Source organism: Streptomyces sennicomposti, assembly GCF_019890635.1.
In the GTDB taxonomy this organism is placed as follows: Bacteria; Actinomycetota; Actinomycetes; order Streptomycetales; family Streptomycetaceae; genus Streptomyces; species Streptomyces sennicomposti.
The window spans coordinates 1-115343 of sequence record NZ_JAIOAB010000013.1 but is presented as its reverse complement, the minus strand read 5'-3'; the positions used below and the strand labels follow the sequence as shown (position 1 = coordinate 115343).

Below are 115343 nucleotides of genomic sequence, written 5' to 3'. Positions count from 1 at the left end.
AGCGGGCGAGGTTGCGCTGGTTGTCGGCGTCGGCGAAGAGGTCGGCGTAGAAGGCGCGGGCGAGCGGGTTGACGGCCACGACGTCCATCCGGCCGTTGGACACCACCGCGGGTCCCGCCGTGATCGCGTCCAGGGTCCACTGCAGGCTGCGGTGCGGCGTCCACTGCCGGGCGGTGGGCCGGCGGCGGGGGCGGGTGAGGGCGTCGGAGCCGTCGGCGGCCCGCGCCAGGTGCAGGAGGTGGGCGCGTTCGGCGTCGTCCAGCTGCAGCGCGCGGGCGACCGCCTCCAGAACGGCCGGGGAGGCGCCGGCGAGGCTGCCGCGCTCCAGTTTCGCGTAGTACTCCACGCTCATGTCGGCCAGCGCGGCGACCTCGCTCCTGCGCAGCCCCGGCACCCGCCTCCGGGGGCCTGCGGGCAGCCCGGCCCGCTCCGGGGTGATCTTCGCGCGCCGCGAGGTCAGGAACTCGCGGACCTCCTCACGGTTGTCCATGCCCCGACCGTACGACGTGCGCGGCGCGGGAGGGATGTACCGGCAGTACACCTCTCAGCGGTGACTCGTTCGGCGTCGCCGTGCGGGGTTACCTGGTAGGTGGCCCTACGGCCACGGCCACGGCCACGGACACGGCCACGGACACGGCCACGGACACGGACACGGACACGGACACGGACACGGATACGGATACGGACAGGGTGACGGAGGCGGACCGCGGGCCGTCCCGCCCGGGCGGTGCGAGATCCGCCCACGCCCGACACCCCCCTCCCCCCAGACAAGGACATCTCTCATGCGCGGAGCAGTGATCCACGCCCCCGGCGACGTACGTTTCGAGACACTTCCCGACCCGAAGATCCTGGAGCCGACGGATGCGATCATCCGCACGGCCGTCACCTGCGTGTGCGGCTCCGACCTGTGGCCCTGGCGCGGCCTCGACGCCACCGACGAGGCCCACCCCATGGGGCACGAGTACGTCGGCTTCGTGGAGGAGGCCGGCTCCGAGGTCACCGCGGTGCGGCCCGGCCAGTTCGTCGTCGGCTCCTTCGCGACCTCGGACAACACCTGCCCGAACTGCCGCAACGGCTTCCAGTCCAACTGCCTGAACCGCGAGTTCATGAGCACCTGCCAGGCCGAGTACGTGCGCATCCCCAACGCCCAGGGCACCCTGGTCGCCACCGACGAGGCGCCCGGCGAGGAGTTCTGGCCGGGCCTGCTGGCCGTCTCCGACGTGATGGGCACCGGCTGGTACGCCGCCGACGCCGCCGAGGTGCGGCCCGGCTCCACCGCCGTGGTCGTCGGCGACGGCGCGGTCGGGCTGTGCGCGGTGATCGCCGCCAAGGAGATGGGCGCGGAGCGGATCATCGCCATGTCCCGGCACGACAGCCGGCAGAAGCTCGCCCGCGAATTCGGCGCCACCGACATCGTCACCGAGCGCGGCGACGAGGGCGTGGCCCGGATCAAGGAGATGACCGACGGCATCGGCGCCGACTCCGTGCTGGAGTGCGTCGGCACCGCCCAGGCCATGAGCCAGGCGCTGCACTCGGCCCGGCCCGGCGGCAACGTCGGTTTCGTCGGTATGCCCCACGAGGTGGCCATCGACGGCCAGGAGCTGTTCTTCTCCCACGTCGGCCTGCGCGGCGGCCCCGCCCCGGTGCGCCGCTATCTGCCCGACCTCATCGAACGCGTCCTGACCGGCCGCATCGACCCGGGCAAGGTCTTCGACCTCACCCTGCCCCTCGACCAGGTCGCCGAGGGCTACAAGGCCATGGACGAACGCCGCGCAGTCAAGGCCCTCCTCCGGCCCTGACGCACGACTCACCTCGAGCCCTGATTCACCTCAAGGTCTGACTCACCTCGAGCCCTGACTCAGTCAAGCGACCTGACTCACTCACGCGAGCAGACAAGGAACCCCTGTGCAGATCACCCGCAGCTCGATCAACACCGTCAAGGGACCCGCGGACTGGTTCACCGGCGACGTCTACATCGACGCCGTCGCCGCCGCGCCCGCCCCCTCCCGGGTCAGCGCCAACCTGGTCCACTTCATGCCCGGCGCCCGCACCCACTGGCACCGGCACCCGCTGAGCCAGACCGTGTTCGTCACCGAGGGCATCGGCCTGTGCCAGCGCCGCGGCGGACCCGTCGAGGTCATCCGCCCCGGCGACCGCGTCCTGTTCGAGGCCGACGAGGAGCACTGGCACGGCGCCGCGCCGAACCGGCTGATGGTCCACCTGGCCATCAACGAGGGCGACGCGGAGCACGACGTCGTCCACTGGCTGACCCCGGTCACCGACGAGGAGTACGCCGCCGCCCCGGCCACCGACTGACCCCCGGGGCCGCCCGGGGCCGCCTGGGGCAGCCCGGGGCAGCCGGGCGGCCCGGCGGCGTCCACCCGGCTCCACCCCAGGCTCGGCCCGGTCAGTGGTCGGTCAGTGGTCCACCAGGGGCCCAGCCCGGTCGGGGGTGGTCAGGCGTCTCCACCAGGCACAGTCCGGTCGGCGGGTACGGGAGCCGGACGAGGCCCTACGGCCCCCGGCCCCCGGCCCCCGGCCGGGGCGTCGACGTGGATGTGCGCGACCGGACGCCCGGCGGCCTCCTCCCGGCAGGCGTCGTAAGAGAGCCGTCAAAGCCGTGACCTGGGACGTAAGAGGGCCGTCAACGGGTGGTCCGGACCGGGTGGTGCGGGGGTTTCCTTCAAACGTCCCCGTTTTTCCCTCGCACCTACCAGGAGTCCACGATGGCCGATCTGGCCTTCGTCGTCACCGTGCTCGCGGTCTTCGCGCTGGTGGCCCTCGTCGCCAAGGGGGTGACGAAGCTGTGACCGCCGAGAACACCGTCGGCCTGATCGCGGCCGTCGCCCTCCTGGGCTATCTCGTCCTCGCCCTGATCTTCCCGGAGAGGTTCTGAGAGCCGGCATGGGTCCCGTCACCGCAGGCGTGCTCCAGTTGCTCGCCCTCATCGGCGCACTCGCGCTCGTCCACAAACCCGTCGGCGCCTACATGGCCCGGGTCTACTCCTCCTCCCGGCATCTGCGGGTGGAGAGGTGGATCTACCGCGGCATCGGCGCCGACCCCGACGCCGAGATGACCTGGCCCGCGTATCTGCGCGGCGTCCTCGCGTTCTCGGCCGTGGGCGTCCTCTTCCTGTATCTGCTCCAGCGGCTCCAGGGCGTGCTGCCCGGCTCGCTCGGCTTCTCGTCGGTGAACCCGGCGCAGTCATTCAACACGGCCGTGTCGTTCGTGACGAACACCAACTGGCAGTCGTACTACGGCGAACAGACCATGGGACACGTCGTGCAGACCGCCGGTCTGGCCGTGCAGAACTTCGTCTCCGCGGCCGTCGGCATGGCCGTCGCGGTCGCGCTGGTGCGCGGCTTCGCCCGCTCCCGCACCGGCGAACTCGGCAACTTCTGGACCGACCTGGTACGCGGCACGCTGCGCGTCCTGGTGCCGATCGCCGCGCTCGCCGCGGTCGCCCTGGTCGCCTGCGGGGCGATCCAGAACTTCTCCGGCATCCACGAGGTCGGCCAGTTCATGGGCGGCTCCCAGCAGTGGAACGGCGGCGCGGTGGCGTCCCAGGAGGCCATCAAGGAGCTGGGCACCAACGGCGGCGGCTACTTCAACGCCAACAGCGCCCACCCCTTCGAGAACCCGACCCCGGTCAGCAACCTGCTGGAGATCTTCCTCATCCTGGTGATCCCGTTCTCGCTGACCCGCACCTTCGGCCTGATGGTCGGCAGCACGCGGCAGGGCTACGCGATCCTCGCCACCATGGTCACCATCTGGGTCGGCTTCGTCGCCCTGATGATGTGGACGGAGTTCGGCCACCACGGCCCGGCGCTCCAGGCCGCGGGCGCGGCGATGGAGGGCAAGGAGGTCCGGTTCGGCGTCGGCGGCTCCTCCCTCTTCGCGGTGTCCACGACGCTGACCTCGACGGGCGCGGTGGACTCCTTCCACTCCTCCTTCACCGGCCTCGGCGGCGGTATCGCCCTGCTCGGGATGATGCTCGGCGAGATCGCGCCCGGCGGCACCGGCTCCGGCCTCTACGGCATCCTGATCATGGCGGTCATCGCGGTGTTCATCGCCGGTCTGATGGTGGGCCGCACGCCCGAGTACCTGGGCAAGAAGATCGGCGGCCGGGAGATGAAGCTCGCCGCCTGCTACCTCCTCGTCACCCCGGCGCTGGTCCTGGTGTGCACGGCCGCCTCCCTCGCCCTGCCGACCCCGCCGCACTCCATGCTCAACTCCGGTGCGCACGGCTTCTCCGAGGTCCTGTACGCCTTCACCTCCGCGGCCAACAACAACGGTTCGGCCTTCGCCGGGCTGAACGCGAACACCGACTGGTTCAACACCATGACGGGGCTGGCCATGCTGCTCGGCCGGTTCCTGCCGATGGTGTTCGTGCTGGCGCTGGCCGGCTCCCTGGCCCACCAGCAGCCCGTACCGGTCACCGCAGGCACCCTGCGCACCGAGAAGCCGCTGTTCGCCGGCCTGCTGGTGGGCGCGATCCTGATCATCACCGGTCTCACCTACTTCCCGGCGCTCGCACTGGGACCGCTCGCCGAAGGGCTGGCGTGATGAAGACCCGTACCGGACACACGGCGAAGTCCGGCACCGGACACGCGCCCGAGCCGCGTACCGCATACGCGCCCGAGCCCCGCACGGAGAGCGCGTCCGAGCCCCGTACCCAGAACGTGTCGACGAACCGTACTCAGAACCCAGAGGACTCCATGTCCACAGCCACCCCCGCCCGGGCGCCGCACGGCGACCTCCCCACCGGGCGCAGGCCCGCCGAAGGCCGCGTCGGCGCCGGTCTGTTCGACCCCGGCCAGCTGGTCAGATCGCTGCCGGAGGCGGTCCGCAAGCTCGATCCCCGGGTCATGGTCAAGTCGCCCGTGATGTTCGTCGTATGGGTCGGCTCCGTGCTCACCACCGTCTTCTCCTGCACCGACCCGGGCGACTGGTTCGGCTGGACGATCAGCGCCTGGCTGTGGCTCACCGTCCTCTTCGCCAACCTCGCCGAGGCCGTCGCCGAGGGCCGCGGCAAGGCGCAGGCCGACACCCTGCGCAAGGCCAAGACCGACACGGTCGCCCGGCGGCTGACGGACGGCCGCGAGGAGCGGGTGCCCGGCACCGGCCTCGCGATCGGCGACCTGGTGGTGTGCGAGGCGGGCGACGTCATACCCGGCGACGGCGATGTCGTCGAGGGCGTCGCCTCGGTGGACGAGTCGGCCATCACCGGCGAGTCCGCCCCCGTCATCCGCGAGTCCGGCGGCGACCGCAGCGCCGTCACCGGCGGCACCAAGGTCCTCTCCGACCGGATCGTCGTCAAGATCACCACCAGGCCCGGCGAGACCTTCATCGACCGGATGATCAGCCTGGTCGAGGGCGCGGCCCGGCAGAAGACGCCCAACGAGATCGCGCTGAACATCCTGCTGGCCTCGCTGACCATCGTCTTCCTGCTGGCCTGCGCCACCCTGCCGCCGTTCGCCGACTACGCGGGCACCCACCTGACGATGGTCGTCCTGGTGGCCCTGCTGGTCTGCCTGATCCCCACCACCATCGGCGCGCTGCTCTCCGCGATCGGCATCGCCGGCATGGACCGGCTGGTGCAGCGCAACGTCCTGGCCATGTCCGGCCGCGCGGTCGAGGCCGCCGGCGACGTGTCCACGCTGCTGCTGGACAAGACCGGCACCATCACCCTCGGCAACCGCCGGGCGGCCGAGTTCCTGCCGGTGCGCGGCGCCACCGAGGCCGAGGTCGCCGACGCCGCCCAGCTGTCGTCGCTCGCGGACGAGACCCCCGAGGGACGGTCCGTCGTCGTCCTGGCCAAGGAACGCTACGGGCTGCGCGAGCGGCACGAGGGCGAGCTGGCCGGGGCGCGGTGGATCGCCTTCACCGCGCAGACCCGGATGTCCGGCGTGGACGTCGACGGCCGCGAGATCCGCAAGGGCGCCACCGCCTCGGTCCTCGACTGGGTACGGGAGCGGGGCGGCACGGTCGCCGAGGACGCGGAAGCCGTCGCCGGCCGGATCTCCGCGGCGGGCGGCACCCCGCTGCTGGTCGCCGTCCACGACGAGCGCGGCGCCCGCGTCCTCGGCGTGATCCACCTCAAGGACGTCGTCAAGGAGGGCATGCGGGAGCGGTTCGAGGAACTGCGCCGCATGGGCATCAAGACGGTCATGATCACGGGTGACAATCCGCTGACCGCGAAGGCCATCGCAAAGGAGGCGGGCGTCGACGACTTCCTCGCCGAGGCCACCCCCGAGGACAAGATGGCCCTCATCCAGCGCGAGCAGGCCGGCGGCAAACTGGTCGCGATGACCGGCGACGGCACCAACGACGCCCCCGCGCTGGCCCAGGCGGACGTGGGCGTGGCGATGAACACGGGCACGTCGGCCGCCAAGGAGGCCGGCAACATGGTGGACCTCGACTCCGACCCCACCAAGCTCATCGAGATCGTGGAGATCGGGAAGCAACTCCTCATCACCCGCGGGGCGCTGACCACCTTCTCCATCGCCAACGACGTGGCGAAGTACTTCGCGATCATCCCGGCGCTGTTCGCGGCCGTCTATCCGGGCCTGGACCGGCTGAACATCATGCACCTGGCCTCGCCCGCCTCGGCGATCCTGTCCGCCGTCGTCTTCAACGCGCTGATCATCGTCGCCCTGGTGCCGCTCTCCCTGAAGGGCGTGCGCTACCGGCCGATGAGCGCGGACCGGATGCTGCGCCGCAACCTCGCGGTCTACGGCGTCGGCGGGCTGATCGCCCCCTTCGTCGGCATCAAGATCATCGACCTCCTCGTCTCCCTCATCCCCGGAATCGGCTGATCGCCATGAACGCTTCCGTCACGAACACCGCCCGGCTGCTCGGCGCGGGCCTGCGGGCCCTGCTCGTCCTGACCCTGGTGACCGGCGTCGTCTATCCGCTGGTCGTCACCGGCATCGCGCAGGCCCTCTTCCCCGGCCGGGCGAACGGCTCCGAGATCAGGGCGGACGGGAAGGTCGTCGGCTCGTCCCTGATCGGGCAGCCGTACGATCTGCCGCTGAAGAAGGGGCAGCAGACCCCGGAGCCGGATCTGAGGTGGTTCCAGGGCCGTCCCGCGAACGGCCTCGGGACCAACACCGTCAACACGCAGTACCACCTGATCCTGTCCGGCGCGACCAACCTGGCCGCGGACAGCAAGGTGCTGCTCCGGCAGGTCGAGGACGCCAAGGCGGCGGTCGTCCGGGACAACTCGGTGCCCGGCCACACCGTCGAGCCGTCCGAGGTCCCCGCCGACGCGGTGACCTCCTCCGGCTCCGGCCTCGACCCCGACATCTCCCCGGCCTACGCCGCCCTCCAGGCCCCCCGGGTCGCCGCGAGGAACCATCTGCCGCTCGCCCGGGTGGAGCAACTGGTCCGGGACCACACCACCGGCCGCACCCTCGGCTTCCTGGGCGAGCCGCGGGTGAACGTCCTCGAACTCAACGTCGCGCTGAAGGACTTGGCGGCGAAGAGCTGAGGGCGGGCCGGGCGGACGGGCACCAGGCGGACCGGTGCCTGGTGGACCGGCGCCGGGCGGACCGGTGCCTGGTGGGCCGGTGCCGGTTGGACCGGCGCCCGGCGGACCGGCGCCCGGCGGTCCCGTGCCCGGCGGCGGCCCCGTGACTCAGCCGACGCGCCGGAGCGTGTCCGGGGTGAGGTCGGCGAGCGTCGGATAGCCGTCCACGGCCATCAGGAGATCCGCCTCCGCGAGCAGCGACCGCAGCACGTGCACGATGCCGTCGGCGCCGGCCAGCGCCGCCCCGTAGGCGTAGGGGCGGCCGACGCCCACGGCGGTGGCGCCCAGCGCGAGGGCCTTGACGACATCGGCGCCGGTGCGCACACCGGAGTCGAACAGCACGGGCAGCCCGTCGGCCGCCTCCACCACACCGGGCAGGGCGTCCAGCGCCGGCAGGCCGCCGTTGGCCTGCCGGCCGCCGTGGTTGGAGCAGTACACGCCGTCCACGCCGCCGTCCCGGGCGCGGCGCACGTCGTCGGGGTGGCAGATGCCCTTCAGGATCAGCGGCAGCTCGGTGAGCGACCGCAGCCAGGCCAGGTCGTCCCAGGTGAGCGGGTTGCCGAAGGTCATCGCCCAGTGCAGTACGGCGGCCCCCGGATCGTCCTCGGGAGCCTTGGCCAGACGGGAGCGGAAGACCGGGTCGGAGAAGTAGTTGGCCAGGCAGTGGCCGCGCAGCTGGGGGAAGTTGCTGGTCGTCAGGTCGCGCGGCCGCCAGCCGGTGATCCAGGTGTCCAGGGTGACCACGATGCCCTTGAACCCGGCGGCCTCCGCCCGGTGCACCAGGCTCTCCGCCACCTCCCGGTCGGTGGGGGTGTAGAGCTGGAAGAAGCCGGGCGTCTCGCCGAACTCGGCCGCCACTTCCTCCATCGGATCGACGGTGAGGGTGGAGGCGACCATCGGCACCCCGGTGCGGGCGGCGGCGCGGGCCGTGGCCAGATCGCCGTGCCCGTCGGGCGCGCACAGCCCGATCACCCCGACCGGCGCCAGGAACAGCGGCGTGGCCAGCCGCATCCCGAACAGGTCCACGCCCAGGTCGCGTTCGGTGGGGCTGACCATCATGCGCGGCACCAGCCCCCACCGCTCGAACGCGGTGACATTGGCCCGCTGGGTGTGCTCGTCGCCGGCGCCGCCCGCCACATAGGAGCGGATGGAGGGCGTCATCGCCGCCTGCGCCACCGGTTCCAGGTCGCGGTACGTCATCGGCAGGCCCGGCACCACACCGCGCAGCCCGTCGAGGTAGATCTCGTTCTGGTAGTCGGCGAAAGCCATGCCCCGGCCTCCCGGCGTCGCTTCGGTCCCGGCCCGCCCGGCGCGGACCCTGAGCCCTAGAGTGTGGAAGACGATCCCTCGTCCGCCCCCCCAGACGCAGGATTCTCGCCCCGGAGAGGCCCCGGATGCAGGAAACGCCGAAACCGCCCAGCGAAGCACCCAGACCGCCCGGCGGCGCGGTGAAATCGCCCGGCGATGCGGCGAGCGCGCCCGGCGACGCGGCGAAATCGCCCGGCGAATCGGCGAGTGCGCTCAGCGGCGTGGCGAAACCGGCCCGCGAATCGGCGAGCGTGCCCGGCGGTGCGGCGAAATCGCCCCGCGATGCGGCGAGCGCGCTCGGCGGCGTGGCGAAACCGGCCCGCGATGCGGCGAGCGTGCCTGGCGGCGTGGCGAAACCGGCCCGCGATGCGGCGAGCGCGCCCGGCGGCGCGGCGGAATCGCCCGGCGATGCGGCGAGCGCACCCGGCGGCGCGGCGAAACTGTCCGGCACAGCGGCGACGTCCCTCGGCACAGCGGCGCAGCCGCTCGGCGAGGACGACCTGGCGCTGATCCACGCCCTCCAACTGCGCCCCCGGGCCTCCTGGACCGACCTCGGCCGCGCCCTCGGCGTCGATCCGGTGACCGTCGCCCGGCGCTTCGCCCGGCTGACCCGCCAGGGCGCCGCCTGGGTCGGACTGTCGCCCGGCCCGCGGCTGTTCGAGCAGATCTGCGCCGCCTTCGTAGAGATCGACTGCGCCCCCGGGGCCGCCGCCCGGACCGCCGCCGTCCTCGGGACGCACCCGCACCTGCTCACCCTCGAACGGTGCGCGGCGGGTCACGACATCCTCGCCACCGTCGCCGCCGCCGACCTCACCGCGCTCTCCCGCTACACCCTCGACCTGCTCCCGCGCGTCGAGGGCGTCACGGCGGTCCGGGCCCGGATCGTCACCCACATGTTCGCCGAGGGCGGCCGGTGGCGCATCGCCGCCCTCGACCCGGACCAGCGCACCCGCCTGACCACGGTGCCCGACACCCGGCCGCCCCGCGCCGGCCACCGCGAGATCACCGGCTTCGACCGGGCGCTGCTGGTCCGTCTGGCCCACGACGGCCGCGCTTCCTACCAGAGCCTGGCCACCGCGCTCGGCGTCAGCCTGTCCAGCGCACGGCGCCGGCTGGACCAGCTCGTCCGTCTGGACCTGCTGCGCTTCCGCTGCGACTTCGCCCGGCCGCTCGGCGGGTGGCCGGTGGCCGTCACCTTCCGGGCCACGGCGCCACCCGCCGAACTCCCCGAGATCGGTCACGCCCTGGTCCGGCGGCCCGAGATCCGCAACTGCGCCGCGGTCACCGGGCCGTACAACCTGCTCCTCCAGGCCAGCCTGCACTCCGTGGCGGACGTGCCGCGTCTGGAGGCGCGGCTGGCGGCCGCCCATCCCGGCCTCGGCATCGCCGACCGGACGGTCACCCTGCGCCACGACAAACTGCTCGGCCGCCTGCTCGATCCGTACGGCCGGTCCGTGGGCGTGGTCCCGCCCGACATCTGGGCGGAACCGGTAAGTGTGGACCTGACGTAAGCAACCGCTTAGTATCTCATACAGGTACCGCCCGCCCCTCACCGAGAAGCCGAGAAGAGAACCATGGCCTCCCTGCTGCTGTCCCGTCGTGATCTCGACTTCCTGCTGTACGAGTGGCTCGACGTGGAGTCCCTCACCGCGCGCCCGCGCTTCGCCGACCACTCGCGGGAGACCTTCGACGCGGCGCTGGACCTCAGCGAGACGATCGCCACCCGGCACTTCGCCCCGCACAACAAGAAGAACGACGCCGAGGAGCCGCGCTTCGACGGCACCCGGGTGCACATCATCCCGGAGGTCGGAAAGGCCCTGCGGGTCTTCGCCGACGCCGGGCTGATCGGCGGCGCCATGGACGCCGAGGTGGGCGGCATGCAGCTGCCCGGCGTGGTGGCCGACGCGTGCTTCGCCTGGTTCCAGGCCGCCAACGTGGGGACCGCCGCGTACCCCTTCCTCACCATCGGCAACGCCAACCTGCTGCTGGCCCACGGCAGTTCGGAGCAGATCGACACGTATGTGCGCCCCATGGTCGAGGGCCGCTTCACCGGCACCATGTGCCTGTCCGAGCCGCAGGCCGGGTCCTCGCTGGCCGATGTGCGCACCCGCGCCGAACCGGCCGGCGACGGCGCCTACCGGCTGTTCGGCAACAAGATGTGGATCTCGGGCGGCGACCACGAACTGACCGAGAACATCGTCCACCTGGTCCTGGCCCGCATCCCCGGCGGGCCGCCCGGGGTGAAGGGCCTGTCGCTGTTCATCGTCCCCAAGTACCTGGTCGGGCCCGACGGCACGCCCGGCGAGCGCAACGACGTCGTCCTGGCCGGCCTCAACCACAAGATGGGCTACCGCGGCACGACCAACACCCTGCTCAACTTCGGCGAGGGCGGCTTCCGTCCGGGCGGCGCGCCCGGAGCCGTCGGCCACCTGGTCGGCGAACCGCACCGCGGGCTGGCGTACATGTTCCACATGATGAACGAGGCCCGGATCGGCGTAGGCCTCGGCGCCACCGCCCTCGGTTACACCGGCTACCTGCACGCCCTGGACTACGCCCGCACCCGCCCCCAGGGCCGCCCGGTCACCGCGAAGGACGCCGCCGCGCCCCAGGTGCCGATCATCGAGCACGCCGACGTACGACGGATGCTGCTGGCCCAGAAGTCCTACGTGGAGGGCGCGTTGGCCCTCATCCTCTACTGCGGCCGGCTGCTGGACGAGCAGCGCACGGCGGCGACGGAGCAGGAGCGCGACCGGGCCCGGCTCCTGCTGGACGTCCTCACCCCGATCGCCAAGAGCTGGCCCTCCCAGTGGTGCCTGGAGGCCAACAACCTGGCCATCCAGGTGCACGGGGGCTACGGCTACACCCGTGAGTACGACGTCGAGCAGTTCTACCGCGACAACCGCCTCAACCCCATCCACGAGGGCACCCACGGCATCCACGGCCTCGACCTGCTCGGCCGCAAGGTCGTCGCGGACGGCGGCGCGGGCCTCGGGCTGCTCGCGGAGACGATCTCCGCCACGACCGCCCGGGCCGCCGCCGCACAGGGCGAACTCGCCGAGCTGGGCCGGAGACTGGACGCCGCGCTCGCCCGGATCGTCACCGTGACCGGACGGCTGTGGGCCGACGGCGACCCGCAGACGGCCCTCGCCAACGCCTCCGTCTACCTGGAGGCCGTCGGACACACCGTCCTCGCCTGGATCTGGCTGGAGCAACTGCTCGCGGCCGACGGACGCGACGGCGACTTCTACGCGGGCAAGCGCCAGGCGGCACGCTACTTCTTCCGCTACGAACTCCCGCGGACCACAGCACAGTTCGACCTGCTGGAGAGCCTGGACCGCACGACCCTTGACATGGACCCGGACCACTTCTGACCCCGCTCAGTCCGCCGGCGCGTACCTGTTGCGCGGGCGCGGCAGGCCCAGGCGGTCGCGAAGGGCGCCGGGGGCGTGCTCCGCAAGGACCGGGCGGCGACCGCCGCGGCTGGCATCGTCAGGTTGTCCGGACGGCCCGCCACGTCCAACTCGTAGATGACGCCCTTGTGTTCGCGTTAGCCGCAGGCCCTCGGCGAGGAAGAGGAAGTCGAACCGGCCGCGCTCCGCCGTCCGCGCCAGACGCGCGAAGCTGTCGACGGAGATCTGGCTCGTGGAGCGCGGGTCCGATCAGACGGTGACGTTGTGGACGCCCGGCAGTCGCGCGGCGAGATGGATCTGCCGGGGGTTGCGTTCTGTGGGCGACATACGTTCCTCACACCTCCGTTCCGCTGTGCGCGCCGGGCCGGCGGCGCGCCGGGAAGCCGTGATCGCGGGCCGCGACCACGACGACGAGCACCGGCAGCAGGAGCAGCAGCACGGTCGGCGGGAAGGAACCGCTGCCGCGCGCGTCGAGCAGGACGCCGCCCAGCACACCGCCGGCGGCCATCGCCACGTTCCACAGCGTCACCAGCATCGCCTGCGCCGCGTCGGCGTGTTCGCCGCCCGCGTCGCCGACCGCGGTCTGCAACAGGGTCGGCACCCCGCCCCAGCCCAGCCCCCACAGCGCCGCCGCCGCGTAGACCGGCGCGCCGCCCTCGCTCAGCAGGGCGAGCAGCGCGGCGGCGGCCGCCACCAGCACGGTCCCGGCGACGGTCAGCGCCCGCAGCCGCCGCTGGATGCGGGCGCCGACGACCCAGATGCTCACCAGCGAGGCGGCGCCGAAGACGAGCAGGACCAGATCGGTACGGTCCTCCATCCCGAGCCCGTCCAGGAACGCGGCGATGTAGGCGTACAGCACCGTATGGGCCAGGACGAAGACGAGCGTCACGAACAGCACCGGGCGCACGCCCGGCACCCTCAACGCGTCCCGCATGCGCGGACGTCGACCGCTTCGCGCCCCCGGGTGGTCGGGCACGGCGGCGGTGATCCACGCCAGCAGCGCCACCGTCAGCGCCGACATCGCTAGGAACGCCACCCGCCAGCCGAGGGCATGACCGAGGAAGGTGCCGGCCGGCACGCCGAGGGAGAGCGCCACCGGGATGCCCGCCATGGCGACGGCGATGGCCCGGCCCTGCAACGGGACCGGCGCGAGCCGCCGCGCGTAGCCGGCGAGCAGCGCCCACGCCAGGCCGGCGGCGACACCGGCTACGAAGCGGGCCGCCATCGTCAGCCCGTAGACGGAGGACAGCGCCGTCACCGTGTTGGCCGCGGCGAAGCCCGCAACGGCGGTCAGCAGCAGCCGCTTACGCCGCCAGGTCGCGGTGGCCGCCGTCAGCGGGATCGCGGTGAGCGCGGTGCCGATCGCGTAGACGGTGACCGTCTGCCCGGTCGCCGACTCGCTCACCTCCAGATCGCGGCTCATCGCGGTGAGCAGGCCCGCGGGGAGGGTCTCGGTGAGGCTGGTGACGAAGACGGCGGTGGCCAGGGCGAGGAGGGCGGGGAGGGGGAGCTTCTGGCGGGGGTGGTCGAGGCGGCGCGGGCCGGCCGTGGCGGTTGTGCCGCTGGGGCCGCCGCCCGTGCCGCCGCTTGTGTCGCTGCCTGTGCCGCTGCTCGGGCCGCCGCTTGCGCCGCTGCTTGTGTCGGGTGACGTGCTCATGGACGTGTGCTCCCAGTCCGTGGTTCGGGGGGTGGTCGGGACGACTGTGCGGGCGAGCACTTCGGGAATGCTTCGGATTTCCTTCGGGAACGCTTCCGGAACGCTTCGGGGCGGGCGGAGCACGGGCGAACTCCCCGGCGCGCGGGTACCGTTGCGGCCATGCGGTTTGGCGTGCTCGGACCACTCGCGGTGTGGGACGACGAGGGGGAGCCGGTCCGGGTGCCCGAGACCAAGGTGCGGGCGCTGCTGGCCGATCTGCTCGCGCACGACGGCGGTCCCGTCTCCGCCGACCGCCTCGTCCACGACCTCTGGGGCGACGACCCGCCTGCCCGTCCCTCGGGCGCGCTGCAGGCCAAGGTCTCCCAACTGCGCCGGGTGCTCGGCCGGGAGCGGCTGGTCCGGCAGCCGCCGGGCTATCGGCTGCGGCTCGACGCGGCCGACGAGGTGGACGTGGAGCGGTTCGGCGGTCTCGTCGCCCGCGCCCGCTCCGTCACGGACCCGCGGGTGCGGTCGGCGCTGCTCACCGAGGCCCTGGGGCTGTGGCGGGGGCCGGCGTACGCGGACTTCGCCGACGAGGAGTTCGTCCGGGCGGCGCGCCAGTGCCTGGCGGAACAGCGGCTGGCCGTGGTGGAGGAACGGGCCGAGGCCCGGCTGGCGGCGGGAGACCATCTGCTCCTCGCCGGCGAACTGACCGCCCTCGTGGCCGAACACCCGCTACGGGAGCGGCTGCGCGCCGCGCAGATGCTGGCGCTGTACCGGGCGGGCCACCAGAGCCGGGCACTCGCCTCGTACGAGGAGCTGCGGCTTCGGCTCGCCGGGGAACTGGGCGCGTGTCCCGGCCCCGCACTGAGCGCACTGCACGGGGCGATGCTACGACAGGCCCCGGAACTCGACGCCCCGGTCGCGGCTTCGGCCCCGGTCGCGGTCGCGGTCGCGGTCGCGGGCGCGTCGTCGGCTTCGGCCTCGGGCTCTGCGCCGGTCGCTGTCGCGTCCTCGGCTTCGGCCTCGGGCTCGGCCCCGGTCGCGGTTGCGCCCTCGGCTTCGGCCCCGGGCTCGGGCTCGCTCCCGGCCTCGGGCTCGGGATCGGTCCCGGTCTCGGCTTCGGTCCCCGCGCCTGCCCCGGTCTCGGATGCGCTCCTGGGCTCAGGCCCGGCACCCGCCCCGGCGGCGGCTGCGGTGGGTGACCTCGGTGTGCCGGTGAGCGAGGCCCTCCCGCCCGCGGGACCGGAAGCCGTCACGGCGTCCACCGAAGCCGCCGGCTTCGCAAGGGCCACCGCCTCATCGGGGCTCGGCGGGTCTGCCGCGTCCCCAGGCCCCGCTGGGTCTGCTGCTTCAGGCGGGGCCACGGGGTCCGCCGGGCTCACCGGGTCCGGCGGGGGCGCCGGGCTCGGCGGGGCCGTCGGTCCCACGGCCCCCGTCGGTCCCACGGCCCCCGCCGTTCCCGTCCACCTCCCGGTGCCGCTGACCGCTCTCATCGGTCGCGAACAGGCCCTCGGTCGTCTCGCTCGGCTCCTCCGCCGGGAGCGGCTGGTCACCCTCACCGGTCCCGGCGGCGTCGGCAAGACCCGCCTGGCGGTGGCCGCCGCGCGGGACGCCGCCTCCGGCGGGGACGTCGCCGGACTGCCCGACGGAGTGTGGTTCGTGGAGTTCGCGGGGCTCCGTACCGCCACCCCCGACGACCTCGCGGACGTCGTCGCCGCGAGCCTCGGCATCCGGGACGACGCTCCCGCCGCCCCCTCGCCCACCGGCACCGCACCCCTCACACCCGTACGACGCCTGGCCGCCGCCCTGCGCGATCGCCGCGCCCTCCTCGTCCTCGACAACTGCGAACACGTCGTCGCGGCCGCCGCCGAACTGGTCGTATCCCTCCTGCACAGCTCCCCCCATCTACGCATCCTCACCACCGGCCAGGAACCCCTCGCCCTGGTCGGCGAGACCGTGTTCCTGGTCGAACCGCTCCGGCCGGACGACGCCGTACGGCTGTTCACCGAGCGCGCCGCCGCCCGCGCCCCCGGCTTCCACCCCGCCTCCGACTACGCCGCCGTCGCCGAGATCTGCCGCCGCCTGGACGGCATCCCCCTCGCCCTGGAGCTGGCCGCCACCCGCGTACGCGCCCTCGGCGTACGGGAGTTGGCCGCCCGCCTCGGCGACCGCTTCGGCGTGCTCACCGCCGGGCAGCGCACCGCGCCCGCCCGTCAACGCACCCTGCGCGCGATGATCGACTGGAGCTGGGAACTCCTCAGCGAGCCCGAACGCGTCGTCCTCGGCCGCCTCGCCGTGCACAGCGACGGCTGCGGCCTCGACGCGGCGGAGGCGGTGTGCGCGGGCGACGGCGTACCCGGCGCCGACGTGCTCGACCTGGTCACCCGGCTGGTCGAGAAGTCCCTCGTCGTCGTCACGGACGGACCCGCCGGCCCGCGCTACCGGCTCCTGGAGTCGGTCGCCGCGTACTGCGCCGAGCGGCTGCGCGAGACGGGCGACGAGACGGCCGTACGCGAGCGCCATCTGCGTCACTACCTCGCCCTCGCCGAAGACGCCGAGCCACACCTGCGCGGCGCGCGGCAGCGGGAGTGGCTCGCCCGGCTCGACACCGAGGCGGGCAACCTGCGCACCGCGCTGGACGAGGCGGTACGGCGGGCCGCCGCCGGGCGGAGCGAGGAAGCCGTACGGCTCGTCACCGCACTGTCCTGGTGGTGGCTGCTGCGCGGCCGTCTCACCGAGGCCCACCGCAACCTGACCACCGTCCTCACGGCGACCACGGCGACCACGGCGACCACGGCGACCGAGGCGGCTACGGCCACCACGGCCCCCACAGCCACCATGGACGACACCACCCGCGACCCCGCCCCCGAACTCCTCCTGCTGCACCACGCGTTCGCCCTCCTGACCGGCGACCGCACACCACCCCCGTCCTCCGAGGCGCGCACAGACCTCACACCCACCGACACACCCGACGCCGCAGCCCCCGGCCCCCACACCCGCGCCCACACCCGCGCCCTGTGGCTGACCGCCTACGGAATGTTCAGCGTCGGCGACCTCGACGCCGCCGACGCGCTGAACACCCGCGCCCTCGCCCGTTTCGAGGCCGCCGACGAGCGGTGGGGCGTCGCGGCGGCGCTCGGCCTGCGCGCGGCGCTCGCCCTGGTCCGCGGCGACCTGCGCGCCCTGGCCCGCGACGGGGAACGCAGCCGGACCCTCTTCCGCGCCCTCGGCGACCGCTGGGGCGAGGTGCAGACCGTGTCCCCGCTCGCCGCGCTCGCCGAGATCAAGGGCGAGTACGCGCAGGCGGAGCGCTGTCAGCGCGAGGGCCTGGAGATGGCCCGGGAGCTGGGACTGCGCGCCGAGGTCTCGGCCCGGCTCTCCGGACTCGGCCGCCTCGCACTGCTCGCCCGCGACTTCGAGCGGGCGCGCGACCTGCACCAGCGGGCCCGGCGTATCGCCGTCGAGCAGGGCTACCGGTACGGGGAGATCCACGCCGACATGGGGCTGGCCCTCGGTGCGCGGCGCTGCGGCGACCTCGACGCGGCCGAGGCGTTCCTGCTGCGCATCCGCGACCGGCACGCCGAGGTGTCCTCCCCGGCCGGCGACCACCTGCTCCACGCCGAGCTGGGATTCCTCGCCGAACTCCGCGGCGACGCCGAGCAGGCGGCCGCCCACCATCTGCGCGGCCTGGCGATCGCCCGCACCCTGGACGAGCCGCGTGCCCTCGCCCTCTGCCTGGAGGGGCTGGCGGGCGTGGCCGCCCTGGCCGGGGACCGTGCCGGCGCCGCCCGCGCGGCCCGGCTCCTCGGGGCCGCCCACGCCGCGCGCCGTGGCGTGGGCGCGCCGCTGCCGTCGGCCGAACGCGGCGACGTGGACCGCGTCACCGCGGCGGCGCGTGCCGTGCTGGGCGGGCCCGCCTTCGATGAGGCGTTCGCAAGCGGTACGTCCCTGGGCCTCGCCGAGGCCGAGCGCCAGGCGCGCGCCGCACTGTCCCGCCCGGCGGACCGAGCGGCCTGACCAGCCGCTTGGTCGGCCGCTTGGCCGGCCACCTGACCAGCCACGACCCGGGCGGTGCCGACCCGACCAGCCACGACCCGGGCGGCGCCGACCCGACCAGCCACAACCCGGGCGGCGCCGACCCGCGGCGGAGTGGATCTCCCTTGACCCGGTCTTTGCCACCCCTTCGTTGTAGTTGCGAGTCATGTGCAGAAGCGTGGGGTACGCGACGACATGTGCGGCCGAGATCAGCCGCTCGCCGTCGCTGTGATCAGCCGCTCGCAGACCAGCGGGACCGACACCAGTGGCACCAGTGACATCAGTGAGGCCAGTTCCATGACCACCGCCCCCGATTCCGCCCCCGCGCGCCCGGCCGCCCCGGACGGCGGGCCCCGCCTGTCGTGGCGCCGCGTCCGCGCGTCCATGACCCGCAAGGAGTGGGCCGGCGTCGGCGGCATGGCGGGGTTCGTCCTCGCCCTGCACGTCATCGGATGGGTCACCCTGGTCGGCATCGTCGCCCCGGAGCACTACAGCCTGGGCGCCAAGACCTTCGGCGTGGGCATCGGCGTCACCGCCTACACCCTCGGCATGCGGCACGCGTTCGACGCCGACCACATCGCCGCGATCGACAACACCACCCGCAAGCTGATGAACGAGGGCAGACGGCCCCTGTCGGTCGGCTTCTGGTTCTCCCTCGGCCACTCCACGATCGTCTTCCTCCTCGCCTTCCTGCTCTCGCTGGGCGTGAAGGCCCTGGCCGGACCCGTCGAGAACGACGACTCCGAGCTGCACAGCGTCACCGGCTGGATCGGCACGACCGTCTCCGGGACCTTCCTCTACGTCATCGCGGTCATCAACCTGCTGATCATGGCGGGCATCTGGAAGGTGTTCCGGCAGATGCGCGCCGGGCACTTCGACGAAGCCGCGCTGGAGCAGCAGCTCGACAACCGCGGCTTCATGAACCGCCTGCTGGGCCGGCTGACGAAGGCGATCACCAAGCCGTGGCAGATGTATCCGCTCGGTCTGCTCTTCGGCCTCGGCTTCGACACAGCGACCGAGATCGCCCTGCTCGTCCTGGCCGGATCGGGCGCGGCCTCCGGACTGCCCTGGTACGCCATCCTGTGCCTGCCCGTCCTGTTCGCCGCGGGCATGTCGCTGCTGGACACGATCGACGGCTCGTTCATGAACTTCGCCTACGGCTGGGCGTTCTCCAAGCCGGTCCGCAAGGTCTACTACAACCTCACGATGACCGGACTGTCCGTCGCCGTCGCGCTCGTCATCGGCACCGTCGAACTGCTCGGCCTGGTCGCCGACCAGGCGGATCTGCACGGCGCGTTCTGGGACTGGATCGCCGGACTCGACCTGAACATCGTCGGCTACGTCGTCGTCGGCCTGTTCTTCGCCACCTGGGCCGTCGCCCTCGTGGTGTGGAAGGTCGGCCGGATCGAGGAGAAGTGGGAGGCGGGCATGGCCCGCGCGGCGGCGTCGGCGGAACCGGAGTGACCCGGACGGCCGGGGCCCGCGCCGCCGGTGCGATGATGATCGCCGGCAAGAGTGACGGCGGTCCGGGAAGCGGTGGGGTGTGACCGGAGGGGCGGGGAACGCGGCGGCGGATGACGGGGGCGCGGCGGGCGGCGGGCCGGTGCCGTGCCGGGTCGTCGTCTGCCGGGACTGCTGTTGCGGCACCTCCAAGGTGGCCGGCGACCACGCGGCGCGGACCGCGCGCCTGCGGGCGGCGGCGCCGGTGCGGATCTCCGACTGCCTGGACGTGTGCGACCAGGCCAACGTGGTCGTCGTACAGCCGTCCGCCGCGGGCCGGGCCGCCGGTGCCCGGCCGGTGTGGCTGGGGCTCGTCAACGACGCGGACGCGACCGAGGACATCGTCGCCTGGGTGCGGGCCGGCGGCCCCGGCGTCGCTCCCCGGCCGGACATCCTCGACCTGTACGCCTTCACCCCGCCGCGCCGCCGCACGGAGCCCTGAGGCCGGAACACCCCGCCGGCCGGGCCGCCGTACGGGTCGGGCCGGCGACGGGGGCTGGATTTACTTGGACGTCCAACTATATAGTCGCGACCAAGGCCCGCGGTGCAGGGAAGCCGGTGTGATTCCGGCACGGTCCCGCCACTGTGACCGGGGAGTGCGCCGTCGAGCGGTACGCCACTGACGAGCAGGATGTCGGGAAGGCGGACGGCGCGCGCTGATCCGGGAGTCAGGATACCGGCCGCGGGATGTTCCGTGTGGTCCACGAGGATGGAGCTGACACGCATGGCACCGGTGTGCGTCCACGACCCCGGCCGACCCGCCCGGCGGTCCGTACCCCACCCGGGAACCGCGGCCGATCCAGGCCCCGCCCGGCCTCGGACCGCCCTGGCCTGACGGTCCGTTCCCGCGCCGTCCGCGCTCTCGCGCGGCCCCGCTCCCCGCGCCCGCGTACGCCCCCGGCGTGCCGTGTGCCGCGTGCCCCGGGGCAGCGCGCCGTCCTCGGACCCCACCTGACGAGAGCAGGCACCCATGGTCCGCACCACCGACACCACCGACATCCCCGATCGTGCCCCCGTCCGCGAACTGACCCACTTCATCGGCGGCAAGCACACCCCCGGCGCCTCCGGTGCGTACGGCGACGTGTACGACCCGAACGCCGGCGAGGTCCAGGCCCGCGTGCCCCTGGCGAGCCGCGCCGAGACCGAGGCGGCGATCGCCGACGCGGCCCTGGCGCAGCCCGAGTGGGCCGAGTGGAACCCGCAGCGCCGCGCCCGTGTCCTGCTGCGCTTCCTCGCCCTGGCCGAGCGGGACAAGGACACCCTGGCCCGGCTGCTGTCCGCCGAGCACGGCAAGACGATCGCGGACGCGCACGGCGACCTCCAACGCGGCCTGGAGGTCGTCGAGTTCGCGGCCGGAATCCCGCATCTGCTCAAGGGCGAGTTCACCGACAACGCCGGCACCGGCATCGACGTGCACTCCCTGCGCGCGCCCCTCGGCGTCATCGCCGGCATCACGCCGTTCAACTTCCCCGCGATGATCCCCCTGTGGCAAGCCGCCCCCGCGCTGGCCTGCGGAAACGCCTTCGTCCTCAAACCCGGCGAGCGCGTCCCGTCCGTCCCGCTGCGGCTCGCCGAACTCTTCCTGGAGGCCGGTCTGCCGCCCGGCGTCCTCAACGTCGTGCACGGCGGCCGGGAAGCGGTCGACACCCTGCTGGCGGACCCGCGCGTGGCCGCCCTCGGCTTCGTCGGCTCCACCCCGATCGCCGCGCACGTCTACGCCACCGCCGCCGCCCACGGCAAGCGCGCCCAGTGCTTCGGCGGCGCCAAGAACCACATGATCGTGATGCCGGACGCCGACCTCGACCAGGCGGTGGACGCCCTGATCGGCGCCGGATACGGGTCGGCCGGCGAGCGCTGCATGGCGATCTCGGTCGCCGTACCGGTCGGCGAGGCCACCGCCGACCGCCTGGTCGCCCGGCTCAAGGAACGCGTCGGCGCGCTGCGCATCGGCCGCGGCGACGACCCCGAGGCCGACTTCGGACCCCTGGTGAGCCGCGACGCCCTCGACCGGGTCCGCTCCTACGTCGACCTGGGGGTCGAGGAGGGCGCCGAACTCGTCGTGGACGGAAGGGACTTCACGCTGCCCGGGCACGAGAACGGCTTCTTCGCCGGGGCCTCACTCTTCGACCGGGTCACCCCGGCGATGCGCATCTACCAGGAGGAGATCTTCGGGCCCGTCCTCTCAGTCGTCCGCGCCGCCGACTACGAGGAGGCCCTGCGCCTGCACAGCGAGCACCCGTACGGCAACGGCGTGGCGATCTTCACCCGCGACGGCGACACCGCCCGCGACTTCACCCGGCGGGTGAACACCGGCATGATCGGCGTCAACGTGCCCATCCCGGTGCCCGTCGCCTACCACACCTTCGGCGGCTGGAAGCGGTCCGGCTTCGGCGACCTGAACCAGCACGGCCCGGACGCGATCCGCTTCTGCACCCGGACGAAGACCGTGACCTCCCGCTGGCCGGCCGGCCGGCGCGAGGGCGCCAGCTTCACGATCCCGACGATGGGATGAGCGCCGTATGACCACCACCTCGCTCACCGAGGACCAGCAGGCCCTCGTCGAGACCACGCTCGACTTCGCCCAGGACCACCTCGCCCCGCACGCCCTGGACTGGGACCGCGACAAGCACTTCCCGGTGGACGTGCTGCGCAAGGCGGCCGGGCTCGGGCTCGGCGGCGTCTACGTCCGCGAGGAGTCCGGCGGCTCCGGGCTCGCCCGCGCCGACGGCGTCCTCGTCTTCGAGACCCTGGCCACCGGCTGCCCGGCCGTCGCCGGCTATCTCTCCATCCACAACATGGTCGCCTGGATGATCGACCACTACGGCGACGCCGCCCAGCGCGAGCGCCGGCTGCCGCGCCTGTGCGCCATGGACGACCTCGCCAGCTACTGCCTGACCGAGCCCGGCGCCGGCTCGGACGCGGCCGCCCTGACCACCCGCGCCGTCCGCGACGGCGACGCATACGTGCTCACCGGCGTCAAGCAGTTCATCTCCGGCGCGGGCGCCTCCCAGCTGTACGTGGTGATGGCCCGCACCGGCGGCGAGGGCCCCGGCGGGGTGTCCGCGTTCGTCGTGGACAAGGACGACCCCGGCCTCTCCTTCGGGCCGAACGAACGCAAGATGGGCTGGAACGCGCAGCCCACCCGCCAGGTGATCCTGGACCATGTGCGCGTACCCGCCGACCGGCTCCTCGGCCGCGAGGGCCAGGGCTTCCGGATCGCCATGAGCGGCCTGAACGGCGGCCGGCTCGGCATCGCCGCCTGCTCGCTCGGCGGCGCCCGCAGCGCCCTGGACCGCAGCCTCGCCCACCTCGCCGACCGCGAGGCCTTCGGCCGACGGCTGCTGGACGCGCAGGCGCTGCGCTTCCGCCTCGCCGACATGGCCACCGAGCTGGCCGCCGCACGCGCCCTGGTCCAGCAGGCCGCCCGCGCGCTGGACGCCGGGGACCCGCAGGCTCGGTATCTGTGCGCGATGGCCAAGCGGTTCGCCACCGACACCGGGTACTCGGTCGCCGACCGCGCGCTCCAGCTGCACGGCGGCTACGGCTACCTCAGCGAGTACGGCATCGAGAAGATCGTCCGCGACCTGCGGGTGCACCAGATCCTGGAAGGAACCAACGAGATCATGCGCGTCATCGTGGCCCGCGGCCTGACGGAGGCGTTCGGATGACCGCCGCCGAGGCCCCCGTCCTGTTCGGCACCGCCGGACGGGCCGCCCACATCACCCTCAACCGCCCCCGGGCCATCAACGCCCTCGACCACGAGATGGTGCGCCGCATCGACGCCGCGCTCACCGCGTGGGAACACGACCCGGCCGTGGAGACCGTCGTCGTCAGCGGCGCCGGAGAGCGCGGACTGTGCGCGGGCGGCGACATCCGCGCCGTGCACGACGACGCCCGCGACGGCGACGGCTCGGCAGCGGCGGCGTTCTGGCGCGACGAGTACCGCCTCAACGCCCGGATCGCCCGCTATCCCAAGCCGTACGTCGCGCTGATGGACGGCATCGTGATGGGCGGCGGCGTCGGCGTCTCCGCGCACGGCAGCGTCCGTATCGTCACCGAGCGGTCCCGGGTCGCCATGCCCGAGACCGGCATCGGCTTCGTCCCCGACGTCGGCGGCACCTATCTCCTCGGTCTCGCCCCCGGCGAACTCGGCACCCATCTCGCCCTGACCGGCGCGCAGATCGGCGCCGGCGACGCCCTGCTGTGCGGACTCGCCGACCACTACGTCCCCTCCGCCGCCCTCCCCGGCCTCGTCGCCGACCTCGCCGACCTGCCCGTGCACGACGCCCTCGAACGGCACGTACAGCCGCCGCCGCAGGGCGAGTTGGCCGCGCGGCGGGAGTGGATCGACGCCTGTTACGCGGCCGGCACTGTTGAGGAGATCGTGCGGCGGCTGCTCGGCCACGGCGACCCGGCCGCCAAGGAGGCCGCCGAGACCCTGCTGACCAAGTCGCCCACCTCGCTGAAGGTGACCCTGGCCGCGCTGCGCCGGGCCCGCCGGCTCGGTCCGCTGGAGCGGGTCCTCGACCAGGAGTACCGCGTCTCCTGCGCCTGTCTGCGCAGCCCCGACCTGGTGGAGGGCATCCGCGCCCAGGTCATCGACAAGGACCGCGACCCGCGCTGGTCGCCGCGGACCCTCGCCGAGGTCTCGGACGCCGACGTCGAGGCGTTCTTCGCGCCCCTCGGCGACCGGGAACTCGGGCTCGCCGACGGGGCCGGCAGCGATGCGGAGGTGGCCTGGTGACCCTCACCGTCGCGTTCGTCGGACTCGGGCACATGGGCGCCCCCATGGCCGCCCACCTCGCCGGGGCCGGACACCGGGTGCTCGGGCACGACCTCGTACCCGCCGCGCGGGAGGCCGCCGCGGCCCACGGGGTGGAGCCCGCGGCCACGGCGGCCGGGGCGGTCGCCGAGGCGGACGTGGTCCTCACCATGCTCCCCGCCGGCCGGCACGTCCTGGGCCTCTACGACGACCTCCTGTCCGCCGCCCGCCCCGGCGCCCTCTTCGTGGACTGCTCCACCATCGACGTCGCCGACGCCCGCACCGCCCACGAACGGGCCGCCGCAGCGGGCATGCGCTCCCTGGACGCGCCCGTGTCCGGAGGGGTCGTCGGCGCGGAGGCCGGCACGCTCACCTTCATGGCCGGCGGCGGCGAGGCGGAGTTCGCCGAGGCCCGGCCGCTGCTGGCGGCCATGGGCGAGAAGGCCGTGCACTGCGGCGGCCCGGGCGCCGGACAGGCCGCCAAGATCTGCAACAACATGATCCTCGGCGTCTCGATGATCGCCGTCAGCGAGGCGTTCGTCCTCGGCGAGAGCCTCGGCCTCACCCACCAGGCCCTGTACGACGTGGCCGCCACGGCCTCCGGGCAGTGCTGGGCGCTGAGAGTCAACTGCCCCGTCCCCGGCCCCGTTCCGGCCAGCCCCGCCAACCGCGACTACCGGCCCGGCTTCGCCGCCGCGCTGATGGCCAAGGACCTGGGCCTGGCCGCCGACGCCGCCCGCGAGGGCGGCGTGCACGCGGAACTCGGACTGCGCGCGGCCGAGTTGTACGCCGCCTACGCCGAACGCGTCGGCGACGCGGAGGACTTCTCCGGCATCGTGAAGACCATCAGGGAGAAGACCATCAGGGAGAAGACCGACAGGGAGAAGACCGACGGGGACAGGAGCGGACAGCGGGCATGACGACCACCGGACCGGATACCGACTACGAGACGATCCGCGTCGAACGCGAGGGCCGCACCGCCCTGCTCACCCTCGACCGCCCCCAGGCCCTCAACGCGCTCAACCTCCAGGTGATGCACGAGGTCGTGGCCGCCACCGAGGCCCTCGACCGCGACCCGGAGTGCGGCTGCGTCGTGATCACCGGCTCCGCCAGGGCGTTCGCGGCCGGCGCCGACATCAAGGAGATGCGCCCGCACGACTACCTGGACATGTACCTCGCCGACTGGTTCGCCGCCTGGGACCGGCTCGGGCGACTGCGCACGCCGACCGTGGCCGCCGTCGCCGGGTACGCCCTCGGCGGCGGCTGCGAACTCGCCATGCTCTGCGACATCCTGCTCGCCGCCGACACCGCCGTCTTCGGCCAGCCCGAGATCAAACTCGGCGTGATCCCCGGCATCGGCGGCTCCCAGCGGCTGACCCGCGCCGTCGGCAAGGCCAAGGCCATGGAGATGGTCCTCACCGGGCGCACCATGGACGCCGCCGAGGCCGAACGCGCGGGCCTCGTCTCGCGGGTGGTGCCCGCCGACGAGCTGATCGGCGGGGCGCTGGCGGTCGCGGACACCGTCGCGGGGATGTCGCTGCCGGTGGCGATGATGGCCAAGGAGGCCGTCGCCCGCGCCTTCGAGACCACGCTCGCCGAGGGCGTCCGCTTCGAACGCCGCCTGTTCCACGCGGTGTTCGCCACCGCCGACCAGAAGGAGGGGATGGGCGCCTTCGTCGACAAGCGCGCTCCGGACTTCCGCCACCGCTGATCCGCGCCGCCCCCGCCGTCCGGCCACCCGGTGCGAGAGGAAGATCACGCCGGGTGGCCGCGGTCTTGGCCCCGCCCGTCGCGCGCGGTACCGTCGATGCGATATCGACGAGGGCGAGACGGAAGCCGGTGAGAGTCCGGCACGGTCGCGCCACTGTGAACGGACGCCCCAGGCGTGCGTGAGTCAGACCCGTAGTCCTCGTCCTGTGCACCACCGAGATGGGACGCGAACTCCCAGAGGAGGCCCTGCCATGGCGCAGCATGTCGCTCAGCCGACCGCCACCACCCCCGTCGTTCCCGCCAAGCTGCCGCTGAAGGCGATAGCTCCCTGGGCGGTCTTCTTCGGCATCCTGATGCTGATCCTTCTCTACTTCGTCGGCGCCGAGCAGGGCGCCACCTCCGTGTTCAGCGGCACGGACGTCCACGAGTGGGTGCACGACGCCCGCCACCTGCTCGGCTTCCCCTGCCACTGACGCGAGGGACGCCGCACGCCCATGAACTCCGCAACGGTAAGAAACCTGCTCGTCCGCGGCATGCTCGCCGGCCTCGCGGCCGGTGTGCTCGCCCTGGTCGTCGCCTATCTCCTCGGTGAGCCGAACGTCGACAAGGCGATCGGCTTCGAGGAGTCCCACTCCCACGAGCACGAGATGGAAGTCGTCTCGCGCTCCCTGCAGTCCACCGCCGGTCTCGCCACCGGCGTCCTGGTCTACGGCGTCGCCTTCGGCGGCATCGCCGCGCTCGCCTACTGTTTCGCGCTCGGCCGCGTCGGCCGCTTCTCGCCGCGGGCGACCGCGCTGCTGCTGTCCGGCTGCGCGCTGCTCGCCGTGTATGTCGTGCCGTTCCTGAAATACCCGGCCAACCCGCCGTCGGTCGGCGACCCTGACACCATCGGCAAGCGGACCACCCTGTACTTCCTGATGATGGTGCTCAGCGTGCTCCTCGCGATCGCCGCCACCCTCCTCGGCAAGCGCCTGGCGCCCGGCCTCGGGACCTGGTGGGCGACGGTCGTCGCGGTGGCCGCGTTCGCCGTCGTGATCGGGCTGGCCTACGCGTTCCTGCCCGTCGTCAACGAGGTGCCGGAGCACTTCCCGGCCACCCTGCTGTGGCGGTTCCGGCTCTCCGCGCTGGCCATCCAGGCCGTGCTGTGGGGCGGATTCGGCCTGCTCTTCGGCGAGTTGGCCGAGCGGCAGCTCAACCCCAAGCCCGCCGGGGCGGCCTCAGGCCGGGCGGTTCCGGCCGCGCACTGAGTGCTTCCGGACACAAGAGGGCCCGTCGGAACCGTCCGAGGGCCCTCTCGCGTTCTCCGAGACAACCACCCGGGCGAGAACGGAGGACCCCGTGGCGAGACATCCCCAGCCGCGCCGCATCACCCTCGGCGGCCGCGAGGCGGTCGCCCTCACCGTGGAGGAGTACGAGCAACTGATCGCCAGCCGACGGCAGATCGGCGGTCAGAGCGCCCGGGTGCGGGTGCTCGCCCACGAGGCCAAGCGCACCGAACAGCTCCTGCACGACCTGGAGTCCCTGATCGGCCCGACCGACCACGGCCCCCACGAACCGGACACCACCTGCCTGCGCTGCGAGGTTGCCGCACTGGTCCGCCGCCACCGCGCCCCGGCGTCGTCCTGACCCGGCCGGCCCCTAAGGCTCACACCTGAGCGTCCTTTAGGCCCGCCCCTGCGCGAGGACGGTGTCCCCCGCCCGCGTCTGGACCGGATACGGCACATACGTCCGCCGGTCGGGATCGATGGCCAGGCGCCCGCCGGCCGGGGGCCGGGCCCGCTGCGCGCAGTCGCGGCGCTCGCAGATCCGGCAGCCCAGACCGATCGGCGTCGCGGCGCGCGGATCGTCCAGGGCGACGCCCTCCGCGTAGACGAGCCGGTGCACGTGGCGCAGTTCGCAGCCGAGGGCGACGGCGAACTCCGCGCGCGGGGCGTGGTGGCCGAAACCGCCGCGGGTGATGGTCCGCGCGATCCAGAAGTACCGTTTGCCGTCCGGCATCTCGGCGACCTGGGTGAGTATCCGCCCGGGCGCGGAGAACGCCTCGTACACCGTCCACAGCGGGCAGGTGCCGCCCAGCCGGGAGAAGTGGAAGTCGGTCGCGGACTGCCGTTTGGAGATGTTCCCGGCCCGGTCCACCCGCAGGAACGAGAACGGCACACCCCGCCGTCCGGTGCGCTGGAGCGTGCTCAGCCGGTGGCAGACCGTCTCGAAGCCCACGCCGAAGCGCGCCGACAGCAGCTCGATGTCGTAGCGCACCTCCTCCGCGGCGGTGTGGAAGGCGGTGTACGGCATCAGCAGGGCGCCCGCGAAGTAGTTCGCCAGGCCGATCCGCGCCAGCGCCGCCGACTCCGGCGAGGTGAGTTCCGTGGCGCTGCGCGCGAGCCGGTTGAGCAGCGCGGTGTGCTCCAGCAGGGCCAGCTGGGTGGCGAGCTGGAAGGCGCGCTGGCCGTCGCTGAGCCACGGCGACAGGAACAGCAGCCCGGTCGCCGGATCGAAGCGGCGGGCGTCGGCGGAGCGGCCCGGGGCCGCCTGTATCACCCGCACCCCGTGCCGCTCGGCGAGCCGGGCGGCCAGCGGGTCGGGGATACGGCCGGGGCGCAGGGCCATCTCCTCGGCACCGCGCTCGGCCGCGCCGTCCAGCGGCTCGAAGTGGTTGTGGTGGGTGTAGAAGAAGTCCCGTACCTCGTCGTGCGGTTCACCGGGCGGCAGCAGCGCGGGAGCCCCGCCCCCGCCCGGTGAGGCGAGGGCGGCGGCCTGCTCGGCGGTGTCGCGGTAGCGACGGTGCAGCGCGACCAGGGCGCGGGCCAGCTCGGGATGGTCCCGGACCGCCTCGGCGAGCTCCCGCGGGTCCGGGGACGGCGCCCCGCACGCCTCGTCGGCGAGCGCGGTGCGCAGTTCGGCGGCCAGCCGGTCCTGGTCCGCCTCCGAGAAGAACTCCGGATCGACGCCGAACACCTCCGCGATCCGCAGCAGCACCGTCGCCGTCAGCGGCCGCCGGCTCTGCTCGATCTGGTTGGCGTAACTGGTGGAGATGCCGAGCGCGCGGGCCATCTCGACCTGGTTCATCCCGTGCTCGCGGCGCAGCCGTCGCAGCTTGGCGTGGGCGTAGACCTTGCGGTGGGCCGCTCCCCGGGCCATGGCGCACCTCCTCGTCGCAACCACGGGCCGCCTACCTGCGAGGACGGCGGCCCGTGGTTGCGAAGATAGCATCCGCACCTTTCGCAGACTTCGCAGATTCGCAGGCCCGCGCTGTACGGATTTCGCAGCGTGGAGCCGTGGTGGCCCCGCCCTCCACCGGGCAGGCTCGACACGTCAGCACCCGCCAGGACCACCACCTGACCGCATCCGAGGAGTCCCGTGATCGAGCACCACGTCCGTGTCCACCCGAGCGCCGACCGGCTGCCGCGCGAGGACCAGCTCGCCTGGAAACTCGCGGCGGTCGCCACGGACACCGGGAACCTGGACCCCGACAGCGTCACCATGGCCGTCAACCGGGTCATCGACAACGCCTCCGTGGCCGTCGCCTCCCTGCTGCGCCGCCCGGTCGCCGTCGCCCGTGCCCAGGCCGTCGCCCACCGCGGCGCCACCCCCGGCGCCTCCGTCTTCGGCGCCACCGCCCGGGTCGCCCCCGAGTGGGCCGCGTGGGCGAACGGCACCGCCGTGCGCGAGCTGGACTTCCACGACACGTATCTCGCCGCCGACTACTCCCACCCCGGCGACAACATCCCGCCGCTGCTCGCCGTCGCCCAGCACACCGGCCGCACCGGCGCCGACCTGCTGCGCGGGATCATCGCCGCCTACGAGGTCCACGTCGCGCTGGTCAAGGGCATCTGCCTGCACGAGCACCGCATCGACCACGTCGCCCACCTCGGCGCGGCCACCGCCTGCGGCCTCGGCGCCCTGCTGCGGCTGCCGACCGCGACGGTGTACCAGGCCATCCAGCAGGCCGTGCACACCACCACCGCCACCCGGCAGTCCCGCAAGGGCGAGATCTCCAGCTGGAAGGCGTACGCGCCCGCCTTCGCCGGGAAGGCCGCCATCGAGGCCGTCGACCGGGCGATGCGCGGCGAGACCTCCCCGTCCCCGATCTACGAGGGCGAGGACGGCTTCCTCGCCTGGCTGCTGAACGGCCCGGAGTCCGACTACACGGTCGTGCTCCCGGAGGCAGGCGAAGCACGCCGCGCCATCCTCGACACCTACACCAAGGAGCACTCCGCCGAGTACCAGGCGCAGGCGATCATCGACCTGGCGCGGCGGCTGCGGGAGAAGGCCGGCCCACTGGACAAGGTGCGCTCCATCGTCCTGCACACCAGCCACCACACCCACCACGTGATCGGCTCCGGTGCGAACGATCCGCAGAAGTACGACCCGAAGGCCGGCAGGGAGACCCTGGACCACTCGGTGCCGTACATCTTCGCCGTCGCCCTGCAGGACGGCACGTGGCACCACGAGCGCTCCTACGCCCCCGAGCGCGCCCAGCGCCCGGACACCGTCAAGCTGTGGCGGAAGATCACCACGGTCGAGGACCCGGAGTGGACCCGCCGCTACCACGACCCCGACCCGGACCACCGCGCCTTCGGCGGCCGCGCGGTGATCACCCTGGCGGACGGCTCGGTGATCGAGGACGAACTCGCCGTCGCCGACGCCCACCCGGCCGGCGCCCGTCCCTTCGACCGCCCGGCCTACGCCGGCAAGTTCCGCACCCTGACCGAGGGCGCCGTCACCCCGCAGGCCCAGGACCGCTTCCTCGCCGCCGCCGAACACCTGCCCCACCTGACCGCCCCCGACCTGGACGGCCTGTTCCCGGAGGTCGACACGGACGCCGTCGCCGCCCGCGACGCACGGCTCCCGAAGGGCCTGTTCTGATGCTGCACACCCGCACCACCCCCGCACAGCGCCGCCGCGCCCTCAGGGAACGGCTCGCCGAGGACCGGCTGCTGCCGATGCCGGGCGCCCTCAACCCGCTGTCCGCCCGGCTCATCCAGGACACCGGCTTCGAGGCCGCCTACCTGTCCGGGGCCGTCCTCGCCGCCGACCTCGGCCTGCCCGACATCGGCCTCACCACGGCCACGGAGATCGCCGCCCGCGCCCAGCAGACGACCCGGGCGACGGACCTGCCCGTCCTCGTCGACGCCGACACCGGCTTCGGCGAGCCGATGAACGCCGCCCGCACCGTGCAGCTGATGGAGGACGCCGGCCTGGCCGGGCTCCATCTGGAGGACCAGGTCAACCCCAAGCGCTGCGGCCACCTCGACGGCAAGTCCGTGGTGCCGGCCGAGGAGATGGTCCGCCGTCTGCGGGCCGCCGTGGACGCCCGCCGCGACCCGGACTTCCTGCTCATGGCCCGCACCGACGCCCGCTCGGTGGAGGGGCTGCCGGCGGCGATCGAACGGGCCAAGGCGTACGTGGACGCCGGCGCCGACGCGATCTTCCCCGAAGCCCTCGCCGACGAGGCCGAGTTCGAGGCGTTCCGCAAGGCCGTCGACGTGCCCCTGCTCGCCAACATGACCGAGTTCGGCAAGAGTCGCCTGCTGGACGCCCGCACGCTCCAGAACCTCGGCTACGACATCGCCCTCTACCCGGTGACCCTGCTGCGCCTGGCCATGGGCGCCGTCGAGGACGGCCTGCGCACCCTCGCCGCCGAGGGCACCCAGGAGTCCCTGCTGCCGCGCATGCAGACCCGCTCCCGCCTCTACGAACTCCTCGGCTACCAGGACTACTCGGCCTTCGACTCGGCCGTCTTCGACTTCACCCTCCCGCCCGGGAACTGACCGGACACCTGACCCACGAAGGCAGGCACCCCATGACCACCACCGCGTCCGGGATCCACCGCGGACTCGCCGGTGTCGTCGTCGACACCACCGAGATCTCCACCGTCATCCAGGAGACCAACTCCCTCACCTACCGCGGCTATCCGGTCCAGGACCTGGCCGCCCGCCGCTCCTTCGAGGAGGTCGCGTACCTCCTGTGGCACGGCGAACTCCCCGACCCGGCCCAACTGCGCGCGTTCCGGGCCCAGGAGCGCGCCCTGCGCCCGCTGGACCGCACCACCGCCGAACTGCTCGCCCGGCTCCCCGAGACCTGCCACCCGATGGACGTGCTGCGCACGGCCGTCAGCTTCTTCGGCGCCGAGGACCCGGCCGAGGACGACGGCTCGCCCGCCGCCAACCGGGCCAAGTCCCTCACCCTGCTGGCCAAGCTGCCCACCGTGGTCGCCACCGACCAGCGCCGCCGCCGGGGCCTCGAACCGATCCCCCCGGATCCGACGCTCGGGTACGCGGAGAACTTCTTCCACATGTGCTTCGGCAGCGTCCCCGACCCGGACGTGGTCCGCTGCTTCGAGATCTCCCTCGTGCTGTACGCCGAACACAGCTTCAACGCCTCGACGTTCACCGCTCGGGTGGTCACCTCCACCCTGTCCGACCTCTACAGCGCGGTCACCGCCGCGATCGGCGCCCTCAAGGGACCGCTGCACGGCGGCGCCAACGAAGCCGTGATGCGCATGCTGCTGGAGATCGGCGACCCGCGGCGCGCCGAGGCGTGGCTGGACGAGTCACTGGCCTCCAAGCGCAAGATCATGGGCTTCGGCCACCGCGTCTACAAGCACGGCGACTCCCGCGTCCCGATCATGCAGGGCGCCCTGGACCGGCTGGTCGCCCGCGCCGCCGACCCCGAGGCGACCCGGCTGGCCACCCTGCACGCGGCCCTGCGGCACGCCATGGTCGGCCGCAAGGGCATCCACCCGAACCTGGACTACCCGGCCGGCCTCGCCTACCACCTGATGGGCTTCGACATCCCGGTGTTCACGCCGATCTTCGTGATGAGCCGCATCACCGGCTGGACGGCCCACATCACCGAACAGCTCGCCCACAACGCCCTGATCCGCCCCCTGGCCTCCTACGACGGGCCGGGCCAGCGGGCGGTGCCGGGCGCCGCGTAGCCGCGGTCACACGGGCGCCGGGCAGCCGCCCCCGGCGGCCGGCGCCTCTTCGGTCGCCTGTTTCTCCCGGCCGATCCGCGGGCGCAGCACCGGCAGCGCCGCCGCCTCGTCCACCGCGACCAGGTCAGCCGGCGTCTGACTGGCCACCTGCCCCAGGCTGTCGCCGCACCGGGTTCCCTCTTGCGACACCGGACGCCAAGGCGCCCGGCGAACCACCAGCACGAGCACCACTACATCTGGTTCGGGCGTGCTCCCACCCGCACCAGATGTTGTGCCGTATGGAAAAGTTAGGTATACCTAAGTCCGTGAGGGGCGGGGGGCCGGAACACCCGCAGGCGCCCGGCCCCCGCACCCCTGCCGGGGTCCGGGCCGGTCAACCGGTCAGACCGTCCCGGACTCCGGCAGCTCGTCGCGCACCGTGCGCGCCGCGGCGACCAGGTTCTCCAGGGAGGCCCGGGTCTCCGGCCAGGCGCGGGTCTTCAGGCCGCAGTCCGGGTTGACCCACAGCCGCTCGGCGGGGATCGCCCTCAGCCCGGTGCGCAGCAGGTCCGCCGCCTCCTCGGCGCTGGGCACGCGCGGCGAGTGGATGTCGTAGACACCCGGCCCGGCCTCGCGCGGATAGCCGTGCGCGGCCAGCTCGCGGGCCACCTGCATATGGGAGCGGGCGGCCTCCAGGCTGATCACGTCCGCGTCGAGGTCGTCGATGGCCCGCACGATGTCGCCGAACTCCGCGTAGCACATGTGCGTGTGGATCTGGGTGTCCGGACGGACCCCGGCCGTGGTGAGCCGGAACGCCTCCGTCGCCCACGCCAGATAGGCCGGACGGTCGGCGGCGCGCAGCGGCAGCGTCTCGCGCAGCGCCGGCTCGTCCACCTGGATGACCGAAGTCCCCGCCGCCTCCAGGTCGTTCACCTCGTCGCGCAGGGCGAGGGCGACCTGCCGGGCGGTGTCGCCGAGGGGCTGGTCGTCGCGGACGAAGGACCAGGCGAGCATGGTGACCGGCCCGGTGAGCATGCCCTTGACCGGACGCTCGGTCAGCGACTGGGCGTACCTCGTCCAGCGCACCGTCATCGGCTCGGGCCGCGAGATGTCCCCGGCCAGGATCGGCGGCCGGACGTAGCGGGTGCCGTACGACTGCACCCAGCCGTGCTGGGTGGCGAGATAGCCGGTGAGCTGCTCGGCGAAGTACTGCACCATGTCGTTGCGTTCGGGCTCGCCGTGCACGAGGACGTCCAGACCGGTCTTCTCCTGGAAGGAGATCACCTCCTGGATCTCCGCCCTGATGCGTTCCTCGTACCCGGCCGTGTCGATCCGGCCCGCCCGCAGATCGGCCCGCGCGGTGCGCAGCTCGCCGGTCTGCGGGAACGACCCGATGGTGGTGGTCGGCAGCAGCGGCAGCCGCAAGTGCGCGCGCTGCGCGGCGGTCCGCTCGGCGTACGGCTGGGAGCGGCGGGCGTCGGACTCGGTGACCGCGGCGGCGCGGGCGCGGACGGCCGGGTCATGGGTGATGGGGGAGGTCTCGCGGGAGGCGAGGTCGGCCCGGTTCGCCGACAGCTCCCCGGCGATCGAGTCGGTGCCCTGGGCGAGGCCCTTGGCGAGGGTGACGATCTCCCGTGTCTTCTGCCGTGCGAAGGCGAGCCAGCGCAGGATCTGCGGCTCGATGTCCCGCTCCGGCGCGGTGTCCAGCGGCACGTGCAGCAGCGAGCAGGAGGCGGCGACGTCCACCCGGTCGGCCAGCCCCAGCAGCGTCCCCAGCGTGGACAGGGACTTGGCGAGGTCGTTGACCCAGATGTTGCGGCCGTCGACGACACCGGCCACCAGGCGCTTGCCGGGCAGCCCGCCGACCGCGGCCAGCGCGTCGAGGTGGGCGGCGGCGGCCCCGGTGAAGTCCAGGGCGAGACCGTCGACGGGCGCCTTGGCCAGGACGGGCAGGGCGTCGCCGAGGCGGTCGAAGTAGGAGGCCACCAGGAGTTTCGGCCGGTCGGCGAGGGCGCCGAGGTCGCGGTAGGCGCGCTCGGCGGCGTTCAGCTCGGCCGGGGTACGGTCCTGCACCAGGGCGGGCTCGTCCAGCTGCACCCACTCGGCGCCGGCCGCGCGCAGATCGGCGAGGATTTCGGCGTAGACGGGCAGCAGCCGGTCCAGCAGGGTGAGCGGGTCGAAGCCGGCGGCGACGCCGGGGGCCGGCTTGGCGAGCAGGAGGTACGTGACGGGGCCGACCAGGACCGGGCGGGCGGTCAGGCCGAGCGCCAGGGCCTCCTTCAACTCGGCGACCTGCTGGGCGGAGTCGGCCGTGAAGACGGTGTCCGGACCCAACTCCGGGACCAGGTAGTGGTAGTTGGTGTCGAACCACTTGGTCATCTCCAGCGGCGCCACGTCCTGCGTGCCGCGGGCCATGGCGAAGTAGCCGTCCAGGGCGTCCGCTTCGACGGCGGCCCGGTGCCGGGCGGGGATCGCGCCGACCATCACGGTGGTGTCGAGGACGTGGTCGTAGTTCGAGAAGTCGCCGGTGGGCACTTCGTGGACGCCGGCCTCGGCGAGCTGCCGCCAGTTCGTCCGGCGCAGGTCGGCGGCGGTGGTGCGCAGGGCGTCGGCGGTGACGCGGCCCTTCCAGTAGCCCTCGACGGCCTTCTTCAGTTCCCGGTTCGCGCCCTGGCGGGGGTAGCCGTACACGGTGGCCCGTGCTGCCGCGGCTGCGGACTTCGCTGTCACGGAGATCTCCTTCGCGAGATGAATCCCTGAGATCCCGGGGACGGGACGAGAGCGCGAAGGGGTGACGAACCGGACGGTCACGACCCCGCGCGGCACAGGCACGGTCGTTCCGTCTGGTGTGTACGCCGACCCGCCCTCGAGGTCACCGGGATGTCCGCGCACGGAACGGTCCGCACGCGGGCAGTTGGCAGGTCTTCGGACTCGCGGGCGCGTCTCGTCGGACGAGACACCTACTGGCCGTCGCTTCCCAGGTCCGGTACGTCGGACCCAGTGCGTATGACGGCGGTCGTTCCCGCTCACCGCTGCGGGGCAGTCCCGGATTCCCACCGGGTTCCCTCTTGCGACGCATCCCGCCTGGCGGACGGGGCGAACCAGCTGCTACCGGCAGCCTACGACCAGTCGCACCGGAACAGGCGCACGTGTCCGTCATCCGGATGGTGACCCAGGTCACTTTCGAGGGACCGGGGGGCGAGTGGGGCCCCGGGAACGAGGTGGGCGGGAAGCGCCGCACACGCGCTTCCCGCCCGTCCCCTCAGGTGCCGCCGGGACCCTCACCCCGGCGGCGCGGCGGGCCCCTCAGCCCGCCCCGTACCAGGCCCTCACGCCTGGTCGTAGGTGTGGAACCCCCGGCCCGTCTTCCGGCCGAGGAGTCCCGCCTCCACCATCCGCAGCAGCAGGGGCGGCGGCGCGTACAGCGCCTCGCGGAACTCGTCGTACAGCGACTCCGCGATCGAGGCGACCGTGTCCAGGCCGATCAGGTCGGCGAGCCTGAGCGGCCCCATGGGGTGGGCGCAGCCCAGCTCCATGCCGGTGTCGATGTCCGCCGCCGTGGCGAAGCCGGACTCCGCCATCCGGACGGCGGCCAGCAGATACGGGACGAGCAGGGCGTTGACGACGAAGCCGGCCCGGTCCTGGGAGCGGATCACGGTCTTGCCCAGGGTGCGGGTCGCGAACTCCTCGACGGCGGCGGTCGTCGCGGCGGAGGTGTGCAGGGAGGTCACCACCTCCACGAGCGGCAGCACCGGCACGGGGTTGAAGAAGTGCAGGCCCACCACCCGGTCCGCCCGGCCGGTCGCCATCCCCAGCCGCATGACGGGCAGCGAGGAGGTGTTGGTGGCCAGTACCGCGTCCGGGTCCTCGACGATCTTGTCCAGGGCGGCGAACACGTCCGTCTTGGCGGCCGGGTTCTCCACCACGGCCTCCACGACGAGCTGCCGGTCGGCGAGGTCGTCGAGGCGGCCGGTGAAGACCAAGCGGGCCAGCGCGTCCGCGGCGGCGTCCGGCGCCAGCCTGCCGCGCCGCACGGCACGGTCCAGGGAGGCGGCCACCCGCTCCCGGGCGGCGCGGGCCGCCACCGCGTCCACCTCGCACACCACCGTGTCCAGCCCGGCCCGCGCGCACACCTCGGCGATCCCGGCGCCCATCTGCCCGCCGCCGACGACACCGACACGGCGGATGCCAGCCGCCGGGGCCCGGCCGCCGGCCGGCGCGGCAGCCGCGCGCACGTTCCGGCCTCCGTCCGGCGCGGCGTCCGTGCGTATGCCCTGGCCTCCGTCGGGCGCGGCGTCCGTGCGTATGCCCTGGCCTCCGTCCGGCGTGCCGGCCGCGCGCACGCTCCCGCCGGGGTTCGCCGTGCCGTCCGCGCGCAGGCTCCCGCCGGCGACGCTCGTCGTACCGTTCGCGCTCATGCCTCGTCCTCCGTCCGGCGCACCAGGTGGCGGGTGTAGGCGTCCGGGGTGAAGAAGAGCGGCAACTCACCGGTCATCGCGGTCCGTTCGAAGAGGCCGCGGATGTCCTCGACCGGCGCCCACGGGTACGCGGCGCCCAGCGCGGCGATCTCGTCGTCCAGCAGCCGCAGCACCGTCTCCCGTTCGATCACCCGGTGCCGCAGCCACTGCCAGATCTGCACCCGGGCGATCTCGGCGGTGGCCGCGTCCTCCATCAGACCGTCGACGGCGACCGCGCCCTGCCCGCGCAGCCAGGCGGCGTAGTAGCGCAGCGCGACGGAGACGTTGGTGCGCACGCCCTCCGGTGTCGGCGGGCCGCTGATCCGGCGCACCGACAGCAGGTCGGCGGCGGTCACCTCCACGTCGTCACGGGAACGGTCGAGCTGGTGCGGGCGGTCGCCGAGGACGCCGTCGAACACCTCGCGGCACACCGGGACCAGCTCCGGACGGGCCACCCGGGAGCCGTCGAACCCGTCCTCGGCCTCCCGTTCCTTGTCCAGCCGCACCGTGGCGAGCGCGGCCTCGCGTGCGGCCGGGTCCCCGCCCGGCACCTGCGCGGCCGTGCCGCCGATGGCGTGCGCCCCGCGCCGGTGGCAGGTGCGCACGAGGAGTTCGGTGTACGCCCGCAGGAACGGCGCGGTCGTCGTGACCTTCGCGCGGTCCGGGAGGAGGAAGTCGGTGCGGTGACCGAAGGTCTTGATCAGGCTGAACAGATAGTCCCAGCGGCCCGCGTTCAACCCCGCGCTGTGCTCGCGCAGTTCGTAGAGGATCTCCTCCATCTCGAAGGCGGCGGTGATCGTCTCGATCAGGACGGTCGCGCGGACCGTGCCCCTGGGGATGCCCAACTGCTCCTGCGCGTACAGGAACACGTCGTTCCACAGCCGTGCCTCGTAGCGGTTCTCCAGCTTGGGCAGGTAGAAGTACGGTCCCTGGCCGGCGTCGATCCGGCGCTGCGCGCAGTGGAAGAAGTAGAGGCCGAAGTCGACGAGCGCGGCCGGCACCGGGCGGCCGTCGTACTCCAGGTGCTCCTCGTCCAGGTGCCAGCCGCGCGGGCGGACCATGACGGTCGCGAGCCGCTCGCCGAGCCGGTAATCCCCGCCCTCGGGGGTGGTGAAGTCGATCCGGCGCTCGATCGCGTCGAGCAGGTTGAGCTGGCCGCCCACGACGTTGTCCCACAGCGGGGCGGTGGCGTCCTCGAAGTCCGCCATCCACACGCGGGCACCGGAGTTGAGCGCGTCGACGGTCGTCCGCCGGTCGGGCGGGCCGGTGATCTCCACGCGGCGGTCGGTCAGTCCGGGCGCGGGCGGGGCGACGCGCCAGCTCCGGTCGGCGCGCACGCCGGAGGTGACCATCGGGAAGTCGAGCGGCGATCCCGACGCCAGCCGCAGGGCCTGCCGGCGGCGCTCCTTGAGGAGATCCTGCCGACGTTGTCCGAACTCGGCGGTCAGGCGGCCGACGAAGTCCAGGGCGGCGGGGGTGAGGATCTCGTCGTGCCGGTGTCCCGGGGCGGCGAGGACACGGATCTGGTGCGGCGGTGCGAGGGTGGTCATCGGTTCTCCTGATGGGTGGAGCAGAGGACGGCGGAGACGGTCGCCGCCCTCCGCCCCTGCCGAGGACGGGCCGGGTCCGGAAGAGGGCGCCCGGCCGGGCGGCCTAGTGGAACTGCTCCTCCTCCGTGGAGCCGGCCAGAGCGGTGGTGGAGGAAGCCGGGTTGACGGCGGTGGACACCAGGTCGAAGTAGCCGGTGCCGACCTCGCGTTGGTGCTTGACCGCGGTGAATCCCTGCGCCTGCGCGGCGAACTCCTTCTCCTGGAGGTCGACGTACGCGGTCATGCCGTGCTCGGCGTAGCCGCGGGCCAGGTCGAACATGCCGTGGTTGAGGGAGTGGAAGCCGGCCAGCGTGATGAACTGGAACCGGTAGCCCATCGCCCCCAGCTCCCGCTGGAACTTGGCGATCTGGTCGTCGTCCAGCGCCGCCTTCCAGTTGAAGGACGGCGAGCAGTTGTACGCCAGCATCTGGTCCGGGTGCCGCGCGTGGATCGCCTCGGCGAACTCGCGGGCCTGCGCCAGGTCCGGCGTGCCCGTTTCCACCCAGATGAGATCGGCGTACGGGGCGTAGGCGAGACCGCGCGCGATCACCGGCGCCATCCCGTTCTGCACCCGGTAGAAGCCCTCCGCGGTGCGCTCGCCGGTGACGAACTCGGCGTCCCGCTCGTCCACGTCGCTGGTCAGCAGGTTGGCGGCCAGCGCGTCCGTGCGGGCGATGACGACGGTGGGCACGTCGGCGATGTCGGCGGCCAGACGGGCCGCGTTCAGGGTGCGGATGTGCTGGGAGGTGGGCACGAGCACCTTGCCGCCGAGGTGGCCGCACTTCTTCTCGGAGGCGAGCTGGTCCTCGTAGTGGATGCCGGCCGCACCGGCCGCGATCATCGCCTTGGTCAGCTCGAAGGCGTTCAGCGGGCCGCCGAAACCGGCCTCCGCGTCGGCGACGATCGGCGCGAGCCAGTCCGTCGTGTCGCCCGCGTCCTCGGCGGTGGCGATCTGGTCGGCGCGCAGCAGCGCGTTGTTGATCCGACGGACCACCTGCGGAACGGAGTTGGCCGGGTACAGGCTCTGGTCCGGGTAGGTGTGACCGGCCTGGTTGGCGTCGGCGGCGACCTGCCAGCCGGACAGGTAGACGGCCTGGAGCCCCGCCTTGACCTGCTGCACGGCCTGGCCGCCGGTGAGCGCGCCGAGGGCGTGGACGTAGTCGAGTTCGTGCAGCTGCCGCCACAGCCGCTCGGCGCCGCGCCGGGCCAGGGTGTGCTCCTCGCGGACGCTGCCGGACAGCCGCACGACGTCCTCGGCGCTGTAGGTGCGCTCGATGCCCTGCCAGCGCGGGTCGGTGGCCCAGCGCCGTGCCAGCTCCTCGGCCGCCTGCTTCCTCGACTCAGCCATGACTGTCACCGTCTCCTCGGTCTGTCGCGTGCGCCGGCCGCGAACCGCGACGGCTCGGGGTGGCACTGCGTGTCTTTTGGGGCTGCGGCCCGCCGTGGTCCGGATCGGACGCGAGTGAGCAATGCTGCCGGTACCGAACACCACCACTGCCGGGATCTCCGACGTCAGGGCTGGCGAATCGAGCCCCGGACCCAGGTGGCGCCCGGCCGGTTCCGGCGGGCCGCAGTACGACTCTGACACTGGCACTGGGTGCCATCAACTGTGGACGACTGCCAAGTTCTGCGAATCTTCGCGGCCCACTTCGCCAAGGTTGCGAAGGCCGCGCCGCGAAGGTGTCGCCTCGCGAGCCGCGCCGCGCGAGCCACGCCGCGCGAGCCGCGCCCCATGAGTCACGCTGGAAAGGCCGCGTCGCCCGGCCCGCGCCACCGAAGCCGCCCCGGAGGGTTCCGTCAGGCGTCGGTCCGGCCGAGGAGTTCGGAGACGAGCGAGGCGACCTGCTCCGCCTCGATGAGGAAACCGTCGTGGCCGTACGGGGACTCGATCACCCGCAGACGGTCCGCGGTGGGGATGCCGGCCGCCAACTCGGCCTGCTGGTACGGCGGATAGAGGCGGTCCGAGTCCACACCGGCGACGAGCGCCGGAGCGGTCACCCGGCTCAGGGCGGCCCGCACACCGCCGCGCCCCCGGCCGATGTCGTGGCTGTTCATGGCCTCGGTGAGGGTGACGTAACTGCCCGCGTCGAAACGGCGGACGAGCTTGGCGGCATGGTGGTCGAGATACGACTCGACCTGGTAGCGGCCGCCCTGCCAGGGGTCCTCCGCACCCTGCGGCGCCCGGCCGAAACGGCTCTGCAGCTCCGGTTCGCTGCGATAGGTGACGTGGGCGAGACGCCGGGCCAGGCCGAGCCCGGCGTGCGGGCCGCGTCCGGGGCCCGCGTCGTGGTAGTCGCCGCCGCGCCAGTGCGGATCGCCGCGCACGGCGTGCAGTTGTACGGTCGCCCAGGCGATCTGCTCCGCGCTCGCCGCCGCCGTCGTGGCGAGCAGCAGCAGCGCCCCCGTCCGCTCCGGATACGACACGGCCCACTCCAGCGCCCGCATCCCGCCCATCGACCCGCCGACGACCAGCGCCCACCGGTCGACGCCGAGCGCGTCGGCCAAGTCCGCCTCCACCGACACTTGGTCACGCTGTGTCAGGAACGGGAAGCGGCTGCCCCAGGGGCGTCCCCCGGGCGCGGGGGAGGACGGTCCGGTGCTGCCCTGGCAGCCGCCGAGGACGTTCGGGGCGACGACGAACCAGCGGTCCGTGTCGAGCGCCCGCCCCGCGCCGACCAGCCCGTCCCACCAGCCGGGGCTGGGATGACCGGGCCCGGCCGCGCCCGCCACATGGCTGTCACCGGTCAGCGCGTGCAGCACCAGCACCGCGTTGGACCGGTCCGGCGCGAGCCGCCCCCAGGTCTCGAACGCCAGCCGTACGCCCGGGAGTTCGCCGCCCGCCTCCAGCGGCAGCGGCGCGGCGCGCTCGTACCACTGGCGGCGCCCGGGCGGGTCCCCCTCCCGCCAGGCCCCGGAGGCCGGCGGGAGGGGGACCGCGGACGGCGTCAGCACGGTGTTCAGGACGCGCCCTTCGCCGCGCGGAACCCCGCCTCCAGATCGGCCTTCAGATCGGCCAGGTTCTCCAGCCCGACCGAGAGCCGCACCAGACCCGGCGAGGCGCCGGTGGCCGCCAGCTGCTCCTCGTCGAGCTGGCTGTGCGTGGTGGACGCCGGGTGGATGATCAGGCTGCGTACGTCGCCGATGTTGGCGAGGTGGCTGAACAGCTCGACCGCGTCCACGAACCGCTTGCCCGCCTCCACGCCGTCGCGCAGCTCGAAGGAGACCAGCGCGCCCGCACCCCGGGGCAGATATTTCCGACCCGCCTCGTACCACTTGCTGGACGGCAGCCCCGGGTAGTGCACGGCCGCCACCTCGTCGCGCTGCTCCAGCCACTCGGCCAGCGCCAGCGCGTTCGCCGAGTGCCGCTCGATGCGCAGGCTCAGCGTCTCCACACCCTGCAGCAGCAGGAAGGCCGAGTGCGGGGAGAGAGCCGGACCGAGGTCGCGCAGCAACTGCACCCGCAGCTTCACGGCGAAGGCCCCCGGGCCGAGCGCCGGCCAGTACCGCAGCCCGTGGTAGCTCGGGTCGGGCTCGTTGAAGTCCGGGAACCGCTCGGCGTGCGCCCCGAAGTCGAAGGTCCCGCCGTCCACGACCACGCCCGCGATCGCCGTGCCGTGCCCGCCCAGGAACTTGGTCGCCGAGTGCACGACCACGTCCGCGCCGTGCTCGATGGGGCGCAGCAGGTACGGGGTCGGCAGGGTGTTGTCCACGATCAGCGGCAGCCCGGCCGCGTGCGCCACGTCCGCGACCGCCCGTACGTCGAGCACGTCGCCGCGCGGGTTGCCCAGCGTCTCGGCGAACAGCGCCTTGGTGTTCGGCCGGATCGCCGCCCGCCAGGCCTCGGTGTCGCCCGGGTCGTCCACGAACGACACCTCGACGCCGAGCTTCGGCAGCGTGTGCCGGAACAGATTGTAGGTGCCGCCGTAGAGCGAGGTGCTGGAGACGATGTGGTCGCCGGCGCTCGCCGCCGTCAGGATCGCCAGGGTCTCCGCGGCCTGCCCGGAGGACAGCGCGACGGCCGCGACCCCGCCCTCCAGGGCGGCGACGCGCTGCTCGAAGACGTCCTGGGTGGGGTTGTGGATCCGGGTGTAGATGTTGCCGGGCTCGGCCAGCGAGAACAGGTCGGCGGCGTGCTGGGTGTCGCGGAACACGAACGACGTCGTCTGGTAGATCGGCGTCACCCGGGCGCCGGTCGTCGGGTCGGGCGCGGCGCCCGCGTGGATCTGCTTGGTCTCGAACGACCAGGCGGAGGTGTCGGGGCCGGGCGGCTCCTCCTCGGGGGTGTGACCGGCGGTGACGGAGTCGATGGGCTGGCTCATGTGAGGCTCCTCGGTGCGGAGGACGGGGCGCGCGACGCGGGTATGTCCCGGGTACGGGGGCGCACCCCGAGGTGCGGGTACGTCCGTGGTGGTGGTACGGCTGCGGGTCCGGGGATGCGCGCAGGGACCGCACACCGCCGACACGGTCCGGAGGGAGGCGTGTTGACAGTCTGGTGCGGTGCTCTGCGAGGGGGGAAGGAGACGGCCCGGAGGGCCGGAGTGCGCGGGGTCAGCCTGCGGCGGGACAACCCGTGGTGGTGACACGCACGTAGTCGACGTGGCGGCGGGTCACGAGCACGGTCATGGGGCCAGATAACCACATGGAAGCCGCGACGCACCAGCGCATCGCGGTCGTTTCACCCGCTGCGGGGCGCACTGCGGCGCGCGGGGCGCGGGGGCGGGCGCCGTCCGCCTGCGCTGGGGGCGCTCCGGGAACGCGGTGGACCACAAGGGCGCCGTCGCGGACCCGCTGTCCGCAACGTCCGGACTGCGAGGCGACGTTGACACGTTCATCCACCGCGTGCTTGCATCCCGGCATGTTCCCGCTGGAGCCGCTGACCCGCCGCCGCGCCGTGGACCTCGTCCGCGTCGCCGCCGCGCTGTGTCGCCACGCCCGCTGACCGGCACACTCCGGCCCTCTTCCCGCCCGCACGTCCCAGAGGCGGTTGCGGGCCCCTGCCACGCCGTGTACGCCGGCCGGTCACCGTCACGCCGTCGTACGCCACCCGGTCACCCTGGTCCGACCACGCCGGGACGACGGCCCGCACGCGCCCGGCCCGCCGACGCGTCCGGCCCGACGCGCCCGGCCCGGGCCGCGGCCAGGCATCCCCGGACCACCCACGTCGCAAGGAGTACGCATGACCGTCCAGGACATCGACCGGCAGAGCTTCGCGGCGGAGTGGGAGCAGTGGCACCGGCAGAAGGAGGAGGACCTCGCCGGACCGCACGGGTTCCTCGCCATCACCAGTCTGCACTGGCTGAACGCGGAGCCGACCCGCTTCGAGGACGCCCCCGGGGCGTGGTCGAGCACCCCCGAGGGCGTGGTGGTCGAACTGGCCGAGGGCGAGGAGCTGGTCCTCGACGGCCAAGTGCTGCGCGGACGCCACGACTTCGGGGTGCTCGGCGAACGGACCAGCCTCTTCCCCGCCGCCGGTGACGCGGTGATCGAGGTCGCCAAGCGCGGCGGCCACGACATCGTGCGGCCCCGCCACCCCGGGAACGCCCTGCGCACCTCGTTCATCCACACCCCCGCCTACACGCCGGACCCGCGCTGGGTCGTCGAGGGACGTTTCCTGCCGTTCGAGGAGCCGCGCCCGGTGACGGTCGGCGCCTCGGTGGAGGGCCTGGAACACGTCTACGACTCGCCCGGGCGGGTCGAGTTCGAACTAGAGGGCGCGGTGCACCGGTTGACCGCGTTCAACGGCAAGACGCCCGGCAGCCTGCTGGTGCTGTTCACCGACCGGACCTCGGGGGTGACGACGTACGCGGCGAACCGCTCCGTGCAGATCGCCGCGCCGGACGTCGACGGCCGGGTGACCGTCGACTTCAACCGCGCCGGGAACCTGCCGTGCGCCTACACCGACCTGGCGACCTGCCCGCTCCCGCCGGCCGAGAACCGGCTGCCCGTCGCGATCGAGGCGGGCCAGAAGATCCCGCTGGAGCGCACCGGAGGGAACTGACCCGGCCGACGCCTTGCTGGGCTGAACGGCGTTGTCCTGTAACGCCGTTCAGCTTCCCGATGGCACATCCGACCCCATGGGTCTCACGGGCCGTTCAGTCCGCCGCCGGGGTGGCCGGTGCGGTCAGCGGCCGGCCGATGCGCAGGTTCCAGCGGCGGGAGCGGCCGCTGAGTTCCGTGGCGGTCAGCGGAGCCACGTCGAGCCGCCAGAAGGCGGTGACGGGCAGGGCCAGGGCGTGGACGACGGCGGCCCGTACGGCCTCGGGCTCGACCACGGCGAGGGTGCGGCCGTCCGTGTCGCTCATGGCGTCCAGCCACCGTCCGATCCGCTCGCACACCTGCTGGACCGACTCGCCGCCGTGCCCCGCCCAGTCGGGATCGGTGAGCCACCGGGTCACGGCCTCGGGCTCGGCGGCGCCCACCTCGTCCAGGGTGCGGCCCCGCCAGCGGCCCACGTCGAGACCGGCCAACTCCGGCCCCACCACACCGTCGAGACCGAGGGCCGCCGCCGTCTGCGCGCACCGTGCGCTCGGGGAGAGGACCGTACGGGCGGCCGGGGGCAGGGACCCGGCCGCCGAACGGGCGTGGGCCGCGCCGGTGCCGTCGATCGGGTCGCCGTCGTAGAAGCGGGCCTGCCGCAGCGACGGGCTCATGGCGGGCGAGACGAGGGTGACGCGGCTGGTCACGTGACGGCTCCTGCGGTGAGGTCGTGGTGTGCGGGCGGCGGCTGCGAACGTAGCATCCGCGCCCCCCTGCGATCCCCTCCCGCGCCCTGTCTGAACCGCCTTCCGCGCCCCGCCCGGGCGCGATCCGGAACACCCGGGTGTGTGGCGTGTGCCAACCCCCGGTCCCCGCTCGCCCTCTCCCCTCCGGTGCCCCGGCACGCCATTGACGTGGGTGCCTGTGAAGATCTGCGAAGGTTCCCGCCGCGATCTGCCAACTCTGCGAAGAGGTTTGGAGGCGCCGCGTCCCGTACGCTGGCGCCATCGGGGCGTCCGGAGCGGAGGAGTCGGCCGGTGGGCAAGACGTTTGCGGGGGCGCGGCTGCGGCGGCTGCGCGAGGACCGCCGGATGAGCCAGGCCGAACTCGCCCGGGTGCTCGGCATCTCGCCGAGCTACCTGAACCAGATGGAGCACGACTCACGGCCGCTCACCGTCCCCGTGCTGCTGCGGCTGACCGAGGCGTTCGGCGTCGACCCGGGTTTCTTCTCCGAACGCGACACGACCCGGCTGGTGGCCGACCTCCGCGAGGCCCTGGCCGCCGAGATCGCCGACGGCAGGGTCTCCGCGGCCGACCTGACCGAACTGGCCTCGCGGCTGCCCACGGTGGCCGGTGTGCTGCTGGACCTGGGCCGCCGCAACCAGGAACTGTCCGAGCGCCTGGTCGGAGCCACCGACGGCCGCGACGGCGCACGGAGCAGCGCGTCCTCGCCGCACGAGGAGGTCCGGGACTTCTTCTACCGGCGGCAGAACTACCTCCACGACACCGACCTCGCCGCCGAGCGCCTGGCCGGCGAGATCGGCGTCCGGCCGGGCGAGGTGATCGGCGCCCTCACCGCCCGGCTCGTGACCGCGCACGGCGTCCGCCTCGCCGCCGCCACCGACGAACGGCTGCACCACCACTACGACGAGACGACCCGCACCCTCCACCTGTCCACCCGGCTGCGCCCCGGCCGCCGCGCCTTCCGCATGGCGACCCGACTGGCCCTGCTGGAACACGGCGACGCACTGGACCGGCTGGCCGCCGAGGACTTCCCGCCCGGCTCGCCCAGCCACGCGCTCACCCGCATCGGCATCGCCCACTACTTCGCCGCCGCGCTCATCCTGCCGTACACCGCCTTCCACGCGGCGGCCGAGGAGGCGCGCTACGACATCGAACGCCTCACCGACCACTACGGCGTCGGCTACGAGACGGTGTGCCACCGCCTGAGCACCCTCCAGCGGCCCCGGCTGCGCGGCGTGCCCTTCTCCTTCGTGCGCGTCGACCGCGCCGGCAACATGTCCAAGCGCCAGTCGGCCACCGGCTTCCACTTCTCCCGGGCCGGCGGCACCTGCCCGCTGTGGAACGTCTACGAGGCGTTCGCCGGGCCCGGCCGCATCCATGTGCAGATCGCCGAAATGCCCGACGGGCAGCGCTACTTGTGGACCGCCCGCGCGGTCACCCGGCACCGCGGCCGCTGGGGCGAACCCGGCCGCAGCTACGCCATCGGCCTGGGCTGCGAGATCCGCCACGCGCACCGGCTGGTGTACTCCGACGGCCTCGACCTCGACAACGCCTCCGCCGCCACCCCCATCGGCATGGGCTGCCGGGTGTGCGAACGGCTGGGCTGCTCCCAGCGGGCCGCGCCCCCGCTCGGCCGCCCGCTCCTGATCGACCAGAACAGCAGCACCTTCGTCCCCTATCCGGTTCAGGCCGACGCGCCCCGGTGACGGTGCGCCGCCCGGGGCGTGCCTTCGCCGCGCCGGCCGCCCTCGACACCACCGATGCGGCGGCCGGGTGTCCGGCCCTCATCGGGATGGCGCTGACCGCGCGGGTGCCGGGACCGCGGACGGCCTGGGGCGGGCTGTTCCCCCGCCTCGGGAGGGGGACGGGACTCTCCGGGGCCGCCGGAGTCCCGTCGGGCGCGGGTGCGGTCAGCCGGTGGGGAAGTCGTCCGGGGTGCTGATCCGGCTCTTGACCAGCGCCCCCGACTCGGTCAGCACGGCGCTGCCGCCGTAGTCGCTCCCGCCGCAGGTGCCGGGCTTGAGCGCCGCGCTGCCCTCGGGGGCGTCGGAGTAGGTCCAGTTGGCGTAGCTGATCTTCAACTGGTCGAGCAGGTCCAGCCAGGCCGTGCTGCTCGCCTGGTCCACGGCTCCGCCGCCGGTGGCGCTCACCGTGCCGAACTCGGTGACGAACAGCGGCAGTTGCGAGGCCGCGCGGCTCACCGTGGCGCGGTAGTTGTCCTTGTGGCTGGCCGCGTAGAAGTGGAAGGTGTACATGATGTTGGCCGCGTTCACCGGGTTGTTGACGATCTCGCTCTCGTTGGAGCCGTCCGAGACGCCGAGGGAGGACCAGCCGCGGGTGCCGACGATGACGACGGCGTCCGGGTCGGCCGCTCGGATCACCGGGATGACCTGCTCGGCGTAGTTCTTGATGGCTGCCCAGCTCACGCCGTTGGGCTCGTTGGCGATCTCGTAGATCACGTTCTTCTTGGCCGCGTTGCGGGCCGCGACGGAGGCGAAGAACGTCTTCGCGCGGTCGAGGTTGTAGTTGGGGTCGCCCGGCGTCAGGGTGTGGAAGTCGATCAGCGCGTACATTCCCCGCGCCTCGGCCATGTCGACCAGGCCGTTCACCCGGCTGGTGAAGCCCGCCGGGTCGGTCTCGTAGCCGTCCTCCTGCACGTACATGGCGATGCGCAGCAGGTCCGCCTTCCAGTCCGTCGCCAGCGCGTCCAGCGACGCGGCGTTGTAGCACTGGCTGAACCACTGGATGCCGTGCGTGCTCATGCCGCGCAGCTGGATGGGGTGGTTGTACTGGTTGCACAGGTGCACGCCGCACACGTGGAGTTGCCCGTTGACGCCGACCGGGGTGCCGGTGGGGGTGCCGCCGCCGTCCGAGGGGGGCGGAGTGGAGCCCCCGTCGTCGACCGAGCCGGTGCAGGCGACGCCGTTGAGAGTGAACGCCGTGGGCTTCGGGTTGGCGCCCGTGAAGGAGCCCACGAAACCGGTGTCGGCGCTCGCGCCGGTGGCCAGCGTGCCGTTCCAGTCCGCGCCGGCGACGGTGACCGTGGACCCGGACTGCGACCAGGCGGCGCTCCAGCCCTGGACGACCTTCTGTCCCGTGTCCGGCAGGGTGAACTTCAGCGTCCAGCCGCGGACGGTGTCGCCCAGGTTGGTGATCTTGACCCCGGCCTGGAACCCGCCCTGCCACTGGTTGGTGACCGTGTAGTCGACCCGGCAGCCCGTGGCGGCGTTCGCCGCGGGGCCGACCAGGGCCATGAGTCCGAGCATCGTGGCGCAGGCCGCGAGTAATGCCATGAAACGTCTCACTGCGTTCCTTTCGTGCGAAGGGAAACGAAAATGGGAGCGCTCCCAAAACTCTGTCGGGCCGAGACCGTACACGGCGTACGAGGATGCGTACAGAGATCCGGCACAGGACGGCGGCGGACGGCCGCCACGGTTGCGGACGGCGGGACGGAACGCCGATACCCGGCCCGCGCACACCGGAATGCGGAGCCGGGGCGGGCCGGGTGGGGGGCGGGGGCCGGTGGTCAGTGGGCCGTCCAGCCGCCGTCCAGGGGGAGGGAGGCGCCCGTGACGTAGCCGGTGTGCTCGGTGCACAGCCACAGGGCCGCCGCGGCGACCTCGGCCGGCTCGATCAGGCGCTTGATCGCGGTGTGCTCCAGGAACACCTGGTCCACCACGTCCGCCGACGGGATGCCGTGGGCGCGCGCCTGCCCCGCGATCTGGTCCTCCACCAGCGGGGTGCGGACATAGCCGGGGTTGATGCAGTTGCTGGTCACGCCGTGCGCGGCGCCCTCCAGGGCGACCACCTTGCTCAGCCCCTCCAGGGCGTGCTTCGCCGCGACGTACGCCGATTTGTAGGCGCTGGCCCGCAGGCCGTGCACCGAGGAGATGTTGACCACCCGGCCCCACCCCTGCGCGTACATGTGCGGCAGGGTGCGGCGCAGGATACGGAACGGGGCCTCCACCATCACCCGCTGTATCAGCGCGAACCGCTCCGGCGGGAACTCGTGCACGGGGGCCACGTGCTGGAGGCCGGCGTTGTTCACGACGATGTCGGCGTCGTCCGGCAGGGTGTCCACGGCCCCGGGATCGGAGAGGTCGACCACGAGCGCGGTGCCGCCGATCGCCGCCGCGACCTCCTTGGCGGCGCGCTCCGCCCGGTCCACCACGTAGACATCGGCGCCCGCGGCAGCGAAGGCCTCGGCGCAGGCCCGGCCGATCCCGCTGGCCGCCCCGGTGACCAGGGCCTTCCGCCCGGTCGTGAACCGGGCGCCGACCAGGGCGGGCGCGGTGGTGGGGCGCGGCCCGGCGTGCGCGGACGGGCCCTCGGCGGGGTTCTCGGTGCTCTCCATGGCGGCCACGGTAGGAAGCCCGGCGGAGGTGAGACACGTGGGCCGGTGACACATTTTCCCGCCGGGGCATGGTCGCGGCCACCATGGGCCGCCCCGCCGTGCCCCGCCATGCCACAGCCGCCCCGCCGACGCCATGGGTGTGCCCGCCATGCCGCCTCCCGCGCTCCTGGCGGCCCCTCACCTGTCATCGCTCGCCGGGCCGGCCGTACGGTCCGCCGCAGTTCCCTCCCCTCCCCGAAAACCCCACCACCCCACGGGAGTTCCGCCATGCGATGGCACACACTGCGCGAGTTCGGCAGGCGCGCCGCCCGGGCCGCGGCGCTGGGCGCCCTGGCCGCCGGCCTGGTCACGCTCGCCCCCGCCGCCCAGGCCGAGGCCGCCGGCACGCTCCAGCAGGTCACGAACTTCGGCTCCAACCCGGGCAACCTGGCGATGTACGAGTACGCTCCGGCGAATCTGCCCGCGAACGCGCCCCTGGTCGTGGCCCTGCACGGCTGCACCCAGTCGGCGAGCGACTACCACAGCCACTCCGGCTGGCAGAAGTTCGCCGACCAGTGGGGCTTCGCCGTGGTCTACCCGCAGACCGGCGCCGCCAACAACAGCCTGTCCTGCTTCAGTTGGTTCGACGCGACCAAGGACACCCGCGGCAAGGGCGAGGCGGCCTCCGTCGTGCAGATGGTGGACCACGCCGTGGCGCAGTACGGCTCCGACCGGAGCCGCGTCTTCGTCACCGGCCTGTCCGCGGGCGGCGGCATGACCGCCGATCTCCTCGCCGACTACCCGGACGTGTTCGCCGGCGGCGCCGTCGACTCCGGGCTCCCGGCCCAGTGCGCCACCACCCAGGCCGCCGCCTCCGGCTGTCAGTACAGCGGCCAGAACCTCACCCCGAAGCAGTGGGGCGACAAGGTCCGCGCCTCCTACCCGGGCTACACCGGACCGTGGCCGCGCGTCGCCATCTGGCAGGGCTCCTCCGACACCACCGTCGCCCCCGTCAACGGCACCGAGCTGCGCGACCAGTGGACCGACGTGTGGGGCATCGGCCAGACGCCGTCGGCCACCCGGACGCTGACCGGCAACACCACCGAGACCACCTACAACGGATCGTCCGGTACGGCCGCCGTCGCCCTGTTCTCCGTCTCCGGCATGGCCCACGGCCTCGCCGTGGACCCCGGCTCGGGCGCCGACCAGTGCGGCACCACCGGCGCCTACTACCTCGACACCATCTGCTCCAGCTACCACACCGCGAAGTTCTGGGGCCTGGACCGGTCGGACGGCGGCGGCAGCGGCACCCTGCCCGCGCCGTCCGCGGTGACGGTCACCGCCACCACCGCCACCACCGCGGCCCTCGCCTGGAACGCCGTCGACGGCGCGGCCTCGTACGCCGTGTACCGCGACGGCGCCAAGGTGGGCGCCCCGGCCGGAACCACTTACACCGACACCGGCCTGTCCGCCGGGACGACGTACACCTACACCGTCGCCGCCGTGGACGGCACGGGCGCCGCCGGCGCCGCCTCCGCCCCGGTCACCGCGACGACCACCGGCGCGAGCCCGGCGCCCAAGTGCTACACCGACAACAACTACAACCAGGTCAAGGCGGGCCGCGCCCACCAGAGCGGCGGCTACACCTACGCCAACGGCTCCAACCAGAACATGGGCCTGTACAACGTGGCCATCACCCACACCCTGAAGGAGACCTCCCCGGCGTACTTCGTCATCGCCGACTCCGGCTGCTGAACCCCGCCCCGCCCCGCCCCGCCCCGGGCCGGTCAGGCAGCCGTCGCGACCGGCCCGGTCAGCGGTAGCGGGCCAGCGCCGCATGGTGCTCCCGCAGGGCGGGGGACAGGGCGACACGGTCGCTCTGGAGGAGGTTGCGGGCCATCGGGCCCGCGGCCTTCTCACCCTTCTCGAACGCCTGGGCGATGTGCTCGGCGTGCACCGGCTTCAGGCTCTCGCCGAACGGCGCCTCGTAGGGGTCCGTGACCGCTTCGACCAGGCACGGGCCGTCATGGGCCATCGCCTCCCGGAGGACGCCCGCCGCGTCGGCGGGGTCCTCGATCCGGTAGGCCCTGATCCCGCACGCCTCGGCGACGGCCTTGAAGTCGACGGGGTGCAGTTCACACCCGTACTGGGGGTTGCCGAGCAGGGCCGTCTGCTCCCACACCTCCAGGGCCAGGGAGTCGTTGCGCAGCACCACGACCTTGACGGGCAGCCCGTACTGGGCGAGCGTGGCGAGTTCGCCCATGCCCATCGACAGGGAGCCGTCGCCGGTGAAGGCGATCACCGGCCGGTCCGGGTGGGCGAGTTGGGCGCCGATGGCGTAGGGCAGGGCGGCGCCCATGGTGCACAGCGTGCCCGAGAAGGAGTAGTGCATGCCGGCGCGCAGCATCAGCCGCCCGCCCCACGCGGTCACGGTCCCGGCGTCGCCGGCGACGATCGCCCGCTCGGGCAGGACCTTGGACAACTCCCAGGTCACCACCTGCGGACGCATCGGCGTGCCGGAGGACGCGGCCTGCTCCCCGATCAGCTCCCACCACCTGCGGTACGTGTCCCGGGCCCGCTCCAGGAACGACCGGTCGCGCTTGCGCTCCAGCCGGGGCAGCAGCGCGTCCAGCACGGCCTCGGCGTGGCCGACCAGGCCGACCTCGACGGGGTAACGCATCCCGATGCGGTCGGCGTTGAGGTCGATCTGCACGGCGCGCGCCTGCCCCGGGGCGGGCCAGAAGTCGTAGTACGGGGTCGAGGACCCGACGACGAGGAAGCCGTCGCACTCCTCGAACGCCTGGTGCGAGGCCCGGGTGCCGATCAGTCCCATTCCGCCCGTGGTGTACGGGCTGTCGTCCGGCACGCAGTCCTTGCCGAGGGCGGCCTTGGCGATCGGCGCGCCCAGCACGTCGGCCACCCGCTCCAGCGCGGCGCCGGCGCCGCGAGCCCCGGCGCCCGCGCAGATCGCCACCCGCGTACAGGAGTTGAGCAGGTCGGCCGCCGCGTCCAGCTGCGCGGCCGGCGGCATCACCTCGAACGGCTGGACGGCCAGGGAGGTGTGTCCGGGCACGTTCTTGTCGGAGGGGGTGTCCTGGTCCGTCGTCCACGACTGCACGTCGATCGGGATCGCCAGATGCGAGGGGGTGCGGTTCATCAGCGCGCTGCGCACCGCGAGGTCGGTCGCCGTGACCGCGTGGGCCGGGCCCATCACCCGCTCGGAGAACATGCACGCGTGCTCGAAGAGCCGGTCGGAGGGGATGTCCTGGAGGAAGTGCGCGCCCACCGTGTCGTGGTACGACAACCCCGTGATCGCGATCACCGGCGCACCGTCGATCCGCGCGTCGTACAGGCCGTTGAGCAGGTGGATCGCGCCGGGGCCCGCGGTGGCCACGCACGCGGCGGGCCGCCCGGTGAACTTGGCGTAGCCCACGCACGCCAGGGCCGCGTTCTCCTCGTGCCGCACATGCACCAGCCGCATCTCCGGATGGCGGCGCAGGGACTCGAAGAAGCCGTTCACCTGGTCGCCGCAGATGCCGAAGCAGGTGTCCACGCCCCAGGCCAGGAGCCGCTCGACGATCAGGTCGGATGTGGTCTTGGGAGCCGTATCGGACACGGGAGAACCCCTTCGTTCCGGCCGGACGCCCGCCCGCGCCCCAGGGCGACCGGGCCGTGGCGCACCGCCGCACCGCCACGGTAACGGCGTCCCCGCAGGTCCGCGTGGTGGGCCGCCCGTTCGGCGCAGCGGGGTCCGCCCGCTCACACGTGTGCCGCGGGTGCGCGGCGGTCGGGCGGCCGGGGCGGACGGCGTCCGGACGGGGTGCGGACGGGATGCGGATGGAGTGTCCGGACGGAGTGCGGATGGAGTACGGCCGAGTCGCGGGGCGCGGTCGGCTCGCGGACGATGAGGGCGATCGTTTCCGTGCGCTGCGAAGGACGACAGGATGCCCCGACCCCACCGCGGTCCCGTGCCGCCCCGCCTCCGCGCCGTGCTGGCCGGCGCAGTCGGCTGCCTGCTCGGCGCCGGCGCCCTGACCGGATGCGGTTCCGGCGACGATCAGGGCGGTGGCGCCACCTCCGCCCCGGCCACGCCGCAGACCCCCGCCACGAACTCCTTCTCCGGGATGCCGCCGTCCGCGCTGGCCTCGGCGGCCGCCTCCGCGATCGGGTCGGCCCGTGCCTCCGCCTCGGCGGCGGCCTCCTCCGCGTCCGCGCGCGCCTCCCAGTTCGAGGCCTCCGTGGAGGCCCAGGCCGCACGGGCGGGGGCCGCCGCCGAGAAGGAGCTGAAGAACGTGCAGGGGCGCGGCAACGCGCTGAACGAGGTGGGGATGACGGGCCTGCCGCGGGCGCAGACCGGCGGCCTGCTCGCCGCCTTGGTCACCATCACCAACAAGACCGACAAGAAGGCCTCCTACGCCGTGCAGGTCGACTTCGAGGACGCCTCCGGGAAGGTGGTGGAGACCCGGTTCGTCGGCGCGGAGAACCTCGCCCCGGGCAAGCAGGAACAGCCCATCGCCTTCAGCCGGCAGCCCGCGGAGGCGAAGCTGACGCCGCGACTCGCCAAGGCGCAGCGCTACTGACGGCCGCGCGCGGGAGGGACGAGGCCGGGGGTGGGACAAGGGGGCCCAGGGAGGCGTAACGGACGTTGCCCGCACGGGAGTTCAGCAGGCGCCCCGGTCCCTGGCCGTGTCGCGCACGCTGGTCAGGAACCGTCGCACCGCCGCGACCTCGGCCTCGTCGAAGGTGCCGAGCAGGTCCAGGACGTGCGCGATCAAGGGACCGAAGTGCCCCTGCCCCAGGGTGACCGCCTGCTCGGTGGTGCGCAGGCGCACCCGGCGGCGGTCGTCGGGGTCGTGCAGCCGCCGGAGGTGACCGGCGCGCTCCAGGCGGTCGATCACGGAGGTCGTGCCGGCCGAGTTGAGGCCCAGTTGGGCGCCCAGCCGGCCCGGCGTGAGCAGGTCGCCCGCGCGCTCGGCGTCGAGCACACAGATCAACGCCCGCACATCCGTGGCGTGCATGCCGTTGGCGCGCGCGAACTCGCTCTGCAGCAGCGCGAGTTCGACCGTGACCTCGCGCAGCAGGTGGACGATCCCCAGTCCGGAGTCACTCTCGCCCATCGCCGTCCTTTCCCCTAATATCTCGCTCAACGAGATTGTCGCTCAGCGAGATTATCGTGGGGCGAGGGAAGCGTGTCGAGTGGGGGGTCTGTCATGTCTGAGGAATTCTTCGCGGCGTACGACCAGTTGTGCGCCCGGTGGGGGCCCGATGCCGAACACCTCGACATCCCCACGCCGTACGGCGCCACCCGCGTCAACTGCCTCGGCGCGAAGGAAGCGCCGCCGCTGCTCCTCCTGCCCGGCGGCCGGGAAAGCTCGGCCACCTGGTTCGCCAACGCCGCGCGGTGGGCCCGCACCCACCGCGTGCTGGCCGCCGACCTCATCGGCGACACGGGGCGCAGCGTGCCGGCCCCCGGACACGAGATCCGCTCCGTCGCCGACCTCGGCCGGTGGCTCGACGCCCTGCTGGACGGCCTCGGCGTCGAGCGGACCGCCCTCGCCGGCCACTCCTACGGAGGCTGGATCGCCCTCCACTACGCCCTGCTCTCGCCGTCCCGGACGAACCGCCTGGTCCTGCTCGACCCCACCGGCTGCTTCGCCGGGTACCGGCCGGGCTATCTGCTGCGGGCCCTGCCGATGCTGCTCGCGCCGAGCCCGGCGCGGGTGCGCTCGTTCCTGCGGTGGGAGAGCCGGGGCGCACCGCTGGACCCGGGATGGCTGCGGCTCCAGGAGGCCTCGGCCGGTTTCGAGACCGTACGGCCGGTGACCGGGCCGCGCCCGTCGGCCGCGGCGCTGCGCGCCCTGGACACACCTGTCCGGATCCTGTTCGCGGGCGGCGGCCGGGCGCACGACGCGGGACGGACGGCGAAGGCCGCCGCGGCGTTGCTGCCGCACGCCGAGATCGACGTCCTGCCCGGCGTCGGACACCACGGTCTGCCACACCGGGCGGCGGCCGAGATCAACGCGCTGGTGGGCGAGTTCGTCGACCGCCCGGCCCTGGACGACGCCCGGCCCGAGTAGCCCGCCGTCCGCGTCCGGCCCGAATAGCCCGCCGTCCGGCCCGAGTAGTCCACTGCCCTCACCCGGCACGGTGCGCGGCGTGGGGGCAGCGGGTGCGTCCCGTCGGGTGCCGTCAGACCCAGAAGGCCTGCGCCAGGGCCGCCCCGGTGAAGGCGGAGCCCAGGGCGGCGACCAGGCTGCCCATCGTGTTGGCCGCCGCGAAGAAGCGGGCCCCGTCCTCCGCCAGCCGCAGCGTCTCGTAGGAGAAGGTGGAGTACGTCGTCAGGGCCCCGCACAGGCCGGTGCCCACCAGGAGCTGGACGTCGGAGGAGACCCCGCCGGCCGCTACCGCTCCCGTGACCAGGCCGAGGACGAGACTGCCGGCGACGTTGACGGTGAAGGTGCCCCAGGGGAAGACCGTGTCGTGCCTGGACTGCACCGTACGGTCGGTCAGATAGCGCAGCGGGGCCCCCACGGCCGCGCCGGCGATGACCAGCAGCCAGTTCACACGTCCTCCTTCTCGCCCCTGCCGCGCTTCCTGCCGCGGTCGCGGTCCCCGCCCTCGTCCCGGCTCTTGTCGCGGCCGATGTAGCGGATGACCTCGCAGTCGTCGAGGATCACCAGCCCCTGGCCGATCAGTTCGTTCAGCTCGGGCAGGAACGCGCGCACCCGGTCCTCGGTGTCCACGATCACGATCGCCACCGGCAGGTCCTCGCTCAGCGACAGCAGCCGGCTGGTGTGGATCAGCGAGGACGCCCCGAAACCCTCGATGCCGCGGAACACGCTGGCGCCGGCCAGCCCCGCCCGGTGCGCCCGGTGCACGATCTCCGAGTAGAGGGGTTTGTGGTGCCAGGTGTCGTTCTCGCCGATGAAGATCGTCAGCCGTAGCGCGGTGCCGGTCAGTCTCGTCATGACTGCCTCCACTCGATGACCCGCCGGGTGAGGTTCGCCGTCGCCCACACCGCCGTGAGCGCGGCGAGCATGGTGGCGGCGAGGTAGAGCAGACCGGTCCTGGCGTGCCCGCCGTCGACCAGGCGCTGGATGTCCACGGCGTACGTGGAGAACGTGGTGAACCCACCGAGCACCCCGGTGCCGAAGAACGGCCTGACCAGGCGGTGCGCCGCCCACACATCCGTGATGATCACCATGAACACGCCGATGACGCCGCAGCCGATCACGTTCACCCAGAAGGTGCTCCACGGGAAGGCGCCCGTGGCGGTCGGCCACAGCAGGGCGGCTCCGTAGCGGGCGCACGCCCCGGCGGCGCCGCCGACGGCCACCGCCGCGATGACCGGCCACTGCCCGCGCCCCAGCTCACGCCGTTGCGCGGGCACCCGCAGATCGACGTCGGGATCGGTGGGTTCGCTGTGCACCGGGGATCGGACCTCTCCCACGTGGGTCTCCTACTCGCACGTCGCCCCGGCCGCACCGGGACACACTCCATCGCAAGCAGGGACTGTTGGCGGCGCCGTCGCCGCGGTTGGGTACGGCGAGCCCCACCGCCGTGCGGCCGCTCTCGCGGCAACTCTTCCAGGGTAGCGTGCGCCGGACGGGGCCTGTGATCTGGGGCGGGCCGGACCGGTTCCCGCGCACCGCGGCGCCTCCCTGCCCGTCTCCCCCTCCGTACGTCCGTACGGCGGATTGCACGGGCGGCCGCCGCGGCAACAATGGGGGGTGATGAAGCGGGAACCCCCACCGCCGGAGGCGGCCACCGCGGAGCTGCCGCCCGAGGCCGCCGCCGCGCGCCTGCGGCTGCTCGCCGAGGCCAGCAGGGCGCTGGCCTCGGGCCTGGACGCGGAGGAGTCCCTGCGCCGACTGGCCCGGCTCGTGGTGTCCCAACTGGCCGACGCCTGCGTCGTGGACGTGGTCGAGGGCGACGGGGTACGCCGGCTCACCGTCACCGACCGGGACCCGGAGCGGGCCCTGCGCATGTTGCCGACCGGGCTCCTCCCCGGCCCCGACGACTCGGCCGCCGCCCTGGCCAAGGTGCTGCGCGGCGCCGGCCCCATGGTGGTGAACGGCGTCGACGCCCCCGACCCGGACGACCCCCTGCGCTGTGCGCAGTGGGCGCTGTACCGCACGCTGGGCGCCGAGACCGCCCTGATCGTGCCCATGCGGGTACGGCGGCAGGCCCTGGGCGCGCTCACCTTCGTACGCCGCGCCCCGGCCGCCCCCTTCGACGAGCAGGAGCAGGCGCTCGCCGCCGACCTCGGCCACCGGGCGGGCCTCGCCCTCGACAACGCCCGCCTGTACGCCCTCCAGCAGTACACCGCCGAGCAGTTGCAGCTCTCCCTGCTGCCCGACCTCACCGGCCTCGCCGACCTCCAGCTCGCCGCCCGCTATGTGGCCGCCCGTGAACGGGCCGAGGTGGGCGGCGACTGGTACGACGCCTTCCGCCTCCCGGACGGCTCGGTGATCCTCGCCATCGGCGACGTCGTCGGCCACGACCTGGCCGCCGCCGTCCGGATGGGCCAGCTGCGCAACATGCTGCGCGCCCTCGCCTACGACAGCGGCGACGACCCGGCGGGCATCATGTGCCGTCTGGACAACGTCATGCAGGGCCTGACCGGCGTCGAACTCGTGACCGCCGTCATCGTCCGCCTGACGACGCCCGCCCGCGGCCCGTGGCGGATCGACTGGACCAACGCCGGCCACCCCCCGCCCCTGCTGGCCCAGCCCGACGGCCGTACCCGGCTGCTGGAGGAGGGGCACGCCCCCGTGCTGGGGATCGACCCCCACCTCGCCCGCGACACCGCGACCGCCGAGCTGCCGCCGGGCTCCACGCTGCTCCTGTACACCGACGGTCTGATCGAGCGCCCCGGCGAGGACATCGGCCGCGGTCTGACCCGGCTGCGCCAGCATGCGGCGGCGCTCGCCCGCGAACCGCTGGGCGTCTTCCGCGACGAACTCCTCACCCGGCTGATCGACGACCAGCACGACGACGTGGCCGTCCTGGCCCTGCGCGTCCCCTGAGCCGCGTCCCCTGAGCCGCGGCGCCGACTCCAACGCCCGTACCGGCTCCCGCCCCCGCATCGGCCCCCGCGCCCGTACCGGCGTCGTACGCCGGACGGGTAGAGTTCCCGGGGTCGGGGGCCGTGCCGGTGCCGCCCGGCATTCGCCGAACCGGGTCCGACGATGTCCCCGGAACAGATCCGAGCGAGCGGGAGAGAGCGCGTGCGTGAGGTCATGACGCCGATCGCCGTCGCCTGCTGTCCGCCGTGACCGCGCGTCGCCGCCGGATGTGAGCCGCCGTCCTCCCGTGCACCGCCGCGGGACGTGAGCCGGCCGGCCACGCCGCGATCGGCCGCCCCCCGATCGATCACGTTCCGATCGATCGCCCTCCGACCTTCGACTTCCGGCGACTTCCGGCCCCCGCGGGCCGTTCGCGGGACGCCGGCCCGGCTCCCGTGCTTCCTTCCGTACGCCCCGGCCGCCGTGAGCGGCGTGAGCGGGGCGTGCCCGAGTCCGACAGGTGTCTGCTCCGTTGTCTTCGTCCTCCTCCGCGACGACCCCCGCCGCCCGGCTGCGCGCGCTGCGCCCGGACTGGCTGAACGACCCGAGGGTGTGGCGCACCGAGGTGCTGGCCGGCCTGGTGGTGGGCCTGGCCCTGATCCCCGAGGCGATCTCGTTCTCCGTGATCGCCGGCGTCGATCCCGCGGTGGGTCTGTACGCCGCGTGCGTGATGGCCATGGTGATCGCCTTCGTCGGCGGCCGCCCGGCGATGATCTCCGCCTCCACCGGCGCCGTCGCCCTCGTGGTCGCCCCGCTCGTCCGCCAGCACGGCCTGGGACACCTGCTCGCCACCGTCGTCCTGGCCGGCGTCTTCCAGATCGTCCTCGGTCTGCTCGGCGTGGCCCGGCTCATGCGGTTCGTGCCGCGTCCCGTGATGGTCGGCTTCGTCAACGCCCTGGGCATCCTGCTGTTCACCGCGCAGCTCCCCAACCTGCGCCATGTCCCCTGGCCCGTCTACCCGTTGGTGGTCGCCGGGCTGGTGCTCATGGTGTTCTTCCCGAGGATCACCAAGGCGGTGCCCGCGCCGCTGGTGGCCATCGTCGTCCTCACCGTCGTCACGGTCGCCGCGGGCATCGCCGTGCCCACCGTCGGCGACAAGGGCAGGCTGCCGTCCGCCCTGCCCGTGCCCGGCCTGCCGGACGTGCCGTTCACCGCGCACACCCTCGCCGTCATCGCGCCGTACGCCCTGGCGATGGCGCTGGTGGGGCTGATGGAGTCGCTGATGACCGCCCAGCTCGTGGACGACCTCACCGACACGCGTTCCGACAAGACCCGTGAGTGCGTCGGACAGGGGGTCGCCAACATCACCGCGGCCCTCTTCGGCGGCATGGGCGGCTGCGCGATGATCGGCCAGACGATGATCAACGTGAAGAACGGGGCCCGTACCCGGCTCTCCACCTTCCTGGCCGGCTTCTTCCTGCTGATCCTCTGCATCGTCCTGGGGCCCGTCGTCTCCCGGATCCCCATGGCGGCGCTGGTCGCCGTGATGGTCCTGGTCGCCGTCGGCACCTTCGACTGGCATTCGGTCAAGCCGGCCACCCTCCGGCGGATGCCGTTCGGCGAGACGCTCGTCATGGCGGTCACCGTCGTGCTGGTCGTCGCGACCTCCAACCTCGCCGTCGGCGTCGTGGCCGGCTCGGTCGTCGCCATGGTCGTCTTCGCCCGGCGCGTCGCCCGCGTCGCGCAGGTCACCGCCGTCACCGACCCGGACGGCGGCCAGGTCGTCTACGCCGTCACCGGAGAGCTGTTCTTCGCCTCCGCCAACGGCCTCGTGGGCCGCTTCGACTACGCGGGCGACCCCGGCAGGGTCGTCATCGACCTGTCCGCGGCCCGGGTCTGGGACGCCTCGTCCGTCGCCGTCCTCGACACCGTCGAGGCCAAGTACGCCCAGCGCGGCAAGAGCGTCGAGATCACCGGCCTCGACGGGCACAGCGCCCGCCTGCACGGCCGCCTCACCGGCGAACTCGCCGGCAGCCGCTGAGACGGCGAGCGAACGCGAGAGGACCCCGGCGCCCGGCCGGGGTCCTCTCGCGTTCGGGGCGGGAGCGAGCGCTCCGGCGGACGCTCGCGCGCAGCCGGCCGCGGCTACGGCCGCATGGCGCCGACGAGCCGGCGCAGGCAGCGCACCGCCAGGTCGGCGGGGGAGTCCGGGCCCTCGGCCGCCGCCTCGGTGGCCGCCCAGGTCTCCAGCGCGATCCGTATCGCGTCGGTGGCGGCGGCCGCGACGAGCCGTACCTCCAGCGGGTCCATGCCGCCGTCGCCCGCGAGCCGGGCGATCACCGGGACGAGGCGTTCCTCCGACTCCTGGTTCACCCGGTACCAGACCGCCCGCAGCGCCGGGTCGTCCGCCGCCGCCCGCAGCAGTCCGCGGATGCGCAGCAGCCCCTGGACGCCCTCCTCGTCCGGTGCGGCCAGTGCCCGTTCGACTGCGGTCGCAAGGGCCCGCGGCAGCGCCGTGCCCGGTTCCGTCTCCGCCAGCAGCGCCCGCCAGCGGTCGGCCCCGTGGGCCAGCAGCGGGCTCACCGCGTCCTGCTTGGACCTGAAGTAGCGGTAGAAGGTCCGCAGCGCGACCCCCGCCCGCCCCGCGATCTCCTCGGCCGTCGTGTCGTCCGGGCCGCGGGCGGCGAACAACTCCGCCGCCGCCAGGGCGATGTCGAGCTGAGTGGCGGCCTTGCGGCGCTCGGTCAGGGAGGGGGACGCATCCGTGCTCACCCGCAGAAGCGTACGCCCCGCATGTCGAGGTGGCATGGAATGACGTAGTGGCAAAATGTGCCACCAAGGCGTACCGTGACGGCCGTCGAGAGCGTCGGCGGACCAGAGAGCCGACGCCGTACGGCCGTGCCGCGGGCAAGACGGCACGGCCCGGTTGGGAGTACGCATGAACCGCTATGAAGGCCGCCGCGCGCTGATCACCGGCGGCGGCTCGGGCATCGGCCAGGCCACCGTGCTGCGCGTCCTCGCCGAGGGCGGCGCCGTCGTGGCCGCCGACATCAGCGAGCGGGGACTGCGGGACACCGTCGAGAAGGCCGGCGCCCATGCCGGCCGGCTCACCACGGTCGTCGTCGACGTCGCCGACGAGACCTCGGTGCGCGACGGGGTCGCCGCCGCGGTCGCCGCCCTCGGCGGACTGGACGTGCTGGTCAACGCCGCCGGCATCCTGCGCTCCTCGCACACCCGCGAGACGAGCCTCGACGCCTTCACCCGGATCCTCCAGGTCAACCTGGTCGGCACCTTCCTGGTGATCCGCGAGGCCGTCCCCGCGCTGCTGGCGGGGCGCGACGCGGCGGTCGTCAACTTCAGCTCCACCTCGGCGGCGTTCGCGCACCCGTACATGGCGGCGTACGCGGCGAGCAAGGGCGGCGTCCAGTCCATGACGCACGCGCTCGCCGCCGAGTACGCGAAGCGGGGCATACGGTTCACCGCCGTGCAGCCCGGGTCCATCTCCTCGGGTATGACCGACGGCAGCGGCGCGAGCGGCCGGAGCGCGGGTCCGGGGCTGCCCGGAGACGCGGACATGAGCCTGTTCGCCAAGCTCTCCCCGGCGCTCGGGCAGGGGTTCGCGGGCCCCGAGACGGTGGCGTCCGTGGTCGCGATGCTCGGCAGCGCGGACGGCCGGTTCATCACGGGCACCGAGATCCGCGTCGACGGCGGCACCCACTTCTGACCCCCCGGGCGGCGTCCCCGGCGGTACGGCCCTGGCCCCTCCGCCGCGGCCCGCGCCGTCCTCCGTGCCGGCCGCCGCGCCGACCCGACACCCAAGGAGCGAAGAACCATGAACGACCTCACCGGCAAGACCGTCATCGTCACCGGCGGCGCCCGCGGCCTCGGCGCCGAGACCGCCCGCCAGGCCGTCGAGGCCGGAGCCAACGTGATGATCACCGATGTCCTCGCGGACGACGGCGAGGCCACCGCGGCCCGTCTCGGCGCGCGCGCCCGGTTCCTGCGCCACGACGTGACCTCCGAGGAGGACTGGCGACAGGTCGCAGACACCACGCTCGCCGAGTTCGGCGGCGTACACGGCCTGGTCAACAACGCCGGTGTCGCCACGGGCCAGTTGCTGGAGACCGAGTCCGTCGCGTACTTCCGCAAGGTGCTCGACATCAACCTCACCGGCGTCTTCATCGGCATGAAGACCGTGATCCCCGCCCTGCGCGCCAACGGCGGGGGCTCGATCGTCAACGTCTCCTCCGCCGCGGGCCTGATGGGCCTCGCGCTGACGGCCGGCTACGGCGCCTCGAAGTGGGGCGTACGCGGCCTGACCAAGATCGGCGCGGTGGAGCTGGGCACGGACCGCATCCGGGTCAACTCGGTCCACCCGGGCATGACGTACACCCCGATGACCGCGTCCGCCGGCATCGAGCGGGGCGAGGGCAACTACCCCAACACCCCCATGGGCCGCGTCGGCGAACCGCACGAGATCGCGAGCGCGGTCGTGTACCTGCTCTCCGACGCGGCCTCGTACGTCACCGGCGCGGAACTCGCCGTGGACGGCGGCTGGACCACCGGCCCGACCGTCCGCTACGTCATGGGGCAGTGAGCCGACCCGTCGATCACGGGCGGGGAGTCCGCGCCGAACGGCGGACGTCCGGCAGCCTTGGCGACGGCCGGATGACGGCTTCGTCCCGGAAGCGTCGAACGGCTGCCGGACCTGGTGGAACCGGCGGTCGCCCGCGCCGCCCGCGACACCGCCGGTGCGCCCGGCCCCGACGGGCGGGTCGAGGCCGTCCTCCCGATCGAGTTCGTCGAGCACGCCGCCGCTCTGCTGGTGGGGCTGGGCGCGGAGGCCGAGGCGCCGGGGCTGGGCGCGGAGGCCGGGGCGCCGGCGCCCACGGAAGCGCGGGCCCTGCCGGCGAGCGCCGTCGCGGCCCTCGCCGAGACGTATGGTGGCGCGGCTCGCCGACCCTCCGGGGTGTGACACGCTCGTCGGGGGCCCGACGCTCCGCCCGGAGCGCGGACGCCCCTGAGGCACGAGGAGGGGCCATGCCGCTGACCCGCAAGGGCGCCGCCACCCGGCAGCGCATCATCGAGGGCGCCGCCGGGCAGATCCGGGAGCAGGGCGTCTTCTCGGTCCGGCTGGAGGACGTCATGGACCGCACGGCGACCAGCAAGAGCCAGCTGTTCCACTACTTCCCCGGCGGCAAGGACGAGCTGATGCTGGCCGTGGCCCGCTACGAGGCGGCGCGGGTGATCGAGGACCAGCAGCCGGAACTGGGCGCGCTCACCTCCTGGGAGGCCTGGCGCGAGTGGCGCGACAAGGTCGTCCGCCGCTACCGCGAGCAGGGCCTCGACTGCCCCCTGCACGTGGCGATGTCCCAGCTGGCCTCGGCCACGGACGCGGTACGGGCCGTGGCCGGCGAGCTGATCCGGCGCTGGCAGGGCGAACTGGCCGCGGGCATCCGCCATATGCAGTCCCTCGGGGAGACGCCCGCCGATCTGGACGCCGACCGGGAGGCGGCGGCCCTCCTGGCCGGTGTCCAGGGCGGCGTGCTGATCCACCTCTCCACCGGCAGTCTGGCCCACCTGGAAGCGGCCCTGGACCAGGGCATCGCCCACCTGCGCCACCGCGCGGCCCCCTGACCTGGCCCGCCGCGTGCGCCCGCCCGCAGGCCGACCGCGCACCGGCCGACCCCGCGCGAGTACCGCCGCCGACGCGGGCGGCGCGACGACGTAGGCGAACTGGGTGACGGCGGTGAAGGTGAGCGACGGCGGTGAGGTGAGCGACGGCGCCCCGGAAACCCGCGCGACCGAAGACCCGTACCCGAACTACGATTCCGGCACACGGCGGCGCCCTGGCGGGGGCACGAGAGGGCGGGACGGAACATGTGCGGGGACTGCGGGGACTGCGAGGACGGAGAGGCGTCGGCGGCCCTGCTGGCAGCGGGTGTGCCGCTGACGGCCGCCCTCGACGTCGCCGATCCCCACGCCTGGCTGGCGTTGGACACCGGAGCGCGCCTGACCGGCCGGCGCCGCACGAGCCGCTTGCCCGAGCGGACGACCACCACTTCGTTGCCCGCCGGTTCGGAACCGCTCGACGAGTCACGACTCGCCCTGGCGCTGTGCCATCACGACGGCCGGGTCCGGGAGCGGGCGGTGCGCCGGGCGGCGGAACACCCCGGGGTGCTGCCGTTGCTCGTGATCCGCGCGGCCGACTGGGCACAACCGGTCCGGGAGCGGGCACGGGCGCTCCTGCGCCGACTCCTCGACGTGGACACCGCCGTGGCGCTCACGCCCCTGATCCTGCTCGTCGGCCGTCGTGCACGCGGTGACGCCGCGGTGGGATTGCTCGGCGAACTGCTGCACGGGGCGACCCGTGAACGTCTGGGCCCGCTTCTCGTCCACGCCGACCGCGCCACGAGGCGGTTCGCCTACCGGCTGGCGACCGAACAACACCTGCTGCCCGCTGATGAGTTGGCACGCTCGGCCGCGCGTGACGAGGACGCCGTCGTGCAGACCCTGTGCGGCGAGGCCGCCGTCGCCGCACTGGACGACCCGGGGGCCGGCGCACTCGGCGACGAGGTACTCGCCGCCCTGCTCGGGGCCCGCTCGCCGCGGGTGCGCGCGATCGGCGTCACGGCACTGCGCAGGGCGGGCCGGCCGGAGCGCGCCACGCCCTTCCTGGCCGACCGCTCGGCCCTGGTCCGGGCCTGCGCACGGTACGTCGTACGGCAGCACGGCGTCGATCCGCTGCCCTGGTACCGGCGCCGCTGCGGCGAGCCGGGCGACCCCGCGCTGCCGCCGGGCGCCGCGATCGGCCTTGCGGAGTGCGGTGAGCGTGCCGATGCCGCCCTGCTGTGGCCGCTGCTCGCCCATCCCGTCCCCGGGGTACGGGCACGGGCGGTGGCCGGACTGCGCACCCTCGACGTGACCGACACACCGCGACTGCTGCCGCTGCTGGAGGACACCGCGCCCGGCGTCGTCCGCGAGACGACCATGCTCCTGCTGCCCTCGGCACGCTCCCTGGACCCCGGTCGGCTCGCCGCCCGGCTGGCCCCCGACCGGCCGCGGCACATCCGGGCCGCCGCGTTCCGCCTCCTCGACGCCTACGGCGGTCTCGAACGCCTGCGCGCGGCGGTGGCCCTGCTGGAGGACCCCGACCCGCGACTGCGGTTCCGTGCCGAACAGTCGATACGGCACTGGCGTCCCTCCGCCGACCTGCCCCGCGGCCACCCCGAGGCGGCCCAACTGCTGCGGATCAGCCGCCACCTCTTCAGCCCCCGCGAATACCGCGGTCGCCAATGGGAGATCGGCACGGTCGGCTGACCCTCGCCTGTGCGTCCTGTGCGTCCTGTGCGCCTTGTCGGGCCTGGGGCCGCGGCGCGGTCCCGGGGCTCTGGCCCGGTGCGTACGGCCGCTGAGGAAGCCGCTCGCCGGGCGCCGCCCGGGATCGGTTACCTCAACGGGCGGCGTTCATACGGAACTTGAGGCGCTAGGAGACGGCTCCTGGTGCTCCGGGCGTTCAGTGGCTGCGGCCAGGCGGTGGAGGCCGTGTTCGGAGGGGTTGCCGGGGTGCGCCGTCCAGACGACGATGTGCTGATCGGGGACGGTGGCGCTGGTCAGCGTGTCCCAGTCCAGGGTGAGGGTCCCGGCGACGGGATGGTGGAACACCTTGTGCCCGGTGCCCTGGACGGCGACCTCGCGCGCCTGCCACCAGCGCTGGAAGTCGGCGTGCGGGGCCATCCTCGCCAGCAGGGCGTCGAGCCGGGGATCGTCCGGGCGGCGCGCGGTGTGCATGCGCAGATACGCCACGCAGGCATGGGCGCCGGCCTCCCAGTCGCCGTAACGGGCGCGCAGCACGGGGTCGTTGAACAGCAGCCACACATAATTGCGGTCCGCCTCGGGGACCTGCCCGAAGTCGGTGAGGAGGGCCGCGGCGAGCCCGTTCCAGGCCAGGACGTCCATCGTGTCGGACAGGACGAGCGCGGGGGAGGCGGTGAGCTGGTCCAGGAGCCGACGGGTGTGCGCGGGGACGGTCCGCTCCGGCGGGGCGGGCGGTCCGGCCGGCGCCCGGTCGGCGAGGCTGTAGAGGTAGGCGCGCTGGTCGCCGGTGAGGCGCAGGGCCCGCGCGATGGCCTCCAGCACGGGACCGGACGCCCGCATCCGGCCCTGCTCCACGCGCGTGTAGTAGTCGGTGCTGATGGCGGCCAGCTCCGCGACCTCCTCGCGGCGCAGGCCCGGCACCCTGCGCTGGGCGCCGGTGTCGGGCAGGCCCACCTGTCCGGGCTCCAGTTCCGCCCGACGGGCCATGAGGAAGGTGCCCAGCTCCTTGGGGTGCCGGCCGTGGCTGCTCATGATTCCAGTGTGGCAGGGGGCGGTGCCGTTCCCGGCCGCCCGGACCCGCTCCAGGACGCGAGGAACCGCAGCGCGTCGTGCGACGGCGAGCCCGGTTCGGCGGACCACACCACCAGCTGCTGGTCCGCGTCGGCGGTGGCGGCGAGGGTGTCCCAGTCCAGGGTCAGCTCGCCGACCACCGGATGTCTCAGCGTCTTGGTGCCCACGCCCCGCACCGCCACATGATGGGCGGCCCACCAGCGGCGGAAGTCGGCGTCCTGGACCGACAGCTCGCCGACCAGCGCGGCGAGGCGCGCACAGCCCGGATCGCGCGCGGCCTCCATGCGCAATTGGGCCACACACGTGTGGGCGACGTCGCGCCAGTCGGCGTACAGGTCGCGCAGCGCGGGCTCGGTGAATATCAGGCGGATGTAGTTCCGGTGTTTTTCCGGAACGGCCGAGAAATCGGTGACGAGGGCCGCCGCGAGCGGATTCCACGCGAGAATGTCCATACGGCGGCCGAGGACGATTCCCGGTGTCGTGCCCAGATCGTCCAGCAGTCGGCGCAGCCGGGGCTGCGCCCGCTGCGGTGCGCGCCGCGCCGGCCGCTCCGGGAGCCGTCCGGCCAGTTCGAACAGATAGGAGCGCTGGTCGCCGTCGAGGCGCAGGACGCGCGCGAGACTGTGCAGCACCGGAGCGGACGCCCGGATGCGGCCCTGTTCGAGCCGGGCGTAGTAGTCGGTGCTGATCAGCGCGAGTTTGGCGACCTCCTCGCGCCGGAGTCCGCTGACCCGGCGGCGGCCGCCGGTCCCGGGCAGCCCGACGGCGTCGGGGTCCAGTTCGGCTCGGCGGGCCCGGAGGAAGGCCCCCAGCTCGTCGGGGCGCGCGTCACTGCTCATGGCCTCAGTGTCACCGGGCCGCGGCCGTCCAGGCAGGGAGGGTTTCCTCCCTGGACGGGCCGCTCCCGGGGAGGAAACCCTCCCCTGGTGGGCGGCTCCGCCGCGTGCGAGTGTTTTCGTGTGGCCAGTGCGGAAGCGCGTCGGCGGGCACAGCGGCCGGCCGGTATGTCTCCTCCGCGTTCTGGGGGCCACGCATTCTCACCGTCCCACGTGATCGAGTGTTCACCATGAAGACTTCCGTCCATTTCCCGAGCAGCGGTCTGCGGCTCGCCGGAATCCTGTTCACACCCGACGGGCACACCGGTGAGCGGCTGCCGGCGGTCGTGGTCTCGCACCCCTTCACCGGGGTGAAGGAACAGACCGCGAGCGTCTACGCCGAGCGCCTGGAGGACGCTCGGTCGGGCGGCTACCCGTATCTCATGCAGGAGGGCTACGACTACTACCGCACCGAGCGCGGCCGGCACCCCCGCTCGACCAACCTGTTCGTCACCCGCAGCCTGGATCTGCTGGCGCAGTACGACTCGTACGCGATGATCCGGATGATCTCGCCGCGCCCCCTGCTGATGATCGCCGGCACCGCGGCCGACACCGCCCGCTTCAGCGGCGAGGCGATCGAGAGGGCCGCAGAGCCCAAGGAACTGCTGTGGATCGACGGCGCCACCCACATGGACCTGTACGACCGGGACCGGTACGTCACCCCGGCCGTCACCCGGCTCGGCGAGTTCTTCGCCGAACACCTCGTGGCGTAGACCGTCGCGCGCCGCCTCGGCCGGCACACCCACCTGGCGCCCCACGCACACCCGCACAGCACCCCGAACACCAGAACATGCAAAACGCCCAGAACATGCGAAACATGCAGAACTCACAGAACTCACAGAACACGCAGAGCTCCAGGAGCAGCACCGTGGAACCCATCACCTTCCCCAACGGCCCGGTCACCATGGCGGGCAACCTCTACCTGCCCGAGGGCTTCGACGCGACGACCGCCCACCCGGCGATCGTGGTCGTCCACCCCGGCGGCGGCGTGAAGGAGCAGGCCGCCGGCCTGTACGCGGGCAAGCTCGCCGAACAGGGCTTCGTGGCCCTCGCGTTCGACGCCTCCTTCCAGGGCGACAGCGGCGGTGAGCCGCACCACCTGGAGGACCCCTACGCCCGCGTCGAGGACGTCCGCGCGGCCGTCGACCACCTCCAGTCCCTCGGCTACGTCGACGCCGAGCGCATCGGCGCCCTCGGCATCTGCGCCGGCGGCGGCTACACCGTCAACGCCGCGATGACCGACTACCGGATCAAGGCCGTCACCACCGTCAGCGCCGTCAACATCGGCACCTCCTTCCGCCGCGGCTGGTACGGCACCGACTCCGACGCCGCCGCCGTCCCCACGCTTCAGGCGCTCGCCCAGCAGCGGACCGCCGAGGCCGCGCAGGGCGCCGAGCCGACGTACCTCCCCTACGTCCCGGCCGAGCCGGACGAGAACACCCCGCGCGACCTGGTCGAGGCGAACGACTACTACCTCACCCCGCGCGCCCAGCACCCCAACGCCAAGAACAAGTTCCTCTTCACCAAGAGCGTGTCGCGGATCTTCACCTTCGACGCCTTCCACATGGTCGAGGACCTGCTCACCCAGCCCCTCCTCGTCGTGGCCGGCAGCGAAGCCGGATCCCTGTGGATGTCCACCGAACTCCACGGCCGCGCCCGCAGCCCCAAGCAGCTCCAGATCGTCGAGGGCGGTACGCACATGGACTTCTACGACGTCCCGAAGTACGTGGACCGGGCCATCGCCGTGGCCGCCCCGTTCTTCCGGGAACACCTGACCGTCCAGCCCGCCGACCAGGTGTGACCGAGCCGGTGACGGCGAGGTGAAGCATGGGCCCCGCCGGCTGAGCAGGGCCGGTGGCGCGGCCGCCCGGCCCGGCGGGTCCCGCTCCGGGCCGGGCGCGCGGGGCGACCCGGCCCGGAGCGGTCGGTCAGACGCCGCGGCGGCGCCGGCGCGTGAGGGCGAGCAGCACCGCGCCCGCGGCACCGAGGACCGCCGCTCCCAGCACGTACAGGGTGACCTGCGCGCCGGTGTGCGCAAGGTGTCCGCCACCGCCAGGGGCGGGCGCGGTGTCGGACGGAGCGGGCGCCGGCGGCGTGGATCCGGACTCGGACGGCGCGGGGCTACCGGGCCGAGCCGGCACGGAAGGGCTGCCGCTCGGGGCGCCGGGCCGGGATGCCGACGGGGTCGGCTGCGGTGTGCCGGGCTGTGGGGGAGTGGTTCCTGGCCGGTCCGGCTGGGCGGGCGCGGGCTTGCAGTCGAACACCGTCGACCCGGTCCACGGGTAGTTGTGGCTCTCGTTGCCGGTGCCGTGGGTCCGGATGTCGCCGCCGAAGTACACCCGGCCGTTGGTGCTCGCCGTGAGATCGGCCGAGGCGCGGGGGGCGAGCAGCGACCCCATGAAGTTGCCGCCGCCACCGAGCGCAACGGCGGTCGTCTCTTCGAAGTTGTACAGAATCCGTGACGCGGCCTCACCGAAGCCCGGCGAGCCGTACGTGTCGGCGCGTTCGCCGTTGAAGGCGACGCTCGTCGGGGATATGGACACGGTGTGACCGCCCGACACATTGACGACGACCGACGACTTGTCGGGGACCGACTGGAAGACGAAGGAGGAGGCGCCGTCCAGTCGCTCGGCGTCGATGTCGAACACCTGCGGGGAACCGTCGCCGGCCGTGCTCGTACTCCTGAACGTCACCGTGTTCCCGGCGCGCACCGCTGTCCCGGTGGCCTTCAGTCCGCCGAGGGACGCGGACGCGTCCGCGATGGTCGTGCCGAACGTGTCGTACGGGCTCAGCGCGTCCTCGGCGCCCGTTCCCGAGGAGCGGCTCCCCCCGTTCGTGCGCAGCTCCCCCTTCTCGTCGATCTTTCCGCCCACCCGGACGGCGCCCCCGTAACCGGGCCCCTGGGCGAGGCCGTGGCCGACGTCGACGGTGGTGCCCTGCGAGATGGCCAGGTCGCCGCCGACGGCGAGCATCACTGATCCTGAGGGGGGCAGGATGCCGGAGCCTGCTCCCACCCGGCCCACGTTGAAGACGCCCCCGCCGCTCTTGGCGAAGGTCGCGTTCCCCTTCACCACCAGCAGGCCCTCCGCCTCCGCCGAGGCGCCGTCGACGGCGTAATCCCCTCCGGCGAAGAGGGCGACATTGGTGTCGGTGAACAGGGGATCGTGGCCGATTCCAGGGGCCTTTCCGGACTCCGGGCAGGCGGTGGGCACACCGTCGGCAGGCACCGCGTGCGAGAGGCCGGATCCGCATATGCCGAGCACCAGGCCGAGGGTCATGGCACCGGTCATCCGAGCACTGTGCCGTGCAGTCTTCTTCATCGGTTCTTTCCTTGCTTGTGCATATTCTCGGGCGTCTTCGATTGGTTTTGGTGCATCCGGACTCAGCCTGTCTCGGCCGTCAGAACGACGCGCGTCAGTGGTCCATACGCGCCGTCCTCCTGCGGAATGTTCCGTGCTGTCTGATAGCGCCGCAGGGCTGTTTGGAGAGATACGTCGAAATAGCCGTCCGCGGCTCCCGTGTAGAGGCCGATTCCCTGAAGCCGCTGCTGGAGGTCGACGACATCCGGCCCCCGGCTGCCGACCGTGAGCGTGTACGACGAGACCGGTGGGCCAGGCTCGGCCGGGCGGCCGGGGGAAGGCGGCTCGGCCCGGTGCTTCTGTGACGGCGACGGCGACGCGGGGGGACTCGGGAGCACGTGCCTGGTCGCGGTCGGCGACGGCGTGGGGGGCGGGGTTGCCGCCGGTGTCCTCTTGGGGTTCGGGCTGGTCGAAGCCGTCTTCTCCGGCGCCGAGGGGCCGGGGGAGCCGGTCGGGTACGGGCTGGCGGGCGCGGCCGGCGGCGGTCCGCCCGTCGGGAGGACCGGCGGGGCGACCGCCGGGCCGGCGCTCGGCTCCCTGAAGCTGCCGCCGACCAGGCAGAGGGTCAGCGCCGCGCTGAGGCCGACCACGAGCGTGAGGGCGAGCGGTAGGTCGCGGGAGCCGCTCTCAGGTCCCGGAAAGAGTCTCGACGCGATCCCTTGGGGCCATGGCGAGGAATGTCTGCCGCGTCGGCCGGAGGGCGGGACGGAGGGTGAAGCGGGGGCGGGAATTCTGGGCAGCGGAACGGTGGCGTCGAAGAGTTCGAGGTCCTGTTCCCGTGGCCCCCGCCAACCGGTCGAGGTGGCCTCCACCCTTCCGAACACGCCGTTCCCGGGCAGGCTCGGAGAGCAAGCGGGTGCGTGCCCCGGCAACGCTTCATGCGTGAATCCACAATTTCTGCAAGGCTGGGATTCCACCTGATATCGAACTCCTCAAGCAAGGCTGTACCGCGGTGCCGCCGACGTTTTCTGACATCGCGGCAGCCGTTTTACGCGCCAGGTGATCCAGATGAGAGAGCAGGCCCCGGACGGTGAAAAGGGGGGCTCAAGACGGGTGGAGTTTGACCGACGCTCAAACCGAGCGTCAACTGCCGCGATGGGTAATGAAACGGACACATGGTGATCTTGTTCCTTAAGGGGGCTTTAATCTGTGACTCACGCCACAAGGACCCGTCGACGCGTCCGGTCAGAGATTTGCCGTGGAGGTGTGCGAGTCACCCGGACATCTATTCAGAACCAGTGGTGACAGCTATGGTCTAAAATCAACACTCGTTGCTTGACCTGTGCGGAGGGCCTGTGGAGCGGCAGGAGTTGTCCGACCGGCCGCTGCCCGTCGGACTCGAAGGGGAGGGCGCCGGGACGAGGCGTGGCGCAGTCGCTCTGACGGCTGCCACGGGCGCGGCCCTCGTCGCCGGCACCGCGATGGGGAACCTCGGAGGCACCCTCATGCCGGTGCTGCTCGACGGGTACGGGCGCCGGTTCCATCTGTCGGACACGGCCGCCGGCGTCGTCGCGGCGGCCCAGCTCCTCTCCACCGCGCTGGTGGCGCTGCTCCTGTCCCGGCGGGCGACGCGGCCGGGCCGGGTGGCCCTGGCCCGGTGGGGTCTGGCGGTGGCCGCCGCGGGTTTCTGCGGCGCCGGGCAGGCGCACGATGTGGCCGTGCTGCTCGCCGCGAACGCGGTCGCGGGTGCGGGGCTGGGGGCGGCGTTCGCGGCGTCGGCGGCCGGGCTGGCGGCGCTGCGCGACAGCGAACGCGCGGCGGCGACGACGGTCTTCGGCAGTACCGTCGTCCTCGCGCTGCTGCTGGCCGGAGTGCCTCAGGCCGATCACCGAGGGGGCGCGGCGGCAGGATTCGCCGTCCTCGCCGGCTGCTGCGCGGCTGCATGGTGGCTGATGCGATACCTGCCCGACGGGCAGCGCCCGCATCCCGGACCTCACCCGTCCGCCGGTGGCCAGGCGCCGCCCTGGTGGTTCATCGCGTCGGTCGCCGTACTGGCCGCCACGGACCAGGGCGCCTGGTCCTACGCGGGCGTGCTGGGCGAGCGGCATGCGGGACTGTCGGCGGGCGCGGTCTCGGTGATCCTGGCGGTCGCCGGCGCCGCCGCGCTGGTCGGGGTGCCTGTCAGCGCGGCCGTCGCCCGCCGTCTCGGCCGCGTTCCCACGCTGGTGCTCGTCATCGCCGCCGACGCGGTGGCCAAACTGCTGGCCGCGGCCAGTGGCTTCGATCCGCTCTACGCGGCGGCGACGGTGGTCTGGCAGATCTGCTACCTGGCCCTGCTGGCGCAGATGCTGGGGGTGGTGGCCGCCGTCGACCGGAGCGGCCGGTGGGCGGCGGCGGCCGGCGGGGCGCTGGCGGTCGGCACCGGTCTGGGACCTGCCATGACCGGGTGGCTCCTGGACACTGCCGGGGCGCCCGTGCTGGGCGGGACGCTGGCCGCCGTCACGGTGGTGGCGGCGGCGCCGTTGCTGAGGACGGTGCGGGGTCTCGCCCTGCCGGCGGACTCGACGGATGCGTGACGGGCGGGGAAGCCCTGGGAGAGCCCTCGGCCGACGCGGAAGCGTACCCGCGGTCGGCGTGATCGGGCCGACTCAGCGCGCCGCGCGGGCCCGGGCCTCTACGGCGTCCAGGATCAGACCCAGCGTCGTCTCGAACTGGTCGTCCTCGTCGGCCTCGGCCAAGTACGGGGCAGCCGCCGCCAGATGAGGGTAGAGCGTCGGGGACACGGCGAGGTACTCGCGCCGCCATGCCATCCGGTCGCCCTCCTGGGACCCGATGTCCAGCGCGGCGAAAGCCGCTTCGTGGGCGGAGACGGCCAGCGCCGTCTCCACGAGTGAGCGGTAGTAGCGCGCCGCGTCCCGGTCGCCGAAGCCCGCCTGGCGCAGCGCTGCGATGACCGCGTCCGCGCCGCGGAACTCCGCGGAACGCCGGGCGACCCGGGATGCGACGAGCAGCGCGATCCTGGGGTGCGCCAGGCACGCCGTGCGCACCCGGCGCGCCAGCGACTCGAGCGTCTCCCGCCAGGAGTCCGCCGGTGCGAAGCCGTCCAAGGCCTCCTCGAGCAGCCGCTCGGCCAGCCCCAGCAGGATCTCGTCCTTGCTGTGGAAGTGCCGCAGGACCGCCGTGTGGTTCGCCCCGAGATCGGCTCCGAGCCGGCGCAGCGTCAGCGCGTCCGGCCCCTCGCGCTCCACCAGGGTGAGCGCGGTGTCCAGGATCAGCTTCTGGTTCAGCGACGTCGACGGCGGACGCCCGCGTCGGCCTCTCGCCTTCGGCTCGGCCGACGTCCCGGATTCCGTCATGCCCCTCATCCTATCGGCCGCCGCCGCTGCGGCCCCGGCCGCCCTGGTCAGCCGTCCGCGCCGAGCCAGGAGACGAGCGAACTCAGCGCGGCGACCGTTTCCCGGTCCCGCTCGACGTCGTCCGCCGTGGGCCACGCGCTGGTCTTCACGACCACCACGTCGGCGACCGGGTCCACCCACAGGTACTGGCCGTGGATGCCCAGACCCGTGAAGGCCCTGTGCTCGCCGCCCAGCGTCCACCACTGGTTCGCGTATCCGTAGTGGGCGGGGAGCCCGGCGCCCAGCGCTCCGGCCTCCAGGTGCGCCACGCCCGCCCCGCGGCTGCGCTCGGTCCAGGCGGCCGGCACGATCTGCCGCCCGCGCCAGGCGCCGCCGTGGGCCATCAGCACTCCGAGCCGTGCCAGGTCACGCACCGACGCGTTGAGCGATCCCCCGCCGAGCGCTGTGCGCGGGTGGCCCCGGGTCAGGAAGTAGTAGGCGTCGTGCTCCGCGCCCGTCGGGCCCCACAGCCTCTGCGCCGCGTACCGGGCCAGCGGCATGCCCGTCGCCGCCTCCAGCACCCAGCCCAGCACCTGGGTGTCGAGCGTGGAGTAGTTGAACACGGTGCCCGGGGCGGCGGCGCGCGGCAGCGAGCGGATGACGTCGAGGACCGAACCGCCACCGGTCACCGCCCGTTCGAACCTGCTGATCGGCGCCTTCGGATCGGTGTAGTCCTCGACGCCGCCGACGCCGCTGCACATGTGCAGCAGGTGTCCCACCGTGGGGCCGTCGTAGGCCGAGCCCGCGAGTTCGGGCCGGTAGGAGACCGCGGTCCGCTCCAGCGAGGACAGCGCCCCTTCCGCCAGGGCGATGCCGACCAGTATCGACGTCACCGACTTCGTCAGCGAGAACAGCTGGAACCGCGAGCGCGGTGAGGCGAAGCGCCCGGGGTAGCTCTCGTGCACCAGGACACCGCGGTGCACGACGGCGAAACCCGTCGTGTACGCCCGCCGGTGGAACTCGGCCAGGGTGCGGGTCCGCCCGGCGTACTCGTACGTGCACTCCAGTGGACGGGACCGCCGTGGGAACGGCTCGGGCCGCGCGGACCTCGGCACGGCCGCGGTGGGCATCAGCGCCGACATGTGAGTGAACGTCCACTCGTTGACGGGCCGGGCCGACGCCACCGCGCCCTGGTTGCGCCACAACCACGCCGCGCCCGCCAGCGCCGCCCCGGCGAGTGCCGTCCCTGTCAGTCCTCGCGCCTCGAACACCGCAACGCCCTCTCAGTCGCCCTCGCATTGTGAACCAATGGTGACACCATTGGTTCAGCGGGGCAAGGAGGAGCGGGCGTCGTCCCGAGCCCTCCGCGCGCACCCGGATCGGCCACCGTCGGACCGCAGTCGTGGCGGGCGGGTGCGCGCCTGCCTCGGCCTCCGGCTGAAGACGGCGGCGATGGCGGGCGGCGCAGGCGGCACGTGTCCGGAACGGATCTCTTCTCCCGCCTCCTTTCAACGTTGTAAAGTGCGGACGTGTTCGTCCCTGCCCAGGTCGTCCGTGGGGTGGCCGGGGACGGCCGGTGTGGTCGGGGCTTTCGCTTTCGCTCTTCCGTCTTCGGTGAGGAGAACCATGGCTGTGTGCACGGCTACGCGTGAGGACCTGCCCGCCGACGCCTACGAAGAGCCGGTCGAGCGCTGGACGTTGCGCTCGCCCGGCGGCGTCCGGGCCTCGGTCCTCACCCTCGGTGGCGTGCTGGAGTCCCTGCGGGTGCCCGACGCCGCCGGGGCCGCCGTGGACGACGTGGTGCTGCGGCTGCCCGGGCCGCGTGAGTACGCCGGCAGCGGCGCCTATCTCGGGGCCGTCGTCGGACGGTACGCCAACCGGATCGCCGGCGGACGGTTCCGCCTCGACGGCGCCGTGCACCAGGTGCCCGTGAACGACCGGGGCAACGCCCTGCACGGCGGGACCGACGGGTTCGACCGGCGGATGTGGCGGGCGCGGCCGGTGGCGTACGGCGACGGGTCCGCGGGGGTGCGGCTGAGCCTCGACAGCCCGGACGGGGATCAGGGCTTCCCGGGGGCGCTGGCCGTCTCCGTCGAGTACGTGCTGCGGCCGGACGGGACCCTCGTCCTGGACAGCACGGCCCGCACCGACCGCCCCACCGTCGTCAACCTCACCCACCACGCCTACTTCAACCTCGCCGGCCGCCCCGAACTCGGCGTCCTCGACCATGTGCTGACCGTCGACGCCGACGCCTATCTGCCGATCGACGCCACCTCCCTCCCGCTGCCCGGCGCACCCCGGCCGGTGCGGGGCACGCCCTTCGACTTCACCCGGCCCCGCCGGCTCGGCGCGGGCATCGGCGCGCCGGACCCGCAACTCGCCACTGCGGGCGGCGGATACGACCACTGCTGGGTGCTGCGCGGGTATGCGGGGAGCCGTGAGCGGACGGCCGGTTCTCAGGGCGAGGGCGTGGCGGACGGGGGCGCCGTGGCGTATCGGGCCGCGCGGCTCGAAGAGCCGGTCAGCGGGCGGATCATGGAGGTCCGCACCACCGAGCCCGGGGTCCAGGTCTACACCGGGCAGCAACTGGACGGCACGGTCGAGGACTTCGAGGGACGGCCGCTGGCCGCGTACGCCGGGGTGTGCCTGGAGACGCAGCACTTTCCCGACTCGCCCAACCGTCCGGAGTACCCCAGCACCGAGGTGCGGCCCGGCCAACCCCTGCGCAGCCGTACCGAGTTCGCCTTCCCGCACCTGCGCGATCTCGCGGCCCGCGGCGACGTACCCCCGGACGCCTGACGGTCCCGGAGCGCGGCCGCCCTCACCGTCTCCGCTCGACCGTGGACTCCCGGACCACCAGCTCGAAGCCGGGCAGGATGCGGCGCGGCACCGGCGGGGTGCGGGCGGCGATGCGTTCCACGACGCAGTCCACGGCGATCTGCGCGATGGCCTGCTTGTCGGGGGCGATCGTGGTCAGCGCCACCGCCGCGTACCGGGCCTCCTCGATGTCGTCGAACCCGGCCACCGCGATGTCCTGCGGCACCCGCAGCCCGCGCTCGGCGAGCACCCGCATCGCGCCCAGGGCGACCATGTCGTTGAAGGCGAACACGGCGTCCGGCCGCTCCCCCCGGTCCAGCAGCGCGGCCATGCCCGCCGCGCCGTCCTGGCGGTCGAAACCGTCGGTGGCGACGATCAGCGGCTCCGGCGGCTTCAGCCCGGCCGAGGTGTGCGCCTCCCGCCACCCGCGCAGCCGCAGGTGTGCCGGAGTGCGCGCGCTCTCCCGGCGGGCGCCGAGGAAGGCGATGCGGCGGCGCCCGGTGTCCAGCAGATGCTGCACCGCGGCGCGCGCCGCCGCCACGTTGTCGATGGCGATGTGGTCGAAGGGGGCCTCGTACTCGCGCTCCCCGAGCAGCACCAGCGGCGAGGTGTCCGTGCGCGAGAGCAGGTCCTCGGTCTCCATCCGGATCGGGCTGAGGATGAGCCCGTCGATGATCTGCGCGCGGAAGCCCTGGCAGACCAGGACCTCCTTCTCGCGCAGCCCCGCCGTGTGGTCCAGCAGCACGGTGTAGTCGTGCCGCGCGGCCGCGTCGATGACGGCGCCGGCCACCTCCGAGAAGTACGGGTTGCCCAGTTCGGGGACGGCCAGGGCGATGATGCCGGTGCGGCCGTTGCGCAGATGGCGGGCGACGAGGTTGGGCCGGTAGCCGAGTTCGTCGATGGCCCGCTGCACCCGCGCCCGGGTCCGGGGGGAGACATGGACATAGTTGTTGACGACGTTCGACACAGTCTTGACGGAGACCCCGGCGCGCTGTGCGACGTCCTTCAGGCTGACGCCCACTGAACTCCTTCGGTCGGGCGGCGGCGTCCCCGGGCCGGCGCGGATCGCGGTGAGCGGCCCCGTGGCCCGGGCGCGCCGAGCGGTCGGCCGGGCCACGGGACGGCGTCCCGCTTCAGGCGGTCAGGGGTCAGGCGGTGAGGCGGTCAGTCCGTCTGCCGCGTGCGGCTGAGCAGGGTCTGCGCCAGGACCACCACGGCCAGGAACGCGCCGTTGACCGTGTCGGTGAAGGCGGAGCCGTACTGGGAGAAGTAGTGGTCGATGAGGTTGTGGATGACGGCGAGCACCAGCACCCCGCTGGCCGTGCCGCCGATCGAGCCGCTGCCGCCGGTCAGCAGCGTGCCGCCGATCACCACGGAGGCGATCGCGGTCAGCTCGTAGCCGACGCCGATCGTGGTGACGCCGGAGCCCAGCCGGGCGCTGCCGAGCGCGCCGGCCGTCGCGGCGAGGGTGGCCGACAGGACGTAGACGAGGACCTTGGTGCGGGCGACGGGCAGGCCCATCAGCGTGGCCGCGTTCTCGTTGCCGCCGAGCGCGGTGACCGTCGCGCCGAACCGGGTGCGGGTGAGCAGCAGGGCGCCCAGCGCGAACAGCGCGACCACGATCAGCACCGGCGTCCAGGTGCCCGCGCCCAAGTGCCGGAAGGCGGAGCCGGGCGGTACGAGATACGTGGTCGCGCCCTCGTCGGTCAGGGCCTGCAACAGCCCCCGCGCGCCCAGCAGTCCGGCGAGCGTCACGATGAACGGCGCCATCCCGGCCCGGGAGACCAGCAGCCCCTGCACCGACCCCCACACCGCGCCGACCGCCAGCGGCAGCACGATCGCCAGCCAGGTGCCGCCGGTGTGCGCGCCGTACGCCCCGAGGACGCCGCCGAGCGCGTACAGGGAGCCCACCGACAGGTCGATGCCGCCGGTGAGGATGACGAAGGTCATCCCGAGGGCCAGCAGCCACACGAACGCGTTGTTGCCGAGGATGCTGGAGATGTTGGACCAGGTCGGGAAGGTGTCGGAGGTCGCCGAGGCGATGGCGACCATCAGCACCAGCACGGCCAGGGCGCCCCGGCGCTGGATGTGGGAGGCCAGGCGTGCGCGCAGCGCGGCCGGCTGCGCCGCGTCGGGCGCGGGACCCGCCGGCAGCGGGGCGGGCCGCAGGGCGGACGGGCTCATCGGGTACCACGCTCCTGTGAGGCGTAGACCGCGAAGCAGATGATGGCGGCCTCCACGAGTTGGGTGTAGGACGTGTGCACGTTGTGCTGGGTGAGGACGGCGGTGATCAGCTGCATGAACAGCGCGCCCGCCACCGTGCCGAGCACCCGCACCCGGCCGCCGGTCAGCGGGGTGCCGCCGACCACGACCGCGGTGATGGCGTTCAGCTCCATGTTGAGGCCCTGGTGGGCGGGATCCGCCTCCGCGCCGTGCCCCACGATCATCGCGCCCGCGAAGGCGGCGAGGACGCCCGAGAGGACGTACACGGTGACGAGGACGCGCCGCACCGGCAGCCCGGCCAGCTTGCTCGCCTGCCGGTTGTCGCCGATGGCGACCAACTGCCGCCCGAACGTGGTGCGGCGCACCAGCAGCGCGGTCAGCACGGCGCACACCCCGGCGATCCACGCCATCAGCGGCACCCCGGCGAAACCGTCCGAACCAAGGCTCAGCAGACCGGAGTTCATGACCGGCTTGGCTGAGTTGCCGTTGATCAGCTCGGCGACACCGCGCAGCCCGATCATCAGGGAGAGGGTGGCGACGATCGGCTGGATACGGGCGAAGGCCACCATCGTGCCGCCCACCGCCCCCGACACCGCGCCGAACACCAGGGCGACGAGCACCGCGAGCGGCGCGCCGTAGCCGACGTAGAGCGGGACGACCGAGGCGGCGAGCGCGATCATCGCGCCGACCGACAGATCGACGCCCTCGGTGCCGATGACCAGGGCCATGCCGAGTGCGACCATCAACGTCGGCGCGACCTGGAACAGCTGGATGCGCACGTTGCCCGCGGACAGGAACGAGCTGTCCAGGACGGCGGCCACCACGAACAGGACGACCAGCGCCGCGTAGACGCCGTACGCCTGCAGCAGCCGGGTCAGCCGGGCGCGGTCCAGCAGGTCCGGCCCGGCCCAGGTGGTGGGCGTCATCGGGGCTCCTCCTTCGTCACGGCGTGGCCGGCCGACCGGCTCCGGTCCTGCGGGTGTTCGTCGCCGACGGCCTCGGTGGGCTCGGTGGGCTCGGTGGCCTCGGTGGCCTCGGTGGGCACGGCGGCCTCGGCGCGCACGGCGCTTCCGGCGTCCTCCGACGCCTGCGCGTCATCCCCCGTCGGCTCCGCACCGTCCGCCGGGTCGGCGGTGGCGAGGGTGTCGAGGACCGCCTGTTCGCTCACGTCGTCGCCCTCGAGATGGCCGACGGCCCGGCCGTCCTTGAGGACGACGATCCGGTCGGAGCCCTCGATCAGCTCCTCCAGGTCCGAGGAGATCAGCAGCACCCCGAGCCCCTGCTCGGCGAGTTCGTCGATGAGCGCCTGCACCTCCGCCTTGGCGCCCACGTCGATACCGCGGGTGGGCTCGTCCAGCAGCAGCACCTTCGGGTCCAGGCACAGCCAGCGGGCCAGCAGCACCTTCTGCTGGTTGCCGCCGGACAGATCGCTGACCTTCTGGTCGGGACCGGACGCCTTGATGCGCAGCCGCTCCATGAAGAAGCGCACCACCTCGTCCTGCTTGGCCTGCGAGACCACGCCCGCGCGGGCCAGCCGGGGCAACAGGGCGAGCGAGATGTTCTCCCGCACGGACAGATTGGGCAGGATGCCCTCCGTCTTGCGGTCCTCGGCGAGCATCACCACCCCGGCCTTGATGGCGGCGGCCGGGCTGCGCCGGGCCAGCTCGGTCCCCTCCACCTCGACGGCGCCGCCGTCCGTGGCCAGCGCCCCGGTGATCGCCTTGGCGGTCTCGCTGCGCCCGGCCCCGAGCAGCCCGCCGAGCCCCACGACCTCCCCGCGGTGGATGTCGACGTCCACGCCGTGCACCCGGTGCCGCACGGTCAGCCCGGTGGCGCGCAGCGCCGGCACGCCCTCGCGCCGCTCGTGCTCGCCGCCGAACGCGGTGGCGCCCTTGGCCCGGACGGTGGACATCTCGCGGCCGAGCATCAGCGAGATCAGCCTGAGCCGTTCCAGCCCGGCCATCTCGCCGGTGTGCACGACCGCGCCGTCCCGCATCACCGTGACCCGGTCGCAGATCGCGTACAGCTCGTCCAGTCGGTGGCTGACGTAGACGACGGCGATGCCCTGCCGTTTCAGATCGCGGATCACCGAGAACAGGGTCTCCACCTCGCGCGGTTCGAGCGACGAGGTCGGCTCGTCCATCACCACCACACGGGCGTCGATCTGCACGGCGCGTGCCAGGGCCACCATCTGCTGGGCGCCGAGCCCGAGCGAACCGAGCGGACGGGTCACGTCCACGTCCACGCCGTAGCGCTTCAGCGCCTCGGCGGCCAGGCGGTTCATCGCCCGTACGTCGACCAGGCCGAAGCGGCGCGGCTCGCGCCCCAGACACAGGTTGCGGGCCACCGACATCAGCGGGACGAGGTTGACCTCCTGGTAGATGGTCGAGATGCCGGCCGCCTGCGCCTCCAGCGGATTGCGGAAGGCGCGGTCCTCGCCCGCGAACCGGATCCGGCCCGCGTCGGGCCGGTACACGCCCGTCATCACCTTGATCAGCGTCGACTTCCCGGCGCCGTTCTCGCCGATGAGGGCGTGCACCTCACCGGGGCGCAGACGGAAGTCCACCCCGCGCAGGGCGTGGACGCCCGCGAAGCTCTTGTCCACCCCGGCGACTTCCACGATCCAGTCGCTGCGAGGTGCCGGGTCCTGCTGGACCAACGTCTTCCTCCTCATGCGGGCTGCCCGAGGCAGCCGCCGGTCGGCCGGACCGGCCGGGGCCACGGCGACGCGGCCCGGCCCCGGCACGCCCGGTGCGGTGCGGCCTCAGTACACGAGACCCTGGTCGAGGGCCTGCTGGGCGTTGTCGGCGGTGAAGTGACCGTCCTTGATGATCACCTTGGGCTGGACGCCGGTGTCGCCGTAGAAGTCCTGCAGCGCCTGGAAGGCCAGCGGGCCGAAGCGCGGGTTGGTCTCGATGTCGGAGACCATCTGGCCGGCGGCGACGTTCTTCACGGCCTGCTCGATGCCGTCGATGGAGACCACCTTGACGTCCTTGCCGGGCGTCTTGCCGGCCGACCGGATGGCCTGGATCGCGCCGAGCGCCATCTCGTCGTTCTCCGCGTAGACCGCGTTGATGTCGGAGTGCGACTGGAGCAGCTGCTCCATCACCTTCTGGCCGTCGGTCTGGGCGAAGTTGCCCGTCTGCGAGGCCACGATCTTCATCTTCGGGTACTTGGCCTTGGCCTGGTCCTGGAAGCCCTTGGTCCGGTCGGTGGTGACGTTGTTGCCCGGGGTGCCGGTCAGGATGGCGACATGGGCCTCGCCGCCGGTGGCGCCGGCCAGGTCGTCGGCCGCGATCTGCGCCTGGTGGTAGAAGTCGGAGCCGATGAAGGCCATGAAGTCCGTGCAGGCGCTGCCGCCGACCGTGCGGTCGATGGTGAGCACCGGGACCTTGGCGGACTTGGCCTTGGCGAGCGCCGGGCCGAGGCCGTCGGAGTTCTCCGGCGCCACGATGAGGACCTTGGCGCCCTGCGCGATCATGTCCTCGATCTGCGAGTTCTGCGCGTTGACATCGGCGTTGGCGTTGCGCTGGATGAGCTTGACGCCCAGCTTCTTCGCCTGCTGCTCGATGCTCTTGGTCTCGGTGGCCCGGAACGGGTTGCTGGTCGACTCCGACTGCGAGAAGCCGACGACCGTCTTGCCGTCGGTGATGTCCAGCTTGGGGACACCGCCGCCGTACGTCTTGTAGGTGCAGCCGGGTCCCGCCGCGGAGGGCGAGGCGACCTGCTGCGAGGCGGCCGCGTTGTCGTTCGCGGCGGCCGAGGACTTGGAGTCGCCGCCGGAGTCGGACGAGTCCGACTTGGTGCATCCGGTGACGGCCAGGCACAGCCCGGCGGCCAGCACTGCGGCAGAGAAGGTCTTGGACTGGACGTTCACGCGCCGATCACATCCTCAACGGGGTGGACGAAGGGGCGGGGCGGAAAAGGCGGGGGACCACCTGGACCCTCGATCGAAGGGTGCGGTGCCGACAGGCGGGCTTTTCAACGTTGTAGACATTGAGGGAACGTCAAACCGGATGTCAACCCGCGGTACGCAACCTTTCCGACGCCGGTTTTCCCGGGTCCGGGCGGTGACCGCACACCGGGCGCCATGAGGGCGGCGGCGGGCTCGCCGGGTACCGCTCCGGTCGTCAAATCCCCTCTGAACAGCGGTATTTCCACGATTTCCGAGGTCCGGGCGCGGGGCGCGAGAAGAATCGTGCAGAGGGGTGGACACCCCGATCGGGGCTGTGCTGTCATGTGGCTGCTTTCGTTTACAACGTTGTTAGGTGTCCGTCACCGCCGAGGGTCGCGGCGCGGACGGACCGAGCCGTCCGCACCCCGTGCCGGCCGCCTGCCGGGACCGCTCCGGCACAGCCGTACCCGTACCTGATGATCCGTCAGGGCCGGGTCCCGGCACGCCCTGTCCGCGCGCCCCGCCACCTCGTGCGCTCCGTGCGAAGCCCCCCACAAACCCGCGCCCCAAACCCCGCACCCCGCGCCCCGTACCCCGCACTCCGCATCCCGCGCCCCGACCGGACGCCTAGCAGCACCGCAGCACCGCCGCACCGCCGCTGGACCCGCAAGCCCCGCACCCGCTGGACACGGTCCTCCCACAGGAAGGGCAGTTCATGGAACGCCGTACGTTCCTGACCGGCTCCATGTCGGTCGCCGGCGCCGCCGCCCTGGCCGGCGCCGCCACGCCCGCGCACGCCGCCACACCGCCCGGCCCCGTCGTCCCGGCCGCCGGCCGCCGTCCCCACTACACCGCCAACCGGGCCCCGCTGCGGCAGGAGCCCTTCCTGCGGCTGCCGCCCGGCAGCGTCACCCCCAAGGGCTGGCTGCGCACCCAACTGGACCTGCAACTGGACGGCTTGAACGGGCGCATGCCCGAGGTGTCCGACTACCTCGACCCGAAGACCAGCGGCTGGTCCGTCCCGGCCAACGACGGCTGGGAGGAACTGCCGTACTGGCTGCGCGGGTTCGGCGACCTCGGTTACGTCACCCAGGACGCCCGCGTGCTGGAGCTGACCCGCGACTGGATCGACCGCATCCTCGCCACCCGGCAGTCCGACGGCTTCTTCGGCCCCGCCCGGCTGCGCACCGCGCTCAACGGCGGCCCCGACTTCTGGCCGTACATGCCCGTCCTGGACGCGCTGCGCACCTGGCACGAGTACAGCGGCGACGACCGGGTCCTCCCCACCCTGACCGGCTGGCTGAAGTACCTGCACACCCAGCCCGGCACGCTCTTCGGGCAGGGCTGGGGCGCGGCCCGCGTCGGCGACACCATCGACACCGCGTACTGGGTGTACAACCGCACCGGCGAGGACTGGCTGCTCGACCTGGTCCGCACCCTGCACGCCCACAGCGCCGACTACACGCACTCCATCCCGACCTGGCACAACGTCAACCTCGCCCAGGGCTTCCGCGAACCCGCCCAGTACGGCGTCCTCGCCGGCGACGACTCCTTCCTCGCCGCCACCCGGCGCGTCTACGACACCGTCATGCGGACCTACGGCCAGTTCCCCGGCGGCGGTTTCGCCGCGGACGAGAACGCCCGCCCCGGCTACCACGACCCGCGCCAGGGCTTCGAGACGTGCGGCATCGTCGAGTTCATGCACAGCCACCAGCTGCTCGCCCGGCTGACCGGGGACACGGTGTGGGCCGACCGCTGCGAGGATCTCGCCCTCAACACGCTGCCCGCCGCCTTCGACCCGCTCCAGAAGGGCACCCACTACGTCACGGCCGCCAACGGCGTCCAGCTGGACAACGTTGCCAAGACGCACGGCCAGTTCAACAACTCCTTCGCCATGCAGGCGTACATGCCGGGCATCCACCAGTACCGCTGCTGCCCCCACAACTACGGCATGGGCTGGCCCTACTACGCCGAGGAGATGTGGCTCGCGAGCGCCGACGGCGGCCTGTGCGCCTCGCTGTACGGCGAGTCCGTCGTCCGCGCCAAGGTCGGCGACGGCACCGCCGTCACCGTCGCCGAGCGCACCGAGTACCCCTTCGGCGACACCGTGACGTTCCAGGTGTCCACACCGCGTCCCGTCTCCTTCCCGCTCTATCTGCGCGTCCCCGGCTGGTGCGAGCGGCCCGCGGTACGGCTCGGCGGCCGGCCGGCGGACGCGCGGCGCAGCGGCGGCCACCTCGTCCTCGACCGGCGCTGGCACGACGGCGACCAGATCGTGCTGCACCTGCCGATGAGGACGACGGTCCGCACCTGGGGCGCCGACGAGGACTCCGTCTCCGTCCACCACGGCCCCCTGACCTACTCCCTGCGCATCGAGGAGCAGTGGCAGCGCTCCGGCGGCACCGACGCCTGGCCGGAGTACGAGGTGCGCCCCGGCTCGCCCTGGAACCACGCCCTGGACCTGGACCCACGCGACCCCGCCCGGTCCCTCGTCGTGGAACGCACCCGCGCCCGCGCCGCCAACCCCTACACCCAGGACGGCACTCCGGTCCGCATCCGGGCCCGGGGCCGGCGGCTGCCCGGCTGGACCACCGACGACCAGAACGTCCTCGCCCCGCTCCAGCACAGCCCCGCGCGCACCACGCAGCCGGTCGAACAGCTCACCCTGATCCCGGCCGCCGCCGCACGGCTGCGCATCACCTCCTTCCCGACCGCCGGCACTTCGGCCACGGCGCGTGAATGGGCGGCCGTCACTGCCTCGTTCAGCGGCGTCGACAGTCCGCAGGCGCTGCTCATGAACGCCGCCGTCGAACCGTCCGGCTCCTACGACCAGTCGGTGCCGCGCTTCACCTGGTGGGACCGCACCGGCGCCGAGGAATGGGTCCAGTACGCCTACGCCGAACCCGTCCGCGTCGGCGCGGTGTCGGTGTACTGGTACGACGACACCGGTCACGGCGCCTGCCGCGTCCCCGCCGCCTGGCGGCTGGAGTACCGCGCGACGGACGGCAGTTGGCAGCCGGCCGGCGCGGACGCCGACCACGGCACCGCTATCGACCGCTTCAACGAACTCTCCTTCCCCGCCGTGACCACCACCGCCCTGCGCATCACCGCGCAGCTGAAGACCGGGTTCTCCGGCGGCCTGCTGGCCTGGCGCACCGGACCGTGACGGCCCGCGCGCCCGGCCAGGCCGCCCGGCGCGCACGCAGTCGTCGGCCCACGCGCCCGCCGCCACGGCCGGTGCACGGGCCGCACGGCCCGGCGCGCCCGAGCGCCCCGGAGAAACCCCGAGGGTCTGCCACCGATCCCCGACAGCACCGCCCGGCAGCCCCTGTCACCGCTCCGAACGAAAGGTGAACCCCCGTTGAGTCCCGGAAGAAACCGCACCCCGCTGACCCGCGGACTGGCCGCCCTCGCCCCGCTGCTGCTCGGCGCGGCGCTCCTCACCCCGGCCACCCTCGCGCAGGCGGCCCCGGCCGCCGAGGCCGCCGCGGGCACCACCGCGCAGGGGCTGCGCAGCGACTGCTACCTCAGCTCCGACAGCACCTCACTGGACTTCGCCACCTACACCAGCAGCGGAGTCCAGCCGTCCCTCAACGTCAAGGACCTCCTCCCGACCCTGCGCAGCTGCGCCGGCTCCACCCTGAACGTCGCCGTGCACTGGACCGGCAAGCTGGACATACCGACGGGTGGGTCGTACACCTTCTACATCAAGGGCGACAACGGCTTCCGCATGTCGCTGGACGGCGCCAGCGTCATCGACCACTGGACGACCGACTGGGACGTGCAGACCCAGTCCCAGCCCGTCACGCTGACCGCCGGTGAGCACCAGCTGTCCTTCGACTACAACCAGGGCAACGGCGGCGCCTACATCCAGACCGAGTGGTCCGGCCCCGGCATCGACCGCCAGCCCGTCCCCGACTCCGCCCTGCACCTGCCGGACGACTACGCGCCCCTCGACCTGCACAGCACGGTCGACACCTCGGGCCGCAAGGCCGTCGTGCAACTCCCGGACAGGGTCGCCGCGTTGCCCGCGGACCTGACCAAGCACCTGTCGGTGATCGCGGGCGGGCAGCGCTGGTCGCCGACCGTGACGACCGACCCCGCCGACCGCTCCAAGCTGGTCCTCACCGCCGCCGAGAGCGACACCCCGGCGGCCCTGAAGTCCGAGGTCCGCATCAGCTACGACGGCCAGGGCGGGCTGACCACCGCCGCCGGTCCGCTCGGCGTGTTCTCCAGCGTGGCGCAGAACAACTCCACCTGGTACTTCGCCACCAAGTGGGCCAAGGACGTCTCCCCCTCCAACGCCCTGCCCGAGTACCCGCGCCCGCAGCAGACCCGCAAGCAGTGGGCCAACCTCAACGGCACCTGGCAGTTCCAGGGCACCACGCAGGACGCCGCGCTGCCCAAGGGCAAGCTGAGCGGGAAGATCCTGGTGCCCTACCCGATGGAGGCGCCGCTGTCCGGCGTCGCCGAGCACCACGACTGGTCGCTGTACCAGCGCACCTTCAAGGTCCCGGCCGGCTGGCGGGTCGGCTCGGGCAACCGGCTGCACCTGAACTTCGGCGCGGTCGACTACGAGGCCTGGGTCTACGTCAACGGCAAGCAGGTCGCCCATCACCTCGGCGGCTACGAGGCGTTCACCGCGGACATCACCGACGCCGTCACCCGGCACGGCGACCAGACGGTGCTGCTGAAGATCAGGGACACCACCGACGCCTCCGACCAGGCCACCGGCAAGCAGTCCACCGACCCGAGCGGCATCTGGTACACGCCCACCTCCGGCATCTGGCAGACCGTGTGGCTGGAACCGGTCCCCGAGGAGAGCATCGACTCGCTCGTGCTCACCCCGAACCTGAAGGACGACACCCTGTCCGTCACGGTCCGCCCGAGCGCCGGCGCCAAGCGCACCGCCCGGGTGACCGCCACCGCGTACGACGGCCACAAGCGCGTCGGCTCGGTCTCCGGCGCCGCCGGAACCGCCCTGCGGCTGCACATCGGCAACCCGAAGCTGTGGAGCCCGGACCACCCCTTCCTCTACGACCTGAAGGTCACCCTCGACGACGGCCGCTCGCACGACAGCGTCGGCTCCTACTTCGGCATGCGGTCGGTCTCCGTGGCCAAGGTCGGCGGCGTCAACAAGATCGAGCTGAACGGCAAGCCCACCTTCCTGCTGTCCACCCTCGACCAGGGCTTCTGGCCCGACGGCGTCTACACCGCGCCGACCGACGCCGCCCTCAAGTCCGACCTCCAGCTGCACAAGCAGCTCGGGTTCAACGCCGTGCGCAAGCACATCAAGGTGGAGCCCGCCCGCTGGTACTACTGGGCCGACAAGCTCGGCCTGATGGTCTGGCAGGACATGCCGAGCCGCAACACCGACCACGCGAGCGCCGCGAGCAACGAGGAGTTCACCAAGGAGGTCCACGAGATCGTGGACCAGCACATCAGCAGCCCCTCCGTCGTCATGTGGACCATGATGAACGAGGGCTGGGGCGAGCAGAGCAAGCAGTCCACCGGTGAACTCGCCGACGCCGTCAAGCAGCAGGACCCCTCCCGCCTGGTCGACGCCCACTCCGGAGTCAACTGCTGCGCCTCCAAGGGCGATTCCGGCCGCGGCGACGTCATCGACTACCACCTCTACCACGGCCCGGCCAACCCCGCGCCGGACGCCACCCGGGCCGCCGTGGACGGCGAGCACGGCGGCTACTCGCTCACGATCCCCGGTCACATCGCGGGTGTCGCGGGCGGCCAGGACTACGGTGACGGCCCCGCCGACATCGCCGAGATGACCAAGACCTACGTGGAGAACACCAGCCAGCTCATCCCTAACGCCGCCGCCGGACTCTCCGGCTCGGTCTACACCCAGATCAGCGATGTGGAGGGCGAACTCAACGGCCTGATCACCTACGACCGGGCGGTCCTGAAGGTCTACCCGGACCAGGTCAGGGACATCAACCGCAAGCTCATCGCGGCCGGTGCGGCGGCGGGCGCCACCGCGCACTGACGGCGGACGCCCCGCTCGGCAGAGAGCGACTGACACCCTCCAGGGGCCGGTGGGCACCGGCCCCTGGAGGGCTGCGGGCTGCCCGGCAACGGTCCGGACCACCTCCCCGCCGAGTGGCCGAAGCGAGCCATGGACCAACAGAAGACAACAGATCCGGACGTGTTGTCGACGGCCAAGGAGAGTGAAGCAACAAATATTGACGCGGTGGACCGGCGCGCGTAACTTCCCGGCGAAGGTGCCGGGCGGCGTGAACTCTGCCGCCGCATCGGCAGGTTGAGCTCCATTCCCCTTCCCCACAGTCACGGGAGCACACCATGCGCAGAGCACCATCCACCGCCGCGCGAAGAGTCCCGCGCCCCGCCGCGCGATCAGCGGTCCTCCGCCCCCTCCGGCACATCCTGTCCGCCGTGGCCGCCCTCGGTCTCGTCCTCGGCGCCCTGATCGCCTTCCCCGCCGTCTCGCAGGCGGCCGGCTCGCTGCCGTGCGACATCTACGGCTCGGCCGGCACCCCCTGCGTCGCCGCGCACAGCACCACGCGCGCCCTGCTGTCCTCCTACAACGGCCCCCTCTACCAGGTCACACGTGCCTCCGACGGGGCCCGCGCCGACATCGGACCGCTGGCCCCCGGCGGCTACGCAAACGCCGCCCAGCAGGACGTGTTCTGCCAGAACACCACGTGCCGCATCACCAAGGTCTACGACCAGACCTCCCGGCACAACGACCTCACCCCCGGCCCGGCCGGCACCGCGGGCATGGGCGCCGACCGGGGCGCCGACGCCGGTGAGATCGCGGTGACCGCCGGCGGCCACAAGGTCTACGGCATCTGGATCTCGCCCGGCGTCGGCTACCGCTACACCGGCGTGGCCTCCGGCGTCGCCGTCAACGGCCAGCCCGAGGGCGCCTACATGGTGGCCTCCGGCACCCACGTCGGCTCCGACTGCTGCTTCGACTACGGCAACGCCGAGAGCACCCCCGCCGACACCGGCAACGGCCACATGGACGCCGTCTCCATCGCCACCACCTGCTACTTCGCCCCGTGCACCGGCTCCGGACCGTGGGTCGAGGCCGACCTGGAGAACGGCATGTTCCAGGGCGACAACGGCTCCAACACCGCCAACCGCGGCAACAACAGCCCCTTCGTCACCGCCGTGCTGAAGAACGACGGCCAGACCAAGTACGCCCTCAAGGGCGGCAACTCCCAGACCGGCGCCCTGACCACCTGGTGGGACGGCGGGCTGCCCACCCGTGGCGGCTACAAGCCCATGCACCAGGAGGGCGGCATCATCCTGGGCACCGGCGGCGACAACAGCAACTGGAACCGGGGCACCTTCTTCGAGGGCGTCATGGTCGCCGGCTACCCGAGCGACGCCGCCGAGAACGCCGTCCAGGCCAATATCGTCTCCGTCGGCTACGCGGGCCGGACCGACGTACCCAACGGTCCGCAGGGCACCGTGACCGGTCCGGGCGGCAAGTGCGTGGACGTGGCCGCCGACGACACCGGCGTCAACGGCGCCGCCGTACAGCTGTGGGACTGCCAGACCTGGGCCGAGGACCAGCACTGGCAGCACAACGCCGACGGCTCCCTGAGCACCATCGGCCGCTGCCTGGACATCGAGGGCAACGGCACCGCGAACGGCGCCAAGGTCGAACTGTGGGACTGCAACGGGGTCGGCGGCCAGAAGTGGGTGCAGCAGGCCGACGGCTCGCTGCGCAACCCGCAGTCGGGCCGCTGCCTCGACTCGCCGAGCGGCGCCACCGCCAACGGCACCCGGCTGCAGATCTGGGACTGCAACGGCTCGGCGGCGCAGAAGTTCTCCGTCAACGGCGGCGCCCCGGTCGCGGCCCCCGGCGGCAGGTGCCTCGACGTGGCCGCCGACGACAGCGGCGGCAACGGCAGTGCCGTACAGCTGTGGGACTGCCAGTCCTACGCCGTGGACCAGCACTGGTACCACAACGCCGACGGTTCGCTGCGCTCGCTCGGCCGCTGCCTGGACATCAACGGCAACGGCACCGCGAACGGCACGCAGGTCGAGCTGTGGGACTGCAACGGCGCCGGCGGCCAGAACTGGCAGCAGCGCACGGACGGTTCCCTGTTCAACCCGCAGTCGGGCCGCTGCCTGGACTCGCCCGACGGGGCCACCGCCAACGGCACGCGGCTGCGCATCTGGGACTGCAACGGCTCGGCGGCACAGAGGTTCACGCTGAGCTGACGTAACGTCAGGACCGTAGAAGGGGGGTACGGGACCGGTCTCCGGCCCCGTACCCCCCTTGCTCCAGGCTCAGTTGACGTACACCTCCGCGCGGTCGACGCTGACGAACGACGCCCCCGACTGCGCGTCGTGCTCGCCCGTCACCCGGACCCGCAGCGTGTGCTGCCCGTAGGGCAGGCGCGGGCTGAGGAACTGGAGCGTCTCGCCGGTGCGGATCGCGCCGTAGTAGTCGAGGCGTTGCTCGGCGCCGCCGTCGATGCTGAGCGCCGCGTAGCCGTTGCCGGTGTCGCGGACGGACAGCAGGGCGATCCGGGTGCCGGTGAAGGTGAACGTGGCGGTGTTCCCGGCCCCGTCGCTCCAGTGGTCGTCGCCCCAGAAGCACTGCACACCGCAGCCGGTGCCCGAGTTCCAGGCGCCGGTGTAGGAGAGGCTGCCGGGGCCGTTGGAACGGCCGTCGTCGTTGATCCAGTAGCCGCCCGGCCCCGGGTCGCCGGACGGCAGGTCCTGGGTGGCGCCCGTCGCCAGCGGGAAGCCCAGGTTCGGGCTGCCGTCGGCGTTCCAGCCGATGCGCTGCGCACGGGTGGTGCGGTCGCTGTAGGTGTAGGCCGAGGTGGTCTTGGCGTGGTAGACGATCCAGTCCTGGGTGCCGTCGGGCGACGTGAAGAAGGCGTGGTGGCCGGGCCCGAAGACGCCGTGGTCGTCGGCGCGGGAGAAGACCGCCCCCTGGTGCTGCGTCCAGTTGCCGGGCACCAGCGGGTCGGCGTTCGACGGCAGCGACATCATCCACACCTGGTAGTCCGGCTTGCCGGTGTCGCAGGTCGAATACGTCATCCAGGTACGGCCGTTGCGGTACAGGAACTCCGGCCCCTCCCGCACCTCGGGGCAGCCGCCGGCCGCGTTGATCGCGACGGCGTCGCCCGAGACGGTGTACGGGTTCGACAGCGGCGCGATGTTGAGACCGTTGTGCTGGTAGGGGTTGATGCCGCTGTAGGCCAGGTAGAGACGGCCGTTGTGCTGGAGGATGCCCGGGTCGATGGCGAAGTCGGCGGCGTGGTTGGGCGGCGCCAGCTTCGCCTTGAAGTGGTACGGCCCGGCCGGGTCGTCGCGGTCGGACTCGGCGACGTAGATCCGGTGGTGGTCGTCGGTGCCGTCGTCGGCGGTGTAGTACAGGTACCAGCGGTTGCCGAACCGGTAGAACTCCGGCGCCCACACGTCCCGGTTGCGGGAGGCGTCGGTGTCGGTCCACACCGTGATGGGGTCGGCGGTCAGCAGGGTGCTCAGCGACGGCGAGCGCCACATGCGGATGCTGCCGCCCTGGGTGGTGGTGAGGTAGTAGTTCCCGTTCCAGTACGTCATGAACGGGTCGGGGCCGGTGTTGAGCGGGTTGCGGAACGTGCCGGTGGCCGCGGCCTGTCGGGCGGCGGCGGCCTGGGCGGCCGGCCGCGCGGCCTGGGCCGCCGTGGCGGGGGCGGGCCGTACGGCGCTCAGCGCGACGAGGACCAGCCCGAGCGCGACCAGCGCGCCGAGCAGGCGCCGTGGACGCGACCGGGGCGGACGCGACCGAGGGGGAACGGTGCGGGATTGCGTGCGCATGAGGGACTCCTTCTGGGGAGCGCTTTCGCACAGAGGTGGGGGGACAGGCCCGGCGCGGGCGCGCCGGGACATCGCTTTGCATCGTTGTAATGCTGACGGTGCGCCACCGTAGGGTCGTGTTGACAGGGCGTCAAGACGGTCGTGCCGCGTGCGGCGAAGGCTTGCCAGGGCGGAGGTATGCCCCGTATAACGTTGGAAAGGGGAGGAACATCGTGCGGGTCAGCCTCAAGGACGTCGCGTTGCACGCGGGCGTCTCCATCAAGACCGTCTCCAACGTGGTCAACGACCAGCCCCATGTCACCCCCACCATGCGGGCGCGGGTGCAGAAGTCCATCGACGAGCTGGGCTACCGCCCCAACCTCACCGCCCGGCATCTGCGCAAGGGCCGCACCGGGATCGTGGCCCTGGCCCTGCCCGAACTGGGCAACCCCTACTTCGCCGAACTGGCCGCCGAGGTCGTGGACGCGGCGGCCGAGCACGACTACACCGTCCTGCTCGACCACACCGGCGGCCGGCGCGACCAGGAGACCCTGGTCAGCCAGGGCTTCCGGGCCCGGGTGATCGACGGGCTGATCCTCAGCCCCATCGAGCTGGAGGCGGAGGACCTGCGCCAGCGCGCCGAACCGGTCCCGCTCGTCCTGCTGGGCGAACGCGAGTACGACCTGCCCTATGACCACATCTCCATCGACAACGTCGCCGCCGCCCGCGAGGCGGTGCGCCATCTGATCTCCCTGGGGCGGCGGGACATCGCCTTCCTGGGGGCGCGCCGGGGGCGCAGCCAGCCGGCGCATCTGCGGCTGCGCGGCTGGCGGGAGGCGCTGGACGCCGCCGGGCTGGTCGCCGACCACCGGCTGGTGGCGGCCACCGACGGCTGGGGCCACGCCGACGGGGCGGCGGCCATGGCCCGGCTGCTGGACGCCGGACACCGCCCGGACGCGGTGTTCGCCTACAACGACCTCATCGCCATCGGCGCGATGCGCGTCCTGTCCGAACGGGGCCTGCGGATTCCCGAGGACGTCGCCGTGGTCGGCTTCGACGACGTGGTGGAAGGCCGGTTCGGCGCCGTCACCCTCACCTCCGTCTCACCCGACAAGGCGTCCATCGCCAGGATGGCCGTCGAGTCGGTGCTGTCCCAGCTGAACGGCGCCCCCCGCCACCAGGCCCGCCGCATCCACGCCGGCTACTCCCTGGTCGAACGCGAGAGCACCCTCGGCCGCGGGTAGCCCCCGGCGGGGTGCGGGGTGCGGGGTGCGGGGTGCGTACGCGTCGCGGGCGTGGCGTGTGATGGGGCGTCGTGCCGTCCGTGTGGCAGGCTGGGCGGCGGTTCGCCGGACGGTGCGCGGCATCTGGGCGGCGGTTCGCCGGACGGTGCGCGGCACGTGACTGCCGGCCACCGGGCTCCGGACTCCGGCCAGGCTCCGGCCGGTAATGAAGGGGGCCGGGCGCGGGTGGCGGTCCCGCCGTCCGGCGCGTGTGCCTGCGGGACGCTGCGAGAGGGAGACCGGATGACCGACGGGACGACGGACGGTCCGCGCGCCGGGGCGCCGGACAGTACCGCGGTGCGGACCGCGCTGTGGCGGGCGCTGCACGTGCTGGCCGATCCGCCGCCGCATGTGTTCGAGGACGAGATCGGCCTGCGCCTGGCGGACCCCGACGTCGGCTGGCGCGACCGGCCGGACATGGACCCGCGCGCCACCGGCGGATTCCGGGCGTCCGTCGTCGCCCGCGCGCGCTTCGTCGAGGACCTGGTCGAGGAGCAGGCCGGTCGCGGCGTCACCCAGTACGTCGTCCTCGGCGCCGGTCTGGACACCTTCGTCCAGCGCAGACCGGAGATCGCCGCCCGGCTGCGCGTCTTCGAGATCGACCGGCCCGGCACCCAGGGCTGGAAGCGCCGCCGCCTGGCCGAACTCGGCTACGGCGTCCCCGACGGACTCCACCTGGTCTCGGTCGACTTCGAGGCGGGCGAGTCCTGGCCGGACCGCCTGGCCGCCGCCGGGTTCGATCCCGGTCGGCCCGCGGTCGTCGTCTCCACCGGCGTCAGCATGTACCTCACCCGGGACGCCACCGCGGCCACCTTGCGCCGGGCCGCCGCGCTCGCCCCGGGTTCGACCTTCGCCATGACTTTCCTGCTTCCGGCCGACCGGGTCGCGCGGCCCGACCGCCCGGGCCTGCGTGCCGGCGAGGAGGGCGCGCGGGCTTCGGGCACGCCGTTCGTCAGCCTCTACACCCCGGAGGAGATGCTGGCCCTGGCCCGCGAAGCCGGCTTTCGGGAGGTCCGGCACGTGCCGGGAGCCTCGCTCGCCGCACGCTACTTCGCCGACCGCACGGACGGCCTGCGCCCCTCCACCGGGGAGGACTTCGTGCTGGCCACGACCTGAGCGGCCACGTGCCCGTCCTGCGGGCTCCGGGAGTCCGCCGCCCCGACGGCCGGGCAACCCCCCTGCGGTTGCCCGGCCGTCGTCCCGTGCGCCCACGGCTGACGGGGCTCAGTGCCCTGCCGAGCCCTCGGGGCGGGCGTGGCGCGGGAGGAGGAAGGCGAGCAGGAAGGTCACGGCGAGCAGGCCGTCGACTATCCACAGCACCGTCTGCATCACCGAGCCGAAACCGCTCCGGAAGGCCGACGACGCCGTGGCCTCCAGCGCGGCCGGTATGCGGGCGGCGGCCTCGGGCGAGGTCACGGCCGACCGGGCGTCCTTCTCCAGACGGGCGCAGGAGGCCGGGGTCGCCTCCGGGTCCTTGGCCACGGCACGGTCCGAGGCGCAGGTGCGCAGGTCGGCCACGATACGGTCGCCGACGGCGGGCGCGACGTGCGCGGCGGTCAACTGCCCCCGCAGCCCGTCGGAGTGATGGTCGACGGCGGTGGCCATACCGCCGCCCAGCAGGCCGAAGAACACGGTGCCGAGGAGCGCCACGCCGAACGCCCCGCCGAGCTGCTGGATCGCGGTCATGGTGCCGGACGCCGAACCTGTCTCGTGCTGTTCCACACTGGCGAGCACGATGTCGAAGAACGGCGCCATCAGCAGGCCCATGCCGATACCGGTGACGAGCAGCGCCGGCAGGAGCTGCCAGGGGCCGACGTCGCTGCCCACCTGGTCGAGGGTCAGCCACACGCCGAACACGCCGAGCGCCATGACCAGCGTGCCCGCCTGGAGCACGGCCCGGCCGAACCGGGCGACGCCCTGGGCGATCCCGAAGCCGACGATCATGCCGCCGGACCACGGCACCATCACCAGACCCGCCTTGAGGGGCGAGTAACCGAGGCCGATCTGGGTGTAGAGGTTGAAGACCAGCATGAAGCCCTGCATGGTCGAGAAGAAGACCAGCCCGAGGGTCATGCCGCCGCTGAAGCCGCGCTTGCGGAAGAGGCTGGGGATCACCAGCGGGTCCTGGCCCGCCTTGCTGCGCCGCGCCTCGTATTTGGCGAAGGCGACGAAGACGACCACCGAGGCGGCCATCATCACGAACGTCCACACGGGCCAGTCGTACTCGCGGCCCTGGACCAGCGGGAAGATGATGAGCAGCGCGGCCAGCGAGATGAGGACCATGCCGGGGATGTCCAGCCGGGGCTTGTCGCCGGAGCGGCCCTTCGGCAGGTAGCGCAGGGCGCCGAGGATGGCGGCGGCGCCGAGCGGCAGGTTGATCAGGAAGATCATCCGCCAGCCGGTGCCGAAGTAGTCGGCGTCCACCAGCCAGCCCGCAAGGATCGGCCCGCACACCGCGGACAGACCCATGACCGGGCCGAACATGCCGAAGGCCTTCTGGGACTCCTTCGGCGGGAACATCTCCTTGATCATGCCGAGGCCCTGCGGCAGCATCACGGCGCCGAACAGCCCCTGCACGACGCGCGCGCCGATCAGTATCTCGGGCGAGACGGCTATCGCGCACAGCAGTGAGCCCACGGTGAAGCCGGCGGCCCCGACCAGGAACATCCGGCGGCGTCCGTGGATGTCGCCGAGCCGTCCGCCGGTGACGAGCCCGACGGCCATCGAGAGGGTGTAGGCGGCGGCGAGCCACTGCAGCGTGGAGGCGCCGCCGCCGAGGTCGGCCCGCATGGAGGGGCCGGCGATGTTCGTGACGACGGCGTCGAGGAGATCCATCACCTCGGCCGCCAGGATCACGAAGAGCGCGGCCCAGCGCCACCGATAGGGCGCTGGTGAGTCGGTGGGCGTCTCTGCGGACGCGACGCCGGTGGTGGACATCGGTAGGACTCCTCGCGAAACGGGCCGTGCCGCGGTGACGACGTCACGGACACGGTGTGGACGGACAGACGGGGAAGCTGGTGAACGCTGTTCACCGTAACAGAACATCGCTCAGAAGAAGAACGGTGTTTATCAAGATATAGCGCAAGGCTGTGACGGTAACAAGATATATCGCGTGCCGTTCACTCTGTCGTGAATCCCCGCCCGTCCCTGAGGGCCGTGCCCGCGGCCGCTCACCCGAAGAGAACACTGTTCTCCGAACGCCTAGACTGATCCCCATGAGCGACGCGGCCCCCGGCACCCCCGCAACCCCACCGCCGTCCCCCTGGGACCGTCGGCGCCCCGCCCGCGCCCGTCTCACGCCCGCCCGCACTCCGCTGTCCCGCGAGCGCGTCGTGGAGGCGGCGTTCACCGTGCTGGACCGGCAGGGGCTGGACAAGCTGTCGATGCGGCAGGTGGCGGCCGAACTGGGCGTCACGGTCTCCGCCCTCTACGCCCATGTGCGGTCCAAGGACGACCTGCTGGAGTTGATGTACGCCCGGCTGTACGAGGGCGCCGCCATCCCCGAACCCGATCCCGAGCGGTGGCGGGAACAACTGCGGGACTACGCCCGCGCCGGGCGCAAGCGCCTGCTGTCCCACCGGGACATGGCCAGGATCTCCATGGGCTACGCCCCCTTCACGGCCGAACTCCTGCCGCACGTCGAGGCGTTCCTCGGGCTGCTGCGGACCGCCGGGCTGCCGGACCGCATCGCGGCGGAGGCCGGCGACCTCATCTCCACCTACATCGACGGCTTCGTCCTGGGGGAGGGCATGTGGCGGGAACGGGCCGCCCGCCCGGACGGCGAGGACGCCGAGAGCCCCGGCCCGGCCCGCCCCGACTGGAACGGGATCACCGCCGAGATGCAGGACTACTTCGCGTCCCTGCCCGCCGACGACTTCCCCCATCTGCGCGCCCTGGCCGGCCTGATGGTGACCGACTCCGCCGACGAGAGGTTCGACATCGGCCTGGAGATCATCCTGCGCGGCCTGGCGAGCTACCTGCCGGACACGGCGGCCGACGGCCCGAAGACGGGCGGGCCCGGCCAGGACTGACCACACGCGGTCGCTCGATCCGGATACCGGCGCGCTCGTCCGGACCGGCGCGCTCGTCCGGACCGGACCACTCAGGCCGGGCGCGCCCCCTCAAGCCGGGCGCGCCCGCGCAGGGCACAGTGCGGTGCGAGCCGGGCGACTGTTCCGATCTCTTACGAGTCCCCCAAGCTCCTGATGCTGTCCGGGATCGGGCCCGCCGCCGTCCTGGCCGCCCTCGGCATCGGCGTCGTCCGCGATCTGCCGGTCGGCCAGGGCCTCCAGGACCACTACATGACCCTGCCGAACTTCCGCACCGAGGCCGCATCGCTCTTCGGCGCGGCCACGCCGGAGAACGCCGCGCCGCTCCGGAGCGAGGGCCGCGGCCCGCTCACCTCGAACATCGGCGAGGCCGGCGGCTTCTTCCGCAGCCGCGACGAACTGGACGCCTCGGACGTGCAGTTCCACGCCGAGCCGGTCCTCTTCCACCAAGAGGGCCTCGGCCCGGTCACCGAGCACGGCTTCGCCTTCGGCCCCTGCGTGCCGGCCCCCGTCAGCCGGGGCGCGGTCACCCTGCGCTCCCCGCGCCCGGACGCCGCACCCCGCATCACGCACAACTACCTGACGGCACCCGAGGACAGGGAGTGCATCGTCGCCGGCATCCCCATCGCGCTGGACATCGCCGTCATGGCCGCGGAGAAGGCGGCCGACCTCATCACGGGCGCCGAGCGGTGACGAACCCCGCCGCGGCGGCCCACCCCGTACGGGAGGCCGGCCGCGCCTCGGGCAGACGCGCCCCGGCGGGCGGAGGACCGCGCCCGGCTTCCGGTCGCAGCCGGGCGCGCTCACCTCACCGCGTCACCGCGCCCGCACGGGCACCAGGAGCCTCATCCCGCCTGCGCCTGCGCCTGCGCCTGCGCCTGCGCCGGCACCAGGACGGAGGACGGGTCGTCGGCGGCCGTGACACCCGTGTCGAACGGTCGGCCGGTCTCGGTGAGTTGGCTGTCCCCGCCGACCTGGAACGTGTGCGGCTTCGCCGTGAGCGAGTCGCCGCCCGGGATCTAGCGGGGCGGGGCGTCCGGGGAGACGTCGACACCGGCGATGCCGTCGGACAGCGGTCCGCCCGTTAGAGGTGGCTCACCTGGGATGCCGCCGCGGCGGACTGCGTGCGCTCGGCCCCGAAGGCGGGCGGGGTGGCCGACAGGCCGAGGGCGGAGAGCAGCAGGGCGCCGAGGGCGGCGCCCGCCATGCGCGCCCCGTGCTGTGCGCCCTGGCGCCGCGCCGCGGAGTGGGGGGAGGGGGCGGCCGAGGCGGTGTGGGGGATGGACGCCGGGTCCTGTGAACCGCCGTCGACGGAGTGCGGCGCGGTGCTGGTGGCCATGTCGTCTCTCCAGAGGTGTGGGGGGTGGTGGACGCGCGGACGTGGGCCGTCGCACATGGGGTGCGGGCGGTGGGGCGCGGAGGTGTTTCGGTCCGGCGACCGTGGGGCGGGCGGGGAGGCCGGTGCCTCACGGAAGCCGGGTCGGCGCCGTGCGGCCGCTCCGCACCGGGGTGGGGGTGGAGTCGACCCGCTGGTGCGGGCGCCGAGCCGGCAGCAACGGAACGTCCCTCCGTCGCTGCCGTGCCTCCACAGTAGAAGCGGCGGCGGAATGCGCATGTCCAATGATTTGGACACTCGCCGGAGGGCGTACGCACGTGTGCGCGGGCCGGGCTCAAGGAGGTGGTCGGAGGGTGTGGCCGGGCAGGGTGTGACCGAGGGGTGTGGTCGGGTTCAGGGGCGTGGCCGATGGGTGCGCAGGGCGTGGGCCAGGGCCGGGAGGGCGGTGCGCACCGCGTCCCGCTCGGGCTCCGACACCTCCTCGACCAGCCGCCGCAGGGCCTGCGCGCGCTCGGCCCGCCGTCGACGGAACACTTCCACGCCGGTGCCGGTGATCTCCACCAGCACGCCCCGGCCGTCGGTCGCGTCGGCGGTGCGCCGCACCAGCCCGGCCCGTTCCATACGGGTGACGAGCTGGGTCATGTTCGGCTGCGAGGCGTGCTCGGCGCGGGCCAGCTCGGTCATCCGCTGCGGCCCCTCGCGCCCCAGCCGGGCGAGCGCGGAGGAGGCCGCGGTGCTCAGCCCGCCGGCCGTGGCGGTGTGCAGCACGTAGCGGACCAGCTGCTCGACGCTGCGCATGAGTTCCTCGTCGAGGGCGTCCTGGGCGACGGTGGTGTCCAGGGTCCGTTGCTGCATGGGGCGTCCCAACATGTGTGAGGCAGGGGGAGGGCAAGGGGGTGCCGCCCGGCGGCGGCGCGCCGCGGGCGGCGAGGGGCCGGTGACCGGTCCGGACGGCGCGGGCCGGTGCCTCGCCGTCGCGGCCGGTCACCGGCCGTCCGGTGCTCAGCCGGTCGTCAGCCCGAGCCCCTTGGCCAGGACCGGCCAGGAGGCCTTGAACTCCTGCGTCCAGTTGGGCCAGTTGTGCACCCCGCCGTCGTAGTAGTGCACGGTCGCCGGGATGCCGAGGCTGCTGAGCTTGCTGGTGAAGGTGTGCGCCTGGTCCCACAGGGAGCTTTCCAGGATGCCGCCCTCCGGGTCCTGGGAGAAGATTCCGCCGCCCTTGCCCTGGGAGACGTACAGTTGGGTCCCGCGCAGCCGGCTCGCCTGGTCGGTGGGGTTGCGGGAGATCCAGTTGGCCAGGTTGAACAGCAGGTTCCCCCAGAGCATGTCCGGGTAGATCCCCTCCCGCGCCAGGATCGTGCCGAGCAGCCGCGCGGTGCCGAGGTCCGTGGTGTTGAGCACGCCGCTGTAGGAGGCCGCCGCGCCGAACGTGCCGGGATAGCGGGCCGCCATGGCCATCGCGCCGTAGCCGCCGGTGGAGACCCCGGCGATCGCGCGGGCGCTGCCGGCCCGGTAGTCGTTCTGGAGCAGTTGCATCAGCTCCACGCTCTGGAACGTCTCGTAGTCGTCGCCCGGCTGACCGAAGTTCCACCATTTGGTGGGCAGCCCGGTCGGGCCGGCGTCGGGCATCACGGTGAGCACGTCCTTGTCGGCGAGGAACTGCTCGACATCGGTCTCCCGGGTCCAGGAGGTGTAGTCGTCGTGCCCGCCGTGCAGCAGGTAGAGCACCGGCCAGGTGCGGGTGGCGTCGGCCGACCAGTTCGCCGGCAGGATGACCCGTGCCTTGACCTGCTTGCCCACCGCCGGGGAGTCGACGGTCAGATCGAGGGTGCGGTCGTCCAGCCGCTGGGTGGCGACGATCCGGGCGCCGTCGGTGGCCGTCTGCTGCCCGGCGGCCGCGGCGGGCGCCGCGCCCAGGGCGGCCGGGGCGATCACCGTGCCCAGCGCGGTCACGGTCACCAGCGTGGCCGCCGCGCCGAGCGAGGCCAGGCGGTTGCGGGATGCGGCGGCGGGCGCGCGGTGCCGGGCGGGTCTTGGACTCATGATGCGGCTCCATGGTGCGGGGGGAGTGGGGAGAACCCGGGGGAGGCCGGGGGCAGATCGCGGCGCAGCAGCTCGGCCAGGGTGTCGACCACGGGCGGGTCGAGCAGCGCGAGATGGTGGCCGGGCAGCGGGGAGACGGTGAGGTCGGCGCAGTACGCGTCCCACCCCAGCGACTCGTCGGTGCGTTCGTAGCGCTCGTCGCGCACCGTGTGCGGGGCGGGTTCGCTCGCCCGGTACAGCAGGGTCCGCCCGGCATAGGGGCCGGGGGTGTGGCGCTCGGCGCCGCGCAGGTCCAGATACGAGGTGCGCTGGTGCTCCAGCACCGCCGGCGGCAGCTCGACGGCCTGTTCCAGGAGCTTGAGCACGTGCCCGATCTGGTCCGCGTCGGACATCCCCGCCAACTCCCCATATGGCAGACGCAGTTCGGCACCGTAGACCTGCCGCACATAGGCGGCGAACCCGGCGAACCTGCGGTGCGCCTGCTCGTCGGCCGTCAACCGCGGCGCGGGCAGCGGGAGTACGGAGTCGAACAGGACCAGCGCGGTGACCTCGCCCTCGGCGGCGAGCAGCCGCGCGGCCTCCTGGGCGACGAGACCGCCGTAGGACCAGCCCCCCAGCAGCCAGCCGCCCTCCGGCCGGGCCTCGCGGATGCGGCGGGCGAACTCGGCGGCCCGCGCGGTGACTTCGTCCTCGTCGTCTGTGCGGTCGAAGCCGAGCACGGGCCGTACGCCGTCGAGGCGCAGCGCCAGCGGCTCGTACACGTCGCTCAGCCCGCCCGCCGCGTGGGCGAGAAACAGCGGGGCGCCGGGGCCGTCGCCGGCGAAGGTGCGCAGCCGTCCGGGCACCGACCGGGACCGTACGCCGGGGCCGCCGTCGCCCAGCAGCCGGGGCGCGCCGCCCCCGGTGCGCGGGGACCTCGTGGCCGTGCTCGCGGTGTCCCGCCCGTCGTCGTCCTGGGGCAGGAGGGCGGCGACCGTCCTGAGCGTGGCCCGGTTGAGCAGTACGGCGGGCTCCACGGTGACCGCGAACTCGCGTTGCACGGCGGTCCGGATGCGCTGGGCCATCAGGGAGTCGAGGCCGAGTTCGGTCAGCGGCAGGTCCGGGTCGAGCCGTGCGGTGCTGTGGCCCGTCACCTCGGCGACGCAGGCGCGCAGCCGGGAGAGCGGGTCGTGTGTTCCGGGTTCCAGGACGGGCGCCGTGGCATCGGGTTCGGGGGTGCGGCCGGGCCAGAAGGTGCGGTGGCGCCAGCGCGGCGAGGGCAGGTCGGTGATCCTGCCGTGCGGGTGCAGGCTCTCCCGGGCGCCCGGCAGCGGCAGCCCGCCGACCAGCAGGCCGGCCAGTGCGGTGCGGAAGGACAGCGCGTCGTCGGTGCCGCGCCTGAGGGTCCCGGTCACCAGCGCGTCCTCGGCCCCGGCGGCCCGCAGCGTCTCGGTCAGCGGGTGCAATTGGGTGGGATGCGGGGCGACCTCGACGAAGACGCGGTGGCCGTCCTCGGCCGCGGCGCGCACGGCCTGGGTGAAGCGGACCGGGCGGCGCAGGTTGGCCAGCCAGTAGTCCGTGTCGCACAGGGCCTCGGAGCGCGGGTCGTCCAGGACGCTGGTGTAGCGGCGGGTGTGCGGCACGGTCGCCCGCACCGGCCCCAGCTCCCGGGCGAGCGGGCCGAGCAGCGGGTCCACGTCGCGGGTGTGTCCGGCGATGCTGACCGGCAGCGGCCGGGCGAAGCCGCCCGCCTCGGTGATCCGGGCGACCAGCGCCGCCACCTCGTCCGCGTCCCCGGCCACCACCGAGTGCCGGGGCGAGGAGTGCACGGCCAACTGCACGCTCGGGAACTCCCGGGTCAGCTCGCCGAGTTCGGACTCGGAGCGGTCGAGTACGGCCATGGCCCCGCCGTCGACCGTGGCCATCAGCCGGGAGCGGGCGGCCACCACCCGGGCTCCCGTCTCGACGTCGAGGGCGCCGGCCACCACCGCGGCGGCGATCTCGCCGAGCGAGTGCCCGATCACCGCGGCCGGCCGCAGCCCGTAGGAGGACCACAGCCGGGCCAGCGCCACCTGCACCCCGAACAGGACCGGCATGACCACGTCCGTGGTGTCCGGCAGGGTGTCCGCCAGCAGCGCGTCGCGCAGCGAGACACCGGCCGCCGCCTGGAGCAGCCCGTCGAGCGCGTCCACCTCGGCGGCGAACGCGGGCTCGGCCGTCAGCAGCCCGCGGGCCATCCGGGGCCATTGCGAGCCGTACCCCGAGAACACCCACACGGCTCCGGGTCCGGACACCGCGCCGGAGCCGGTGACCAGGTGCTCGTCGGCCTCACCGGCCGCGAACCGCCGCAACGCGCGGGTGATCTCGGCGCGTTCGCGGGCCACCACCGCCAGCCTGCGGCGGCCCCGGCCGGTGCGGCCGGCGAGGGTGCGGCCGAGGTCGGCGGGGCGGACGGCGCGGGCGGCCGGGCCGGCCAGCCAGTCGGCGAGTTCGCGGGCCTGGTCGCGCAGCCGGTCCTCGGTGGGCGCGTCCAGGAGCAGCACCGCGGGCCGGTCGGCGGGCCGCGGCGGCTTCGGCCGGGTGGCGGGCCGGTGTTCGCGCAGTGCGACATGGGCGTTGGTCCCGCTGAAGCCGAACGCGGAGACCCCGGCCCGGGCGGTGCCCGAGTAGCGCGGCCACGGCTCGGTGGCGGTGACCACCCGCAGCCCGAGGCGCTCGGGGTCGATGTGCGGGTTGGGCGTGGTGTAGTGCAGGTGCGGCGGGATGCGGCCGTGGTGCAGCGAGAGCACCGTCTTGATCAGGCCGGTGATCCCGGCGGCGGCTTCCAGATGCCCGAGGTTGGTCTTCACCGAGCCGATCAGCAGCGGCCGGTCCGGGGACCGTCCGGCGCCGAGCACGGCGCCGAGCGCTCCGGCCTCGATGGGGTCGCCGAGCGGGGTGCCGGTGCCGTGCGCCTCCACGTAGTCGACGTCGGCCGGCGCCCGGTGGGCGGCTTCGAGCAGGGCGCGCTGGGCGCCCGCGCTCGGGGCGGTGAGCCCGTTGCTGCGGCCGTCCTGGTTGACCACCGCGTGCTCGATGACGGCGAGGACGCGGTCGCCGTCGCGTTCGGCGTCGGCGAGCCGTTTGAGCACCACGACCCCGCAGCCCTCGCCCCGCGAGATGCCGTCCGCCGCCGCGTCGAACGCCTTGCAGCGGCCCTCGGCGGACAGCGCGCCCGCGCGTTGCAGACTGAGCGTGGCGGCGGGGGACAGCAGCAGGTTGACGCCCGCGGCGAGCGCCGTGTCGCTGTCCCCGGCGGCCAGCGAGCGCACCGCCTGCTGCACGGCCACCAGCGACGACGAGCAGGCGGTGTCCACGGCGACGCTCGGCCCGCGCAGATCCAGCAGATAGGACACGCGGCCCGCGGTCACACTCGGCGAGACGCCGGTCGCGGTCCAGCCGCCCACCGCGTCGAGTTCGGCGGCGGTCAGATGCGCGTACTCGTTGCCGCCGACGCCGACGAAGACGCCGGTGCGGGTGCCGGCCAGCGAGTCGGCGGGCACTGCGGCGTGGTCCAGGGCCTCGCGGACGACTTCGAGCAGGATGCGCTGCTGCGGGTCCATGGACTGGGCCTCGGGCGCGGAGACGCCGAAGAACTCCGCGTCGAAGCCGGCGATCCCGTCCGGGCCGCCCACGGGTCCCAGGTAGGCGCCGTGCCGGGCGATGTCGGCGGGCGGTTCGCCGCCCGGCGGCAGGAAGTCCGTCCAGCGACCGTCGGGGACCTGTCCCACCGCGTCGCGGCCCTCGCACAGCAGCCGCCAGAAGTCCGCGGTCGAGCGGACCCCGCCGGGCAGCCGGCAGCCGACGCCGATCACGGCGACCGCCGCCTCCCCGGCCGGGACCGCCGAACTCGCTTCAACGGCAGGCGTCTTGACCGGCGCGTGTCGCGGCTCGCCGTCCGTGAGCCGGGTCAGCAGGGCGCCTACGGTGGGCGTCTCCCAGAGCAGGGTGGCGGGGAGCGCGGCGCCCGACAGCTCGCCGAGCCGGGCGGCCAGCGCCACGGCGTCGCGCGAGGTCACGCCGAGTTCGGCCAGCGGGCGGTCGTCGGCGAGTTCGCCGGGGCGGATGCCGTGGCGGCGGTGCAGTTCCTCGGCGAGCGCCGCGCGCAGCGCGGCCCGGTCCGGGCGCGTCACCGCGCGCTCCCCACCGCGTCGAAACCGCCGCTGAGCAGGCGGCTTCGGGTGGCGGCCCGGGATATCTTGCCGCTGGAGGTGCGCGGCACCGAACCGGGTGCGACGAGCCGCAGTCCGTCCAGCCTGAGGCCGTGCCGGCGGGCGACGGCGGCGCGGGCGGCGGTGAGCGCCTCCTCGGCGTCGGCCGTCTGCCGGCGGCGGTGCTCGGCGATCACCACGAGCCGGTCGGCGGCGCCGTCGGGGCCGGGCAGCGCGACCGCGGCGAGCCGGTCGGGGCGGATCGCCTCGACGGCCTGCTGCACCGTCTCCTCGATGTCCTGCGGGTAGTGGTTGCGCCCGTCCACGATGATCAGGTCCTTGAGCCGGCCGGTGACCAGCAGCGCTCCGCCGTGCAGGGCGCCGAGGTCGCCGGTGCGCAGCCAGCCCGGTCCGTCGTCGGCCTCGCCGGGGGCACGTGTCCCGAACACCTCGGCGCTCAGCGCGGCCTTCTTCCAGTAACCGGCGCCCACGTTGGGGCCGCACACCTGGATCTCGCCGACGGCGTCCTCGCCGAGCACCACGCCGCTGTCCGGGGCGACGATGCGGACGCGCTGTCCGGAGGGCGCGCCGCACAGCATCAGCCGGGTGGCCCGGGCCGGGTCGGCGGCCGGGACGACACGCCCCTCGGTGAGCGCGTCGGGGTCGCAGTCCACGCCGGTGGCGAGGGCGGAGGGCGGGTCCGCGGCGACGAACACGGTGGCCTCGGCGAGACCGTAGCCGGGGCACAGCGCCTCGGGAGCGAGTCCGGCGGGGGCGAAGTGGTCGCGGAAGCGGTCGAGGGTGGCCGGCCGCACCGGTTCGCTGCCGTTGAGCATCACGGACACGCCGCTGAGGTCCAGTTCCTCGACGGTGTCGGCGTCGATCCGCGCGACGCAGTAGTCGTACGCGAAGTTGGGCGCCGCCGTGACGACCCGCGGCGCCGAGCCGAGCAGCCGCAGCCAACGCTCCGGCGCGAGGAGGAAGTTGACCGGGTCCATCAGCACCGAGCCGAGCCCGCCGACCACGGGGGCGGCCACGCTGAGGACCAGGCCCATGTCGTGGAAGAGCGGCAGCCAGCCCACCGCCGTCGTGGTGGGGTCCTCGGCCTCCAGGCCCGCCATGCCCTGGCGGGCGTTGGCGACCACGTTGGCGTGGGTGATCATGACGCCGGCCGGGGTGCGGGTCGAGCCCGAGGTGTACTGGAGGTAGGCGATGTCGTCGGGGGCGGGGCGCCGGGGCGGCTCGACCTCGGCGAGGGCCGGGGCGGTCAGCCCGTCGACCGTGAGCAACGCCGTCTCGGGCAGGGCGTGTTCGGCGGTGAAGGCGAGGACGCGGTCAGCGGTGGCCGTGTCGGTGAGCAGGCAGGCCGGCTCGCAGTCCGCGAGCACGGCCGCGAGACGGCCCTCGTGGCCCGGCAGGTCCGGGGTGAACAGCGGCACCGCGGTCACACCCGCGTACAGGCAGCCGAGGAAGGCGGCCACGTAGTCCAGCCCCTGGGGCAGCACCAGGGCGGCGCGTTCGCCCGGCGGCACGGTCCGGGCCAGCGCCTCGGCGACCGCCCGGACCCTGAGATCGAGGGCGCGCCAGGTCAGGGACCGGTGGCGGCCCAGGGAGTCGGCCTCGGGGAAGTCGACGAAGGTGAACGCGCGGGTGTGCGGGGTGAGGGCCGCCCAGTGGGCGAGGTGGTCGGTGAGGAGGGTGCCTGTGGGGGGTTTTTCTTCGGACATGCGACGGCTCCAATGTGTAAGGCGCACGGGGGAGTTCCGAGGAGAAGAAGTGGGGGGAGGGCAACTGCCCAGTGATGTCTGGGGGATCGGCGCTCTCCAAGCGAGTGAAACATAATATATGGTGGCCGTTGTAGGGCCAGGTTCGGTCGAACTTGTTCGAAAAAAAGACTGGAACACGTCCGCTCCGGGGGCACTCGCCCGCGGCCGGCACACCCGGCACCGGCGCCCGCGGGGCGCGATTCCCGCAGCTCACACCCATCCGCACCGGCAGCCGTGGTGATCGGCCCGCCGCACCCGACCGGGAGTCCACGGACCGACGACCGTGGTCCCCGGCCCCGGGACATGTGTCCCCGGGCCCACGGTCCCCGCCCCCGAGGAGGCCGGCGTTGAGCCGTACACGCCTTGCGATCCTGCTCGTCCTGGTCGCGCTGACCGGGTTCATCACCACACTCGACAACACCGTCGTCAACGTCGCCCTGCCCACGGTCCAGCGCGAACTGGGGCTCTCCGTCACCGGGTTGGAGTGGGTGGCGACCAGCTACGTCCTCGTCTTCGGCGCCCTGCTGCTGCCCGGCGGACGCCTCGGCGACCTGTTCGGCCGGCGCCGGGTCCTCGCCGCCGGCCTCGTCGTCTTCACCGCGTCCTCCGCCGCCGCAGCCCTCGCCGACGACGGCGCCACACTCATCGCCGCCCGCGCCGTGCAGGGCTCGGGCGCCGCCCTCGTCATTCCGGCCACCCTCGCCGTGATCGCCGCCGACCTGCCCGAACGGCGCCGCGCACCGGCCATCGGCCTGTGGACGGCCGCACTCGCCGTGGCACTGGCCTCCGGCCCTGCCGTCGGCGGCCTGATCACCCAGCACTGGGGCTGGAGCTGGGTGTTCCTGCTCAACGTGCCCTTCGGGGCATTCGCCCTCGCGCTGACCGCCGCCGTGCCCGCCGCGCGCGAACGGCCGCCCGCCGGACTCCTCGCCCGCCTCGACCTGCCCGGCGTCGCCCTGTCGGTCCTCGCCCCGCTGCTGCTCACCTACGGCCTGGTGCGCGGCGGCGACGACTCCTTCCGCGCCGCGCCCGTGCCGTACTGCCTGGCGGGCGCGGCCCTGTGCGTGCTCGCCCTCGTCGGCGTCGAACGCCGCGCGGCGCAACCGCTGGTGGAACCGGACCTGCTGCGCACCCGGTCCCTCGGCGGCGGGGCGCTGGCCCAGGTGCTGTGGGGCATCGGCGTCAACGGCGTCTTCTTCTTCACCGCGCTCTACCTGCAACGACTTCTCGGTCTGCGGCCCACCGAAGCGGGCCTCGCCTTCCTGCCGCTCGCCCTCGCCCTGCTCGCGGTGACCCCCTTCGCCGACCGGGCCGCCGCCCTGGCGGGCGTCCACCGCTCCGTCGCGGCCGGTCTGGCGCTCGTCGCTGCGGGCCTGTGGTGGGTGTCCGCAGCCGGCGCGGGAGCGGGCCCGCTGGACCTCCAGCCGGGACTGCTGCTGATCGGCGTGGGCTCCGCGCTCACCGCACCCCTGACGGTGTGCGCCGTCGCCGGGGTGCCCGAGCACCGCACCGGGATGGCGTCCGGCCTGATCAGCGCGGCCCGCGAGATCTCCGGGGTGTTCGGCGTGGTGCTGGTCGGCGCGGTGCTGTCCCGCCGGGAGACGGCGTCGCTGCGCGCCGGGCGCACACCTGACGAGGCCTTCCTCGACGGTTACCACCTCGGTCTCCGGCTGGCCGCCGGGTGTGTCCTGCTCGGCGCCCTGGTCACGCTGTACGCACTGCGCGAGCGCACGACGACGCGGCCCCGTGACGTACGTCCCGACGAGTGGGCGGGACGCGGGGCGCGGGACCGCGATGAGACTCCGGCCGACTGACGGGCGGGTCGCTTCCGGGGGACGGGTGGCCGGGTTCATGAGCATCAGGTGTGCCGGGTGGTGGGGGAGGGGGAGGCGGGTGGCGCCCTGGAGCCGCCGTGCCGCTCAACGGGGCGGCAGCGCGGACGGGCCGGGAGGAGCCGGCGCGTGAAGAGTCCACGGCGAGACACATGTGGGACGTACGCCGGGCTCGGGCGGGAGACACATGTGACCCCCCGGCCACGGCACACCGGTGTAGGGGCCGCCCGTGTAGGGGCCGTCCGGGTCGTGGTCGTCCGGGTCGGGGCACGGTGCGCGGCGGAGGCCGGCGAACCGCGCACGCCGCCCGCGGCATGCCGGAAAGGGCCGGCGCGGCCGTCCTCGACGGTCGGCACGGCGGCGGTCATCTGACATGCCATCGGTCAGCCTCCAGACTGCGGGCCGTACGGACCGGCGCCCTCGCGCCGACGTCCCGGCTCCGTGCCGCCGGGCCCCGGCGCGTCCACTGTGCCGAGGATCCGGCCGGCCGAATGTCCAAGTTCCTGGACAGCGAAGGTTCCTCCGTGACAGCGAAGGTTCCTCCGTACGCCCCGGGACGGCGGGCCGGCCGGTCGTGTGCCGCCGTACGGGCATGGAAAAGCCCGCGGGCCGCGGCGCACGAGGTGCGCCGCGGCCCGCGGGCTTTTTGGACGGGGTGCGGATCAGACCGCGCTGCCGCGCAGCTCCGCCAGGCTGTCCTTGGTCAGCCGCCGGGGCGTGTGCTCGGCGTCGACGAGGACGACGGTGCACTCGGCGGTGTGCGTGAGGGCGGTGGTGAAGCTGCCGTCGGTGAACTGGGCGACCGGTCCCCGCGGCGAGCGGCCCACGGCGACCGCGCGGGCGTGGACGTCCGCGGCGTGCCGGGCCAGGACGCGGCCGGCGGCGGCGTGGTCGCCGACACTGGACAGGATCTGGCCGGTGGCGGCCACCCCCTCGGCGGCGAGCCGGTCGAGATGGGCGGTGACGGCGGCCTTGGCCTGGCCGGCGGACTCGACGTCGACGGCCTGTTCCTCCACGACGGCGGTCTGCTGGACGTGCACGACCTCCAGCGGGCTGCCGGTGTCGCGGGCGATCCGGGCGGCGGCGGCGACGATGGCGTCGGCGCGGTCGTGGTCGCCGACCGCGACGATGACCGGCGGCACATCGGTCGGCACCGCGGCGCCGACGGCGGTGAGCGACGGCTCCACGGTCTCGGCCGCCTCGCCCGAGTGCTGCTCGGCCTGGCGCAGCAGCCGGTGCCCGCTGGCCAGCACGGGGATGGCGAGCAGGAAGGTGGCGGCGCCGACGTAGAAGGGGACGCTCAGATCGGTGGCGTCGGCGAGCTTGCCGGCGACGTAGGGGGCCAGGCCGCCGCCGATGAAGCGCAGGAAGCCGTACGCGGAGGAGGCCACCGGGCGCTCGACCGGGGAGACGAGCATGACGGCCTGCGTGGTCAGGGTGTTGTTGATGCCGATGAACGCGCCGCTGACGATGACCGCGACGATGACGGTGGTGGGCGTGGCGACACCGGCGGCGATGACCGCCATGACGATGCCGAGACCCAGCAGGTTGGCGTACAGGACCGGGGCGGTGCCGTACCGGGCCTGCAGACGCGGGGCGAAGAAGACGCTGAAGGCGGCCACCAGCAGACCCCAGCCGGTGAAGACCAGACCGAGCTGATGGGCGCTCAGCTTCATCGGGTACGGCGCGTAGCCGAGCATCGTGAAGAAGCCCCAGTTGTACAGCAGGGCCATGATGCCCATGGTCAGCAGGCCGCGGTGGCGCAGCGCCTTGAGCGGGGCGATGGGCGAGGTCGGGCGCTTCGGCTTGGGCAGCGAGGGCACGAAGACCAGGGTGGCGACCAGCGCGAGGGCCATGAGCACGGCGACGCCGAAGAACGGGCCGCGCCAGCTGATCGCGCCCAGCTCGCCGCCGAGCAGCGGGCCGACGGCGATACCGAGGCCGAGCGCGGTCTCGTACAGGATGATCGCACCGGCGAAGCCGCCGCTGGCGGAGGCGACGATCACGGCCAGGGAGGTCGCGATGAACAGGGCGTTGCCCAGGCCCCAGCCGGCCCGGAAGCCGACGATGCCGTTGATGGAGTCGGTGGTGCCGGCCAGGGCGGCGAAGACGACGATGACGGCCAGGCCTATGACGAGGGTGCGCTTGGCGCCGAACCGGCTGGAGAACCAGCCGACGAACAGCATCGCCACGGCGGTGACGATCAGGTAGCTGCTGAACAGCAGGGAGACCTGGCTCGGCGTGGCGTGCAGGCTCTCGGCCAGGGCGGGCAGGATCGGGTCGACCAGACCGATGCCCATGAACGAGATCACGCAGGCGAACGCCACGGCCCAGACGGCCTTCGGCTGCTTGAAGGGGCTGGCGGCCGCTCCATGCGGTGTACTCATTGCCGCTTCTCTCCAGTCATTGTGGTGACGGGGACGGTGGATCGAGGGGGGCTCGGGGTCGCGCCCGGCGGTCACGGGGTCGGTGCCACGCGGGCGTTCCCCGGGGTCAGGACCGCACCGGGCGCTCCCGGACGGCACGGTCGCGGATGGCGCGGGACAGGGCCGGCAGCGCGATCCGCACCGCCTCCTGCTCCGGTTCCGAGAGCTCTTCGACCAGCTGCCGCAGGGCGTCGGCGCGCTCGGCCCGCCGCTGCCGGAACACCTCCAGACCGGTGTCGGTGACCGCCACCACCACACCGCGGCCGTCGGTCGCGTCGGCGGTGCGCCGCACCAGCCCGTCCCGCTCCATGCGGGTGACGAGCTGGGTCATGTTCGGCTGGGAGACGTTCTCGGCGCGGGCCAGCTCGGTGAGCCGCTGCGGCCCCTCGCTGCCGAGCCGGCCGAGCGCGGACGAGGCCGCGGTGCTCAGGCCTCCGGCGGTGGCGCTGCGGCGTACGTACCGGACCAGTTGCTCCACGGCGAGCATCAGCTCCTCGGAAGGCACGGTCGTCGGTGCAGAGTCCATAACCCGCTTATGCATAACCCCATTATGCATCTACGTGTACTGTGAAGCAAAATCCTTCGGGGGCGGCGCGTCACGAGTGACGGACGACACGCGGACAGCACGGCGGAGGCCGGCGACGCGTACTGCGTCGCCGGCCTCCGCCGCGCCCTGCCGTGTGCTCCTTATGTGCTCCTACGCGATGTCGCCCGCCGCGGCGAGGATGCGTCGGGCGCGGTCCAGTACCGGCCTGTCGATCATCTGTCCGTCGATCACGGTGACCGACTCCCCGGCGTCGACCACCCCGCGGGCCCACCGCAGCTCGCTCTCGGTGGGGGAGAAGTGGGCCGTCACCGCGGCGATCTGTCCGGGGTGGATGCACAGCTTCGCCGTGAACCCGAGGCGACGGGCGTGCAGCACGTCGGCGGTCAGGACGTCCGTGTCCCTCACATCGGTGGTGACACCGTCGACCGGCGGGCACAGACCCGCGGCGGCCGACGCGGACACCAGCCGGGACCGCGCGTACGTCAGCGCCATGTGGTCGTCGTGCGCGACGCCGAGCTGGGCGGCGAGATCGGCGTTGCCGAAGGCGACGCGCACCGTACCTGCCGTGGCGCACACCTCCCCGGCCCGCTCCACGCCCGCGGCCGTCTCGATCAGCGGCAGCAGCAGACACTCGCCGGCCATGCGGCAGGCCAGGTCCGCCAGCACGGCGGGGTCCTCCGACTTGGGCACCATCACGGGAGCGCCGTAGCGGGACGCCACTTCGAGATCGGCGTCGCTCCACGGCGTCCCCGGCGGATTGATCCGGACCACCGCGCTGTTGCCCGCGCCGAGCCAGGCGGCCACGTTCTCCCGCGAACGCTCCTTGTCCTCGGCCGCGACGGCGTCCTCCAGGTCGATGATGACCGCGCCCGCCCCGGCCGCGACCGCCTTGTCGAACCGGTCCGGCCGGTGCCCGGGGACGAAGAGGAAGCTACGGGCGCTCTCCAGCCCGCTCCTGGTCAGCGTCACGCGAACGTCACCTCCGCCGTGGCGTGGCGCTGCTCGTGATGACTGGCGATGCGCAGTGCGGCGTCGCGGTCCGTGGGCACGCCGGACGCCAGCAGCCGCTCGCCCGCGAACGCCGGACGGCGCAGCCGGTACGACACCGAGCGCACCGGGCGGTCGGCCGCGTTGCGGCGCACCAGCTCCAGCAGCGTCAGCACCAGCAGCGGGCCGTGCACGACGAGGCCCGGGTAGCCCTCCTCGCCCCGGGCGTACGGGGCGTCGTAATGGATGCGGTGCGCGTTCGCGGTCAGCGCGCTGAACCGGAACAGCAGCCTCGGGTCCGTACGCAGCGGCAACTGCCAGGGCTCCTCCGACTGCGGCGCGCTCACCGTGTCCAGCTCCGCCGGATGCCGCGCCGCGCCGCGCCCGGACCGGTAGACGATGTCCTGCTCCTCGACCAGGCAGGTGCGGCCCTCCTGCGCGTACTCGCTGCGCACGGTGACGAACAGCAGCTCCCCGCTCGATCCCTGCTTCGTCGTCACCGTGCCCAGGCTGCTGACCCGGCGGGCGGGCACGCCCACGCGCAGCGGCCGGGTGATCTCGCAGCGCCCGCCGGCGAACATCCGCTGCCGGTGCGGGATGGGCGGCAGGAAGTGGCCGTGCTCGGGGTGCCCGTCCTCGCCCAGCTCGTGCTGCGCGGGCCAGTTCAGGAAGTACAGCCAGTGCCACAGCGGGGGCAGCGGATCGCCGGCCGCCGCGACCGGCTCCGGCTCGTCCAGCAGGGCCGACAGCGCGGCGGCCGGGGCCGGGGGCAGGGCGTCGTCCTCGCTGACCGCTCCGGGACTCCACGACTCCACATAGGGGCCGAGCCCGCTTCGGGCAACGTGCATGGCTTCTCCTCAACGACTCGACGATTCAACGACTGGCGAGGCCGGGTGCCGGGCGACGGCCGGCGGTGCCGGGTGCGGGGTGCCGGGTTCCGGGTGACGGCTGGTGGCGACTGGCTCGGGGCACCATCATGTCCGCTGATGAGGGGGCGGCGACAATAGAGAATCGTGATGCCGTCATGTTCGGGTCGTATGACAGTCCGTCCGTGCTCTCATCGCCACGGGGTATGACCCCATCAGGAACAGGTATTTCACCGACACGTGTATGACCGCCCATGATGAAGTGCTGCCGGAACGAGGGAGGTTCCCAGGTGCACCACTCCGCTGCGGTGCATCGGGCGGCTTGAGGGCGACCGCGCACGCCCTCGGTGCCGGCGGGTCTGCCACGTGTCCCCTGTGACGGACCCGCCGGCGGCGGCGGACAGGTGTGCCGGTGGCCGGAATCCGCGATACGTCATACGCGTGAGGCGCCCGGTCGGTCCGCGTGAGCGGTCCGGCCGGGCGCCTCGGTGTGGTGTGGGTGG

General features: G+C 73.3%; 89 protein-coding genes, 2 pseudogenes and 2 riboswitches (1 of these 93 running past the window's edge). Of the genes and pseudogenes, 48 read left to right on the top strand and 43 right to left on the bottom strand.

The window, feature by feature from the left end:
- A protein-coding gene (locus K7787_RS10705; RefSeq protein ID WP_223001254.1) for a helix-turn-helix transcriptional regulator crosses the window boundary here: on the bottom strand, positions 1 to 490 show its 5' portion. The gene continues 404 nt to the left of window position 1, outside the view; the window shows 490 of its 894 coding nt (coding positions 1-490); it begins with the start codon at positions 488 to 490; the stop codon falls past the left edge of the window.
- 292 nt (positions 491 to 782) lie between these two features.
- On the opposite strand from K7787_RS10705, the gene K7787_RS10700 reads away from it, so the two are divergent.
- The 7 genes from K7787_RS10700 (at position 783) to K7787_RS10670 (ending at position 7492) form a co-directional block, all read left to right on the top strand.
- The gene (locus tag K7787_RS10700) at positions 783 to 1799 is read left to right on the top strand and encodes a zinc-dependent alcohol dehydrogenase family protein (protein ID WP_223001253.1); all 1017 of its coding nucleotides are present in this window, start codon (positions 783 to 785) and stop codon (positions 1797 to 1799) included.
- Between the two features lie 106 nt (positions 1800 to 1905).
- Complete coding sequence (locus tag K7787_RS10695; RefSeq protein WP_009192318.1) at positions 1906 to 2316, top strand: (R)-mandelonitrile lyase; 411 nt, start codon at positions 1906 to 1908, stop codon at positions 2314 to 2316.
- A gap of 335 nt (positions 2317 to 2651) precedes the next feature.
- Positions 2652 to 2810 carry a hypothetical protein gene (locus K7787_RS10690; RefSeq protein ID WP_164392942.1) on the top strand — a complete coding sequence of 53 codons (159 nt, stop codon included), beginning with the start codon at positions 2652 to 2654 and terminating at the stop codon, positions 2808 to 2810.
- On the top strand, positions 2807 to 2896 hold the full coding sequence (gene kdpF, locus K7787_RS10685) for a K(+)-transporting ATPase subunit F (RefSeq protein ID WP_043262119.1): 90 nt from the start codon (positions 2807 to 2809) through the stop codon (positions 2894 to 2896). Before K7787_RS10690 ends, kdpF begins: the two co-directional genes overlap by 4 nt.
- Before the next feature lie 8 nt (positions 2897 to 2904).
- The gene (kdpA, locus tag K7787_RS10680) at positions 2905 to 4566 is read left to right on the top strand and encodes a potassium-transporting ATPase subunit KdpA (protein WP_223001252.1); all 1662 of its coding nucleotides are present in this window, start codon (positions 2905 to 2907) and stop codon (positions 4564 to 4566) included.
- Between the two features lie 152 nt (positions 4567 to 4718).
- On the top strand, positions 4719 to 6818 hold the full coding sequence (kdpB, locus tag K7787_RS10675) for a potassium-transporting ATPase subunit KdpB (protein WP_019981995.1): 2100 nt from the start codon (positions 4719 to 4721) through the stop codon (positions 6816 to 6818).
- 5 nt (positions 6819 to 6823) lie between these two features.
- Positions 6824 to 7492, top strand: a complete 669-nt coding sequence (locus K7787_RS10670) for a potassium-transporting ATPase subunit C (RefSeq protein WP_043262118.1) — start codon at positions 6824 to 6826, stop codon at positions 7490 to 7492.
- 147 nt (positions 7493 to 7639) lie between these two features.
- Here K7787_RS10670 and K7787_RS10665 read toward each other — a convergent pair whose 3' ends face one another.
- Positions 7640 to 8800: an alpha-hydroxy-acid oxidizing protein gene (locus K7787_RS10665; protein WP_223001251.1), complete on the bottom strand. Its 1161-nt coding sequence runs from the start codon at positions 8798 to 8800 to the stop codon at positions 7640 to 7642.
- Positions 8801 to 9060: 260 nt separating this feature from the next.
- Here K7787_RS10665 and K7787_RS10660 point away from each other — a divergent pair, with 260 nt between their 5' ends.
- Together K7787_RS10660 and K7787_RS10655 are read left to right on the top strand one after the other, a co-directional pair.
- Positions 9061 to 10350, top strand: a complete 1290-nt coding sequence (locus K7787_RS10660) for an Lrp/AsnC family transcriptional regulator (protein ID WP_308036325.1) — start codon at positions 9061 to 9063, stop codon at positions 10348 to 10350.
- Between the two features lie 63 nt (positions 10351 to 10413).
- Entirely contained in the window at positions 10414 to 12210 is a 1797-nt protein-coding gene (locus tag K7787_RS10655) for an acyl-CoA dehydrogenase (RefSeq protein WP_223001250.1), read from the top strand.
- 95 nt (positions 12211 to 12305) lie between these two features.
- Here K7787_RS10655 and K7787_RS31690 read toward each other — a convergent pair.
- Both K7787_RS31690 and K7787_RS10650 read right to left on the bottom strand, forming a co-directional pair.
- Positions 12306 to 12576 (bottom strand): annotated as a pseudogene (locus K7787_RS31690) (F420-dependent methylene-tetrahydromethanopterin reductase); the annotation flags it as partial.
- Between the two features lie 7 nt (positions 12577 to 12583).
- Positions 12584 to 13906 (bottom strand): MFS transporter, encoded by a 1323-nt coding sequence (locus tag K7787_RS10650; RefSeq protein ID WP_223001249.1) that lies wholly within the window; start codon positions 13904 to 13906, stop codon positions 12584 to 12586.
- A gap of 159 nt (positions 13907 to 14065) precedes the next feature.
- Between K7787_RS10650 and K7787_RS10645 the strand changes: the two genes are divergently transcribed.
- From K7787_RS10645 to K7787_RS10595, 11 genes are all read left to right on the top strand, one after another.
- Positions 14066 to 17905 (top strand): AfsR/SARP family transcriptional regulator, encoded by a 3840-nt coding sequence (locus K7787_RS10645; protein WP_223001248.1) that lies wholly within the window; start codon positions 14066 to 14068, stop codon positions 17903 to 17905.
- Between the two features lie 315 nt (positions 17906 to 18220).
- Complete coding sequence (nicT, locus tag K7787_RS10640; protein WP_223001247.1) at positions 18221 to 19387, top strand: Nickel transporter NicT; 1167 nt, start codon at positions 18221 to 18223, stop codon at positions 19385 to 19387.
- A 79-nt stretch (positions 19388 to 19466) separates the two neighbouring features.
- Positions 19467 to 19865, top strand: coding sequence for a (2Fe-2S) ferredoxin domain-containing protein (locus tag K7787_RS10635; RefSeq protein WP_223001246.1), 399 nt, complete (start codon positions 19467 to 19469; stop codon positions 19863 to 19865).
- Between the two features lie 83 nt (positions 19866 to 19948).
- Positions 19949 to 20122: riboswitch (cobalamin riboswitch) on the top strand.
- A gap of 271 nt (positions 20123 to 20393) precedes the next feature.
- Positions 20394 to 21935, top strand: coding sequence for a CoA-acylating methylmalonate-semialdehyde dehydrogenase (locus K7787_RS10630; RefSeq protein ID WP_223001245.1), 1542 nt, complete (start codon positions 20394 to 20396; stop codon positions 21933 to 21935).
- A 7-nt stretch (positions 21936 to 21942) separates the two neighbouring features.
- Complete coding sequence (locus tag K7787_RS10625; RefSeq protein WP_223001244.1) at positions 21943 to 23091, top strand: acyl-CoA dehydrogenase family protein; 1149 nt, start codon at positions 21943 to 21945, stop codon at positions 23089 to 23091.
- Entirely contained in the window at positions 23088 to 24167 is a 1080-nt protein-coding gene (locus K7787_RS10620) for an enoyl-CoA hydratase/isomerase family protein (RefSeq protein WP_223001243.1), read from the top strand. The genes K7787_RS10625 and K7787_RS10620 overlap by 4 nt, the downstream gene beginning before the upstream one ends.
- A complete protein-coding gene (gene mmsB, locus K7787_RS10615) occupies positions 24164 to 25105 on the top strand; it encodes a 3-hydroxyisobutyrate dehydrogenase (protein WP_308036324.1) in 942 nt (313 codons plus the stop codon). The genes K7787_RS10620 and mmsB overlap by 4 nt, the downstream gene beginning before the upstream one ends.
- A complete protein-coding gene (locus K7787_RS10610; RefSeq protein WP_223001242.1) occupies positions 25102 to 25896 on the top strand; it encodes an enoyl-CoA hydratase in 795 nt (264 codons plus the stop codon). The genes mmsB and K7787_RS10610 overlap by 4 nt, the downstream gene beginning before the upstream one ends.
- A gap of 250 nt (positions 25897 to 26146) precedes the next feature.
- A complete protein-coding gene (locus K7787_RS10605; protein ID WP_009192300.1) occupies positions 26147 to 26368 on the top strand; it encodes a CbtB domain-containing protein in 222 nt (73 codons plus the stop codon).
- A 21-nt stretch (positions 26369 to 26389) separates the two neighbouring features.
- Positions 26390 to 27142 (top strand): CbtA family protein, encoded by a 753-nt coding sequence (locus tag K7787_RS10600; RefSeq protein ID WP_223001241.1) that lies wholly within the window; start codon positions 26390 to 26392, stop codon positions 27140 to 27142.
- A 91-nt stretch (positions 27143 to 27233) separates the two neighbouring features.
- Positions 27234 to 27521: a hypothetical protein gene (locus K7787_RS10595; protein ID WP_009192298.1), complete on the top strand. Its 288-nt coding sequence runs from the start codon at positions 27234 to 27236 to the stop codon at positions 27519 to 27521.
- 36 nt (positions 27522 to 27557) lie between these two features.
- Here K7787_RS10595 and K7787_RS10590 read toward each other — a convergent pair whose 3' ends face one another.
- Positions 27558 to 29033 carry a short-chain fatty acyl-CoA regulator family protein gene (locus K7787_RS10590; protein WP_223001240.1) on the bottom strand — a complete coding sequence of 492 codons (1476 nt, stop codon included), beginning with the start codon at positions 29031 to 29033 and terminating at the stop codon, positions 27558 to 27560.
- A gap of 219 nt (positions 29034 to 29252) precedes the next feature.
- On the opposite strand from K7787_RS10590, the gene K7787_RS10585 reads away from it, so the two are divergent.
- From K7787_RS10585 to K7787_RS10575, 3 genes are read left to right on the top strand one after another with little or no spacing between them, the layout of a single operon-like run.
- Positions 29253 to 30761 (top strand): MmgE/PrpD family protein, encoded by a 1509-nt coding sequence (locus K7787_RS10585; protein ID WP_223001239.1) that lies wholly within the window; start codon positions 29253 to 29255, stop codon positions 30759 to 30761.
- Positions 30761 to 31666, top strand: a complete 906-nt coding sequence (gene prpB, locus K7787_RS10580) for a methylisocitrate lyase (RefSeq protein WP_223001238.1) — start codon at positions 30761 to 30763, stop codon at positions 31664 to 31666. Before K7787_RS10585 ends, prpB begins: the two co-directional genes overlap by 1 nt.
- 32 nt (positions 31667 to 31698) lie before the next feature.
- Positions 31699 to 32835: a bifunctional 2-methylcitrate synthase/citrate synthase gene (locus tag K7787_RS10575; protein WP_223001237.1), complete on the top strand. Its 1137-nt coding sequence runs from the start codon at positions 31699 to 31701 to the stop codon at positions 32833 to 32835.
- A gap of 57 nt (positions 32836 to 32892) precedes the next feature.
- On the opposite strand, the pseudogene K7787_RS10570 reads toward K7787_RS10575, so the two are convergent.
- The 7 genes and pseudogenes from K7787_RS10570 to K7787_RS10540 all read right to left on the bottom strand — a co-directional run.
- Positions 32893 to 33000, bottom strand: a pseudogene (locus K7787_RS10570) (hypothetical protein); the annotation flags it as partial.
- A gap of 216 nt (positions 33001 to 33216) precedes the next feature.
- Positions 33217 to 35544, bottom strand: a complete 2328-nt coding sequence (gene metE / locus K7787_RS10565) for a 5-methyltetrahydropteroyltriglutamate--homocysteine S-methyltransferase (RefSeq protein ID WP_223001236.1) — start codon at positions 35542 to 35544, stop codon at positions 33217 to 33219.
- 169 nt (positions 35545 to 35713) lie between these two features.
- A riboswitch (cobalamin riboswitch) is annotated at positions 35714 to 35935 on the bottom strand.
- A gap of 208 nt (positions 35936 to 36143) precedes the next feature.
- Positions 36144 to 37049, bottom strand: coding sequence for a 3-hydroxybutyryl-CoA dehydrogenase (locus K7787_RS10560; protein WP_223001265.1), 906 nt, complete (start codon positions 37047 to 37049; stop codon positions 36144 to 36146).
- Between the two features lie 179 nt (positions 37050 to 37228).
- Positions 37229 to 38821, bottom strand: a complete 1593-nt coding sequence (gene aceB, locus K7787_RS10555; protein WP_223001235.1) for a malate synthase A — start codon at positions 38819 to 38821, stop codon at positions 37229 to 37231.
- Positions 38822 to 38924: 103 nt separating this feature from the next.
- The gene (gene aceA / locus K7787_RS10550; RefSeq protein WP_223001234.1) at positions 38925 to 40208 is read right to left on the bottom strand and encodes an isocitrate lyase; all 1284 of its coding nucleotides are present in this window, start codon (positions 40206 to 40208) and stop codon (positions 38925 to 38927) included.
- 449 nt (positions 40209 to 40657) lie between these two features.
- Positions 40658 to 41812: a homoserine O-acetyltransferase MetX gene (gene metX, locus K7787_RS10545; RefSeq protein WP_308036323.1), complete on the bottom strand. Its 1155-nt coding sequence runs from the start codon at positions 41810 to 41812 to the stop codon at positions 40658 to 40660.
- A 5-nt stretch (positions 41813 to 41817) separates the two neighbouring features.
- A complete protein-coding gene (locus K7787_RS10540) occupies positions 41818 to 43179 on the bottom strand; it encodes a bifunctional o-acetylhomoserine/o-acetylserine sulfhydrylase (RefSeq protein ID WP_223001233.1) in 1362 nt (453 codons plus the stop codon).
- A 524-nt stretch (positions 43180 to 43703) separates the two neighbouring features.
- Between K7787_RS10540 and K7787_RS32410 the strand changes: the two genes are divergently transcribed.
- Positions 43704 to 43799, top strand: a complete 96-nt coding sequence (locus tag K7787_RS32410) for a putative leader peptide (protein ID WP_325100007.1) — start codon at positions 43704 to 43706, stop codon at positions 43797 to 43799.
- A 237-nt stretch (positions 43800 to 44036) separates the two neighbouring features.
- The gene (locus K7787_RS10535) at positions 44037 to 44858 is read left to right on the top strand and encodes a DUF1684 domain-containing protein (RefSeq protein WP_223001232.1); all 822 of its coding nucleotides are present in this window, start codon (positions 44037 to 44039) and stop codon (positions 44856 to 44858) included.
- A gap of 94 nt (positions 44859 to 44952) precedes the next feature.
- On the opposite strand, the gene K7787_RS10530 is transcribed toward K7787_RS10535, so the two are convergent.
- Complete coding sequence (locus K7787_RS10530; protein ID WP_223001231.1) at positions 44953 to 45543, bottom strand: histidine phosphatase family protein; 591 nt, start codon at positions 45541 to 45543, stop codon at positions 44953 to 44955.
- A gap of 330 nt (positions 45544 to 45873) precedes the next feature.
- On the opposite strand from K7787_RS10530, the gene K7787_RS10525 reads away from it, so the two are divergent.
- On the top strand, positions 45874 to 47286 hold the full coding sequence (locus K7787_RS10525; RefSeq protein ID WP_223001230.1) for a short-chain fatty acyl-CoA regulator family protein: 1413 nt from the start codon (positions 45874 to 45876) through the stop codon (positions 47284 to 47286).
- A 204-nt stretch (positions 47287 to 47490) separates the two neighbouring features.
- On the opposite strand, the gene K7787_RS10520 is transcribed toward K7787_RS10525, so the two are convergent.
- Complete coding sequence (locus K7787_RS10520) at positions 47491 to 48885, bottom strand: cellulase family glycosylhydrolase (RefSeq protein WP_223001229.1); 1395 nt, start codon at positions 48883 to 48885, stop codon at positions 47491 to 47493.
- A gap of 221 nt (positions 48886 to 49106) precedes the next feature.
- Positions 49107 to 49934 carry a 3-hydroxybutyrate dehydrogenase gene (locus K7787_RS10515; protein WP_223001228.1) on the bottom strand — a complete coding sequence of 276 codons (828 nt, stop codon included), beginning with the start codon at positions 49932 to 49934 and terminating at the stop codon, positions 49107 to 49109.
- A 267-nt stretch (positions 49935 to 50201) separates the two neighbouring features.
- Between K7787_RS10515 and K7787_RS10510 the strand changes: the two genes are divergently transcribed.
- Entirely contained in the window at positions 50202 to 51668 is a 1467-nt protein-coding gene (locus tag K7787_RS10510; protein WP_223001227.1) for an extracellular catalytic domain type 1 short-chain-length polyhydroxyalkanoate depolymerase, read from the top strand.
- Positions 51669 to 51726: 58 nt separating this feature from the next.
- On the opposite strand, the gene K7787_RS10505 is transcribed toward K7787_RS10510, so the two are convergent.
- The gene (locus tag K7787_RS10505) at positions 51727 to 53529 is read right to left on the bottom strand and encodes a thiamine pyrophosphate-dependent enzyme (RefSeq protein WP_223001226.1); all 1803 of its coding nucleotides are present in this window, start codon (positions 53527 to 53529) and stop codon (positions 51727 to 51729) included.
- A 328-nt stretch (positions 53530 to 53857) separates the two neighbouring features.
- Between K7787_RS10505 and K7787_RS10500 the strand changes: the two genes are divergently transcribed.
- Entirely contained in the window at positions 53858 to 54493 is a 636-nt protein-coding gene (locus K7787_RS10500) for a hypothetical protein (RefSeq protein WP_203621027.1), read from the top strand.
- A gap of 81 nt (positions 54494 to 54574) precedes the next feature.
- On the opposite strand, the gene K7787_RS10495 is transcribed toward K7787_RS10500, so the two are convergent.
- Positions 54575 to 55030, bottom strand: a complete 456-nt coding sequence (locus K7787_RS10495; protein ID WP_223001225.1) for a MarR family winged helix-turn-helix transcriptional regulator — start codon at positions 55028 to 55030, stop codon at positions 54575 to 54577.
- A gap of 93 nt (positions 55031 to 55123) precedes the next feature.
- On the opposite strand from K7787_RS10495, the gene K7787_RS10490 reads away from it, so the two are divergent.
- Positions 55124 to 55990, top strand: a complete 867-nt coding sequence (locus K7787_RS10490; RefSeq protein ID WP_223001224.1) for an alpha/beta fold hydrolase — start codon at positions 55124 to 55126, stop codon at positions 55988 to 55990.
- Between the two features lie 112 nt (positions 55991 to 56102).
- On the opposite strand, the gene crcB (K7787_RS10485) is transcribed toward K7787_RS10490, so the two are convergent.
- From crcB (K7787_RS10485) to crcB (K7787_RS10475), 3 genes are read right to left on the bottom strand one after another with little or no spacing between them, the layout of a single operon-like run.
- Positions 56103 to 56477 carry a fluoride efflux transporter CrcB gene (gene crcB, locus K7787_RS10485; RefSeq protein WP_223001223.1) on the bottom strand — a complete coding sequence of 125 codons (375 nt, stop codon included), beginning with the start codon at positions 56475 to 56477 and terminating at the stop codon, positions 56103 to 56105.
- Positions 56474 to 56881, bottom strand: a complete 408-nt coding sequence (locus K7787_RS10480) for a DUF190 domain-containing protein (protein ID WP_223001222.1) — start codon at positions 56879 to 56881, stop codon at positions 56474 to 56476. Before K7787_RS10480 ends, crcB (K7787_RS10485) begins: the two co-directional genes overlap by 4 nt.
- Positions 56878 to 57342 carry a fluoride efflux transporter CrcB gene (gene crcB, locus K7787_RS10475; protein ID WP_223001263.1) on the bottom strand — a complete coding sequence of 155 codons (465 nt, stop codon included), beginning with the start codon at positions 57340 to 57342 and terminating at the stop codon, positions 56878 to 56880. The genes K7787_RS10480 and crcB (K7787_RS10475) overlap by 4 nt, the downstream gene beginning before the upstream one ends.
- Positions 57343 to 57646: 304 nt before the next feature.
- Between crcB (K7787_RS10475) and K7787_RS32100 the strand changes: the two genes are divergently transcribed.
- Positions 57647 to 58942, top strand: coding sequence for a PP2C family protein-serine/threonine phosphatase (locus K7787_RS32100; protein WP_282107240.1), 1296 nt, complete (start codon positions 57647 to 57649; stop codon positions 58940 to 58942).
- Positions 58943 to 59453: 511 nt separating this feature from the next.
- A complete protein-coding gene (locus K7787_RS10465; RefSeq protein ID WP_223001220.1) occupies positions 59454 to 60962 on the top strand; it encodes a SulP family inorganic anion transporter in 1509 nt (502 codons plus the stop codon).
- A gap of 104 nt (positions 60963 to 61066) precedes the next feature.
- Here the strand turns inward: K7787_RS10465 and K7787_RS10460 are convergent, their stop codons facing one another.
- On the bottom strand, positions 61067 to 61729 hold the full coding sequence (locus K7787_RS10460) for a TetR/AcrR family transcriptional regulator (RefSeq protein WP_247720744.1): 663 nt from the start codon (positions 61727 to 61729) through the stop codon (positions 61067 to 61069).
- A 130-nt stretch (positions 61730 to 61859) separates the two neighbouring features.
- Here K7787_RS10460 and K7787_RS10455 point away from each other — a divergent pair, with 130 nt between their 5' ends.
- The 5 genes from K7787_RS10455 to K7787_RS10435 all read left to right on the top strand — a co-directional run bounded on the left by K7787_RS10455 (position 61860) and on the right by K7787_RS10435 (position 66241).
- Positions 61860 to 62645, top strand: coding sequence for an SDR family NAD(P)-dependent oxidoreductase (locus tag K7787_RS10455; protein WP_043262107.1), 786 nt, complete (start codon positions 61860 to 61862; stop codon positions 62643 to 62645).
- 108 nt (positions 62646 to 62753) lie between these two features.
- Entirely contained in the window at positions 62754 to 63518 is a 765-nt protein-coding gene (locus tag K7787_RS10450; protein ID WP_223001218.1) for a glucose 1-dehydrogenase, read from the top strand.
- A gap of 114 nt (positions 63519 to 63632) precedes the next feature.
- On the top strand, positions 63633 to 63896 hold the full coding sequence (locus K7787_RS10445; RefSeq protein WP_223001217.1) for a hypothetical protein: 264 nt from the start codon (positions 63633 to 63635) through the stop codon (positions 63894 to 63896).
- A gap of 65 nt (positions 63897 to 63961) precedes the next feature.
- The gene (locus K7787_RS10440; RefSeq protein ID WP_223001216.1) at positions 63962 to 64558 is read left to right on the top strand and encodes a TetR/AcrR family transcriptional regulator; all 597 of its coding nucleotides are present in this window, start codon (positions 63962 to 63964) and stop codon (positions 64556 to 64558) included.
- Positions 64559 to 64801: 243 nt separating this feature from the next.
- Complete coding sequence (locus K7787_RS10435) at positions 64802 to 66241, top strand: HEAT repeat domain-containing protein (protein WP_223001215.1); 1440 nt, start codon at positions 64802 to 64804, stop codon at positions 66239 to 66241.
- Between the two features lie 147 nt (positions 66242 to 66388).
- Here K7787_RS10435 and K7787_RS10430 read toward each other — a convergent pair whose 3' ends face one another.
- Both K7787_RS10430 and K7787_RS10425 read right to left on the bottom strand, forming a co-directional pair.
- Complete coding sequence (locus K7787_RS10430; protein ID WP_223001214.1) at positions 66389 to 67270, bottom strand: helix-turn-helix domain-containing protein; 882 nt, start codon at positions 67268 to 67270, stop codon at positions 66389 to 66391.
- Positions 67267 to 68148, bottom strand: a complete 882-nt coding sequence (locus tag K7787_RS10425; protein WP_009192265.1) for a helix-turn-helix domain-containing protein — start codon at positions 68146 to 68148, stop codon at positions 67267 to 67269. The genes K7787_RS10430 and K7787_RS10425 overlap by 4 nt, the downstream gene beginning before the upstream one ends.
- A 227-nt stretch (positions 68149 to 68375) precedes the next feature.
- On the opposite strand from K7787_RS10425, the gene K7787_RS10420 reads away from it, so the two are divergent.
- Both K7787_RS10420 and K7787_RS10415 read left to right on the top strand, forming a co-directional pair.
- Positions 68376 to 68897, top strand: a complete 522-nt coding sequence (locus K7787_RS10420; protein WP_078512201.1) for an alpha/beta hydrolase — start codon at positions 68376 to 68378, stop codon at positions 68895 to 68897.
- Between the two features lie 155 nt (positions 68898 to 69052).
- Positions 69053 to 69985, top strand: a complete 933-nt coding sequence (locus K7787_RS10415; protein WP_308036322.1) for an alpha/beta hydrolase — start codon at positions 69053 to 69055, stop codon at positions 69983 to 69985.
- A gap of 127 nt (positions 69986 to 70112) precedes the next feature.
- Here K7787_RS10415 and K7787_RS10410 read toward each other — a convergent pair whose 3' ends face one another.
- On the bottom strand, positions 70113 to 71504 hold the full coding sequence (locus K7787_RS10410) for a choice-of-anchor A family protein (RefSeq protein WP_203620567.1): 1392 nt from the start codon (positions 71502 to 71504) through the stop codon (positions 70113 to 70115).
- Positions 71505 to 71566: 62 nt separating this feature from the next.
- Positions 71567 to 71881 (bottom strand): peptidoglycan-binding domain-containing protein, encoded by a 315-nt coding sequence (locus tag K7787_RS32405; protein ID WP_372456635.1) that lies wholly within the window; start codon positions 71879 to 71881, stop codon positions 71567 to 71569.
- A gap of 1083 nt (positions 71882 to 72964) precedes the next feature.
- Here K7787_RS32405 and K7787_RS10400 point away from each other — a divergent pair.
- Positions 72965 to 74059 (top strand): MFS transporter, encoded by a 1095-nt coding sequence (locus K7787_RS10400; protein WP_372456634.1) that lies wholly within the window; start codon positions 72965 to 72967, stop codon positions 74057 to 74059.
- Positions 74060 to 74131: 72 nt separating this feature from the next.
- Here K7787_RS10400 and K7787_RS10395 read toward each other — a convergent pair whose 3' ends face one another.
- Both K7787_RS10395 and K7787_RS10390 read right to left on the bottom strand, forming a co-directional pair.
- Positions 74132 to 74839 carry a TetR/AcrR family transcriptional regulator gene (locus K7787_RS10395; RefSeq protein WP_223001211.1) on the bottom strand — a complete coding sequence of 236 codons (708 nt, stop codon included), beginning with the start codon at positions 74837 to 74839 and terminating at the stop codon, positions 74132 to 74134.
- A gap of 47 nt (positions 74840 to 74886) precedes the next feature.
- On the bottom strand, positions 74887 to 76089 hold the full coding sequence (locus K7787_RS10390) for a serine hydrolase domain-containing protein (RefSeq protein WP_223001210.1): 1203 nt from the start codon (positions 76087 to 76089) through the stop codon (positions 74887 to 74889).
- Between the two features lie 355 nt (positions 76090 to 76444).
- Between K7787_RS10390 and K7787_RS10385 the strand changes: the two genes are divergently transcribed.
- Complete coding sequence (locus K7787_RS10385) at positions 76445 to 77617, top strand: aldose epimerase family protein (protein WP_223001209.1); 1173 nt, start codon at positions 76445 to 76447, stop codon at positions 77615 to 77617.
- 22 nt (positions 77618 to 77639) lie between these two features.
- Here K7787_RS10385 and K7787_RS10380 read toward each other — a convergent pair whose 3' ends face one another.
- The 5 genes from K7787_RS10380 to K7787_RS10360 all read right to left on the bottom strand — a co-directional run bounded on the left by K7787_RS10380 (position 77640) and on the right by K7787_RS10360 (position 83735).
- Positions 77640 to 78656, bottom strand: a complete 1017-nt coding sequence (locus tag K7787_RS10380) for a LacI family DNA-binding transcriptional regulator (RefSeq protein WP_009192257.1) — start codon at positions 78654 to 78656, stop codon at positions 77640 to 77642.
- A gap of 143 nt (positions 78657 to 78799) precedes the next feature.
- On the bottom strand, positions 78800 to 79819 hold the full coding sequence (locus K7787_RS10375) for an ABC transporter permease (RefSeq protein ID WP_043262099.1): 1020 nt from the start codon (positions 79817 to 79819) through the stop codon (positions 78800 to 78802).
- Positions 79816 to 80784: an ABC transporter permease gene (locus K7787_RS10370; protein ID WP_223001208.1), complete on the bottom strand. Its 969-nt coding sequence runs from the start codon at positions 80782 to 80784 to the stop codon at positions 79816 to 79818. Before K7787_RS10370 ends, K7787_RS10375 begins: the two co-directional genes overlap by 4 nt.
- A complete protein-coding gene (locus K7787_RS10365) occupies positions 80781 to 82532 on the bottom strand; it encodes a sugar ABC transporter ATP-binding protein (RefSeq protein WP_247720743.1) in 1752 nt (583 codons plus the stop codon). The genes K7787_RS10370 and K7787_RS10365 overlap by 4 nt, the downstream gene beginning before the upstream one ends.
- Positions 82533 to 82622: 90 nt before the next feature.
- Positions 82623 to 83735: an ABC transporter substrate-binding protein gene (locus K7787_RS10360; RefSeq protein WP_223001206.1), complete on the bottom strand. Its 1113-nt coding sequence runs from the start codon at positions 83733 to 83735 to the stop codon at positions 82623 to 82625.
- 733 nt (positions 83736 to 84468) lie between these two features.
- Here K7787_RS10360 and K7787_RS10355 point away from each other — a divergent pair.
- From K7787_RS10355 to K7787_RS10345, 3 genes are all read left to right on the top strand, one after another.
- Positions 84469 to 86919, top strand: coding sequence for a beta-L-arabinofuranosidase domain-containing protein (locus K7787_RS10355; RefSeq protein ID WP_223001205.1), 2451 nt, complete (start codon positions 84469 to 84471; stop codon positions 86917 to 86919).
- Positions 86920 to 87114: 195 nt separating this feature from the next.
- Entirely contained in the window at positions 87115 to 89754 is a 2640-nt protein-coding gene (locus K7787_RS10350; RefSeq protein ID WP_223001204.1) for a PA14 domain-containing protein, read from the top strand.
- A gap of 314 nt (positions 89755 to 90068) precedes the next feature.
- Positions 90069 to 91964, top strand: a complete 1896-nt coding sequence (locus tag K7787_RS10345; protein WP_223001203.1) for an arabinofuranosidase catalytic domain-containing protein — start codon at positions 90069 to 90071, stop codon at positions 91962 to 91964.
- 69 nt (positions 91965 to 92033) lie between these two features.
- On the opposite strand, the gene K7787_RS10340 is transcribed toward K7787_RS10345, so the two are convergent.
- Positions 92034 to 93557 carry a family 43 glycosylhydrolase gene (locus K7787_RS10340; RefSeq protein WP_223001202.1) on the bottom strand — a complete coding sequence of 508 codons (1524 nt, stop codon included), beginning with the start codon at positions 93555 to 93557 and terminating at the stop codon, positions 92034 to 92036.
- A gap of 212 nt (positions 93558 to 93769) precedes the next feature.
- On the opposite strand from K7787_RS10340, the gene K7787_RS10335 reads away from it, so the two are divergent.
- Entirely contained in the window at positions 93770 to 94780 is a 1011-nt protein-coding gene (locus tag K7787_RS10335; RefSeq protein ID WP_009192248.1) for a LacI family DNA-binding transcriptional regulator, read from the top strand.
- Positions 94781 to 95062: 282 nt separating this feature from the next.
- The gene (locus K7787_RS10330; protein ID WP_223001201.1) at positions 95063 to 95935 is read left to right on the top strand and encodes a class I SAM-dependent methyltransferase; all 873 of its coding nucleotides are present in this window, start codon (positions 95063 to 95065) and stop codon (positions 95933 to 95935) included.
- A gap of 108 nt (positions 95936 to 96043) precedes the next feature.
- Here the strand turns inward: K7787_RS10330 and K7787_RS10325 are convergent, their stop codons facing one another.
- Entirely contained in the window at positions 96044 to 97756 is a 1713-nt protein-coding gene (locus K7787_RS10325) for an MFS transporter (protein WP_223001200.1), read from the bottom strand.
- A gap of 278 nt (positions 97757 to 98034) precedes the next feature.
- Here K7787_RS10325 and K7787_RS10320 point away from each other — a divergent pair, with 278 nt between their 5' ends.
- Together K7787_RS10320 and K7787_RS10315 are read left to right on the top strand one after the other, a co-directional pair.
- Positions 98035 to 98850, top strand: a complete 816-nt coding sequence (locus K7787_RS10320; RefSeq protein WP_223001199.1) for a TetR/AcrR family transcriptional regulator — start codon at positions 98035 to 98037, stop codon at positions 98848 to 98850.
- A 174-nt stretch (positions 98851 to 99024) separates the two neighbouring features.
- The gene (locus K7787_RS10315) at positions 99025 to 99561 is read left to right on the top strand and encodes a GMC oxidoreductase (protein WP_223001198.1); all 537 of its coding nucleotides are present in this window, start codon (positions 99025 to 99027) and stop codon (positions 99559 to 99561) included.
- Between the two features lie 391 nt (positions 99562 to 99952).
- Here K7787_RS10315 and K7787_RS10310 read toward each other — a convergent pair whose 3' ends face one another.
- The 5 genes from K7787_RS10310 to K7787_RS10290 form a co-directional block, all read right to left on the bottom strand.
- Positions 99953 to 100207 (bottom strand): hypothetical protein, encoded by a 255-nt coding sequence (locus K7787_RS10310; RefSeq protein WP_223001197.1) that lies wholly within the window; start codon positions 100205 to 100207, stop codon positions 99953 to 99955.
- A gap of 390 nt (positions 100208 to 100597) precedes the next feature.
- Complete coding sequence (locus tag K7787_RS10305; RefSeq protein WP_223001196.1) at positions 100598 to 101059, bottom strand: MarR family winged helix-turn-helix transcriptional regulator; 462 nt, start codon at positions 101057 to 101059, stop codon at positions 100598 to 100600.
- A 147-nt stretch (positions 101060 to 101206) separates the two neighbouring features.
- Positions 101207 to 102247, bottom strand: coding sequence for an alpha/beta hydrolase (locus K7787_RS10300; RefSeq protein WP_223001195.1), 1041 nt, complete (start codon positions 102245 to 102247; stop codon positions 101207 to 101209).
- Complete coding sequence (locus K7787_RS10295; RefSeq protein WP_223001194.1) at positions 102244 to 106398, bottom strand: type I polyketide synthase; 4155 nt, start codon at positions 106396 to 106398, stop codon at positions 102244 to 102246. Before K7787_RS10295 ends, K7787_RS10300 begins: the two co-directional genes overlap by 4 nt.
- A complete protein-coding gene (locus K7787_RS10290) occupies positions 106395 to 108143 on the bottom strand; it encodes a fatty acyl-AMP ligase (RefSeq protein ID WP_223001193.1) in 1749 nt (582 codons plus the stop codon). Before K7787_RS10290 ends, K7787_RS10295 begins: the two co-directional genes overlap by 4 nt.
- A 386-nt stretch (positions 108144 to 108529) precedes the next feature.
- On the opposite strand from K7787_RS10290, the gene K7787_RS10285 reads away from it, so the two are divergent.
- Complete coding sequence (locus K7787_RS10285; RefSeq protein ID WP_223001192.1) at positions 108530 to 109996, top strand: MFS transporter; 1467 nt, start codon at positions 108530 to 108532, stop codon at positions 109994 to 109996.
- 680 nt (positions 109997 to 110676) lie between these two features.
- Here K7787_RS10285 and K7787_RS10280 read toward each other — a convergent pair.
- The 4 genes from K7787_RS10280 to K7787_RS10265 all read right to left on the bottom strand — a co-directional run bounded on the left by K7787_RS10280 (position 110677) and on the right by K7787_RS10265 (position 114822).
- Positions 110677 to 112401 (bottom strand): MFS transporter, encoded by a 1725-nt coding sequence (locus tag K7787_RS10280; protein WP_223001191.1) that lies wholly within the window; start codon positions 112399 to 112401, stop codon positions 110677 to 110679.
- Between the two features lie 106 nt (positions 112402 to 112507).
- Positions 112508 to 112966: a MarR family winged helix-turn-helix transcriptional regulator gene (locus K7787_RS10275; RefSeq protein ID WP_231574113.1), complete on the bottom strand. Its 459-nt coding sequence runs from the start codon at positions 112964 to 112966 to the stop codon at positions 112508 to 112510.
- 171 nt (positions 112967 to 113137) lie between these two features.
- Entirely contained in the window at positions 113138 to 113956 is an 819-nt protein-coding gene (locus tag K7787_RS10270; RefSeq protein WP_223001190.1) for an HpcH/HpaI aldolase/citrate lyase family protein, read from the bottom strand.
- Positions 113953 to 114822 (bottom strand): HTD2 family dehydratase, encoded by an 870-nt coding sequence (locus K7787_RS10265; RefSeq protein WP_223001189.1) that lies wholly within the window; start codon positions 114820 to 114822, stop codon positions 113953 to 113955. Before K7787_RS10265 ends, K7787_RS10270 begins: the two co-directional genes overlap by 4 nt.
- Positions 114823 to 115343: the final 521 nt, after the last annotated feature.

Coding starts and splice junctions, on each gene's coding strand:
- K7787_RS10430 (WP_223001214.1), bottom strand. CDS start 67,270: ATGAGCAGCCACGGCCGGCACCCCAAGGAGCTGGGCACCTTCCTCATG.
- kdpA (WP_223001252.1), top strand. CDS start 2,905: ATGGGTCCCGTCACCGCAGGCGTGCTCCAGTTGCTCGCCCTCATCGGC.
- K7787_RS10490 (WP_223001224.1), top strand. CDS start 55,124: ATGTCTGAGGAATTCTTCGCGGCGTACGACCAGTTGTGCGCCCGGTGG.
- K7787_RS10305 (WP_223001196.1), bottom strand. CDS start 101,059: ATGCAGCAACGGACCCTGGACACCACCGTCGCCCAGGACGCCCTCGAC.
- K7787_RS10645 (WP_223001248.1), top strand. CDS start 14,066: ATGCGGTTTGGCGTGCTCGGACCACTCGCGGTGTGGGACGACGAGGGG.
- K7787_RS10455 (WP_043262107.1), top strand. CDS start 61,860: ATGAACCGCTATGAAGGCCGCCGCGCGCTGATCACCGGCGGCGGCTCG.
- K7787_RS10425 (WP_009192265.1), bottom strand. CDS start 68,148: ATGAGCAGTGACGCGCGCCCCGACGAGCTGGGGGCCTTCCTCCGGGCC.
- K7787_RS10420 (WP_078512201.1), top strand. CDS start 68,376: ATGAAGACTTCCGTCCATTTCCCGAGCAGCGGTCTGCGGCTCGCCGGA.
- K7787_RS10700 (WP_223001253.1), top strand. CDS start 783: ATGCGCGGAGCAGTGATCCACGCCCCCGGCGACGTACGTTTCGAGACA.
- K7787_RS10340 (WP_223001202.1), bottom strand. CDS start 93,557: ATGCGCACGCAATCCCGCACCGTTCCCCCTCGGTCGCGTCCGCCCCGG.
- K7787_RS10315 (WP_223001198.1), top strand. CDS start 99,025: ATGCTGTCCGGGATCGGGCCCGCCGCCGTCCTGGCCGCCCTCGGCATC.
- K7787_RS10325 (WP_223001200.1), bottom strand. CDS start 97,756: ATGTCCACCACCGGCGTCGCGTCCGCAGAGACGCCCACCGACTCACCA.
- K7787_RS10355 (WP_223001205.1), top strand. CDS start 84,469: ATGGAACGCCGTACGTTCCTGACCGGCTCCATGTCGGTCGCCGGCGCC.
- K7787_RS32100 (WP_282107240.1), top strand. CDS start 57,647: ATGAAGCGGGAACCCCCACCGCCGGAGGCGGCCACCGCGGAGCTGCCG.
- K7787_RS10460 (WP_247720744.1), bottom strand. CDS start 61,729: ATGCCACCTCGACATGCGGGGCGTACGCTTCTGCGGGTGAGCACGGAT.
- aceA (WP_223001234.1), bottom strand. CDS start 40,208: ATGGCTGAGTCGAGGAAGCAGGCGGCCGAGGAGCTGGCACGGCGCTGG.
- K7787_RS10410 (WP_203620567.1), bottom strand. CDS start 71,504: ATGAAGAAGACTGCACGGCACAGTGCTCGGATGACCGGTGCCATGACC.
- K7787_RS10575 (WP_223001237.1), top strand. CDS start 31,699: ATGACCACCACCGCGTCCGGGATCCACCGCGGACTCGCCGGTGTCGTC.
- K7787_RS10435 (WP_223001215.1), top strand. CDS start 64,802: ATGTGCGGGGACTGCGGGGACTGCGAGGACGGAGAGGCGTCGGCGGCC.
- K7787_RS10320 (WP_223001199.1), top strand. CDS start 98,035: ATGAGCGACGCGGCCCCCGGCACCCCCGCAACCCCACCGCCGTCCCCC.
- K7787_RS10395 (WP_223001211.1), bottom strand. CDS start 74,839: ATGACGGAATCCGGGACGTCGGCCGAGCCGAAGGCGAGAGGCCGACGC.
- K7787_RS10625 (WP_223001244.1), top strand. CDS start 21,943: ATGACCACCACCTCGCTCACCGAGGACCAGCAGGCCCTCGTCGAGACC.
- K7787_RS10330 (WP_223001201.1), top strand. CDS start 95,063: ATGACCGACGGGACGACGGACGGTCCGCGCGCCGGGGCGCCGGACAGT.
- K7787_RS10630 (WP_223001245.1), top strand. CDS start 20,394: ATGGTCCGCACCACCGACACCACCGACATCCCCGATCGTGCCCCCGTC.
- K7787_RS10385 (WP_223001209.1), top strand. CDS start 76,445: ATGGCTGTGTGCACGGCTACGCGTGAGGACCTGCCCGCCGACGCCTAC.
- K7787_RS10300 (WP_223001195.1), bottom strand. CDS start 102,247: ATGAGTCCAAGACCCGCCCGGCACCGCGCGCCCGCCGCCGCATCCCGC.
- K7787_RS10290 (WP_223001193.1), bottom strand. CDS start 108,143: ATGTCCGAAGAAAAACCCCCCACAGGCACCCTCCTCACCGACCACCTC.
- K7787_RS10665 (WP_223001251.1), bottom strand. CDS start 8,800: ATGGCTTTCGCCGACTACCAGAACGAGATCTACCTCGACGGGCTGCGC.
- K7787_RS10400 (WP_372456634.1), top strand. CDS start 72,965: ATGGGGAACCTCGGAGGCACCCTCATGCCGGTGCTGCTCGACGGGTAC.
- K7787_RS10535 (WP_223001232.1), top strand. CDS start 44,037: ATGACCGTCCAGGACATCGACCGGCAGAGCTTCGCGGCGGAGTGGGAG.
- K7787_RS10590 (WP_223001240.1), bottom strand. CDS start 29,033: ATGGCCCGGGGAGCGGCCCACCGCAAGGTCTACGCCCACGCCAAGCTG.
- K7787_RS10275 (WP_231574113.1), bottom strand. CDS start 112,966: ATGGACTCTGCACCGACGACCGTGCCTTCCGAGGAGCTGATGCTCGCC.
- K7787_RS10655 (WP_223001250.1), top strand. CDS start 10,414: ATGGCCTCCCTGCTGCTGTCCCGTCGTGATCTCGACTTCCTGCTGTAC.
- K7787_RS10670 (WP_043262118.1), top strand. CDS start 6,824: ATGAACGCTTCCGTCACGAACACCGCCCGGCTGCTCGGCGCGGGCCTG.
- K7787_RS10440 (WP_223001216.1), top strand. CDS start 63,962: ATGCCGCTGACCCGCAAGGGCGCCGCCACCCGGCAGCGCATCATCGAG.
- aceB (WP_223001235.1), bottom strand. CDS start 38,821: ATGACCACCCTCGCACCGCCGCACCAGATCCGTGTCCTCGCCGCCCCG.
- K7787_RS10500 (WP_203621027.1), top strand. CDS start 53,858: ATGCCCCGACCCCACCGCGGTCCCGTGCCGCCCCGCCTCCGCGCCGTG.
- K7787_RS10265 (WP_223001189.1), bottom strand. CDS start 114,822: ATGCACGTTGCCCGAAGCGGGCTCGGCCCCTATGTGGAGTCGTGGAGT.
- K7787_RS10310 (WP_223001197.1), bottom strand. CDS start 100,207: ATGGCCACCAGCACCGCGCCGCACTCCGTCGACGGCGGTTCACAGGAC.
- K7787_RS10600 (WP_223001241.1), top strand. CDS start 26,390: ATGAACTCCGCAACGGTAAGAAACCTGCTCGTCCGCGGCATGCTCGCC.
- K7787_RS10495 (WP_223001225.1), bottom strand. CDS start 55,030: ATGGGCGAGAGTGACTCCGGACTGGGGATCGTCCACCTGCTGCGCGAG.
- K7787_RS10345 (WP_223001203.1), top strand. CDS start 90,069: ATGCGCAGAGCACCATCCACCGCCGCGCGAAGAGTCCCGCGCCCCGCC.
- K7787_RS10280 (WP_223001191.1), bottom strand. CDS start 112,401: ATGAGTACACCGCATGGAGCGGCCGCCAGCCCCTTCAAGCAGCCGAAG.
- K7787_RS10450 (WP_223001218.1), top strand. CDS start 62,754: ATGAACGACCTCACCGGCAAGACCGTCATCGTCACCGGCGGCGCCCGC.
- K7787_RS10365 (WP_247720743.1), bottom strand. CDS start 82,532: ATGAGGAGGAAGACGTTGGTCCAGCAGGACCCGGCACCTCGCAGCGAC.
- K7787_RS10610 (WP_223001242.1), top strand. CDS start 25,102: ATGACGACCACCGGACCGGATACCGACTACGAGACGATCCGCGTCGAA.
- K7787_RS10605 (WP_009192300.1), top strand. CDS start 26,147: ATGGCGCAGCATGTCGCTCAGCCGACCGCCACCACCCCCGTCGTTCCC.
- K7787_RS10510 (WP_223001227.1), top strand. CDS start 50,202: ATGCGATGGCACACACTGCGCGAGTTCGGCAGGCGCGCCGCCCGGGCC.
- K7787_RS10620 (WP_223001243.1), top strand. CDS start 23,088: ATGACCGCCGCCGAGGCCCCCGTCCTGTTCGGCACCGCCGGACGGGCC.
- kdpB (WP_019981995.1), top strand. CDS start 4,719: ATGTCCACAGCCACCCCCGCCCGGGCGCCGCACGGCGACCTCCCCACC.
- K7787_RS10375 (WP_043262099.1), bottom strand. CDS start 79,819: ATGAGCCCGTCCGCCCTGCGGCCCGCCCCGCTGCCGGCGGGTCCCGCG.
- K7787_RS10515 (WP_223001228.1), bottom strand. CDS start 49,934: ATGGAGAGCACCGAGAACCCCGCCGAGGGCCCGTCCGCGCACGCCGGG.
- prpB (WP_223001238.1), top strand. CDS start 30,761: ATGCTGCACACCCGCACCACCCCCGCACAGCGCCGCCGCGCCCTCAGG.
- K7787_RS10480 (WP_223001222.1), bottom strand. CDS start 56,881: ATGACGAGACTGACCGGCACCGCGCTACGGCTGACGATCTTCATCGGC.
- nicT (WP_223001247.1), top strand. CDS start 18,221: ATGACCACCGCCCCCGATTCCGCCCCCGCGCGCCCGGCCGCCCCGGAC.
- K7787_RS10650 (WP_223001249.1), bottom strand. CDS start 13,906: ATGAGCACGTCACCCGACACAAGCAGCGGCGCAAGCGGCGGCCCGAGC.
- K7787_RS10370 (WP_223001208.1), bottom strand. CDS start 80,784: ATGACGCCCACCACCTGGGCCGGGCCGGACCTGCTGGACCGCGCCCGG.
- K7787_RS10540 (WP_223001233.1), bottom strand. CDS start 43,179: ATGAGCCAGCCCATCGACTCCGTCACCGCCGGTCACACCCCCGAGGAG.